The sequence below is a fragment of the Anisomitus miae (SeqCode) genome (genome assembly GCF_054906395.1).
On the sequence record NZ_JBRACL010000007.1, the window covers coordinates 1 to 94,691 of the forward strand.

Genomic DNA, 94,691 nt, shown 5'->3' on the forward strand with positions numbered 1-94,691 from the left:
AGAATTGATAAAGTTAGTGACGTTATAATATCGGATAGCATAGTTGAAGATTGCAGTCAGCTGACAGTTGATTGTTTTCAAATACGTCTGCGAATAGCCTTTTCCATTCTTATCCTTATACATCAACAACTCATTTTGCCATGCACGTACATCTGCCACCGTAATCTCACTAAGAATCTTTTTCTCAAAATATGGTCTGATCTTCAAGTCAATGATGTAACGCTTTGTATACATGGTGTGTTCACGAAGTCTGACATCCATATCCTTATAGTAGATTTCCAGAAAGTTCCCGAATTCGATATCTACACCCTGGCTCTGTTGCTGAAGAAAGTCTCGCTCCCACTCTTTTGCCTCGCCTTTGGTCCGGAATCCACGTTTTTGTTTTCTCTTTTGGTTACCTTGCCAGTCTTTATAATAGACCTGTACTTTCCAGTTCTTTCCTTCTTTGTAAACACCCATTGTTAATCCTCAACCTTCATTCCGTAAATCTTTTCTGCCAAAAATTTGGTAGAGATTTTTCCAGCTACTACAAATAGCCTTTTGCTTTCAACTCCTTGTTGTACTCTCGCATCAAATTGTAGGCATACGCTTTAGAAACACCAAGAATTGCACACACATCATCCACATCCATATACATTTTTTCCTGCACTATACTCATATCGCTTTATCCTCCTTCAAATATTGCTCAACATGTTCCAAACCACAGATCTTGTCCTCTACATAGCGGGTTGGCACCCGTCCGAGAATAACATAATAGTTCTTGCTTTCCAGATCGGCATTCATTCTTTCCACCACCCGGTAAGCAAACGAAACTGATAATCCAAAGAGTTCTGCAATGTCTTCTACTGATAAATACATTTTTCTCTTACGCATGAAACCATTCCTTTCCCTCTTCCTGTGGAATCTCACAAGTATCTTCTACTCCGTAGAAACGCTTCACAAAATACTTTGTCGGAACTTTTCCTCTAAGCGTCAAATATCCCTGTTCTTCCAGCTCCTTATTCAGATTGCCAATGATCTCATAAGCCGATGTCTGTTTTACCTCCAGAAGTTCACATATATCGGCTGCCTTTAAAAATAATTTGTTCTGCATAATCAGTACCTCCTGTATTTTGAATATTTATCTCTTCATATACTCTGTACTGGCAGATGTAAAATCGGACATCATTTTCCGAAATTTAGCAAATTATTTTAATTTTACAGTTTCCATATGTGTTATCGCTGAACCATGGAGTTAATATCATTGAAAAAGGGTATAAAAAAACAGTCTGCCCTGACGGAAAATATTTCCATCAAAACAAACTGTTCTTCATATTCACACTAATTATATTTTCTGAGCATAGTTACTTTTGCGAAAATCTCAGATAACTCCGGAAAGAAAACAAAGAAAAAAAAAGATTTTTTAACTCCATTTGCACTCCACCGGAACATCCAGACAGCCCGCAAAACCTTTATTTATGGGCTTTTTCGCAATTTAGTCCGCTACTCAAACTCAATTGTAGCAGGAGGTTTAGAGGTAATATCATATACAACTCGATTTACATCTTCAACCTCATTTACGATACGCCTAGAAACGATTTCCAAAACTTCATAAGGTATTCTAGCCCAATCAGAAGTCATTCCATCACTTGAGGTCACAGCTCTAAGTGCTACGGTATAATTATAAGTACGTTCATCTCCCATGACGCCAACCGATTTCATATTTGTAATACATGCAAAATATTGCCAGATCTTTTCATTAAGATTAGCTTTCTCTATTTCATCTGTGAAAATTTTATCTGCCTCACGTACAATATTCAATTTCTTATCTGTTATTTCACCAATCACCCTTATGCCTAACCCAGGTCCAGGAAAAGGTTGTCTAAATACAACTTTCTTTGGAAGCCCAAGTTTCAACCCAAGCTCCCTAACTTCATCTTTAAATAAAGTATTTAGAGGTTCTATCAATTCAAAATTCATGTTTTCAGGTAATCCACCAACATTATGATGAGATTTAATTGTTTGTGCTGTTTCTGTCCCAGATTCAATTATATCTGTGTACAAAGTTCCTTGAGCCAAAAACTTTATATGTTTTAACTTTGATGACTCCTCTTGAAAGCAATAAACAAATTCATTTCCTATAATTTTACGTTTTTGTTCGGGATCGCTTACGCCTTTCAATTTCTTCAAAAATCTTTCTTGAGCATCGATCTTTACAAAATTCATATTGAACTCTTTTTCAAACACCTTTACCACATTTTCAGATTCATGTTTTCTAAGTAACCCATTGTCAATAAACATACACCACAATTTATTACCAATTGCACGATGTAAAAGTGCTGCAACTACTGAAGAATCAACTCCACCACTCAAAGCACACAATACACTTTCATTCCCAACCTTATCACGAATTTTATGTATTTGCTCTTCCACAAAGTCTTCCATCGACCAATTATTTTTAGATTTGCATATTTTGAATATAAAATTTTTCAAAATCTCATTTCCATAAATTGAATGTTCAACTTCCGGGTGAAATTGAACTAGATATATCTTTTCCGCTTCGCAAGACGCTGATGCAATTGGACAAGAATCACTACTAGCATCAACCTCAAATCCTTTTGGCAACTTTACGACTTGGTATCCATGACTCATCCAAACAATTTGATTACTTGGCAATTTATCAAACAACATTGAATTGTTTTTACAACTAATCTCCATTTTCCCATATTCACGTTGACTTGCCTTTTCAACGACTCCACCTTTTATATGAGTAATCAATTGCATTCCATAACATATTCCAAGTATAGGAATACCCAAATCCAAAATTTCGGAATCCAAAGTGAAAGCTCCATCTTGTGTAACACTGTTTGGACTTCCGCTAAGTATGATTCCCTTGACATTCTTCATGACTTTTATATCTTTTGCAGTTAATTTATTTGATTTAAGCTCACTATAAACTCCAAACTCCCGTATTCGACGACAAATCAATTGGTTATATTGACTACCAAAATCAATTACGATAATTTGATCACACTTCATTATAATTACACCTCTTTAAAAAATAAAATCGCAATAATCACACTATAGCAAATCTCTAACTTGAATAATTTGGTGTATCCTTAATCAAACTTATATCATGAGGGTGACTCTCTTTGATTCCCAAAGATGTTTGAATTACAAATCTTGAATTATTGTATAAGTCTTTGACATTTTTTACTCCGAGATATCCCATTCCAGATTTAATTCCTCCTATTAATTGATAAATAATTTCAGACAAACTTCCTTTGTAAGGTACCACTCCTTCAATTCCCTCTGGCACAAATTTTTTAGTACCACTTTGAAAATATCTATCACTAGAACCATCATTCATCGCACCAAGAGATCCCATTCCTCTATAAACTTTATATTCTCTTTCACCAAAAGTAATTTTATCTCCCGGTGCCTCATCACAACCAGCAAAAATTGAACCTATCATTATTGATGATGCACCTGCAGCAAGAGCTTTAACTACATCACCAGAATACTTTATACCACCATCTGCAATAACAGGAACGCTATACTTTTGAGCTTCCTCTGCACAATCCATAATCGCTGTAAACTGTGGAACTCCAACTCCTGCGACTATTCTAGTAGTACAAATAGATCCAGGTCCAATTCCAACTTTTACGCAATCCGTTCCAACATTAATAAGGTCTTTAACTGCTTCAGGTGTAGCAACATTACCGGCAATTATCTGTAAATTCTCATATTTATTTTTTATTTTTTGAACACCTTCTAAGACACCTTTTGAATGACCATGAGCAGTATCCAAAACTAAAACGTCTACTCCAACATTTACAAGAGAATCAACTCGTTCCATCATGTCAGATGTAATTCCAACAGAAGCACCACACAAAAGCTTTCCATTTTTACATACCGAATAACCTACAATAGATTTGACATCATATTCCTTTACCCGTTGAACCTCTTTGCTCTGTTCTTCTATACTCATATTTTTATGTACAATTCCTATTCCACCCTCTTTAGCAATGGCAATAGCCATTTTACTTTCTGTAACTGTATCCATACTAGCACTAACCAAAGGTACATTAAGATGAATACCTTTAGTAAGATTTGTTTTAAGACTAACTTGATTAGGTAAAATTTCTGATTTATTAGGAATCAGCAAAACATCATCAAAAGTATAAGCCGTCTTTACAATTTTTGCCATACTAAAATCCTCCAAATAAAAATTAAATAAATTATACTATATCAACAACGTAATTATAAACAATTTACACTTTAAGTGCTCGTTTAGCTAATTTATCTGCGAGTTCATTGTACTTATTTCCAGAATGAGCTTTAACTTTCTTAAAAATCACATTTATATCGTTCTTTATCGAATCATAAAACCTCTTATAATTTTGAGTTCCAATTTTATTAGTCTTCCAATATCCTTTGCACCACTTTTCAATTCCTTCATAATCAAAATAAATTACTATATTTTTAAAACCAGTTTCTAAACAATACTTCATGGCTTTCATTGCTCCCATAATTTCACCAGCAACATTTCTCATCGCACACAAATCATCATCAGAAAATTTCTCATAAAAATATACCTCCTCACCTTCATGCAAAATTACCATACCATATGAAAAATTATTGGTATTCTCATCATAGCTTCCATCAACATAAGCAACTAAATCAGCATCAATATTTTCATTTTCATCTGATAAAAATTCCTTGGCATCCATTATATTTTTAAAACTTTTATATACAGCTCCTGAATACCCTTCTATTTGCTTTTTGCACTCATTCCAGGTTTCATAAATCCCAGAATTATATCCTCTTTTCACTGCATAAAACTTTTTTACCAAAAACATATTCCTCCATTTATATCCACATAATGTTCCCCTAACAAAAAAGCTCAAGAGCAGAACACCCCTAAGCCTAAATCCTATTCTATAACCTTTATACTCAATTCAATCCTTTTATTTTCTTTATTTATCTCAACAATTTTTGCCTTTATTTCTTGACCTATTTCTAAAAATTCTCTAATATCATTAACCCTTTTATGACTTATTTGTGATATATGAACCAACGCATCTATATTTGGTTCTAACTCTACAAAAGCACCAAACTCTGCAAACCTCACAACTCTACCTAAAACAACAGCACCAATAGGATATTTTTCATCAACATTAGACCAAGGATCATCTTTTAGCACCTTCATGCTGAGAGACAATTTTTGATTCTCTATATCAATCCCAATGATCTTAACCTTAATCTTATCTCCTATATTTATAACGTCACTAACTTTATCAATTCTTCCCCAAGATATCTCCGATATGTGAAGAAGACCATCAACACCATTGATATCAATAAACGCCCCAAAAGTGTTTATTCTCTTTACTTCACCCTCAACTACGTCTCCTAAAACCAAACTATTCCAAATTTGAGCTTCTTTAATTTTTTTATCTTCCTCAAGAACAGCCCTTCTTGATCCAATAATCTTAAACTGATTCTTCTCTTCCTTCATTTCCAAAATTTTAATTTCTAATTCTTTCCCAACAAATTCATTTAAATTTTCGATATGTACAAAGTCCAAATGAGATGCCGGTATAAACAATTTAATACCATTGAATTCCGCTATAACTCCACCTTTAACATCCTCTTTCACCAAAACAAGTATCCTATCACCGCTGTTAAATTTCTCTTCAAGCATGTTTAAGAACTTTTCTCTAGATACCTCAAGCCTAGACAAAACAACATTTCCTTCAGAATTACCTAAAGAAATCACTTTTCCTTCAACATCATCCCCAATCTTAAATATCTCATCAAAAAACTTTCTTTCACTTTCACTTACCTCAGTCAAAGGCAAAACAGCTTTCTTACCATCGCTCAAATCCAAAATAACTTCTTTATCACTAGTAGATATAATTTTTCCTAACAATACTCTTCCTATCTTCATATTACTTCCAGTTCTATTCTCTATCATCAAAATTACCTCCCTCATAATCCAATCTGGGGTTGACGCACCGGACGTTATCCCAACACTATAATTATTAATAATTATATCTTCTAAAATATCTTCACCTATGTCTGAAGCTCTCTCAACTATTATGGATTTATCACAGTATTTCTTAGAAACTTCATACAATTTATTGGAATTTGAACTTAACTTATCTCCAACTATAATCATATAATTAACGTTTTTTGCTAAATCTGATGCATCACGCTGTCTAAGATACGTAGCATCACAAATCGTGTTTAAAGAAACAACGTTCTCATATTTTTCACTGACCAATTCCACTGCCTTCTCAAAATTTTCATACTTCTCTGTAGTTTGAGATAAAACACAAGCCTTACTTGATGTAACCTTTCCATCAAACCTGCCACCAAAGAAAAACTTAGCATCATAATTACAATAACTATTAGCCCCTATCACTTCAGGATGATTCCTATTTCCAACTATTACAATATCATACCCGTCATCATAATAATCCTTGACTCTTTTATGTATGAGTTTAACCTTTCCACAAGTCGCATCAACATATTCAATTTTCTTATCAACTATGATATCCTCTACATCTTTTGGTATGCCATGTGCCCTAACTACCAGAATGTCTCTACTAGATTTTAAATTGTCCAAGTCTTCTCCTTGAACTATACCCACACCTCTATTATGAAAATACCTTATAACCTCTTTGTTATGAATTATTTCACCTAATGTGCTTATATTTCTAGAATCCTCTCGCTCAACAACTTTTCCTAGCTCATCGACAGCTCTTAAAACGCCATGACAGAAACCATTATTCTCTGCAATCTTAACTCTCTTAAGCTCCATCTTAGGAATTACATAATCAACTATACCTTTTGAAACCTCATCAACAGATTCATTAAAGCTAATGCTAGAAGTATCAATAGTTCTCGCATCATTTGCTTTCTTTAAAGGACTTTCACTCCTATTATAATCTATATAATCCCTTTTTTCAATTTCATTTAATATTTTATCGTATTCAACTTTAAATCCATTTTTCAATAATTCATCATATCTTCTTTTAGCTCTAATATCTGGATTCGCTGTCACAAAAAATTTCAAATCTGCATCTTTTAATACCTCAGTTCCAATATCTCGTCCATCCATTATAATCCCATTTTCAAACTTAATACCTCTAAGTATTTGATTTATCATCTGACGTATTCTTATCAAACTTGCAACACGAGATACATTGGAATCAACATACTGACTCTTCAATTCAATGCCTAAAGTCTTCCCATTAAATACAACTCGATCGCTAAACACAGATACAGACGACCTTTTTAAAATATCTATGAGTCTATTTTCATCGTTGTAAATATCTATGTTTTCGCACATAGCTACATAAGCAGCTAACCTATACAATAAACCAGTATTTACATATTTAAATCCAAACCTTTCAGCTAAACAATTTGCAATGGAACTCTTACCTGAACTAGCAGGTCCATCAATGGCTATTGATATTTTCATAAACTATATCGTTCCTTCCTAAACATTATTACCAGCTAAAAATCCAGTTGATATTGCTATCTGAACATTATATCCACCAGTAAAAGCATCAATATCCATAACCTCACCAGCAAAAGAGAGATTTTTTATAATTTTTGACCTCATTGTGTTAGGGCACACCTCCTCAACATCAATTCCACCACTAGTAACAATCGCTTCGCTAAGAGGCCTCAAACACTTCACATTGACAAACAAATGCTTAAAACACTCAACGATTCTCTTCCTCTCCTCACGAGTAATGGAATTAACCTTTTTTGTTGGACAAATTTTTGTAAGATCTATCATGACAGATATAAACTTTTGAGGTAATAAATCATCTAATGAGTTTTTAAAATCCCTATTCTTAAACTTTTCAAAATCCCTTCGAATTCTTAGATCTAATTCCTTCTCATTTAGAGCAGGTTTAATATCTATTTCCATAGAATACTTATTCCCCTCAAATATGTATCGGCTTATTTTTAAAACTATAGGACCTGAAAGTCCAAAATGAGTAAATATAAAATCCCCTTGAAATGAAATCTCCTTCTTACCATTTTTATACAAAGTAATCTTGGAATCCTTCATGGATAACCCTTGAAGTTCCATTGGCCAGCTTTCGATAATCTCAACAGGAACCAAAGACGGTTTTAATTTAACAACAGTATGTCCTATCCTCTTGAACTCACTAAAAATCTTTCCATCTGACCCGGTTAAAGGATAAGAAGCTCCTCCAGTTGCAAAAATAAAGCTATCCCCATAAACCTCATCACCATTTGTTAAAGATAGAGATTTTATACAATTATTATTGGTATTTATTTTGAAAACCTTCGAATTCAATTTAATTTTAACTTTATTTCTATACAGGTGATTTTCAAAACTTCTAATTATGTCTATAGATCTATTTGTTAAAGGAAAAACTCTATCACCCTGCTCAACTTTAAGTTCAGTTCCACCATCTTCAATGAATTTTATAGTATCTTCATTCCCAAAAGTATAAAATGCACTGTACAAAAAGTCCTTATTCGTAAGAACATTATCAAAAAAGCTCTCTATAGGCTTTTTATTAGTTACGTTACATCTTCCTTTGCCGGTTATGTACAATTTTTTCCCTAATTTGTCATTCCCCTCGACCAATGTAACTTCATGTCCACACCTTGCTGACGATACAGCAGCCATCATTCCTGCTGGACCAGATCCAATTACTACTACATTCTTCATTTTTAAGTTACCTTACCTTGTTTATAAGAACGAGAGAAGGTGGAGAATTTTTATTTATGAGATTCAAATAAGCTACATTGAAACTTTTATTACACAGCCTACTGCAAAAATTCAAAACTTCTTTACTTTCAATGATACCCTTTTCATGACCAACATACAAAACCACAGAGATAAATCCTCCAACGTTCATAATGTTCACAGCTTTTGACAAACTAATTATTGTAGACCCACTCAAAGTAGTAATCATTTTATTTCCATTTGGCAAATACCCCAAATTGTACATTCCACAATCAAAAGAGTCAATGTGTTTATCAAGATTAGCATGAGTATCCAAAATCAGTTTCACATTTTTCAAATTCATACTGCGAAATTCCTCGATGCATTGTCTCTGTATATCAAAAGCATAAACCATGTCAAAATGACTACTAAGGAAAAGAGCATCATTTCCATGCCCTAAAGTAAAGTCAACAGAAACATTTTTATTCTCCACATTCTCAAGTAAAATTCGTTTAGTTAAATCGGTTATTTTATAAAAGTTCACCATAATTTTTTCCTATTCTTAAATCAGTTTAATTATAGATTAGCCAAACAAATTATTCAAGAAAAATAAATCTTTTATACAGTTTGACTGATTTTATAATTTCCATGTTATAATAATCGATATTTGATATTAAAAGGAGTTAAATTTTTAAATGGATAAATTGATTTTTGGCATTTCTGGACTTCCAATGGGAGATGGTTCAGAAAAGTTTACATATGTATCGGGAATTGAATACTTAAACTCTCTAGGACTCAAAGCGATGGAACTTCCATTTGTAAGATCTGTAAATATAACGGATAAAAATCGCGATGCTGTTAAATCTATACGTGAAAATTTGAATTTTCATTTGACGGCCCATGGATCTTATTTTGTTAACATGAACGCAAAGGAGGAAGATAAAAAGGAGAAATCAATTGAAAGACTTGCAAAAGGAATCAATGCCCTAGCCTCTGTTGGAGGAACAGATATAATTTTTCATCCGGGTTTTTATTTAGATTCTACTAAAGAGGAGACATTCGAATCGATTGATATTGAATTAGGAAAACTTCCAATTCTCGAAAATAATTTCTATAGACTTGAAACTACAGGTAAGGAAACTCAATTTGGAAACCTAGAGGAGCTATGTAGTCTTGTAAAAAAACATAAACATGTTAAATTATGTGTGGATTTTTCACATATACATGCCAGATATGTTGGAATTTTAAAACAATATGATGACTTTGCAAGAATATTTGAGTACATTGGAGAGCATGTAGGAGATGAAGCTTTGAAAGATATCCATGTCCATTTATCTGGAATTGCGTATACCTCTAAGGGAGAAAAGAATCATTTACCATTTGAGGAGAGCGATTTTAATATTAAGGATTGTTTAAGAGCCTTTTTAAATTATGATGTGAAAGGATGTATAATCTGCGAGAGTCCAATTCTCGAAAAGGATGCTTTATTGATGAAAAACATTTATGAAAGTTTATAAAAAAGAGTAAGTTGCCTTACTCTTTTTTCTGTATATAAATTTATTTAGGTTCAACAATAAATTTAATCGCTGTTCTTTCCTCTCCATCAATTGAAATTTCGGAAAATGCTGGTATTACAACAAGGTCAATACCATTTGGTGCTACAAAACCTCTTGTTATAACTATAGCCTTTATAGCTTGGTTGACTGCACCAGCCCCAACTGCCTGCACTTCAGCTACTGCCTTATCTCTTAATACTGCTGCTAAAGCTCCTGCAACTGCTTTAGGTTGAGATTGCGCCGATACTTTTAAAATTTCCATAAGTATACCTCCCAAAATTATCTTAAGTTTTGTTAAATATTTTCCCTAGTATAATTTCTATAATTTCCTTTTTTTTCCTTTATTTTAATTTCTACAAATTACGAGTTTAATTTTAGGAAGAATTCATATCAACGTTATACATTCAATTAGATTTTCAACTATTTAAATATCTAACTCAATGTCGTCATTCCAATATTTTTAAAGTCTTCTCTGCAGCAACTTGCTCAGCCTCTTTTTTTGATTTACCGCTACCAAAACTGTATTCTTTTTCACCAATTACAACTTGCACATAAAAAATCTTTCTGTGTGATGGACCCTCTTCCTTAATGAGATTATATTTAATTTTATCACTTGTTTTAGACTGTACAAACTCCTGAAGTCTAGTTTTATGATCTAGGTAATTTATAACATCACTATCATTTATAATGTCTTTAAAGACTTTCAATATAAATTTACAAACAAAATCATATCCTCTATCTAAATAAATTGCAGCGATAACAGCTTCTACAGTATCAGCTATAGTAGAAACACGAGTCCTACCTCTCCCAACAATTTCACCTTTACTCAGTTTTATAAAATTTCCTAAATTCCACTGTTTACCAACTTTATAGAGCGATGATTCACAGACTATAGCAGCTCTCTTCCTAGTTAAATCACCTTCATTATTATACTTACAATTCTGATATAAATATTCTGTTATGCACAATTGCAAAACCGAATCTCCAAGAAACTCAAGTCTCTCATTATATTCAGATAAATTATGTTCATTGGCATAAGAACTATGTGTTAATGCTAAATCTAAAATCTGCAAATTATTAAACCTAATTCCAATTTCATCCTGAAATTTATCAATAATTACGTCATTTGTATTATCCATATTTCTTTTCTCCTAAAATTTAAAAGTCGCCTTCAAAACACAAACAGTGATTTTAAGACGACCACATACTAACTCCAACTAATTATCTATTTGAGAATTTAGAAAATCTACAACATCTCCAACAGTCTTAAGTTTAACCGCTTCTTCATCTGATATATTTATACCATATTCCTCTTCAAGATTCATAATCAACTCTATCAAATCTATAGAATCTGCACCTAAATCATCGACTATTGATGATTCTAATTTTATCTCATCCTGATCAACATTTAATTTCTCTGCTATAATTGCTCTAACCTTTTCAAACACCAAAATCACCTCCTGTTTATCTCATAAACATAATAAATTATAAAACTTTAGTAGTCAATATTTTATTTTATAAATAATGCTCTAATTTTACTTCACAAAATTAGAGCACAAAGACAAACTACCTAAACTAGAAAACCTAATTTAGGTAGTACCATCAACTTTCAACGTTAATAACCTGTTTCCCATCATAAAAACCACACTTATTACAAACTCTATGTGGTAATTTCACCTCATGGCAATGAGAACATTCAGACACACTCGGCATCGAAAGCTTAAATGTCTGAGCTCTCCTTCTATCCCTTCTGCCTTTTGAAAACTTACGTGCTGGATTACCCATTTACTCCACCTCCTTTAATTCAACAAAAACCTCTCTCAAACGTGAGAAGGGGCTATCGCACTCATAATGTTCACACACACACATACCCTTATTTAAATCCATGCCACAACGCTGGCATAAACCTAAACAACCATCTCTACACAACTTCTTCTGTGGCACATTGGAAATTACACAGCTCCTGATGTAATTTGTAAAATCCAAATTTCCCTCTAAATCTAAAGAGATATCTTCATCCAAATCACTCATCAAGACCTTATCCTCAACTGAAAAACTAAGATCGCAAAAGAAACTATCCAAACACCTAGAACAAACAAACTGAAACCTCACGCTTACACTGATAGTAATCTCTAAAACATCACCAGCGATCACCAAATTCATACGCACAGCCAATGGACCAACTGCTTTAGAATCATCACTCTGATCAATATCAATTTCATCAGCATACAAGACGAAGTCTTTGTCTATTGACCCATCTGTCTTACTTCTAAAGTCTCTCAAATTTATCTTCATAAAGAAAACCTACCAACACTCCAACAACATTGAACAAAATCGACACATAAATTATATAATTTAGCATATACATTGTCAACAATTTACTTTAAAAGTCTACACGTATCTCTTGCAATTACAAGTTCCTCATTAGTTGGTATTAGATACAATTTAACCTTTGAATCATTAGCTGAAATCTCTGTCAACTTTCCTCTAGTATTATTTTTATTTTCATCGATAATTATTCCAAGATTATCCATATTCTTACATATTTCTAATCTGCTTTTTACGGAATTCTCCCCTATGCCAGCAGTAAATACAATAGCATCAACACCATTCATTATAGCCATATAAGAACCTATGTAAGACTTTATTCTATGGTAATACATCTCTAGAATCAAAATCGCCCTATCATTTCCAGCATCACACAAATCTTCTATATCTCTAGAATCACTACTTATTCCTGATATACCAAGGAATCCAGATTTTTTATTCATTATTTCATCAACCTCATTATGGTTAATTCCTAATTCACCAATCAAATAAGTAACAACAGCAGGATCTATATCGCCACATCTAGTACCCATTATAAGCCCTTGAAGTGGCGTAAATCCCATCGATGTATCGATACATTTACCCTTATAAACAGCACTTATACTTGCACCATTTCCTAAATGGCAAGTTATTATTTTTAAATCATGTATATCTTTGCCCATTGCCTTAGCACATTCGTTGGCAACATAAAAATGACTTGTACCATGAAATCCATATTTTCTAACTGCATATTTTTCATATAGCTCATATGGTAAACCATACATGTATGATTTCTTAGGCATAGTTTGGTGAAATGCCGTATCAAAAACAACAACCATAGGAGTATCTTTCATGATCTCTTTACAAGCCTTTATTCCTATCAAATTTGCCGGATTATGTAAAGGAGCTAACTTAGAACATTTCTCTATATTGTCAATAACATCATCATTGACAATAACAGACTCAGAATATTTTTCTCCACCATGTACAACCCTATGACCTATAGCACTAATTTCATTTAAATCTTTTATTATTCCAAAATCCTTGTTACATAAAGTTTCCAAAACCAATGCTATTGCCTCTTTATGGTTTTTTAAATTTCTATCAATCTTGTATTTCTCAGATAAGCCCTCAACTTTTTGTTCTAAATTAGAACCTTCAATACCTATCCTCTCAACTAAACCTTTAGCTATAGCAACCTCTGTATCCATATCAATTAATTGATATTTTAAGGACGAACTCCCACAGTTTATAACTAAAATTTTCATTACAAATTATCTCCTTATAGATTTTATTTTATCCTTAACTTGCTTTGTGATTGAACGCTCGTAATAGCTATCATATTGACTATATCGCTAACACTACAGCCTCTTGACAAATCATTTAAAGGCTCAGCAAACCCTTGGCATATAGGACCAATAGCCTCTGCACTAGCTAATCTTTGTACAAGTTTATATCCTATGTTACCTGATTGCAAATCTGGAAATATCAAAACATTAGCCTTACCTTTCAACCTGCTATTAGGACTTTTTAATTTGCAAACTTCTGGCACTATGGCAGTATCTAATTGAAGTTCCCCCTCTATTAACAAATCAGGTCTTAAGTCATTTGCTATTTTACTAGCCTCAACAACCTTATCAACTAGCTCGTGCTTAGCGCTACCCATAGACGAGAATGAAAGCAATGCAACCCTAGGCTCTATTCCAATTAACGATCTAGCATTATCCGCAGTCGATATTGCAATACATGCAAGCTCTTCTGCAGTTGGATTCGGGTTAACTGCAGAATCTGCAAAAAACATCACACCATCATCACCATATTCTCTATTCGGAACATCCATAATAAAAAAACTTGAAACTACCTTTGTACCTGGAGAAGTTTTGATTATTTGCATACCTGGTCGCAACAAATCTGCAGTAGTATGCACAGCACCAGAAACAAGTCCATCCACCTCACCACACTTAAGCATCATGGTACCGAAATACATTTCATCCTTTACGATTTCTTTAGATTTCTCTAATGTCACACCCTTATTCTTTCTAAGTTCAAAAAATAAATTCACATACTCATCATATTTAGGAGAACTCAGTGGATCAATTATCATTACATCCCCTATATCAACACCTAAACTTTTAGCATGATTCGTTATTTTTTTCTCATCACCTATTAATATAACCTTAGCTATACCTTCCTTGGTTACAATTTCAGTAGCTCTAATTGTTCTCTCTTCATTTCCTTCTGGCAAAACTATTTTTCTCATGCTACGTTTAGACAAATCACGTATCTTATCTAATAATTTCATAAAAACTCCTTTCAAAATCAACAAATAAAACCCAATTTTAATTATAAACAAGTTAATTAATGTGTTCAATAATTTATTAATTAGAATATTTTGAACCCCCAATATTTATTTATTTTTAGTATTGTACTATACTCTTAAATATATGAATTTTTGTAAAAGGAAATTTTAACTTATGAAAACAATTGCTATAATATCTGAATATAATCCTTTCCATTTAGGACATCTTCATCAAATAAATACGATTAAAGAAATATTCAAAGATGAGGAGCTTGCAATAATTTCGATAATGAGCGGAAATTTTGTACAACGTGGCGGACCAAGCATTATAGATAAATTTAAAAGATGCGATGTTGCATTAACATATGGTATAAATCTATGTTTAGAGATACCTGTCCACATAGTTTTATCATCAGCAGAGGGGTTTGCATATGGGACAATAAAAATTATTAACAAATTAGGATTTATAGATTACATATGTTTTGGTTGTGAGAATCCGAATATAGAGTACCTAGATAAGATATCGGAAAGGCTAATTTCATTGGATAAAAGTGATTTTAGAAAATATTCAAGCTCTGGTTTATCATTCCCAAGAATCCAAGAACTCATAATTTCTAACTTTTTTGAAGACCCAAGTTTATCTGTCTTTATGAAATCCCCAAATAATATTCTAGCTATAGAATATTTAAAATCCATAAAAATTCTAAATAGTCATATAAAAATACTTCCAATACAAAGAATTGGAAATAATTATAATGACAAACTTTTGAGTAATACGTTTTCTTCAGCAACATCAATAAGGAACATATTATCAGACTATACGAATGATATTTCAATTCTTAAAAAGCATGTACCAAAACAAATGTATAAATATTTGAAAACAGAATTTTTGAATGAGAACATAGTTGATAAAGAATTAATGTTCAAATACATAAAATATAAAATCATGACGACTAAAAATTTAAGTAAAATACAAGATACAGAAGAAGGTATAGAAAATAGATTTTATTCAAACATACTAAAATCAAATACCTTAGATCAATTTATACTAAATACAAAATCCAAAAGATATACCTACTCAAGGTTAAACAGAATACTCACTAGATATTTTATTGGATTCGAAAACTTTGATAAAGAGTATATGAAAAACGTACCCGAATATGTAAGGATTCTAGGATTTGACAAAATAGGAGGATCTCTTTTAAATAAATTTAAAAAAATATGTACAATACCATTAATACCTAAATTTAACAAGAAATTTTTAAACACAGTTAAGCTTGATACGATTGCATCCAAAGCATATTCCATCATAAATAAAAATTTTTCTCCTATTAGTGACTTTAAATTCCCTCCAATAACAAAATTATAACTTATTACAGAATCATAAAAAAATTTTTTTCTCATAACAATTAAATATATTCTTAAATCATAAAAGATAGGAAGTGTATTTAATTGTTAGTATTTTTTGTGTTTTTCATAACAGTATTAATATTTTTTTATATGTGCGAAAAATCAAAAATAAATGTCTTGATTACATTTACCACAACCATACTAATAACATACTTAATCATATTCCCAGAAACCTCAATAGAGTCGATAATAAACGGCACAAATCTGTTTATTAAATCCGTATTTCCAACATTATTTCCTTTCCTAATATTCACAAATATCCTAACAAATTATGGTGGAATATCCATACTAGGTAGAATATTTGGCAAATTTTTAATGAAGCCATTAAAAATTTCAGAAAATTGCGTATTCCCAATAATAATAAGTTTTATATGTGGATATCCACTTGGTATAAAATATACAAATGATTTATACAATAAGAAATTAATTTCAGATAATGAATTTCAGAGATTAACAAACATAGCTTCAAATGCAAGTCCCTTATTTTTAATTGGAACTGTAGGAACAGTTATGTTAAATAGCAAATCAATGGGATATCTTTTAATAATCGGGAACTATTTGTCAAGTATATTAATTTCATATTTTATTCCATATAAAAACGACCCAATCCCGAATACAAAAATGGAAGGTGTATCATATAAAAATAATTTTGGATATGTAATAAAATTATCATTAGAAAATGCACTAAAAACATGTGCAATAGTTGGAGGCTTTATAATACTATTTTCACTAATAAAAGAAATCCTAATAAATAATATGTTTTCCCATATACTTTTTAAAAATATTCCAATATTAAAATCAATCTTGATTAGTATATTCGAAATAACCAACGGAATAGATATGTTAAGCAAAATCAACATACCTATATATGTAAAACTTTCGATTATAAGTGGTTTCTGTTCATTCAGTGGAATATGTATAATTCTTCAATGCTACTCAATCGTATATAATAACAAATTATTTAAATTAGGCAAATATATAAAATATAAACTTATTCAAGCAATATTTTCATTTCTTATAACTTTTTTACTAAGTTTAATCGTGATATAAAAGCCTCTGTAAAACCTAATCTCACAGAGGCAAAATACAAGTTAGTTTAAACTCAACAATCTAAAATTTCTATATTTTGGAGGTATAAAATTTCATTGTATGACTTTAAAACTAACAACAAAGTATAGATAAATCCAAATAATCCTTAAACTAGTAATGATAGTGATTATCATTACTATGTTTGTATTATAATAAATCTCTTTAAAAAATTCAAGATATACTTGAAACTTTTCAAACAAAAAGGTATTTGTTTTGCAAATACCTTTTTATAAATATATATAATTTTTCTACTCATCACTAGCCTTCAACGCTTTATCTACAGATTCAACTGTTATAGACCCTATAGAATTTCTTAAAAAAGTCATTCTGACTCTATCTGGACCTGTTTCTAAAATTACTTCATTTTTTTCATTATCTATAGATATAACCTTTGCTACTATACCCCCTCGAGTGATAACTCTGTCATTTACCTTCAAACCATCCAACATTGATTGATACTTTTTACGTCTTCGGTTTTCTGGTAATATCATTATTACATACATTACCACTAATAAAACCACAGGTATTAACAAATTAAAAAAAGATGTCATAACCTTACCCTCCTAATGTTTTCCAACTTTCTAATTTTTCTTTCTTGAACTTAGAAAATTGACCTATTTCAATAGCTTGCCTTACATCCTTTAATAGTCTATTATAAAAATTCAAATTGTGCAATACACACAGTCTCAAAGCAAGCATTTCCTTTGCCTTAAATAAATGTCTTATATATGCTTTTGAATACCTAGAGCACGCTTCACAATCGCACTCTAAATCTATTGGCGTATCATCAAGTTCAAATTTTTTATTCATTAGATTTATCTTTCCACGATTTGTAAAAACCTGACCGTGTCTACCATTACGTGCTGGCAAAACACAATCAAAAAAATCAACTCCACGCTCCACAGCTTCCAATATATTTTCAGGAGTACCCACGCCCATCAAATATGTCGGTTTATCTTTTTGTAAATACGGAACTACCTCTTCTAACACACGGTACATATCATAAGTACTTTCACCAACAGCCAGTCCTCCAATAGCATACCCATCTAAATTAAATTCGGATATAACTTTAGCATGTTCAATTCGTATATCCGCATATATTCCACCTTGATTTATCCCAAAAAGCAATTGATTTTCATTTACAAAATCACCTTTTTGCTTCAAAAAATTCATACGCTCGATACATCTTTTCAACCATCTGGTAGTCCTTGGAACAGAATTTAAAACATATTCTCTTTCTGCTAACCCAGGTATACATTCATCAAATGCCATTGCAATCGTGGATCCTAAATTACTCTGAATATCAATGCTTTTTTCAGGATTTATAAATACTCTTCTTCCATCTACATGTGAATTAAAAGTTACTCCTTCCTCTCTTATGTCCCTAAGTTTAGCTAATGAAAATACTTGAAATCCACCAGAATCTGTTAAAATAGGTTTATCCCAATTCATAAATCTATGTATGCCACCAAGTCTTTTGACAACTTCGTCTCCTGGTCTTATGTGTAAGTGGTACGTATTCGATAACTCAACTTGACAACCAATCTTCATCAAATCCATACTGGAGACTGCCCCTTTTATAACTGCCAAAGTACCAACATTCATAAAAACAGGAGTATGTATTATTCCATGTACTGTCTCAAACTTAGCACGCTTTGCCATACCATCAATATTCAATATCTTATAACTCATGTCAAATAACTCCTCACTTAAATTATAAGCATACTATCACCAAAGCTAAAAAATCTATAATCATTCAAAACAGCCTCTTCATACGCACTCAAGATCTTTTTCCTATCGTAAAAAGCACTAACCAATACTATGAGTGTTGACTTTGGTAAATGAAAATTAGTAATTATAGAATCAACAATCTTAAATTTATAGCCTGGTTTTATGAAAATATCCGTATATCCCGATGATGCACGAACCAAAACATTTCCACTCGAATCACTAGTTGCAACAGACTCAAGTGTCCTAACCGTTGTAGTACCCACTGCTATAATTCGACCTCCATTACTTTTAGATAAATTTATTAATTTAGCAGTACGTTCACTTATATCGTAGTACTCCGAGTGCATTACATGATCTTCCAAATTAGATGATTTAATAGGTATAAATGTACCTAATCCTACATGCAAAGTAATATAAACCACACTTACTCCAATATTTTTTATCTTAGATAATAATTCATTAGTAAAATGTAACCCTGCAGTTGGTGTAGCCACAGAACCTATGACATCTGAATAAACTGTTTGATAACTTTCACTATTTCCTAAACCTTCATTTATATACGGAGGAATCGGCATTTCTCCTATAGAATTTAAAATCTCATAAAAATCCCCTTGATAACAAAATTCTACAAACCTTCTACCACCATCTATAATTTCAACTACTTTAGCTATCAATTGACCACATCCAAAGGAAAATTTTTTGCCTATACTAGCCCTTTTCCCAGGCTTACACATAACTTCCCAAACATTATCAACAACACGTCTAATGAGTAAAAACTCCATTTTACCATTGGTTTCAATACTAACACCTCTAATTCTAGCCTTAAAAACTCTAGTATTATTCAAAACCAAAACGTCACCTTTATTTAAATATTCCAGTACGTCGTAAAACTTTTTATGTGAGATTTCATTAATCTCTCTATTAATCACCATCATTTTGGATGTATGCCTATCTTTTAAAGGTTCCTGTGCTATACATCTACGAGGTAATTCAAAATCAAACATACCTACATCCATATAATCTACCTCAAATAAATTTACCTAACTATCCCAAAATAATCATAAGCTTTTTGAGTAACCACACGTCCTTTAGGAGTCCTCATCAAAAATCCCTGTTGAATCAAAAACGGTTCATAAACATCTTCTAACGTATTCAACTCTTCAGATAAAAAATGAGCCATAGTTTCTACTCCAACGGGACCTCCATTAAAATTATGTATAATAGATTGTAATATTTTCTTATCTACTTTATCCAAACCCATTTCATCAACTCCCAAAGAATTCAATGATTCCTTCACCAAGTCAACATTTATAATATTGACTCCCATAACTTGTGCAAAGTCACGTACTCTTTTTAAAAGCCTATTTGCAATTCTAGGTGTGCCTCTTGACCTTTTAGATACCTCTAAAGCTGCATTATTTTCTATACAAACTCCCAAAATTTCAGAAGAACGTATAACTATTTTCATAAGTTCTTCCTCAGTATAATAATCCATAGATAGTATCATCCCAAACCTATCACGCAATGGCGACGTAATAAGTCCTAATCTAGTAGTAGCACCAATTAGAGTAAACTTTGCTAAATCTATTCTTATGGATTTGGATTGTGGACCTTTGCCAACAACTATATCTAAAGAATAATCTTCCATAGCACTATACAAAATCTCTTCAACAGTTCTACTAAGCCTGTGTATCTCATCTATAAAAAGAATTTCATTATCATCAAGTGAAGTCAATATAGATGCAAGATCACCTGGTCTTTCTAACACAGGTCCTGAAGTAATTTTAAATCCTGAATTCATTTCTTTAGAAATAATGCTAGCTAACGTTGTTTTTCCAAGACCTGGAGGACCATAAAACAAAACATGATCCAACGACTCACCTCTAATCTTTGCCGCATCTACAAAAACTTGCAAATTCCTCTTTACATTTTCTTGACCTATGTACTCACTAAGAGTCTTAGGTCTTAAACTATACTCCTTAACATCATCACCGGAAAATGATGAGCTCACCAATCTATCTTTCAATCTAACGCTACCTCATAAGATTTTTTAAAGACTCTTTAATGATGAATTCGACAGACTCATCAGAAAAATTTTTGATAACTTCCTTAACAACTTTACTACTATGTCTTTCTTCAAATCCTAAAGATAAAAGTGCATGTACAGCATCTAAATGTTTCGAATCTTCATCATTCTCGACTGAATCATCGCTCGATTCGATACTTTGAAGTTTAATTTTATCTTTAAGTTCCAATATTATACGCTGGGCACCTTTCTTTCCTATACCATTTGCTTTCATAATCGCAGCTTCATCTGAATCAAATATAGCTTTCTTTAAAGTTTTTACAGTACTTACGGATAATAATGATAAACTCACTCTAGCACCGATCCCATTTATATTTATGAGCTTTAAAAACATATCCAATTCCTCTTTCTGCGTAAACCCATATAACCCTATAAAATCTTGTCTAACTATTTGTTCAACATACAATTTGACATTTTCATTTAGAGGTGGCATAGAGCAAATACTATTGCCAGAGGTAAAAATCTTATACCCTATACCATTATTCTCAATGATCACATAATCATTATTTAAACCTTTGTATTTGCCATAAATATACTCATACACTATACACTCAACCCTTATGTACAACCTTAATAAATATAAATTTATCACTCAAGAAAATTTTTTTCAATACTATTTGTAAAATTAAGTTTCAAGCTCACTTAGTATGTCCTGAATATCTCCTCTCTCATTTGCCTTTAATTCGTAATTAGTGACCAATTCCCTATCAGTTACAGGCAATGAATCAACTTTCTTACCACTTATGTCAGTTTTTTCATCTTCAATAAATAAATTTCCATAATCATCAGATTTAAAGACAGCTACATACCCATTATTTTCTCCTATATAGTACATATTAGGTACAAAAGTACTCTTAATAATTTCTCTTAATACTATGGAATTGTCATCAAAATTAATAATTTCATATCTCCCTATTGGATACATTTCTTTAAAAACTTTATTTATATCGGCGATTTTAGATTTTATTCTGCTCTTTTCATACAATTCACCCTCAGAACTTTCACCAACAACAATAATATCTCTCATATCACCTTTTGAAATAATTTCATAATTATTCCTATTAACAAAATTAACATCAGATTTTATACCGATTAAATTGTAAGTTATAATATATACAGCCACAAAAGTTGCTGCACAAACTGATAAATAGATCATCGCAAGTTTAAATTTTCTATATTTTAAAAATTTAATTTCCATAAATCCTCACTCCTCATTACAAGTATGGATAGTTTATGGAAATTTTATACAAATTTTATAATATCCAAAAAACAAAGCGAGTCATTCTACGAACAACTACGCTTCACATACAAAACTCTATTTAAACTCTAAATCTGCATTATGATAAACTTCCTGTACATCCTCATCTTCTTTCAACGCATCTATAAATTTTTCAAATCTTTCGGCATTCTCACCACTAAGGTTAACATAATTATCAGCCTCAAGTCTTATCTCTGATTCTAAGAAATCAATATCCTCAGATTCAAGCTCCTGCTTTATCTTTTTAAAATTGTCTACACTGCTTTTTATAACATATACTCCCTCTTTCTCATGAGTTTGAAAATCATCAGCACCAAACTCAAAAGCAATTTCCATTATTTCATCCTCACTTATATCTTGGGATATATCAACGACTATTTCCCCAACTTCCTTAAACATATAGCTAACACAACCATTTAATCCCATATTCCCAGAATACTTTGAAAACAAAAATCTCAAATTAGCAGCAGTTCTATTCTTATTATCTGTTAAAGTTTTTACTATAACTGCAACTCCAAACGGACCATATCCTTCATAATTTAGAACTTCATAATCGTTACCATTTAGTTCTCCAGAACCTCTCTTTATCGCACGCTCTATTATTTCTCTAGGAACGTTATTTTGTTGTGCTTTCTCAATAGCATCTCTAAGCCTAGCATTTCCATCAATGTTACTGCCGCCACTCTTTGAGGCAACATATATCTCTTTGATAAGTTTGGTAAAAATCTTTGATCGTTTTGAGTCTACCTTATTTTTTCTTGCCTGTATGTTATGCCACTTACTATGACCTGACATTATCTTGTACTATCCTCCTGTTTAATCTTTGGATGCTTTATAGAATTTTTATACAACTTTTCCTTAATGATTCCAAATAAATCCATATTTAAACTATTGGCCAAAGATATACAGTATATCAAAACATCAGCCAACTCTTCTCTAAAATGTTCAAATTTATTGGTATCTCTTATCAAAAGTGCTTCATCTGTAGTATCCCATTGAAATATTTCCATTAATTCAGCTGCCTCAATAGCAATACTCATACTTAAATCTTTGGGATTCCTAAATTTATCCCACCCACGTTCCACCTCAAAACACTTTATCAGAGATTTCACATGTTCTAGATTAACATTAGAATCGTTCAATTCCATATATAATTCTCCTAAACTTCACTACGTAAATAATATTTATTATTATCCTTAAAATACATCGTATCTTCACTAATTTCAATATCCAAACTATTCGAAGTTATATCTATCAATTTAGATTTGATATTCTGCACATTATTTTTATCACATCTAATTTTAAGAACAACCCTCTCTTCGTAATCAACACTAGGTACGTGTATATTATTCTCGTTCAAAAAATGCTGAATCCTACCAACAATATCATATCTCATTTTTAATTTCAATTCATTTCCTAATATCTTATCTACTATTTTGGAATTCATGATAGCACCATTTGCAGCTTTAACATAAGCTCTTGTAAGTCCACCAGTCCCTAACAAAACTCCACCAAAATATCTTGTTACAACAACTACAACATCACTTAGAAAATTATTTTTTATAACATTTATTATAGGTATACCTGCTGTCCCTTGTGGTTCGCCATCATCGGTATACCTTTGCAACATGAGTTTTTCTCCAATTATGTATCCATAAACATTATGTCGTGCATCGCTATTTTTAGATTTAATTTCATTTATAAAATCCCTAGCACAAATATCACTTTCTACATTAGAAGCATATCCAATAAAGATTGACCTCCTTTCTTCAAACTCATATACACCATTTTTTAAAATAGTTTTGTATCCCAAGATCACTTCCCCAAATCATTCACAATATATTTTTCATATTTTTTAATTTCATCTTCCCGTATATTAAAATTTAGAACTGTACAATCTTCAAGATGTTTCTCTTCAAAGACAACATAATTCTCATATATAGAACTCAAAACTGAATAATCCTCATACGGCACACTAATGGAAATATTTCTATGCTGTTTATTCAATTTATGGCTAATCAACTTTAGTAATAAATCAATATTAATTCTTTGAGTAGCGGAAATGAAAACAACATCATCACCATATCTTTCTCTGAAAGTATTCTGAACAAATTCCTTGTTTTTATTATCAAGTTTATCTATCTTATTAAACACAAAAATCTTATTGAAATTTTTCAATCCAAGCTCTCTGAGTACTATATCCGTAGTCACTATTTCATTTTCTAGGTCTTCAGAAGATACATCAACTACATGAATAATTAAATCACTTAAGACTATCTCTTCTAAAGTTGATTTAAATGCTTCAACCAAATCATGAGGTAATCTCTTTATAAATCCAACTGTATCCGTCAAAGAGATTTCTGTTTTATCAGGAAGAATTATTCTCCTAGTAGTAGTATCAAGAGTTGCAAACAACATATCGTCTTCATAAACAAACTTATTCTCTGAGATATTATTACCATAAATGGAATAAATGTAATTCCTTAAAGTAGATTTCCCTGCATTGGTATATCCAACTATTGAAACTTGCGGAATTTTGTTTTTAACCCTTAATTTCCTCTGTACACTTTGCTCTGATTTAATATCTTCTATACGGTGTTGCAAATAATTCATTCTGTTTTTTATGTGTCTTCTATCCGTTTCGAGTTTTTTCTCTCCTGGTCCTCTAGTCCCAATTCCTCCACCAGTTCTATTTAAAACCAAACCAAGACCTTTAAGTTTTGAATATCTATATTTCAATTGGGCAAGTTCAACTTGATATTTTGAGATTTTAGATTTAGCCCTCCTTGCAAATATTTCTAAAATCAATTCTGTTCTATCCAAAACTTTAATTTTAGAAATCTCTTCAAGATTAGAGACATGAGATGGAGACAACTCTTCATCAAATATCAAAATGTCTACATTGGCATGATAAATAGAACGTAATATTTCATGCAATTTACCCTTACCTATGTAATGTTTATTATCAATCTTATCTCGTTTTTGGAAAAATGTATTGCTGACTTTAATATCACAAGCGTAAACAAGTTCCTTTAACTCTTGCAAGCTTTCTTTAGAATCACATCCAATCAAAACAGCCGTTTCAATAAACTTGTTGCCATGTAACTCTATCTTCATATTCTTCTCAATTTCCTGTACAATTGAGTAAATATCAAAATTAAAATATTTGTCACTATTACTAAACAAAATCTCAGAGTAGCCTTCTTGACTATCGAAATTTAAAAATCCTATAGAGAAACCTTCCAATAATTTTTCATCCGTTACATTCACTGCTGAAATCATATCAAGATTTAAATTTTTCAAAGAAGCTATATCCGCATCGGACAATTTACATGAAGAATTTAGATGCGTATGGATAACTCTATATCCACTTAGCTTCTTTCTTTCTTTAAAATCCATTTGAAATTTAACTTCTAATTCATTACCAACCGAAATATTATGTACAATTCCACTTCTGGATATAACAATACAAATTTCTCTATTAATACTTAAACTTATTTCAGCAATACTTTTAAGAAATGATTCCTCTACGATGACATTACTTCCCATTCTAACATTATGCAATCGTTCAAGCTCATTTATACATGATCTTTTAATGCCATTCACCTCGCCATATATCAAAAAACCACCTCACACATTTTGGATTATACCCCATACAACAATTATTGTCTATTTTCATTGATCTTTATTGAAAATATTTGCAAATTTTTATGAAAATTAAATCATTTGAAAGTATAGTTTCTTCATTTAATGAAAGACTCTAAACAAATACGACTAAATTCAAATAACTTTAACGTTTTGATTGATTGTATTTACATTTTTTTTTGATAGATATATAATTTAATTCCATAGTGGACTAAACAACAAGCAAGAATTTACTAGGAGGAATACATGTCAAACAATAACAACTCTAGTATTGACTCACATTCAGATAAGAATAACGAAATTATCGCAAATGGTTCTAAGAATAATAACAAATTCAAAAAAGTACTTAAAATGTTTTTGATTTTTTTAGTATCCATTTTTTTAGTAGGTATTGTTACAGTTACAGGATTTGTTCTTGCCATAGTTAAGACTTCTCCTCCACTGAGTATAGAGGCAGTTAAGAACTTAGAGCAAGCATCTCAGTTATTTGATTCAAATGGAGATTTCATGGATGAGGTTTTAACAGCTGAAAAAAGATATGTTATATCGCTTGAAGAAATGCCTCTCAACTTACGTAATGCCTTCATAGCGATAGAAGATGAACGATTTTATGAACACTCCGGTATAGATGTGCAACGTATAATATCAGCAATCATAACTGACATTAAGAAGCTACTGAATAAGGAATCCGGTCTTCATGGAGCATCTACAATAACTCAACAGGTTATAAAAAATAACATACTTACCAATGAGATCTCTATAACAAGAAAAATTCGTGAAATATATCTTGCATTAGAGCTCGAAAAACAAATGGAAAAAGATGATATCCTTCAGGTTTATCTTAATACTATATTTGTTGGTGGTAATGCTTATGGAGTTGAAGCTGGAGCACTACAGTACTTCTCTAAAAATACTAGTGACTTAACTTTAACTCAATCTGCCTTTCTAGCTGGTTCTACTCAGCATCCTACAAGATATTATACAAGTGCATCAAATGTGGAAAGTAGCCAGTTTTATAAGAACAGAACTATCACCGTTTTAAGCAAAATGTTAGAGCTCGGTTATATAAATCAAGAAGAGTATGACTCTTCTGTAAACGAAATTAATAATGACCAAATAGGTTTCAACATTAAAAAGATAAATGACAGTTATAATTATGAATGGTTTTCACGACCTGTAGTAGAGGAATTAACTAGAGACTTAAAAGAAGTTTACGGGTATACTGACGAAGAAGTTAAATTACATCTAAGAAACGATGGACTAAAAATATACACCACCATGGATAAAGAGCTTCAAGATTATTCCCAAGATATTTTAAACAATGCAACAAATTATATTAATCTTGCCGAATGGACAGATGAAAATGGAATAAAACAACCTCAAATGTCATCTATCGTAATTGATTTTAAAACTGGTCATATAAAATCAATAATAGGTGGTAGAGGAGAACAAAGTGCTAACTCCTATAATCGTGCAGCATCAGATGATTTTTTACGTTCAATAGGATCTACTGCAAAGCCCCTTACTGCGTACACTCCTCTTATTGATTTAAAATTAGGTCATGCTGGTACAGGAATTGAAGATTCTCCCCTTTCTGAGGAGTTATCAAAGAAATATGGAAATTGGGAACCTAGCAATGAGGTAAAAGGAAATTTCATAGGATACACAAATGTTAGATATTCTTTGGAAAGATCAATAAACTTATCAGCTATAAAAGTTGTAGATACAGTTGGATTAGGAAAAGCACTTGAATACGGAGAAAAATTTGGTCTTCACTATAACAGCGATTCTAAAAATAGTATAGCTACGTTAGCTTTAGGTCAATTCAATAATGATCCTAAAGACTTAGACGGTGGAAATCCATTAATTTTAGCGTCTGCATATAGTACATTTGCTAACGGTGGTGTACTAGTAGAACCCATAACTTATACTCATGTGGTTGATAAAAACGGTAAAGTTATCCTGGAAAATGTTCCTGAAAAAACACAAATCGTTTCTCCAGAGACTGCATATATAATGTATGATTTGTTAAAAGGTCCTGTAGAACGGTATTCTTCCAAACCTGCAAAATTTAGCGATATACCTGTGGCTGGCAAAACAGGAACTACTGAAAATAATAAAGATCTTTGGTTTGCAGGTGTAACCCCTTATATGGCTGGTTCTATCTGGATAGGTGCTGATAAACCTACGGAATTAAAAGATAAATATGGGAATAAACCTTTTAGTGGCTCCACAGCAAGTGCACTTTTTGGTAAAATAATGGGCTATGCACATAAATCTTTACCTCCTGTAGATATTTCTAAACCTGATGATATAGTGTCTGCAAGTATATGTAGTGTTTCTGGGTTATTAGCTACGTCATATTGCCAATCAGATCCTAGGGGAAATAAAGTTTATACTGAGATTTTTGCAAAAGGGACAATTCCAACTCACAAATGCGATATTCATATACCAGTTACTATAAATTCACTAACTGGTGCTATAGCTACCGCAAATACTCCTAGTTATTTAAGAGAAACCAAAATTTATTTGAATCGGAAATATACTCCAAGCGTTTATTTAAGTGATCAAAAATATGTTGCTCCGAAAGTATATGATGATTCAACGTACGAACCAATTGAAGATGATATTGATAAAGATGAAACTGAACCTGATGAAGAATGGTTTGATAACAAAAATGATTCATCAAATAGTAATTCTAGTGGTAACGATGTTGCTGATACAAAACCAGATAATTCTAATATTCCAAATACTCCTAGTACGGTAGACCCTCCTAGTAATGATGAAGAAAATTCTAATGAAAATAAAGATAACATAGATAATAAAGATGATAATAACGATTCAAACAACAATACAAATGATGGAACTAATAATGATTATGACAGCTCTACTAATGAATCTGAATCTAGTGAACCAAAAGATGATAATACTAATATTGACGTACCTGTCTCGCCTCCCGAAAACAAAGATGATAAATCAGATAAGCCACCTACAGAAAATGAAAATGACAAACAAGAAGATTTAGATAGTGCCGATTTCAATTTTGGGTAATTTGAATAAATAGTAAAAAACGAAAAGTACGTTTAACTTGGGTTAAATGTACTTTTCATATCTCATAAAACTTTACAGAAATATTCTTCTTTAAATCGATTGTCGCTAAACTTATAGGTAATGAAAATCGTTTTGGACCAAAACTTCCTGGATTCAAAACTAATGTATTGGATACATACCTTCTCATTGGTTTGTGTGTATGTCCATGAATAACAATATCGTAATTAGTAATCTTATCTTCAATATCATTTATATCATGAACAACACAAATCTTTATGTGCCCATTCACAATTACCTCTTCAAAGTCAGCATAATTCGAAAATTTATCACTATAATCGTTATTTCCTCTTACAGCAATAACCTTAGACATACTCCTAAGATGTAAAATTATGTCCTCATTAACCATGTCTCCAGCATGTATAATTAAGTCACATCCCTTTAAAAATAAATTTATTTCATCACGTATAAGACCATGTGTATCGGAAATAACTCCAATTTTATTTATTTCTAATACTATTATAATTACCTCCAATTTAGTTAATCTATGCTTTCTTCCACCACTTTTTCATACCTTTCTTATTATCAAGCTTATTTCGCAAATAAGGTATATTTTCATCAAACTTAACCGCTCTCTCCTCGAGCATCTCAAGAGTTTTATAGTATCTAGTATCTTCCAAAAGTTGTTCCCTATCCTTCTCAAGTATAACCTGATTACTCTCAATAAGTGAAACTAATCTCTTTATTAAATTATCTTTTTCCTTAATCTGTTCAAGAAGTATACTTATTGCCTCTTCAGCTGTTGACTTATCAACCACACTATCTTTTATGTTCTGAATCTTATATATTATATCTTCACCTTTCATTTGATCCAAATCATCAGATACGTCTCGTTGATCATCATTTTCAATATCTTTAAATAAAATTTCACTTAAAATCTGAGAACCAACTTCGTTCAAATAAGTTTTCTTACCTTTATAAATTATATTTTCCTTCAATTTTTCGCTCGTTTTAATACTTGAATAAATTGCTTTTTCAGGTACATTATATTTTTGTGATAATTCTTTTATGGTATATAAAGTTTCCACCCGGTTCATTCCCCTTTTTCCCAATTTTTTCCATAGTCTATATGTGGTTCATTATATATCAACTCATAATAAATTTAAATATCAAAGTAAAATATTTACATTATTTTCACTAAATTTTAGGAATATTTTTACTCAAATTTAAAAGTTGATGCCTTCAATACATTACTAAGAAGATTCGTCACAGTCAACAAACCAATTCCTCCTGGAACAGTAGTAATCATGGAACATTTTTCTATACAATCTGAAAAATTAATATCCCCACACAATTTTCCATCTAAGTGATTAATTCCAACATCCAAAACTATCGCTCCATGTTTTATATACGAATTATTTAAAAACCTTGGTATACCCACACCAACAATTAAAATATCCGCACTAGATGATATCTTCGATAAATTATTTGTATAAGAATGACATACAGTAACTGTTGCATTATTGTTAATAAGTAAATGCATTAATGGCTTTCCAACCAAGTAACTTCTGTTTATTATCACTATATTTTTACCTGAAATCTCTATATCATTATATTTCAAAATCTCTATAATTCCTTGGGCTGTACATGGTATCAAACAATCTTCACCTGAATAAAGTTTAGCTTTGTTTATCATAGAGAATCCATCTACATCTTTTGTATACAAAATCGAATTACTTACTACTTTCGAATTAATGTGCCTAGGTAAAGGGAATTGAACCAATATGCCTGTCACACTATCATTTTTGTTTAATTTATCTATGAGAGATAATAATTCATCTTGTGTTGTTGCAATATCCAATTTAAAAAGTTCTGATTTAATATCACATCTTTCACAAGCCTTTACTTTGTTATTGATATAAGAGTTGCTTGTAATATCATTACCAAGTTGTATTATAGCCAACTTTAAATTCAGTGAATTTTCAATAACCATTTTCTTAATCTCAAGTTCTTTTTCATCTCTATACTTCTTGCAATTTATGATTTTATGATCATAATTCACCATCGCTGTTCACCCCTTAGATAATGATATATAAAATTTTTTTAAATTACAAGTTTAAAATGCTACGAAATCTTTTAAGTTTTTCTTACCATTTAAAATTAATTTACTTTCAATATCGCTAGAGTTTATTTTATCCAAAATTATTATATACTCTTTCTCATCAGTTCCAAAATTCATATTCTCATCTATCTTCTTTGCCTTTAACTTGAAATTTCTGTCCAGTATATTAACCAAATCACTACTACATTTACCAGAACCAAATATGTAAATATCTCTTTTACATATCTCATCATACAAAAATTTTATCTTTGAAATTAAAATTTCTTTATTATACTTTTCATCAAGTAGCTTTTGTTCGTGTACAAATCTAGAATTAACTCTGTTTAGATATAGCTTCTTGTCAATCATGCCAATGTTATTTTTTTGCTTTATAGCATTAAAAATAAAATCAATGTCTTCCGTTCTTTTAAAATCTCTGTTATATTCAATCGATTTGAACAAATTTGCTTTTCCAAAAAAGGTACCATGACAAATTTTATTTCCATTTAAAATTTTAATAGCTTGATTTTCTTTATCTACTTTAAAATTAAATATCTTTTCGCATAAAATTTGATCATCAACATTCTTATAATCAGTAATTTCAATATCTATGTAACTCCCAATCAAAGATATATCACTATTTTCCTTCATGTATTTCAATTGTGTTTCAATACGATTTTTGTAGGATACATCATCTCCATCCATCCTTGAGATATAATGCCCGCTAGAATATTTAATAAGGTCATGTACAGAACATGAAACTCCCTTATTGCATCTAGAGATAATTCTTACTCTTTTATCATTTAAGGCATAATTTTCCATAATGGAAAGCGACTTATCCTCGGAACCATCATCTAATAAAAGTAATTCTATATTCTCATAACTCTGATTCAATATGCTTTCTATAGATTCATTCAAATACTTTTCATTATTGTACACTGGCATTATTACCGAAACTAATTCTTTCATAGGAAAAAATACCACTCCTTTTATAAAATCATTCTCATTCGTTTAACATTATTATTATTTATCAATAAACTATTAATATACTTATAGTAAATATTTTTAAAAAGAGGTAACAATATGAAGATTGCAATGGATATACGAGGTGCATATTTGTATCATGGTACGGGAATAGGAACTTATACAAAAAATTTGATAAGCAATTTACTAAAAATAGATCATGAAAACTATTATGATTTATTTTATTGTGGAAAATATCCACGACAGTTTAATCAAAATAATACAAGATTACATCTAATATCTAGAAAACATAGTTCGTTCTTTGAACAAAAATATATACCGCACATACTAAACGAAAACAATATTGCAATTTTTCACGTGCCTCAAAATGGAATTGGGTATTCAAATTTAATTCCTTCAAATAAATTCAAATTTATTGTGACCTTACACGATTTAATTCCCTATGTACATCCTAACACCACTGGTAAATCTTATTTAAAAAAATTTTTAAAACAACTACCTTATATAATTGAAAACTGTTCATCAATAATAACTGTTTCTAATTATTCAAGAAATGAAATTATTAAATTCTTTTCAGTTGATCCCCAAAAAATATGCGTAACGCATCTTGCAGCAGACGAAAAATTTAAACCTATGAACAAATTTTTCTGTAAATCCTTCATAAAGCAAAAATATAACATAGATTCAAATTTTATTTTGTACGTAGGAGGATTCAGTAAACGCAAAAATATCTATAACTTAATTTTATCCTTTGAACATGCGTATAAAAATTTTAATAAAAATACAAAATTGGTATTGCTTGGTAATATTAAAAGTGGATTTAATGAACTTATAGACCTTGTATACAAAAAAAATCTTCAAAGTAATATTCTCTTTACCGGATTTATTCCCGAAGAAGAATTACCTATTTTTTATAACGCATCGTTATTTTTTGTATATATCTCCATTTATGAAGGTTTTGGTCTTCCTGTACTTGAAGCTATGAATTGTAAAAAAGCCGTACTAAGTTCTAATCAAACCTCCTTACCAGAAATTGTAGAAAATCATTCATACAGTGTTAATCCTTACGACATTTATGAAATTTCAAATGCTTTGTGTAGGCTTTGCAATGATAAAATTCTAAGAAATGAATTAGAGGAAAAAGGATACGAACAATCAAAGAAATTCTCATGGGAAAAATGTTCTCAATCAACTATCGATCTATACAGAAATCTTTTAAACTCATATTCTTAAAAAGCAAGATGCTCTATTAGACATCTTGCTTTTATCGTATTAAATATTTTTAATTGGTTATACTACGATTAAAAATTTGGATAAAGGAGTTCACTACACTATGAAATTCGTTAAAATTTTTTTCATTTTAACTCTCGTTCTAATTTCATTAAACTTTATTAAGACTCCCTCTTTAAATCACAATCAGGATAAAAAATACGTGTATTTAACATTCGACGATGGTCCAACTGCCAAAAATACACCAATGCTATTAGATGAATTGAAAAATCTAAATCTACCTGCTACGTTTTTCATTGTAGGCAAACTTGTAAATGAAAATCCCAAAGTCCTAGAAAGAATAATACAAGAAAATCATGCAATAGGGTTGCACACTATGTCGCATAATAAAAATGAGTGTTACTCGTCATATGATAATTTCATAAAAGAAAACCTCGAACTCAAAAATCTACTTAAAACTAAATTTAACATAGAAACAAATATCTTAAGATTCCCATTTGGATCACGTAATTCATATTTACGAATAACCAAATCATTTTTAGATAAACTCCATGAAAACAATTTCAAAATATACGACTGGCACATAGATACTCTAGATGCCCTTCATCCTGAAAACGATCCTTCCACAATCCTACAAATATGTAAAAATCAATTTCAAAAACGTTTCTCAGGTAATGACGATATTATTATCTTAATGCACACAAACACAAATAACATACACACTGTAAGATCTCTAAAATTAATAAAAGACTATTTTTTAAGCCTAGGTTATGAATTTTCTCTATTGACTGAATCTACAAAGGAAATTTATTATTCAAAGTAAAGATTTACAATAAAAAAGAAAGCTACGACAATAAAATCGAAGCTTTCTAAAAACATAGAGAAAATATAAAAATATGTATGGAGGCACCAGCGGGATTCGAACTCGCGAATAAAGGTTTTGCAGACCTCTGCCTTACCACTTGGCTATGGTGCCAAACGACCACAAAAGATAAAGATTATCCAAAGATAAATGGTGGCTAGAGCAGGAATCGAACCAGCGACACGAGGATTTTCAGTCCTCTGCTCTACCAACTGAGCTATCCAGCCACGATAAAGAAAATTGGCGACCCAGAAGGGGCTCGAACCCTCGACCTCTGGCGTGACAGGCCAGCACTCTAACCAACTGAGCTACTGGGCCAACTAACTAAATCGTAGTAACAACTACAACATAGATTATATTTATAAATAGATTAATTGTCAAGCATTTTTAAAAATTATTATATAAATTTCTTATATCTTCGTTATTAAAAACGTATTCTAGCTTACAATAATCACAAACTATAGTTTCTTGACGCTTATCATCTACAATTTTCTTAAGCTCATCTTTCCCTATACTGATCATAGCCCTTTCGACCTTTTCCCTAGAACAATCACATTTGTATCTTAAATCTTTTTCCTCAATTATCTTTAATCCCATATCATCAAACATGAAATTCAAAATATCATAAATGGTCTTTCCATTTTCTAAATTTGAAACTATACTTCCAAGATCTTCGAATCTATACGAAATAATATCTGATAATATTTCATCATGACCTGGCAACATTTGTACCATTATTCCCACAACATTTTTGATATTGAACCTATCATCTATATCAATACTCACATTAATTGATGTTGGAGTTTGTTCAGACATAGTATAATAATAGGACAAGTCATTACATATATCTCCACTATATATTGGAACATTCCCTGTATATGGATTTTTCAATCCCAAATCTTTTATAATAGTTAGAAATCCATCTCCAATTAAATCCTTTATTTTAAAAGTATCAACAAAAGCATTTGGATTTGATATGTATCCTTTTAGCGTTCCATCACCTCGAGTTACAGCACTCATATTATTAAGAGGACCATTACCTTTAAATTTTATAATTATAGAATCGGATTCTGTTTTATTTGTTGAAGAAATCATAGCCGAAGCTGTTATTAATCTTCCAAAAGCAATGGAAGTAATTTCATTTAAAGCATGTAATTTTTTAACTTGTTTACACAAATCTGTGGCGACGCATGAAATTATCCTTATAGTTTCGTTTTTAGCCATAGCTCTTATGATTTTATCTTTCATAAAAAATTCTCCTAATAAAAATATACTTTATTAATTCTACATGCTTTTTAAATTTTTTCAACATCATAAAAACAAAAAACATCTGCAATAAAACAGATGTTTAATATATTAATGAAAATCCATTAGGATCTGCATTCATTTGTCTTTCAACTAATGCCCTCTGATTTCCATCTAAACTATTGAGCTCCTCTTCCGTAACCTTTTTAAAAATTATGATTTTACCAGATCCACGCTCTACAATTTCATGATTACCATTTTCATCATATTTAAGTTTGCTTCCATCCGCCAAAGTTACAACTTCTCCTTGAGTATATATTTTTTCGGCTGATGAACTTCCAGATGAAACTTGTGGTCTTCTGCTTATTCTATCTGATTCACTTTTCTGAGTTTGATTTGTATTATTTTGGTTTGTACAAGACGTCATACTTAATCCCATAGCAGATACTAAAACGAGTGAAGACAAAATCTTAAAAATCTTATTTTTCATGTCCATATTCTCCTTAGTTTATATGTAAAAAATATAAAACTATCAAAACGTTAAGTTAAGATAGTTTTATTCTTTGAAATTTTAAAAATTTTATTCATTAAATTTTAGATTTAAAATTTATAAGTTTATTGTTTCTGATAACATCAACAGATACTTCATCATCAATATTTCTCTTTAATTCATTAATTTGATCAACTGAATCGATCTCAATTCCATTAAAACTAACTATTATATCCCCTGGAGATATGCCGATATTATATGCAATCGAATCTCTTTCTACCTCAACTATAAAAACACCTTTTGAAATACCAAATTTAACAGAAGCCTGCTCGTTAATATCAACACCCGAGATTCCAAGCATTATAACATATTCACTCAGTTCCTCAAGTTTAAGCTTAGCTAACTCTATCGGTATAGAAAATCCTATAGACTCAACTCCCTCAACACTAATTTTGGCTGTATTTATTCCTATAACTTCACCATTCATATTGAGCAATGGACCACCACTATTGCCTGGATTTATTGCAGCATCAGTTTGAATAAATGTAGATACGCCATTTCCAGTATCAATAGTTCTGGAAAGCCCACTTATTATTCCAATAGTAGCACTTCCACTAAAAGATAAATCAAGAGGACTGCCAATAGCAATCACCCAATCACCTACACGCATATCCTCAGAGTTACCCATATTCAAAACTGTACTACTTTCAAAACCAGGAGTTGTTATTTCAAGCAATGCAATATCATTGACCTGATCAGTATTAACCACTCTAGCATTAAGTTGTGTTCCATTATTTAAAATAACATTTACATTTGATGAATTCAAAACAACATGCTGATTTGTTAATATCTTAGTCGGACTAATAAAAAACCCTGTTCCTATTCCAGTAACCTGATTAACACCTCTGTATGAATTCACTATCGAATTAATACTAACAGTTACTACTCCAGAATTTACCATATCAATAACATCAGCAAATCCATTGTTACTAAATCTTACACTCTTGTCATAATTACTAGTTGGATTAATATTCTCAATCTTTAAACCACTACTCCCGGCCACATTAATGTTGTCATCAAATATTGTACATAAACCAAGTATGATCACAAATATCAAAATCATCACTAAACGAAAGCTTCCATGTTTAAATTTCATTTTCATCCCCTCAATTAATTTTTTATAATTTATAAGTTTAATTATTGACTAAACAAACTTTTATTATTTAATAGTTAATAAAAAAGGATAGATAAATTTGAAATTTATCTATCCTACATACTCATTTTTAAAATTTCTCTTACATCTTCTCTAAAAAGTTTTACATATTCTCCAACCGTGTCATATAAGACAAATGTATTTTCAACTAATTCATCCAGACTCTCTAATGATATATTTCTATCGCCAAGAGATGAAGGGGCACCTATCTCATCGAAGAATTGCCTAAATCTTTTGCTAACCTCATCACAAAACTGTAAAGTATCATCAAAGTCATCTCTCTTTAATTTAAATACTCTTTCGCCAAGTTTCACAATTTTACTAGGATTCTCTCTCGAAACATATTTGATCCAATTAGGAGTTAATATAGCCAATCCTTCACCATGTGGAATATCAAATATACCACTCACTGAATGTTCAATTTCATGAGTAGCCCAATCTCCTCCACCAATTGACAAATTCCCATTGAGAGCTATAAAAGAAGTGTACATCATAGCTTCTCTCAAATCAACATTTTCGAGATCATCTAAAAGTTTCGGAGTAATCTCCATCATATATTCAATTGACGACTCACAAAACCTATCTAGCAATTCTGAATTATCAGATAGGTTAAAGTATTGTTCCAAGAGGTGTGATATCGTATCTGCTATTCCATTAACTGTTTGATTTTTAGGAACAGTAACCGTATAAGTAGGATCCAATATTGAAAATACCGGAGATGTATATGGTCTATGAGCAAAACCCACCTTTTGTTTAGTAACATCATTAGTTATAACACTATTAGGATTCATTTCGGTTCCAGTAGCAGATAAAGTTAGAATTACACCCAATGGAACATTATCGGTAGGTTCAACTTTTTTCGTTATTATATCCCAAACGTCATTATCGCTTCTTGAACCAACGGATATGGCCTTTGATGCATCTATAACACTTCCTCCACCAATGGCAAGTATAAAATCTATGTTGTGTTTTTTACAAATTTGGATTCCTTCATTAACGCTAGATAGCTTAGGATTTGGTTCTATACCTGATAGTTCATAAATCTTACAGTTCAGATTTCTAAGTATTTCAATAACCTGATCATATAATCCAATTTTTTTGATACTCCCTCCACCATAAGTAACCAATACCTTAGAACTATCCTTAATCTCATATTTTAAATTTTCCAACTTATCAATACCAAAATACAATTTAGTTGGATTGTGTAAAACAAAATTCATTTTGCACCTCACAAAATATATATTTTAGACATTGAACCTAAAATTTATTACATCTCCATCTCTTACTACATAATCTTTACCTTCTAATCGATAGTATCCTCTCTCTTTAGCAATAGATTCACTACCACACTCAACGAACTTTTCAAAAGAAATTGTTTCAGCCCTTATAAATCCTCTTTCAATGTCAGAATGTATCTTACCAGCTGCCTGTGGTGCTTTAGTTCCATCAACTATTGTCCAAGCCCTTACTTCTTGTACACCAGCTGTCAAATAACTTATGAGTCCAAGCAGATTATAGCTTGATGTGATTAACTTGTCAAGACCTGACCCATTTAGGCTGTACTCCTTTAACAACTCTTGTTTTTCATTTTCCTCAAGATAGGACAATTCTTCCTCGAACTTTGCACACAACACAACGACCTCTGAGTTTTCTTCTAAGGCAAATTTTTTAACTGATTCAATAAAATTATTTGTTTTATTTGAAATAAAGTCATCTTCTAAAACATTACAAACATACAAAGTTTTTTTACTAGTGATCAAAAAATACTTTTTGATCACTGCAAATTCCTCCTTGCTTAACTCCATATTTCTAACCATTTTACCTTCTTCTAATTGTTTCTTCACTTTTTCGAGGACTTCAAATTCTAATTTAGCATGTTTATCTCCGGAACGATAAAGCTTCCCCACCTTATCAATCCTTCTACTGACAATTTCCAAATCTGAAAATACTAATTCTAAATTTATAGTTTCAATATCACTTAAAGGGTCAACGACTCCATCAACATGGACCACATTTTCATCTTCAAAACATCTAACAATATGCACTATGGCATCTACCTCTCTTATGTTAGATAAAAATTTATTACCCAGCCCTTCTCCATTGCTTGCCCCTCTCACTAGACCAGCGATATCGTAAAATTCAATGGATGCATAAACTTTCTTCTTTGAGTTATATATTCTTTCTAAATCATCTAGTCTTTTATCTGGAACTGATACTACACCAATATTTGGTTCTATAGTACAAAAAGGATAATTTGCTGACTCTACACCAGCTTTTGTTATAGCGTTAAATAATGTACTTTTACCAACATTAGGTAGACCAACTATCCCTAATTTCATATTAGAAACCACCTTTCCCAAAAAATACTGAGCAAAACATATATTTACACTCATTTATAACGTTAAATAGATACATAATAAAATTAAAATATTCTAAAATTATATATAAAGGGGAAATATTATTGAACAAGAAATTTTTTTTGTATTCTCTTTTGTTTACTAATCTAATATCATCAACTTTTATATCAAATGAATCTGCTACTAAAACTTGTGTATCAGCATGTTCAATTCGAGAAACAAGTACTCAAGAAATTGATTGGTATATAGTACCAAATAGAAACAATCTAGCACCCGAACCAAATAACATTGCAATATCCATGTTCAAAAACTATAACGCCTACTACATAGGGGATACTGAAAAAAAAGCATTATATTTAACATTTGATGAAGGGTATGAAAATGGGTATTCTTCACAAATATTAGACACCTTAAAGAAGCACAATGTACCCGCTGCATTCTTTGTAGTAAAACCTTATATAAAAACAAACAAAAACTTAATACTAAGAATGGTAAATGAAGGACATTTAGTATGCAACCATTCCTCATCTCATCCATCAATGGCTAAAGCCGCTAGTAGTGGTAAATTTGATAAAGAATTTAAAGAAGTTGAGGAAGAGTTTAAAAAAGTAACAAATCAAGATATGCCAAAATATTTTAGGCCACCAATGGGAAAATTTAGCGAACAATCCTTAAAACTTACTAATGATTTAGGATATAAAAGTATATTTTGGAGTTTTGCTTATAAAGACTTTGATATAAAAAATCAACCATCTAGAGAAAAAGCAATAGATACAATTTTAAGCAGAATTCATAATGGATCGATAATCCTTCTACACGCAGTTTCAAAAACTAATGCAGAAATACTTGATTATATTTTATCAACTTTAAAGTCTCAAGGATATGAGTTTAGATCCTTAACAGATTTTTAAAACATTGTCATTTTTAACGTATCCCATTATCATCCAAAATATAATACTAATCAAACTTGGAGCATAAATCAAAACAGATTCGAACATTCCAATAAACAAAAAACTCAAAACTGCTGAATATAAAATTATGTAATTATAATCGTTTATTTTTTTACGCAAAATATTGTACGTTTTAAAAACATACACTATCATAAATACAGAAACTATGCTAAAACCAACCAACCCATACGACAAAAATATATCGAGAAACGTATTATGGGTTCCTCCTTCCTTAGCTCCTGATAAAAATCTTATAGTACTATTGATTAACACATTTATCGAATTTGTTTTAGAATACCCAAACAAATATCTATTCTTAATAACATGAAAAACCTGATCCCATATTTCATACCTACCATTTAACAAAAATATTAAAAGATTCCTATTAAAAATAGCCAAATAGAGCGAAAGTATCATAAATATAATCACGAATCCAATAATTATCGATTTTTTTCTAAAAATAATAGAGGTAAGTAGAAAACAAAAAAACAAAAAGGCAATAACAGCACTACGAGCATTTACTAAAAATAGCATTATCACAGATAATATAATATTAATTACAGCTATTTGTTTAAATATCATAGCATTATAATAGCTCAAAAAAATAAAAGAAAACACTATTCCAATAAAACATATTATGCCAAGTATATTTTCGTTATCATATATTCCTGTAAACGATCCATTGTAATGTATTCCATATACTTTATTCAATACAAGCCTAATCCTAAATATGTAAATAATTACATTAAATATATGTGATACAAAGCATATAAATAATATCATAAACGAAAGTATCTTAAGTTTTGTACATGAGTCTCTATTAAACACATTGAAAAAAATAAAAAATTGGAATAATCCAAGCAATATAAATTTCATTTCATTTACATATTCTACTAAAGTATAAGAATTCAGATACATTGTAATAACTGTTGACATGATAAATATAATAAATAATATAGTATATAAATCTACTTTGTATTGATTCTTAGTTACATCATAAATAAATATTCCTATAAAGACAAGATAAAACAAGTAATTAAGTATACTTACTAATAACACTAGTTCTCCAAATACACTAACATAAGAAAAATTGAAAGCTAAATACATTAATACTACATAAAATTTAAACATATCAAGACTTAATTTTTTACCAAACATATTTATACCATTTTTAAATCCTAGTTTTATATTGCCAAACAATCTCTATACACGTCCTTTAATCTAGCTATAATAACCTGTTTTTCAAATTTCTCTAAAAAATAATCTCTAATACACCTACTATCATATTTTTCAATGTTATTAATCATAAATTCCATGGAGTTTGATACTTCAATACAATTATATTTATCGACTAAAACACCAACTTTTTCATCTATAATATCTTCTACTCCACCATTTTTAACACTGATAATAGGTTTACCACAAGCAAGTGCCTCTATATACACTACTCCGAAAGTTTCATAGCAAGAGGCTAATATAAAGGAATCACATTTATTCATTCTTAAAACAACTTCTTGTCTACTTAATAAACCTAAAAACTTAACATTATTATCTAATTTTTTATAACTCACCATTTTTCTTAATTTTTCATTAAGATACCCGTCTCCACCGATTTCTAATATAAAGTCATATCCTTTACTTACTAAGATTTCACATGCACCTATTAATAATTCAAATCCCTTTCCATCCACCAAAAATCCCAATGAAAAAAATGTAAATTTAATTTTATCATTTTGATTTAACTTCACATTAAATACAGTACCATCTATGAAATTGTGCAAGACTATTACATCTCTACTAGTCATCTTACAAATCTCATTTTTTAAAGAAGAACTTACACTTATCAAAACATCTGCATCTTCATATGCACGATTTATGTACTTGATATAGCTCTTTTTCATTTTTTTGGAATTATTCATACTTGTGTGTTCAGTAATGATACACGGAACATTAAACACATTTTTTATGTACGGTACAGCTACACCAGCCCAAAAACATGAATGAAAATGTATTATATCTATTCTTCCTTTTTCAATAATTACTTTGTTAAGCAGTTTCTCTATTCTTTTTTGAAATAATAAAAATCTTTTATGATAATGCAACAAATAATTAAAATCTGTATATCTATAAGTATCTAAGCCATCATCCAAGCTATATTCAATCCTACTATTAAAAATATTTATGAATTTTTTATATCGATAAATAGGTAAAATCTCATTATAACACACTGTAATGTCAATTCCAGATTCTTTTAAAGCCAATGCTTGCTCTTTAAAAAAGCTTCCTAAAACAATATTTTCATCACTTGAATACCAAGACGGAACTACAACAACATGCACACCAACACCTCATAGAATTTAATTACAAAAAACCTTCTTTATTTTATTCAGTATATCATTATTATCAAAACTATTCCTTTCAAAATTTTTCTTAGGATCATGAACATTATTTACAAATTCTACCAACGTTTTACTGATACTAATCCAATTATTTAAAGTACATATTATACCATCAACATTTTTTATCAATTTATAAAAAGGATCATCATAACTTTCTAGGATGACCAATATGTACGCATTCGTAGCCATATAATCATAAATTTTAGCAGGTATTTGACTAAACTCTTTATTCCCAAAAATCAAAAGTACATCAGCATGAATCATAAAATTAATGATCTTAAGATAAGAAATTCTATTTTTAAAATTTATATAAGGGCTCTTTTCAACTAATTCGAGTTGAAAATCATCTTTTATATTTCCATAAAAATTTATATTAAGTCTCGAAAACATATCAATATTATTTTTAGCAACATAATTCAACGCTTCAACAAACTTAGTTATATCTCTTACACCTTTCACAATATCTCCAGCATACAAAAAATTTATCTTATCTTTCATAAATTCAATTGGATAATCTCTTTTAAATTTATTTATAAATGTCTTACTTAAATTTCTATGTACCAAGCTAACATTATTGAATTTAATATTATATTTATTTACAAAATAATTAAGATTGCTCTCTGTAACAAATAAAAATCCATTACTTACATTTACTACTGATCTTTCGATAACACTATTTATCTTTCTCACTATAAAATTTTTAGATCTTCGATTTAGTTCATTACAATATGGATCACTAAAATACGAAACTAACCTAATATCCTCCGATCTGCTATCAACAAATTTCTTAATTCTATGACCACAAATCAAACTAGATGGAGGTTCATGCATACTCAATATGACATCAAATTTTAAATCATATAAACTCTTTTTGAAATATTTGTACGCTTTATGACTCCATCCTAAGTATGGATCAATTATGTTGAATATATTCTTCAATTTTATTAATGAAGAGTTTAATTTTTTAATATTTTTATTACTCTTACTATTTATAGAATTCTTAGGAATCATTTTATTTAAGATAAATCCACCTTTAACTCTGTGTACCACAACACCTTTATGTAAAAGCCCAGAAACATTTGTATCATAGTAAATGCTGTGTTTAGGAAAATCCATAGTCAAAAGATGAACTTTAAATTCTCCACTTTCGGCCAATAAATTTAAATAATAAATCAACTCTATACTAGCAGAATTATTTATATCAACCGAATAACATGAAACAACCAAAATGCTAAACATTCAAATCTTTTCCTTAAAGTGATAATTCATACTTTTTAACATAAACTTAGGTATGCTTGATAATCTCTTTATTCTAAATGGTTCATTCCAAACCCTATAAAGCCATTCTAACCCAAAATTGATCATAACTTTAGGTGCTCTTTTAAGTTTTCCAGAATATAAATCAAAACTACCTCCAACTCCCATAAATATTTTACAATCCAAATCTTTCATACACCTACTTATAAAAATATCTTGTTTTGGACTACCCATAGCTACGAACAAAACACTCGATTTGCTATTTTTAATATCTTCCACTACTTCATTGATCTCTCCATTGCTGAAGTATCCATCTCTAAACCCTTTAATTTGTAAATTACCATACATTATTTTAATATTTTTAATTGCAAGTTCTAAATTTTCACTTGTTGCACCAAGAAAATAGACTCCTAATCCTAACTTGCTTAGAATCCTAAGTATCTCTTCCATTACCTCAACACCTGATATTTTCTCTATAGCACATCTTTTAAACAATTTCATCATCATCACAACGCCTATTCCATCAGGTATTATCAAATTATCCTCTCTTTTGAAAAACTTATCTAATTCATCATTATTAATTCCATTCAGTAAAACCTCTGGATTACCAGAAATTATGTTCAATTTATCTAATCCCGACTCTCCAAGTAAATGATTCTCTATCTTAAAAGTTAAGTCTTCCTTATTTCCAGAATATATTTTATATCCCATTAAATTTGAATACATACATCACCTTACTTTCGAGATTAAGTGCTCCAATTCTTCCAAAATACCATCACTAGGATTTATTTTTTTAGCCTTTTCAAAATATTCGTTCATTTTCTCTATTTTTCCGAGTTTTAAATAACACATCACAATATTTGTGCATACCTCTATCGCATTAGTCACTTTAAAAACGGTTTCAAAGTAACTAACAGCCTTCTCAAACATGTTCAACCCAGCATAACTTAATCCAATTTCATTAACTACCTCAACAATATCTGTATCTATCTCTCTAGAACATTCCAGATAATAAATAGCTTGCTCATACATCTCTAATTTTCTATGAGCCACAGCAATATAATAATAAATTAACGGATCATTTTTGAACACATCTACCAACGGTATTAATTTTCTTAAAGCTTCAGTAGGACTAAAGTATATCTTCTCTTTACCATCTTCATAATCTATATATCCTAACAACTGTCTTTTATAATTCTCAATTTCACTATCTTGTGAACCCTTATGCTTCTTTATATACATCTCTAAGCTACTAAGAGCAGCAACATAATTACCATCATCTCTATACATCATCGATTTATAAAGATAACCTTTATGAAAATCAATGTACTCTTTAATAGAATTTTCAATCTCTATTTCTAACTCTGTCTTCAAAAAATCACTCTTATCTTTCAAATTAAATAAAACAACTATTAATTTCTCCTTGTACTCTTTGTTAAAATATATTTTTGAAAGACCTTTAAGCATTATGTATGCATCGAATAAATCATCTTTTTGTATAAGAGAATATATATATCCTTTATAAAATTCCTGACTACTATCAAAACTCAAAATTATATTTTCATAGTAATCATTGTATACGAATTCATTATTACCACCAATACATAGGAGCATCCCTATAAAAAATTTATCCATAGTAAGATCCAAAGCATTTACATTATTTTTATCTGATACAGAACTTAGATCTACAGGAAAAAGAATATCTTTTCCCTTAAGATCACTGTATAAACCTTCATTTATTTTGTTTAATGCCGTTAAATCCTTTAATTCTATAAATATTAATTTCGATAACCTATCACTTAAACTATAACTCATAAGTTCTCCTAGTCAATCATGCATTTTTCAATTAGTTTTAAAACATTACTCTTAAGATTACTTATATTAGTTCTCATACCATCCTTAGTATACGATTTAGCAAACATATATATTTTCATCTTAGGTTCAGTTCCAGATGGTCTTACAACAAACCAACTTCCATCATCGAATAAAACTTTTAAAACATTTGACGTTGGCAAATTTATTTCAAATGTTTGGTTATTTAAAAAATCATATTCAACACCTATCTTATAATCTTGAAACTTCCAAGTTACTTTTCCATCAATCAAATTTCTCATTTCTATTTTCCTAAGTGATTCTAAACACTTAGCTATTTTCTCTTGCCCTAATTTACCTTCAAGGTCTATGGATATAAGCTCATCAGAAAAAAATCCATATTTTTTATACAAATCATCTAATGCACAATTTAAAGTTTTATCATGTTTTTTGTAATATAATGCCATCTCACATATAACACTGATAGCCATAACGGCATCTTTATCTCTTACAAATGTCCCTATTAAATATCCATAACTTTCTTCAAAACCAAAAACATATTCGTAGTTATTACTTTCTTCAAATTCCTTTATCTTTTCAGCTATATACTTAAAGCCAGTTAGAACATCTAAAACTTCAACATTATAATTATCACAAATATCCTTTACAATATCAGTACTTACAATAGTTTTTAATATCGCAGAATTACTTTTTATTTTACCAAATTCACTAAGTGACATAAGCATATACTCACACAAAAGACTTCCAACTTGATTTCCAGTTAAAAATTTATACTCTCCAATTTTATCCCTAACCACAACTCCAACTCTATCACAATCCGGATCAGTTGCAAAAACTATATCAGCATCTAATTGCTTAGCATATTTAAGCGAAATATCAAACACATCCACCAACTCAGGATTTGGATAATTAACAGTAGGAAAGTCTCCATCTGGAATCATTTGTTCTTCAACAACCTTTAAGTCCTTATACCCACATTCATTTAATATCCTTGTAACAGGAATATATCCACTCCCATGTAACGGAGTATATACTATTTTTAACTCTCCTGAACATTCATCTATTAATTCTTTTCTTATAGCATGATTTTTTATTTTCTCAATATAACTAGTTTCTAATGAATCCGACACGTATACAACCTTTCCTACGCTAAAGGCATGTTCTTCATTCAACATTTCAATATCGCTAAACACATCAATACCATATATGTAAGAATAAACTTCCTTGGCCAAAACGTCCGTCAATTGTCCTCCATCTTCACCATATATTTTGTAACCATTGTACTCCTTCGGATTATGAGAAGCAGTAATTACAATCCCTCCATTGCATTTTAGTTCCCTAACTGCAAAGGAAAGCATAGGTGTAGGTGTTAACTTTCTGTATAAATAGACTTTTATGTTATTTGCTGCCAATATAAGTGCAGCCCTTTTTGCAAATTCATTAGAGTTATTCCTAGAGTCAAATGCAATAACAACACTGATTTCTTCTCCTTTAAATTTGTGATTTAAAAAATCCGCATACCCTTTAGTTACTTTGCCGATAGTATAAATATTTATCCTGTTTGTCCCAGATCCCATTTTCCCTCTAAGTCCACCAGTACCAAATTCTAATTCTTTATAAAATCTATCCTCAAGCTCAGTTTCATCTAAGTTATAAATTTCACTCTTATACACCTCAGCTATATTTTTAGAAGACAACCATTTACGTACCAAATCCTTGTACATGACACACTCCATAAATAAAATAATTCTACAAGAATTATACTATAAAATATAAATAAAACAGTACAAATATTTTTTAATTTGTACTGTTAACAAACTAGCTAATATTAGGATCATCCTTTTGAGTATCTTCAATAGACTGTTCAGTAACATTCTTAGTAAAATTTATCGAGGCTACTACTGACTCTAAGCTATCAAGTATAGTCAGCTCATCTCCTATTTCCATATCAGATATTCTAACAGCATGCCCTAACATCTGTTCATTAATGACCAAATCTATATGGTCTGGAATCTTACTCGATTTGCATCTAACCTTTATACTACTTTTCTCTTTCTGTATAACCGCTCCGTTCTTTGAAGCAATAAACTCATTTACATAATTGACTGGCACATCAGCATTTATAATTTTGTCACCATCAAAACACTCTAAATCTATGTGCAAAATTCTATTATTAACATAATTCTTTTGTATATCTTTCACTATAGCGTTATACATTTTGCCTTCAACGTTTATCTCAATTATGTTATGGTTGCCACCATTTGACATCAAAGTCTTAACCTCTTTTTCATCTAAAACTATCCTTGTTGGTGAAACATCCACTCCATAAATGTTCCCTATCACTTTTCCTTCTCTTCTTAGTCTTTTAATTGATCCCTTAGTCACTTCCCTATTTATAGTAGCATTTATCATCAATTATCAACTCCTTGTTTGTATTATCACACTTTTGAATATTTCCTATACACTTTTTTACACCTAAGGATTTAAAACATTGTGCAAATCGAATTTTATAGTTATCATATAAAATTGAATGGTAGAAATATTTTGGAAAGGATGTTGTACTCTTGTATAAATTAGATCAAACCAAAGTACCCATATTTGAATCCCTACTGAATTACGTAGATAATTCAACAGTTCCTTTTCACGTGCCTGGACACAAAAAAGGGATAGGCATTCCCGAAGAATTTAAAAACTTCATCGGTAAAAACGCTTTTATGATAGACGTAACTGTATTTAAATCAGTTGACAGTTTACACAATCCCGTTTCATCAATAAGAGATGCTGAAAGATTGGCTGCAGATGCTTACAATGCTGATCATACCCTTTTTTGCATAAATGGTACGACAGTTGCAATTCAAGCGATGATAATGTCGGTTGTATCGGAAGGAGATAAAATTTTAATACCGAGGAACGTACACAAATCTATAACTGCTGGAATAATTCTAAGCGGAGCAACACCAATTTATATGGAACCCGAAATAGACGAATTTTTATCTATATCTCATGGAGTTTCTTTAGAGACAGTTAGAAAATCTTTAAAGTATAATCCAGATGTAAAAGCTGTGCTTATAATAAATCCGACATATTACGGAGTGACCACAGATATTAAAAATATTTCAACTTTGGTCCACTCATATGACATACCTCTACTTGTAGACGAGGCTCATGGACCTCATCTTATTTTCAATGAAAAATTACCAATATGTGCGATGGATGCCGATGCTGATATCTGTGCACAGAGCACTCACAAAATAACAAGTTCTCTCACACAAGGATCATTGCTTCACGTAAAATCAAAATATATAAATCCTAACAAAGTAAGACAAGTTTTAAATTTACTTCAAACAACTTCTCCATCTTATATAATTTTGGCATCTCTTGATTGTACAAGAAGACAACTTGCATTAAATGGAAAAGAATTAATAGAAAAATCAATTGAATTATCAAATTATGCAAGAAATGAAATAAACAAAATAGATTCTTTATATTGTTTCGGAGAAGAATTAGAAAATGGAAATGGTTTCTTTGACTTTGACCCTACAAAGCTTACTATCAATTGCAGAAAACTAGGACTTACAGGATATGAATTGGATAACATTTTATCAACAAGATATCACATACAATTGGAAATGTCAGATACCTATAATGGACTCGCTGTGGGATCATTTGGAGATACAAAGGAGAGTATAGACGCTTTAGTAAGAGCATTGAAAGATATACATAAAAATACTCTTCCTAAAGATATAAATAACTTTTCAATGAATCTTCCAAAAATCCCAAAACAGATTTTGAATCCACGTCAAGCATTTCAGGCAAACAAACGCTTGGTTCCGGTGGATCAAAGCATAAACAAAATAAGTGGAGAGTTTTTACTAACTTACCCTCCAGGTATTCCTATTTTATGTCCTGGAGAAATAATAACTTCAGAGATAATAGAGTATGTAAAATATATAAAGTCATTAGGTTTATTCATACAAGGTACAGAAGATCCATCAATTAAAAATATTAAAATTCTTGAATAAAAAAATCAAAGAGTCACAGATAATAAAACTGTGACTCACTTCTTTCACAATATATAACACTTAATCACTCACCCAATAAAATCATTAAACAATAACTCAAAATCTAACTTAACAATTCAATTCGTAGCTGTCGAGGAAGGTGTCAATTTCACCATACACTATAACAGTTATATTATCCTCTGCTATTCCTCTATATCATCTATATGCTATTTAAATTTTCTCTTTCTTGCAGCTTCAGACTTCTTCTTTCTCTTTACACTTGGCTTAACGTAATGCTCTCTCTTCTTCACCTCAGATAAGACTCCAGCCCGTGCACACTTCCTTTTAAACCTTTTAAGAGCACTTTCCAAGGACTCATTCTCTCCAACTTTTATTTCAGACATATATTTTCCCTCCCTCCACTAGTACAAAATAAAAACTTTATACTCTAATGGGTCAGCGATTTCATCTAGAATTATACAATAAATATTTTTTTATGTCAATAAAGAAAACTTCTACACTCTAAAGCCATTTACCAATAATTTTTTTAAAATACCTCACAATTAATTATGTACTTTTTTAAAACTAATTATTACTTTTTTAATAATTAATTTTGAGATTTTAAAATTTCCATTGGATCAAAATTGTACGAAGCTAAAGGATTCGAAAATATAAAATAAATCTCCTTAGATTTATCTACAATATATTTTGCAATGTTTATCTCAGAAATACTTGAAACATCTTTAGTCCTACCTAATTTGACTACTATATCAAAGAATGTCATTCCTTTTTTAATTTCTGATAATTGACTTGAGGTTATAGTCCTTACATTATTTTTAGATGATAACGTTTCTGAATAAAACAAACTCAAATCTATCTTTTTGAGTATAACATTCATGTTTTTTATTCTCGTTAAAAACTCTATATCATCGGCTATATTAAGGACTAAGTTCTTCATTCTATTCGAAGAAGTGTCCTTTTGATAAACAGAACTCCAATAATTTAGCCCCTCTAAATCAGCTTCTCTGTTAAACAATACTTCATACACTATTTGGATAAATTGCTTGTCCGAAACATTTCTAGCCTTAAATTCATTTGTGGATATAAAACTCTCTATTAAATCTATAGCACCCTTTTCTTGGGAAGTTAAAGCCGTCCTCCAGTAATTAAGTCCATCATTATCATAACTCCTTCCCAAAATATACTGATAAGCGTCTCTTATGAATACATCTATATCCTTTAGCTCATCAATTGTTTGTTCGAGGAGCTCTTCTTCAAACTTCTTAAACAATATACCATGTTCATTTACTTTACTCATGAACTCGTCAGCATGAGCCATATCATTTATCAAATTGAGTTTTTGTTCATTACCGCTATTATTTCCTAGTTTATCCATCCAATAATTGAAGCCCTCTTCCTCAGAATCTCTATTCATCAAAAGACTATAAGCCTTATTTATAAAATCCTCTGATGAAATATTAAGTTCTTCAAATTCCTTTTGGTCTAACATTTGATTTAAAAAATTGAGAATTCCTGTTTTGCCATCTAATATTTGCTGTTTCCAGTACAGTTTCCCTTCTTCATCTGCTTCCCTATTTAACATTATAGAATAGACATTGTCCAAAAACCCATTTAAAAAATCTTCTTTAGTCTGTGCCCTTGGCATAATACTCACAGTACTCAAGCATAAAGACATTAACCCAATAAGAACAAATCTTTTTATACTTTTCCTCACCTTATAAATTCCTTCCGTAAAAATCTATCAGCAAAATGTCGGAGACAACTCTTGTCCACCAACTATATGAAAATGTAGATGCTTAACCGACTGAAAAGCATGTTCACCACAATTATTAACTATTCTATATCCACTTTCAGCAATATTAAGAGCCTTAACAATTTTTGTTATAGCAAAGAAAATGTATTTTATATAATAGATATTTTCATCAGATATACCGTTAATATCTTCGATATGAACCTTAGGTATAATAATCACATGGTTAGTCGCAGAAGGATAAATATCCTCAAAGGCAACCACATATTCATCTTCGTAAACTATCGTACAAGGAACTTCTCCCTGAATTATTTTACAGAAAATACATTCCATTTATACACAACCCCCTATTTAACAATTTGTCCAAGCAAAAACTCTCCATTATGACATCCTATAAAAGTTTTAACTATTTTCCCTAGACAATTTCTATCGTACGGATCTGAATAAACCTTTATGTAGTTATTTGTATAACCGCAAATTGTATCGTTGTTTGATGAAACAGTGCAATAAAGGACGTCCATAACTCGCCCAACATACTTTTCAAGAAAGTCTACTCTATTACGTTTAACGATGGACGAAACTATTTTACTTCTTTCACTTTTAACACTACTGCTAATTTGTAAATCCATTACGGCAGCTCTAGTACCAGACCTCTTACTATATTTAAAAATATGTGCATCTTGCAATCTTATTTTATTTAAAAAATCCACCGTTTCCTGAAACTCTTCTTCAGTTTCTCCAGGAAACCCTACAATCAAATCAGTCGTTATACTAACATCGTTTATTAATTCTCTAAATTGACTAACAACTTCTTCATATTTAACAGTATCATATTTTCTCTTCATTCTTTTTAAAACACTATCAGAACCACTTTGCAATGACAAATGAAAATGTGGCATCAGCTTCTCAACTCTACTCAATCTCTCTATAATTTTAAAATCAAAGTACTCTGGATCTACCGAACCTATTCTTATTCGTTCAAGTCCCTTTATATGATCTATAGATTCAATTAAGTCAACCAAACTAATATTATCATTCAAATCAATACCATAGGAAGTAGTGTTGATTCCAGTTAATACAATTTCTTTATATCCATTATCAACAACAGCTTTCACTTCATCATAAACCTTCTTTGGATCTTTACTACAAACACCCCCACGTGCAAAAGGTATTATACAATAACTACAAAATTTATTACAACCATCTTGAATTTTTATAAATGCTCTATGCTTATCTTCAAAATTATCCAATATACCATCTTCAAAGTTAAAATTTCCTAACAAATCATCATCAATCTTAATAACCTTGTCATTAGTTTCAAGAAACAAATTTATGTAATGAGGCAATTTACTTTTAAATCTATTGCCCAAAATTATATCAACATTTCTTATGCTGGAAACCTCACTTTTAGAAACTTGAGGATAGCATCCGACCATGGCAATTATGGAATCAGGATTAATCCCTTTAAACTTGGAAATAAATTGTCGAGATTTTTTATCGCTGTTATTTGTGACAGTGCAAGTATTTATACAATACACATCTGCAAATTCGTTATGAGAAACTATCTCAAACTCATTTCTTCTAAGCATCGATATCATAATCTCTGTATCATAAATATTGACTCTGCATCCCAAAGTAACTATTGCAACTTTCATATTTTCTTCCTTTTCAAATCAAATTACCCATATTCCCAAACTCATAACGAAGTATCGATGAAATAACTATAGCCGATGTTTCTGTTCTCAATATTCTGTTACCTAAACTTACAGATTTACCTCCCAAACCTTTTATAAAGTTAACTTCTTCCTCTTCAAATCCACCCTCAGGTCCAATAAAAACACAAACCCTTTTTACATTCTCAATGATGTCAGCCTCTCTTAGAACACTCTTCAAACTAATTTCTTCCCTTTCATAAAGAACAATTATCAAATCATACACACACATATCACGAACTGATAAATCGATCAATTTTACAGGAAAACCTATATCAGGAATACTGGAACTTCCACATTGCTTACAAGCTTCTCTAGCTATTCTGTTTAACCTATCAAATTTAAATTTATCCAAATTGGTTTTAAAGTTAACCCTATTTGTCAAAATCGGTGTTATATTTTCAACCCCTATCTCAGTCAACTTTTGAACTATGAGTTCGAGTTTATTCTGCTTTGGGTATCCTTGAAAAACCGAAATGCTAATGCCATTCTTATTAGATATATCAACTCTATTTAGAAGCTTGATCGTACAAGATTTAGAATCTGATTCTAAAATCTCACTTTCAAAGCTACAATCTTTGTAATTACTCATAATTAATTTATCGCCAACTTTAAAACGCAAAACTCTTAAAATATGTTTAGCTTCATCACCACTTATCGTTAGAGTATCAATTCCCTCTTTGTATTCAAAATCTGTAAAAAATCTACGCATCTAAAATACTCCTCGGATAATTATATCACATTCTATATATTTTTTATAGCAAAAGCAACCCATCCATTTTCCCTCATTTCATCAACTATCACAAGATTATACTCTTTAATCCTATCCTTAATTAAATTAACTTTGCTTTCTATTATTCCTGAAATTACAAAAACCCCATCCCTATTCATAATTTTAGGAACATCAGGTATCAGTTCAAAGATTACTTCTGCAATTATATTTGAAACAATGAAATCCCCTCTATCAGATGAACTATCCAACAAGTTGCCCTCAAGGACTTCTACATTTGAAATATGGTTCAAAGAGATATTATATTTTGCAGAACTCACAGACACTTTATCTAAATCCACAGCTACTACCTTAAGTGCTCCAAGTTTAGACATAAGTATTGACAAAATACCAGATCCTGTCCCAATGTCATATGCAAAAACACCTGTCTTCATGTGCTTATCAATCATCAACATGCAAAGCTTAGTAGTCTCATGAGTTCCTGTACCAAACGCCATGCCCGGATCAATGTTAATTAAAATTTCTCCATCTTTCAAATCGTAATTTTCCCATTCAGGTTTAACGACAATTTTATTATTCAATTTAAAAGTATGATAATGTTTTTTCCAATTATTTGCCCAATCTTCATCGAACACTTTGCTAATTTGAATTTCATAATCTATACCTTGAAATTTAATTGTGCTCTCTAAAACATTTAAAAATTCAATTAAATTTTCTTTGTCACTTAGGTAATACCTAACGTTACAAAAATCTTTTCCTTCTGGAAAAACTTCATTTTCCCCAAAATATGTATCAAAATTTAAATGATTTTCTTCGAATAAATGCCTAGGATCTTCCACAAAAAGTTCAAATATTCCCAAACGATAAAATATATTTTCGATTTTCTCTAAATCATTTGGACTAATCTTTATTTTGATTTCCGTATAAGAAACTTCCATTAATTCCTCCATTGATTAATCAAAATTCGCTTTATGAAATTATATCATTTAAATTACATAAATTTCTATATTGAACATCTTTATTCAGAATTTATGTTATAATATATAAATGGAATAATTTATGGAGACAGAAAATGTATGATATTTATACAGCAGTGATTCAAACTGGATTCAATAAGTCTAAAAAGATATTAAATTTAGGCGAAGAAGTAATTTTATTAAAAGAGCCTGATAATAATCACGATCCAGAAGCTATAAGTTGTGTTGTTCCGTCAATTGGGAAAATTGGATATGTTATAAATGATTTTAGGACATTACCTAATGGATGCTTTAGTGCTGGAAGAATTTACGACATGTTCAAGGTTGGTATATTTGCTGAAGCTAAATTTATATTGAATAACATTTCTATTTTAAAATTGAATTTGGAAAGTAGAAATATTTTGAATGATATTTATAAGTCATCGTTTTCCAATCTTTTTTAAAAACTCTAAAGCCACTGATTTAAGTTTTAAAAAGTGGCTTTAAACTTACACAACTAAGATATTGTTGTTTTTTAATTCCTCAGCTGCTTTATTATCAAATTCTATGTTTGTGTCACCTATACGAATGGTTTTAAACTTTAAATCATTAAGCATCTCTTTAAAATGTAAAAATTCTTTTCTTGATAACTCTATAGACCTAATTTCCTTACGCCTTTTATCCTTATCGATTTTTACATTTCTCATCAATCTTCCAATTTTATTATCAAGCTTTTTTACATATCTGGATAGCTGCTTGTCCACACTATGAACGCTCTTTTCAATCAAAGAGTCAACATTATTAAAAATTTCAACTTTCGAGCTTTCAAAAACATCATGTATTGTTTGCAAAAAAGTATTCTTAAAATCCTTAAAATCAATGGAATAGATTGTCTTTTCTTTTATCTTTATACTCTTTATTTTCTTCACATATAGATACGCAAGACCTATTCCAGCTCCAAAAGCAGCCCCAATTGCAGTTTCCAATACAGGCACAGTGCTACCCATAATTCCACCAAGAGCACTTCCGGCTACACTAGTTGCAGCCATACTTATACTTAATGTCGAAGTATTGAGATCTCCTGATTCTTTTACAACACTTTGAGTTTCAATAATATCAAGTTCGCTAAAATTAATATTGCTTATACAGATATCATCAAAATTATATATTTGAAATTTAAATTTTATTTGCTCATTTATGTATTTTGTGAACTCACTTCCGACCTTTCTAAAAGATTCATTTAAATTTTTGCTTATTTCCATTTGAGTGTTAAATGACTCACTGTAAATATGATCGTTAATTTTATTAATCGTAACGTTTAAACTCTCTCTAATATTATTTTCGATAACATTAACCCTATAAAGAAGCTCCTCCTTAGTATCAGATTCCAAAATATTCTTTACGGGCAACATATTGTTAACCATCTTATTAAGATAATCAGACATCTCATCAAGCTTAACAGAAATACTATTTTTCAATGTATTCAAAGAGTTTTTAGGAATATCAATAACTTCAATAAAATTATCTTTAAGTTTCAATAAATCATTTTTTATTTTATCTAATTTCCCAATTGATAAATTGTACTTGTTGTTTATACTTATTATATCGTTCTCCATACTGCTTATTATATCATCGTTTATTCTAATAAGATGTTCTATTGAAACTTCTAAATTCTCTTCAGCGAAATTTGAAAACACACAATTTAAAATTTCCTTTTCGATAATTTCAATTTTACTTTCTTTAAGTAAATCATCTGAATATTCAATAGGCTCTAACTTAAAACTCCTAGTGACGCCGTTAATTTTTATTTTCTCTGTATATCGTGATCCATAAAGCCTGTCTATCTCATTCAACATTTCCTGAGATGCAATATTCTTTCTAACAATTCTAGAAAAAAGTGCCTGCTTGGCTGAGAAAGCATAAACATTTGGATTTTTTATAATTGGAATGTATTCTTTTATCATTTCTTTAGTCTTCTTTACGCATTCATCGATACTATCATCTTTGTCACACATTAAATCAATTTTATTAATAACAAAAAATATTTTATCCTTAGATCTCTCAACTATATTCTCATTACTTGCAATGTATCTTAAAATTTTTCCATTTATGTCAGACATAAAATTCTGATAATCAAAGATCAATATGAGTGCATCAGAATCTCTGAGCTCCTTTAAAGAAATTTTCTGTATGTGCTCAACATTAAAATTAGACGTTGAAATCTCATCAGGACCTGGAGTATCTAAAAGTACAAAATTCTTTATGACATCACCATATATGGAGGTTTGTAATCCATTAATAGGAGAATGTAACTGATACTTATGTATTCTTGAATGATCGTTATTTTTTCTACTCTCTTTCACATCATTATGAAACATCTGTTCTAAAGTCAAGTTCCTATTCGATTTAATATTTTCAGAATCACCATTTACGAAATATTTCTTAACAAATGTACATTCATCACTTGAATGAAAAATTTCAGTTGTTGCCAATGTACAAGGAGCATTTTGATTTGGTAGCAAATCTCTTCCAATAAATGCATTTAACATAGTAGATTTACCTGATTTAATTGCACCAACAACAGCAACCTTAAAAGTTTTTTGTGTTAAAATGTATTTGATATTATTTAGAAATATCTTAAATTCACTATTATCAAATATCTCCTTACTATCTTCTAATTTTAAAAACATATCTTCAATCAATGAAATAACTTTTTTATATTTATCTATGTACAAAATAAAAATTCACCTCAAATTTAATTATCTAAATGGAATAATTTTACAATTATTATAATATAACTTTTACCTTTTTTAAACTTTTTTTATTTTAGAAATGGGGGGGAAATATGCAACCATTAGCAGATAAACTGAGGCCTAAATCTTTAGAAGATTTTATAGGTCAAGAACATTTAATAGGTCAAGACAAGCTTTTAACTAAAATAATTAAATCTGGTAAGATCCCAAATATGATAATATACGGACCACCTGGAACTGGAAAAACATCAATTGCAAATATAATTTCACATGAATGCAATAGAAAATTTTACAAACTAAACGGAACCATAACGAACACTGAAGAGATAAAAAATATAATTAAAAATATTTACAATTTTGATGGATACAGTGGGATAATTCTATATATAGACGAGATACATTTCCTATCCAAGAAACAGCAACAACTAATATTGGAATTTATAGAAAATGGATCCATCACACTTATAGGTAGTACCACAGAAAATATAAATTTCTCTATTTTCAATTCTATCTTGAGCAGATGTATAACTTTAAATTTTAAACCTCTGAATCAAACACAAATTTCAAAACAATTAAGAATTATTATAAATAGAGATTTTTCAAATTACAATTTTACAGAAAAAAGCATTGATCTAATTTCATCAATTTCATTTGGAGATTTTAGGAAATCTTTAAACATACTTGAGTTAATAATAAACACGTGCAACCATTCAGAAAAAATAACAATAGAACACGTAAAAAACCTTCAACAGTCTACAAACAAATATCAAAATAATAAAGATGATCTTTATAATTCAATAAGTTATCTACAAAAAAGTATACGTGGTTCTGATCCTAATGCAGCCTTAATAGCACTAGCAATGTTATTAAATATTGGGGCATTAGAACAAACTTGTAGAAGACTTTTAGTTATTGCTTGTGAGGATATAGGACTTGCGTATCCCCAAGCTATTTCTATAACTAAATCTTGTACTGACTCTGCGTTATATCTTGGTTTACCAGAAGCTAGAATCGTTCTTTCACAAGCCGTAATACTTCTCAGTACATTACCGAAATCAAATAGTTCATACGCAGCCATAAATAAAGCTTTAGAAGATGTAAAATCCTTAAATATGGAAATACCAATTTACCTATGTGATAACTTTTCAAATGAATTTACAAAAAATAAAAAGAGTTACTTGTATCCTCATGACTTCCCTAAAAATTATGTAAATCAAAGTTATATGCCTCCAGGATTTGAAGACAAAGTCTATTATACTTATGGAAATAACAAATTTGAAAATTCTATAAAAGAGTATTGGAAAAAAATAAAATAGCTACTAATTTAAGAATTAGTAGCTAAAGCTTAATCAAAAAACCCCCAACCCTTTTTCTTGCGATGAGGTTTTTTATCAGAATATTCTTGGTTTCCATCAAAAGACCTTTGTGCAATCTCAATAGCTTCTCTTTGCTGTTCATTTAAAATCTTAGGTATATCTACAACAATCTTAACGTGGTGTTCTCCTCTAAAATTAGAATTAACCTTATGAATTCCTTTTCCTTTAAGAACATGTACTGTATCTGATTGTGTTCCCGGTTTTATATCTATATTATGACTTCCATCTAAGGTTTCTATTGTAGTTTCACCACCTAATATAGCTCTCCAAATAGAAACATGGTGCTCTGAGAACACATCATTCCCTTTGCGTTTAAATTTATTGCTACTCATAACATTAACATTTATATATAAATCTCCTGAAGGTGCTCCAACATCCCCTGCTTCACCTTCACCACGCATAGATATCACTTGTCCAGTATCTATTCCCTTAGGTATTGATATTGTCACCTTTTTCTCTACGTTTACTTTACCAGTTCCTCTACATGAGCTGCACGGATTTAAGTTAATTTTACCATCGCCTGAACACTTGGAACAAGTAGACATAGACACCATACTACCAAACGGTGTATTTCTTTGAACTTTCACCTGACCAGATCCTTGACATTTATCACACGTAACTTTACTGCTACCTGGCCTACTTCCACTTCCATTACAAACTCCACATTTATCTTTCCTTCTTATTAAGATATCCTTAGTACATCCAAAAACAGCTTCTTCAAATTTTAATGTCAAGCTATACTCCAAATCATTTCCAGGTTTAGGTCCACCCTTTTTAGCTCTTCCTCCAAATCCTCCTCCAAAAAAACTAGAAAATATATCTCCTATATCAAAATCCATATCAAATCCATCAAAACCTGAGGATCCCGAACCACCATAACTTGCACCACGTGTGTAAGCATCATGACCTACTCTATCATAACTAGCTCTTTTATCAGGATCACTTAAAACCTGATAAGCTTCATTTATCTCTTTAAACTTCTTCTCTGCATCTAAATTTCCCTTATTTCTATCAGGGTGATATTTTATAGCTTGCCTCTTAAATGCACTCTTTATCTCTGTATCAGAAGCATTACTACTAACACCCAAAACTTCATAGTAACTCTTATTAGACATAATCACCTCAAATTCGACCGCTAGGATGGCAAAAACATTACCACCTAGCAACCATCAAAAATTATTCACTATCCTCAACCTTGTAATCCTTAGCCTCGTATGTTTGTTGATCAGATCCACTATCACCAGAACCATTTGAAGAATCTGAATTTTGCTGATACATCTTAGTTGATAATGCATAAAATAATTGCATCAATTCCTCTTGAATTCTCTTGATATCATCAACATTATCGCCACTTAAAGCCTCCCTCAATGATTTAACTTTATCCTCTATATTAGACCTTTCAGACGAATCTACTTTATCACCAAATTCTTTAAGAGAGTTTTCTACTTGATAAATTGACGTTTCAGCTGTATTTCTTACCTCTATACTTTCCTTCCTCTTCTTGTCTTCATCTGCATATTTCTCAGCATCCTTAACTGCCTTGTCTATCTCTTCATCACTCAAATTAGTTGTAGCAGTTATAGTAATATCGGCCTTTTTACCAGTAGACTTATCCATAGCACTTACCTTAACTATACCATTAGCATCTATATCATAAGTAACCTCTATTTGAGGAATTCCTCTAGGTGCTGGAGGTATTCCAGATAGAGTAAATCTACCCAAAGTCTTATTATCTACAGCCATCTGTCTCTCACCTTGAACAATATGTATTTCAACAGAGGTTTGATTGTCAGCAGCAGTTGAAAAAACTTGGCTTTTTGTTACAGGTATTGTCGTATTTCTTTCTATTATAACTGTAGAAACTCCACCTAAAGTTTCTATACCCAAGCTAAGTGGAGTAACATCTAACAGCAACAAATTCTTATTATCATAATCTCCACTGAGTATTCCACCTTGAATAGCAGCACCTACAGCCACACATTCATCTGGATTAACTCCTTTAGAAGGTTCCTTTCCTGTAAAATTTCTAACTGCATCCTGTATTGCTGGAATTCTTGTAGAACCTCCAACCAACACAACCTTATTTATATCATCAATTTTAAGATTAGCATCTTGTAGAGCTTTTTTCATAGGTTCAAGAGTCCTACTAACCAAATCAGATGTTATTTCATTAAACTTAGCCCTAGTAAGAGTCATTTCAATGTGTTTTGGACCACTGGCATCAGCAGTAATAAAAGGTAAATTTATGTTGGTTTGTTGAGAAGACGATAACTCTATTTTCGACTTTTCAGCTGCCTCTTTTAACCTCTGAAGCGACATCTTATCGTTTTTTAAATCTATCCCAGTATTTGATTTAAAGTCATTAGCTATATAGTCGATAATTTTTTGATCAAAATCATCTCCTCCTAAAAAGGTATCGCCATTAGTTGCAAGCACCTCAAAAACACCATCTCCAAGTTCTAAAATAGACACATCAAAAGTGCCTCCACCTAAATCATAAACCAATATTTTTTCTTGAGCAGAAGTCTTATCTATTCCGTAAGCTAGTGAGGCAGCAGTAGGCTCGTTTATTATTCTTAAAACTTCCAAACCTGCTATTTTACCAGCATCCTTGGTAGCCTGCCTTTGACCATCATTGAAATAAGCAGGAACTGTTATTACCGCTTGAGTTACAGATTCACCAAGATAAGCTTCGGCATCTGCCTTAATCTTTTGTAGCACCATGGCTGATATCTCTTGTGGCGTATATTTTTTTCCCTCAATATCCACTTTGTAATCAGTTCCCATGTGCCTCTTTATAGATATAATTGTCTTATCAGGATTTGTAATAGATTGTCTTTTTGCAACTTGACCAACCAGTCTCTCTCCATTCGCTTGAAAAGAAACGACTGATGGAGTTGTTCTACCTCCTTCTGAATTTGGAATTACAACCGGTTCTCCACCTTCCATAACAGCAACACATGAATTAGTAGTACCTAAATCAATGCCTATAACTTTTCCCATAAATACATTCCTCCCAAATAAATATTTAAAAACACATTATTAATTAGCTACCTTTACCATACTATATCTAATAACTTTATCACCAATTCTATATCCCTTTTGCAAAACTTCAACTATTACATTTTTATCTAAGTTTTCATCAGATACATGCGAAACCGCCTCATGTAAATTAGGATCAAAGTTACTACTAGTATCTATTTCATCAACATTAAACTTATTCAAAACATCACGAAATAGCGAAATGACCATACTAACACCCTTCTTTAAAGACTCTATATCACCTTCAACGGATTCTGCCCTTTCCAAATTATCCAAAACTGGCAAAACACTAAAAATAACATCAATCATACCGCTACTATACGACTCATTCTTTTCTTTCAATGTACGTTTTCTATAATTATCATACTCTGCACTAAATCTTAAAATCTTATCTTTCAACTCATTTACTTCATTTCTCAACTCTAAATTTTCTTTTTCTAACCCCAAATCAAATTTTTGACATGTGGTATCATCTGAATCTCCATTACTATCTTCATTAAATCTTTCCTCACAAACATCACCATCACTATCTTCACAAGGTAACGTGGAATTCATATCTTCTATCATCGAAACAAAGCACCTCCTAAAAACAATATTTTCAAACTATACTCAAATTCACAAAATCTATCAAAAGCTTAAGTATAGAAACTATCTTAGGATAATCCATTCTCGTAGGTCCTATAATACCTATAGTCCCCAAAACCTTTCCACTCTTTTTATAATTCCCCAAAATCACACTGTAACAACTAGCTTCTTCAACATAATTTTCCTCACCAATTCTGATTTCAATATCATCCATAACACAGTCCAATAATGATTCAAAAACAACTCTATTATCAATAAAATACAAGAAATTCCTCATTTTATCAATATCACTGAATTCTGGATAGCTCAAAATGTTGTTTATACCCTCTACGTAACAGCTACTATTAAAAGTAACTAAATTACGCAAATTCGAAACTATACTTTCTGAAAAACACTGATCTATATCCACTGAATCCCTAATCTTATCCACAAGTTGAGAATCTATCTCCTCAACAGTACGATACACTAAATTGTCATTAATAACCCTATTAATTTTCTCTATATCATCATTGGAAACATCTCTGCTAACTCTTACCACATTATTCCTTATAACACCTTCATTAGTAACAAAAACCATTAATATATTATCACTATCTATTCTAACAAACTTTATAGATTTTACGGAATTCTTCATAACCGGTCGAGTCTTTAATATACAAGCCAAATTTGTCAACTTAGAAATGAGAGTCAGCTTAGACTTAAGTGCATTTTCAATACCAAATATATCCAAATTCACTAAATCAGATTTTATGAAACTTTCTTCTTCCTTACTTATTTTCGAAAGAGTCATCAACTTATCTACATAAAGCCTATACCCTTTATTTGATGGTCTTCTACCAGAAGAAGTATGAACCTGTTCAAGAAAACCTAATTCCTCCAGATCAGACATTTCGTTACGTATAGTAGCAGAACTTACACCAAAGTTATACCTTCTAGATAACGTTCTTGAACCAATCGGCTCACCCGTGCATATAAAATCTTGAATTATAGAGCACAATATTCTAGTTTTCCTCTCATCCATAATAATTAACCTCTCTCTGTTAGCACTCTATATTTTCGAGTGCTAATGGCTTGATAATACGATATCATTTTAAATACATTTTGTCAAATTTTTATTTTAGAAAATAAATTCGCTTATAATGTAGTTCATTAGAATAAGTCCTTTAGATGTCAAAAAAATACTATCTTGTTTAAACTCCATTAGATTATTTCTTACATACTTTTCTATATTTTTGTTATATACATCAAAAAAATCTACGTTAAATCTTTCTTTAAAATCTTTCATATTTATTCCTTCATTTTTCCTAAAACCAAGCATAATATACTCTTGTATATTATCAACTTCCTTATTTGTATAAATATTTATGTATCTATGCCTGTCAGTTTTTATCATCTCTATATATTTCTTTACATCCTTTGTATTTTCAAATCTTTTACCATAATAAAATGAATGTGCTGACACTCCAATTCCTATGTAAGAATTGAAATTCCAATATATCAAATTATGCAAACATTTCTTATTTTTTTTAGCATAATTAGATATTTCATATTGTTTAAATCCTAACTCTTCAAGTTTCTGTTTTGTATATTCGTACATAGCTAATTGTAACTCTTCATCCATTTCTTCAAACATTCCTATTTCATGCATTTTATAAAATTTTGTACCTTTTTCTAAAATTAAATTATACGCAGAAATATGAGTCAAATCATAATTTTTAATCACATCAATAGTATTCACATAATCCTCATTTTTTTCGCAAGGTATACCAAATATTAAATCAGCACTTATATTATTAAAACCAACATTAACAGCAAGATTAAAACTTTTATCAAAATCTATAAATCTATGATTCCTACCAATAAATTTTAAAGTTTTTTCATTAGCACTCTGTACACCAATACTAAGTCTATTTACCCCATATGAGTACATTATTTCTAATTTTTCTCGACTAAGAGTTCCGGGATTACACTCAATCGTAAACTCTAAAATCACTGAATTTTTAACTACTTTATTTATTCCAATTAATAGTTTCTTCATACAATCATTACTAAGATAACTTGGAGTCCCACCTCCTATAAATATGGTATCGAATTTTTCACATCTATACATTTCAAGTTCTTTAATGACAGCACATACATAATCATACATTAAATTCTCAGAAGATATATAAGATGTAAAATCGCAATAGTAACATTTCTTATCACAAAATGGAATATGAATATACAAGCCTAACATGACTTAATCAACCTTTAAAACAGACATAAATGCCTCTTGAGGTATATCTACCGAACCAATCTGTTTCATTCTTTTCTTTCCTTCCTTTTGCTTCTCCAACAACTTTTTCTTCCTGGTAATATCTCCACCATAACATTTGGCTAAGACATCCTTTCTAACAGCTCGTACCGTTTCACGTGCAATTATCTTAGCACCTACAGCTGCCTGAATCGGAATTTCAAACAATTGTCTCGGAATAGCCTCCTTGAGTTTTTCAACTATAACCTTTCCTCTCTGGTAGGCTTTTTCGTGTGGCACTATCATAGAAAGAGCATCTACTGGATCCCCATTCAATAATATATCTAATTTAACTAATTTCGTATTCTGATACCCACTTAACTCATAATCAAATGAAGCATATCCCTTAGTTCTAGATTTCAAACTATCAAAAAAATCATATATTATTTCATTCAGTGGAATTATGTACTTTAACATAACCCTTGTTGTATCTAAATATTGCATATCTAAAAAAACAGACCTCTTGCCCTGACACAACTCCATCACTCCACCTATAAAATCCGACGGAGTTATTATTGTTGCTTTAACAATAGGCTCCTCGGTAAAATTTATATCAGTAGTTTTGGGCATATTATAAGGATTAGTAACCTCCATAACATCCCCATCGGTCTTATGAACTTTATATATAACTGATGGAGCAGTTATTATTATATCTAAATTAAATTCTCTTTCTAAACGTTCTTGTATTATCTCCATATGTAGTAAACCTAAAAATCCACATCTAAATCCAAACCCAAGTGCTATAGATGTTTCAGGTTCAAATATCAAAGAAGCATCATTTAACTGTAGCTTATCGAGTGCTTCCTTAAGTTCCTCATACTTATCCCCAATAACAGGATAAACTCCACTAAAAACAGTAGGTATAACTGATTTATATCCTTCAAGTGCCTTTTCAGATGGATTTTGGACAGAAGTTATAGTATCTCCAACTCTGGCATCTTTAACATTTTTAATAGCAGCGGTAACATATCCCACATCTCCAGCCTGAAGTACACCAATCGATTTATAATTTGGTGTAAAAATACCAACTTCCGTGACTTCGTATTCCTTTCCTGAAGTCATAAACCTTATCTTCATATTAGGCTTTACGTATCCATCCTTAACTCGAATATAACAGATAACCCCTTTATAAGAGTCATACATAGAATCAAAAACAAGTGCCTTCAAAGGATCGTTCAATCCTCCATTAGGCGATGGTATCTTTTTTACTATAGTTTCTAATACATCTTCTATATTTAATCCCGTTTTAGCTGATATCGCCGGAGCATCACTGGCTTCAATTCCTATAATCTCTTCAATTTCAGACCTAACATCCTCTGTCCTCTGATTTGGTAAATCAACCTTATTAAGTATAGGTACAACTTCAAGACCAGCATCAGATGCAAGATAACAGTTTGCTAAAGTCTGTGCTTGAACTCCCTGGGTTGCATCTACAACCAATAAAGCTCCCTCACAAGCTGCTAAACTTCTAGAAACTTCATAATTAAAATCAACATGTCCAGGGGTATCTATCAAATTCAGTATGTACTCTTTGCCATCGGTAGGACTATTATACACGAGTCTTACTGCTTGAGATTTTATAGTTATTCCTCTCTCTTTTTCCAATTCCATATTGTCAAGTACTTGTTCTTCCATTTCTCTTTTTGTTAAAGTACCCGTAATTTCAATCAATCTATCCGCTAAAGTAGACTTTCCATGATCTATATGAGCTATTATACAAAAATTCCTTATGTATTTCTGTTTTTCATTTTCCATAAAATCACCTACAAATTTAATAAATATCTCTAATTATAGCACTGCAAAGTATAAATTTTGGGAATAATTTAAATTTCTAGTCCTTTCTCCATGGTAATCTCAAGCAGAAAACTCTCTCTCGATCAAAAATGTTAAAAACAATATCATACCCATAATTTTCCTCGTAAATTTTTATAAATGCTTTATCGGTTATAGTGGACAAAGTATCTATATAATCGCCATTGCTGTATGCCTTAATTTCTTGTGCTGAAGGTCTGCCTATTCCAGTGGAAGAATAGACAATATTCATTTTAACAAAACCCGTAACAAACACAAAAACAAATAGTATCACACCAAACATATCTTTAAATTTATAGTTTTTTAAAAACACAAATCGCACCACCCAAATACAAATATATTTAGATAGTGCCATTTCAAATTTGTTTTTATACCATATTTTACAATGTTTATTGATCTTGTACAAAGTATTCTCCTATAACTGTGGATAGTAACTTTGCAGAATTTATAGCTTCTTCAACTGTATTAAGTTGAGCACCTATCTCTATTAATGCAAGTTTTGAAGATTTAGTTTGATTAAAAGCATTGCTTCCTCGTTCATAATAAAAAACGCTCCTAGCGAATCCTGGATATAAATCATTGGCTAAATTAGTCAAATCTTCAGCAAGCTCATCATTTTCCAGATAATTTGGATTATTCTTGGCAACAACGAACATTACTTTCGCAGTATCTTTTCCATCTATTTTCTCTGTAACCAAACTCTTACTATCTAAAGAATCTCTATGTAAATCCAGTATTAAATCAAAATCATCTATTTCTGTTAAATATCTATCCAAAGTTTCACCAGATCGTTTATAACTCTCAACGTACGTCGTATTATGTATAGTTTTATCATGTACAACCTCTATGTTATAATTCCTCTCAAGTTCTTTCTTCAAAACATCACCAATACCGACTATGTTATATTGCTCATAAAATGAATCATTATTGGCAGGTTTAAATGCTTCAGTGGTATGGGTATGGTATATTAAAATTTTAATTTTTCTGTCCCTGCATATGGAAGTAGTCATGCCTTCTTTAAAATCGTCATAATTTGCATACATATTTGAAGACAGCTCATTTTCATCAATATTTGTTGACTGCATAATTTTAACTTCTTTTTGTATTATTGATATCGGGTTAGAAATATTTATACCAAGGATATCCTTCAAATCTTTCCAAAAAATATTTTTTGAATTTTCAAAGTAATCATCATCAAAATCAAGTACATAATTCTGTCTTAGTATAGATATATAAGCATAATTCGAGTTTCCAGAAATGTTAAAGTAAATTATGTAAATTTTCAAAATCGTGTATAAAAAAATGAAAGCAACTATAGAAACAATACTAACGAATTTAAAATCACCAAAACTTATTTTATTTTTTTTCATAAGTTGCATTAAAATTAACCCCCTCATAAAGATTATATGAAGAGGTTTTTTTTTTATTATTATTTTCAATTTACAAACTTATTTAAATTTTCTAGATCCATGTTAGGGTGAAGAGCAATATTAATTCCCATAGCAATCATCTTTGACATAGATTCTATAATGGTATCAACATCTTTTGGTGTAACCACCATTTCACCTATGGAAAGTGATAAATTTCTTTTGACTATTTCTGTCTTTTCTCCCTCAGTGAAAAAAATTTTTTCTTTACTCATTTCATTTTCAATTTTTTCAAACATAGTTTTAAGTATTGAATCTATATTTTCGTTAACGATTGTGAGAGCATCTACTACAGTTGGAACACCTATACCTATAACAGGTACTCCTAAAGTTTCTTCGTTCAAAGGTATTCTATGATTGTTAACACCAGCTCCTGGATTTATTCCTGTACTACCGACTTGTATCGTTGTGTTAAGTCTTGATATCTTTCCCGCAGCTAGTGAATCTATACAAATTACATAACTAGGTTTTATTTTGTCAATCAACGACTTTACAATTTCACTAGTTTCGATACCTGTTGTTCCCAAAACACCTGGAGATAAAGCACAAACTGAAGATATGTTTTTAAGTAAATGTTTAGAAACGCAATTTCTAAGATGCCTTGTCACAAATAATTTTGATACAACCTTAGGTCCTAGAGAATCAGCTATTATGTTCCAATTCCCAAGTCCTACAACAAATGCAGATTTCGTGGAATCCATATTTACAAATTCCTTTAAAACATTTCCAAACATTAAACTTACCTTGTCCATCATATCGATATCATAATGCAACATTTTAGGCAATTCAAGTGTAGAGTAATATCCGATTTTCTTACCTAATAGTTTCTCTCCACGCTTATTTTTAATTTTTATCTTAGATATTTTTATATTAGATTCCTCAATTTGCTTGAAATCTATATCAGGATTATTTTCAAAAATTTTATTCAAATCATTTTTATCATCCCTATCCAAATCAAATTTATAATCCATAATTTATCTCCTTAATTTTTAGTCACTCCCAAAATTGACCGTATTATTTTATGTAATTTTTTTAAAATTATTTAATAATAACTTGAATTTATTATCAGTTAATGATACAATAGAAGCATTGTTTTCGTTTGAGTTTAAAGGATGGTGAGAGACATGGCAAATACAAAATCAGCTAAGAAAAGAATAAAGGTTACTAAGGCTAAGACTTTGAGAAATCAAATGATAAAATCTTCTTTAAAGACTGTGATAAAGAAATTTGAGGGTTTTGTGGAAAATAAAGATTTTGATTCTGCAAGAAGTGAATTATCTAAAGTAACTAAGGCATTAGATATGGCTACCTCTAAAGGTGTTTTGCATAGAAATAAAGCTGCGAGAAAGAAATCAAGATTGACGTTAAGATTAAATAAGGCTCAAGCTTAAAAGGTCTAATACCATCTAAAATGGTATTAGACCTTGAAGTTTTCAGAACATATCATTAGAATAAAATTTTCAATTTCATTAACCACATCGACATTGTTTAGAGTTCTAGTTCTATACTCTATGTCCAAGAATTTTCCTATTATATTATTTAACTCAAAGACAGAATACCTGTTAGATAGCTTCATAAAATTATCGAGTACATATCTATTCATTCCAGTTTTGCTTAATATACCATCACGTTTTAATCCAGATAACACGAGAACTTTTACATCTAAAAATTTAAGAAATTGGTTCGACAGCATTGAAAATATGTAGCTTGTTTCCTTACCACTATTTACTAATTCTTTAAATAGTCTTAGAGATGACTTTAAATTTTTATTTAATACACTATTTATAAACGTAAAAATATTATATTCAAAACTCCTTGATACAACTCCCTCAATATCTTCCTTGGTTGTTTCTCTCCCGTTCAAAAAAGCTTTTAACTTTAAAATCTCACTTTCTATGTGAAAAAAATCATTTAGTACTCTACTACAAAAAAATCTAATTAAACTAGGTTTAATTAAAATATCATTTGATTTGAAAATCAACTCCACTTCCTTGTAAAATTCGGTATCTTTAAGTTCTGAAATTTTACAAGTCTGTCCAAGATTAGAAAAACTACCAAGTGAATCTTTATTCTTCTCATGATCTTGAAAGTTGTAATACGCAATCAATATGCAATAATCAGGAATACTCTTAATATATTTTTTCAATTTATTAACTAAATCTTTTTTATCATATTCACGCTTTAAAAACAAAGCATTTTCTAAGACTATTATCTTTTTATCTTGCATCATCGGCATTGTATCACAAATCTCAAAAAATTTATCCATATCAAAGTTATTATCAAATCTTAAACTTACAAAGTTAAATTGTTTCAACTCTTGCAAGATAATTTTAGATTCTAACTTTCTTATAAAATTTAAAACTAGTTTTGTATCATAACTGTATATAAAATAACAATTTTTTATATTATCTACTTCCTTCATAAGTAAACTGTAGTTTAACATAATCCCCCTAAAAAATTACATAAAATTTTGTTGGATACACAGTACTGTAATATCTTTCTTTATCCTTTCTAATATCTGTATTTATACTTATATTATCAATATTTAAAAACACTTTCTCATTATCAAATTTTATATGTACATTGTGTTTAAAAAACAAAAAATCCTGCCCATTACTTCCTTGAAAAACTTTATCTATACCAAGTTTATCTTCAAGCACACTTACGTTACTCATTCTGCTATCGATATACATATAGCTTTTAAATCTATTTCTGATTATCACATAATTCTTATCGAAATATTTATCGAACTCAATCTTGAAATTAACAGAATTTATATACAAAAACAATATACAATAAAATACCAAAGATATATTTCGAATTCTGCTTGAATGTGTATATCTACTCAAAAAATAAAGAACATACAAACAAAGTATAAAAATTACTACACTTTCATCAATATAAACTCCTTGTGGAACTATATTCTCAATCAATATAATTCCCCCATCAATTATATCAAATATTACATTTATAAAACATCCAATCAAATCTCTAATGCCTGGTATTATATTTAAAAAACACAAACATAATTCCAAAAATTATTAGAAAACTGTAAAACGGAATCAATAACATATTTGAGAACAAAAATCTGATTCCAAATTTCCTTTCACTCAAAAGCATTATAGGTAAAACAAATATTTGAGCACTAATTATCAAAGATAGAGAATCAGAAAATATTTTTGGAAATTTATATAAATAATCATTTATCCTACTGTTAAACATCAATATGCCTAGTGTGGAAGCAAATGAATATATAAAGCCCATATTAAAAATTCCATAAGGCCTCAATAATAATATTAAAACTCCTGAAAAGAATAGAGCATTTATACCATCATAAGTTCTATAAAGTCTTGGAGCAATCTGTTTTAGTACCATCATAGTAAACGCTCTGATTCCCGAAACCTTCGCACCCGTAAAAATCAGATATATGAAACCTATAAAAATTGATGGTAAAAGATTCAAAGCTTTTGAAATCATTCCAAATATGATATTCATGTGAAATCCAGAAACACTTTATATATGAGATAACCCCATAGATTTTATACTATTCTTGTACTGCTTGTCTATTTCGCTAGTATCACCAAACGTCAACCCTAACAAAATATTTCCCCTATCTTCACCAAAATAATCAACAAAAAAACTTCTAATGATGGAACGCATATTGTAAAACTTATATAAAAAATCAGATCGAAAGTTATTCAAAGTATAATCTTTAATTTCGCCGACAACTCCTATATCATAATAACTCTGCTTTACAATTCTACCGCTAATGTTTAAAAGCATACCCTCATTTATGTTTTCTAAATCTTCGTAATCTTTGATAATATATTTTTTGAAATCGTAGGATGTAGATTTCAATATTAAATCATTTGAAATTTTTGAAACTACTCTGAAGTCCTGTAATTTTATACTTTTGTCTTTTACACTATAATAATTCGTTATACTAAGAAATCCAATCAAACTGAATATGACCAAAATCATTTTTTGCATGCCGAAGATTCCATCTCTTAAAATTAAAATAAGTAAGAAAATTAACGCAATAATGAATATAACTATTTTATTTTGCAAAAAAGAAATTCCCAATAATATTGAAAGTAGGATTGATAAAAAATAATAAATACAAATTCTCATAATAAGCTTTACCTTTAACTAAAAATTATTAAAGTGATTTCAGTTTTCATCAATTTTATTCATTTATCTAAACAAAAAAATAAAACCTCTAAAACATTTAATAGAGGTCTTTTATTTCACAAATCTTATTTGAGCGACTTGGTCTTTGAAGTAAATATAAATGACAATATGAATGATATAAAAATAGAAAATGCTATACCTGCAGATACTCCCATAAGTCCTCCGGATATAATACCCAAAAATCCCATCTCATCCACTTTCTCTATAACTGATTTTCCTAAACTATATCCAAAACCTAAGATAGGTATACACGCTCCTCCACTCGCATGTTTGACCAGGAAATCATATCCAGGAAACAAGGCTAATATATTACCAATAGAAACTAACGAAACCAATATATATGCTGGTAATATTTTGAATTTATCCATAAAAATTTGACCAATTACACATATAGTTCCACCCAATAGAAAACTCCAAACATAATTCATAACAATTGCCTCCTAGAATTAAATTCAATCGATACAGCATGTGCTATTCCCGGTATACTCTCGCCTTGAAAACTAGTTGTAGGGCTCATTAATGCCCCAGTTGAAACTATCAAGATTCTACTTATTTTCCCTTCCATCAATCTTTTGTAAAAGTATCCTGTAAAAACAGCTGCAGAACATCCGCATCCACTTCCTCCAGAAAGAGTGTCCTGTCTCGCATTGTCATATATACTTTCTCCACAGTCTACATATATTTTTGAAATATCGTATCCTAAACTTTTAAGCATAGTTTCAGTTACTTGTCTACCAAATTTACCAAGGTCACCAGTCGCTATACAATCATAATAATTTGGATTTCTGCCAGTGTCCTTGAAATGATTGTATATAGTATCGACTGCTGATGGTGCCATTGCAGCTCCCATATTATTCACATCTTTTATTCCATAATCTTTAACCTTTCCAGTAGTTATGTATGTTACCTCTGGATAATCTCCCTCTCTACCTAATAAAACAGATCCTGCTCCCGTTACAGTCCACTGGCATGTTGGAGCTCTTTGGCTTCCATATTCCAAAGGAAATCTAAATTGTCTTTCTGCAGAGCTAAAATGTGATGATGCCCCAGTTACAACATAATTTGCAAATCCACCATCAACAAACATTGATCCAAGACTAAGAGAAAGAGAGAATGTAGAACATGCACCATACAATCCAATGAAAGGAATCTTTATATCTCTTGCTGCAAAATTTGATGATGTTATTTGATTTTGTAAATCTCCACACAATAGATAATCGATTTGTGCCTCCGTTAAATTTCCCTTTTTTATGCTCTCTGTTATAGATGTATAAAGTATGCTGGACTCCGCTTTTTCAAAAGTGTCCTTTCCATTTTTATCATCCTTTAACTTTATGTCAAAATATTGACCAAGTGGTCCTTCGGCTTCCTTAGGACCAACAACACTTGTTGCGGAAATTAATTTCGGAGTATTTTCAAGCTTTACTGTTTGCCTTCCTATTCTTTTACCCCAATTCATAAACCATAACCACCTAACCTATAATTTTACCGTATAAAAAGTGTATAATCCCAACTAAAATTGATGAAGTTATGCCAAATACTATCACTGGACCAGCTATAGTAAACATTTTTACGCAAGTCCCAAAAACTACACCTTCTTTTTTGAATTCTATAGCAGGAGAACTTACCGCATTAGAAAATCCAGTTATAGGAATAATGCTACCAGCTCCACCAACATTTCCAATTTTATCGTAAACTCCTATTCCAGTTAAAATTGCTCCAATAAATATCATTGTTATAGATCCCAAAGTTCTAACTTGGATTTCATCAAATCCAAATTTCTCATAAAATCTAAACAAAAACTCTCCTAATAAACAAAAGAATCCTCCTACAATGAATGCCATCATAATCCTTCTGGTATAATTCGTTTTAGGTTCTAGCTCCTTCGTATAAAGGTCAAAAAATCTTTTCAACTTATCTTCATTAAAACTCAAAATATACCTCCTACAAATTTAATAAAATCGTATTTTAAGTTATTATGAAGTATATTTAAGTAATTTATACTTTTCTTTATTAAAAACAGAGGTACTCGATTTATATTTTAATAATTTTTTATAAATTTTAATTTTTATTGAATTATATTGAAAATTATAGTATCATGTATACAATTAGTTAATTTTCTAATTGTGAGGTGTTTCATGTCAACAGACTTATATTTAACAAATGATGAAAAAGAAAATCACATAAATAAAGATTGTTCTCACGACGAAATTGAATACTTGAATAGAAGACTTGTCTATTTGGAAAAAGTTATAAAATCTAAATACTCAGATATTTTGTACTTGACTTCTGAAATTTCTAATCTCAAAAATATAAATTTGAAGTATGACTTGATTGATATTTTGATAAAACACGGTTCCAATCTTTCTAGATATAAATCAGAATTAGTTGATGTTAAAGACATGATGGATTTTCATGGTAGAAACGCTAATAAGCCTCGTGATACTGTACAGGATGATAGTGTAATTGTTGATAATGACATTAAAAATAAAAAGCCTCATAATTTTGACCTCAATAAAGAAAATGAAAATGATGCAGATTCATCTGCTGCACACAGTGCAACCACAGATACGGATAATGATGCTGATGATACAAATAACGTTTCTGTCGATAATACAAAAGACGATGCGAAGTCACAATTGGACTCTGATGTTAAATTAAAAAATGTTAGAATTGTAACTGAACTAAATTCGGAACCTAAAAATAAGGCTGAGCTAGCTAGAGAAAGAATTATCACAAATTTGGATAGGTTGATATCATACAAGGAAAATACTTTTAACGATTTGATAGAAATGGTAGATTTCCATATCAATTTTAGCTCTCAGAAAATAGACCTTAGTAGATTTATTGAAAGCCTGGAAAATCAAATCGTTGAACTTAACGAATACAAAAATAATATTTTGAAAAATCATTCTCTAAGTAAATCCATAGAAATTGGATCAGGTGGTAAAATAACATTTTCTAGAATGTTTATTGAAAAGGAGCGTCTGATCGATAAAAATAAAGAGGAATATATTAAGGTTTTATCAGAAATGCACGATCTATATTCTTCGTTTGTGGACAACTATTTGAAAAATATCAATTTTATGAAGCCTCATTTAGCACCTGAGAAAATAAATTCCATGCAGAGCAACTGTGGTAAGGTTATTTACGATCTTAAATTAATCAGAAATTTGTATTCTTCATTAGATAAATTAAAAGGTGTATAGATAGTTATTCAGTCTATACACCTTTAGATTTTCGATTGTGTTCACTACTTATTATGATTAAATTAATCCTTGTACTTAATCCTCTTGTTTTTTCGATATCGCTCTTGATATGTTTGCTTGCTTGGTTTTGTTATATTGATAGTTTTAGTGTTTTGATGTGTTTTAGATGCTTGTTCAATTTTATTTTTTATGCGTGCTCGCGATTGTTACATGTATTTTTGTATTTTATATTCGCTTGTCCATAAAACCGCCTCCATCTATCCTCTCTATCGCTTCCTCCGCATTCCCTACTCCTATCACATCTATCCCTCCTAGCCCTAACTCCCTGCTCCTCATGTTCCCCACACTCAATCCTATCATTTGCTCCCTATTCGCTCCTACTTGTAATCTTATTCCTTCTTCTTCCTTAACTACTTCATTGCTGAGGGTAAATGTCACTCCCTTGCTTGCTTCCAAATTATCTTTATTTATATTTAACTCTAATTCAATCCCTGCTATTTTAAATGTCTCCTGAGTATCATTAGTAGCAGTCTCAAAAGTAAAACTATCCATCAAATACTTCTTTCCACCGTTAAATTCTGAATTGTCAAATAACTCTACTGTTACATTTGGTTTGGCCGTTGTATTATCAGTTGTTACTTTGATCTCAAATGTTCCTTCCCCTAACTTCCTTATCTCATCTGGGTCTACATCCTTGAATATCTTTCCCAACTTAGTAGCATCTATTCCCCCATTAACATTAGCTGTGATAGTCCCTTTCTTAGCCTCCAACTCCTTCCCTGATATATTCCCATTTAACACCTTGTTAATTGGAAGTTTGATGCTTGTCCTTCCACGTATCTCACACAAATCTTCCATGAGCTTAATGCTTATCCATCCGTGTATCATCTATACCGTATATCACCCATTACACCTCCTACCATCCCATCACACCTTCTGCAAAAAACAAAAACAAAAAGCTGCTAAGTCTTTCCTCAGCAACTTTTACTAATTCAGATACTTTGATGATTTAGAGAAATTTTGGTATTAAAATATCAAACAATTTTAATTTGGTTGCTTAGCGAGGACGAGTTCCTTTACTAATTCGACGTAGCTTTTGAGTCTATCTTTTATTCTTTCGTTAAAGATGCTTTCTATAAATATCATATTATCCATTTTAGAATGTATAATTCTTCCCAACGAAACTGTTTGTGAGCGTCCGTCGTTATCGCCTGCTTCCCAATTCGTTGACTCGAAATACAAAAATGGTATTTTGATTTCAGAAAAAGGATAATAATCGCTTTTTGTATTTGTAAAACTTCTATCCTGTTGTTCATTATAGTTGAGATTTATATCTATATTTAAATTTTGTGCCAACTCGACCAAAGAGTTTAACAACTCTTGACTATAATCACTAAGTTCCTCATCTTTGTAAGCATTATAAACATACATTTTATCACCAGAAATCAGAGTGTCTAGATTTATCATGTATTTAATTTTGGATTTTTCTTTTCTGCTAAGCGATTCTACATAATTATATGAACCGTGAAGTCCTCTTCCGAGCAAATTTATTTCTTCTGCTCCAAAAAACACAAATTTTATATTATAAGGGGTTTCTACATCCTTGAGCAAATGGCACAATTCGAGGAGAACTGATATGCCCGAACCATTATCATCAAATGAGTTTCCTTCTATCCTTCCATCATAATGAGCACCTATTATGATTGTCTTAGAAGAATCTTCTCCTTTCTTAAGGACCTCGATGTTAGACGTGCTATATTCTCTAACATCAAATTTTAGATTTTTGACCTTGTAACCCATATCCTCAAGAGTAGAAATTATATAATCTCTCGAATTTTTTTCGCTTTGAGTAACCAGAACTCTATTTCCTATTAAGGAAAATTTAACTAAATGCTTATATGCTATATCTCCATATGCATTTTCCATTTCCATGGCACTAACATGTGTACCTACTAAAAACATCAATAGAATTAATGTTAAAGCAATTTTCTTGAACATATAAATTTATCACTTCCAAATCTATTATTCTTTCTTAACGTTTCTCATATTTCCTATTTATCTTTTTATTTTCTCAAAATTATTTCATCATAATAAAAGGTTTTAAATATATTTGCTGTATTTATTCCGGCTATTCTACCGTTGTAAGCATCAAATTGATTATTTTGAAAAAGAGCTATGACAGGTAAATCTTCCTTTATTATCTCGTAAGCTTTATCGTATAGAGATTTCGACCGTTCCGCATTTCGCTCAACGAAAATATCCTGAAGGATTTCATCCAAATTTGGATTTGAATAAAAGTAATAATTGTCAACTCCATTAGTCAAAAAACTCTTGAACCAATTGCTTTGGAAATTAAAATCTGGACTCACCAAAAAAAGATCAAATATATTATCTGGAGAATCAGATTGCTTAAATGACTCTTTCAGCGTAATAAAATCTGTATTTTCAGAAACAACAGATATTCCTATACTTTCGAGCTCATCTTTTACTTTGGAGAATATTTTTGAGACAACTGGATCGTTACTATCGACTAGAAATTTAAATTCTAATTTTTGTCCATTCTTCTCCCGTATGCCCGAAGCTCCTTTTTTCCATCCAGCATATTCAAGCAATTTAATAGAATTATTTTTATCTGACTTTTGCGTTTTCTTATCTATGTTGTAGGATAAATTATAAAAGTCTTTATCCAATGGGGAATCTAATATATTCAAATCATTTCCTGAAACATTTTTGAATAATTGAGTTTTATCTATGCAAGAATCGATTGCTTTACGCACGTTTAAATCTTTTAATATTGGGTTATTATGATTTATTCCTATTGAGAAATACTCATAATTGGGAAACATATATCCGCTTAAGAAATTTATCTTCGAAATATCAGAGATGCTTTTTGTATCCCAAAATATATTTTTCACTATGTCGACATAACCAGAAGCAAGTTCAGTAAAGAATTCATTTGTATCAACGACTTTAAAATTCAATACATTAATGGAGGATTTTCCCTTAAAATAGAAAGGATTATTTTCAAGTATTACATATTCATCTTTTTCATATCCAAGAAATTTAAAAACGCCATTACCGAAAGGCTTTATATCTCCACCTTCTAATTTATCTGCTCCACCTTGATAATAGAATTGACCATAATACGAAAAAGATAGAGGATAGATGTTTAATAAATCTAAAGTATACCTGCTTGGTGTTTCCACGGTTATTCTAAAATTGTAGTCATCTATTATTTCAATGCCTTCCACAGAATTTGAAATCCCGTCCCTATAGTTTGACCAATTTTTTATATTTAAAAACTCTCTATTGAAATATCCTGTATAAAATTTATCCATTAGGAATTTATATGTAAATTCAATATCCTTCGTGGTCAACTTCGTTCCGTCTTGCCAAAAAAGATCTTCTCTCAAAGAAAACAAATACGTTGTTCCATCTTCCGAGACTGCGGGCAACTGTTTTAAGATATTGGGGTAAAACTGACCGTCATATCCCAATTTCATAAGAGGCTCCCACATACCATTGATTATGTAAAAGTCGTATTTTGATTTTGCAAAATACGGATTAAACGCTCCATTACTAAAAGATCTGATGCCAACATTCAAAGTATCGTATTTGATTAACGCATTATTGGAAGAAGAGTTAACATTACTTGCCCCTATATACAATGTGTCTCCGTCAAATTTCCCCATACCTTTATAGAGGTTTACATCCTTTCTATTATTAGTATTTTGCTCAGGCTGACCGCAAGACGCAAAAACAAAAAAGCAAAAAATGAAACAACCAATTAGCGAAATAGATTTTTTCAAATTGAACATTATGTATCCTCCATAATTTATAGTAATTATAGTATTTACTGTAAAAATGGATTTTATTAAAAAAATAAAATGAAGAAACGAAAAACGTTTCTTCATTTTCAGAAATTAATATCTTAATCCGAGCTGACTAACATAATTTTTAAATTCAGGCTCGTTCACCATCTCACTAGCAATTTGTATCCTTACATCAGCTAAAGATTCAAACTGCAATCTGTATTCATCATATTTTATTCCCCAGTATTTTTTACCGTCTTCATCAGCATCTCTTCCAACGATTATTTGATACATCATATCTATAAATTCCTCTTTGCTTAGGAATCTATTAACGAATTCATCTTGTTTCATTACGTCGAATATGAATTGAGTTACACTTATTTCTTTATTTTCTAATTTTTGAACCCAGAATTTCCATCCTTCAACTTCAGGATCTCTTCCAAGGGAAGCAGTGTATATTCTAGAAACAAATTCTGCAACATTTCCTGTTGGAGGAGCTACTTGTTCTCTAGTTTTGAAAGCATCGATTTTATATTTTGTTATCAATCCATTTTGATTCCTAAAGCTAATCTCTAAATCTTTGTACTCTGTACTGGATTTAAGATCTTGTAATTTCAAAGTTAACTTCGGAGTATCCCAAGTGAACTTAAGTGTAGTATCGCTTAGAGTAACTGAAGTGATTGGAGAACTAGGATCAGAGTATAACTCAAATACAATTTCCGCAGAATTAGAAGTTGTAGTAATCGTAGTCCCTTTAACGTCAACAGCTGAAACTTGAGGCGTAATTATTTTTGCGTATTTAGAAATAGTTTGTTCTTTGTTATCTCTATCTTTCCATATGAAATCAACTCTATACACAACTTCCGTATTTGGTGTAAGGTTTGTGAATTTAAGCAAGCTGTTCTCTAATTTTAATTCAACACTTGAATTGCCATCAGGTTTTTTGAATTCGGTCCTCAAGAAGAATCCATTTATATCATCAACGAATACTGGAATTTCTGCTTTCCTTGGCTCGAGAGTAGTTGCTTCAAATAATGTTACATTGAATATACTATTTCCAGTTAGCTCAGGACCTGTTGTATTATCTAAACTTGAGTCAGGGAACTGAGTTATCGTTGTGCTGCTTCCTGAGCCGATAGCCAAATTGGTTATTACGTTTATTCCATTTAGACTTTGTCTTGTAACCAAAACTCTTCCATCTATATCTGTATAACTGAGCTCAAGAGTTACAAATCCATAATCTCTCTTTTCTGATAAATCGTACAAAGTAACTACGAAGTAATCCTTAGTCTTTCCTTCAACTTTTTCAATTTTATGTTTTTCATTTCCGTTAAGACCATTAACCGTTAAGTTACCTATGGTCACATCTAACTTTTCAACTTCAACAACATATCTAAGAGAAGTTTTGTCATTCTTAACCGCCGGCATCTTTATAGTATTAGGGAGTTCAACATCAAGTTTTGGTATAGATACAGAAACTTCAGAGCTACTTGAGCTACTTCCCAATTGTCCATTAGTTGTACTAACAAATGTCTTGTTCGGATCTAGTTCTATGAACAATTTCGGTTCTGAGAAAGCAAGAGTCCTAAGTGAAATAGAATGACTTGGTATACAGGTTATAGTATTGCCACTACTATTAAATGAAGCTAAATTAAGAGTCTTTGTTATACCCGAACTATCTGGCATAGCTGTAATATGAAGTTTTCTAAATGTGTATGGTGTGCTTCTTTGAAGTCCTGTTACTTGAATATTCGCTCCTTGCCTTGAGTCCTTTTCATTTATCGGCATTAAGGATACTGGATATTTATCAGCTCGTTCATCTTCCATTTCTATTTTGGTTATTGTAGAATCTAGATCATAAATTTTAATCGTGTTGAATTTGATTGTAGTTCCACCAATTCTCAGAGCAACATTGGAAGCTGACATAGAAACCATTTCATTATAATCCAAACATACTCCAGTATTAATAGCGTTGAAATCCAAACTCGAAGTTGTGCTTGCACATGATGTGATAATAGCAGTAGCTATTATACTCGCTACAGATAAACTTAAATCTGAAGTAACCGACAATGTCTCAAAGTAAGGCACCTTCTTACCAGTCTTAAAAGAAGTCATATTAAATCCATCAAGATAATGAGCCGTAGTAACTACTGAAGCCTCTGGAAAGAATAAAACTTCTTTGTTCAATCCTATAAATTCATAATTAGTATTAGTTTTAAGACCTTTATCATATGAATTTGCCCTTATATTAAAAGTAACTGCGACAGCTTCAGCATTTAGATTTGCACCTCTAGCAGTTGCGCTTAAATTATTAATTAAAGAATCTTCATTTATTATGTCCCTAATATAATCTACGCTAGTGTCAAATATAACAGTAGAAACAAAGTTAATAGAAATTTGTTTTGGTGATACTACGTCAGTTTCTCTAAAACCAAATTGAAGTGCAGGTGCTGTGGCTGTCGTAGATGCTGCATTAGCATCGAATACACTTCTAAGTCCCAAAGCTAACTGTGCCCTCTCTGTAATTTTAGGAACTCCTGATGCGGTCTTAACTCCATTTATATCATCGATCTTCTCATTAGCAGCTTTTATAAGTAACTCTCTAATTGTATTTCCAGCTGTTGTAGTGTTGTAACTTACAGTTTGTAAGTCAGAATCATATCCTCCAAATCCACTGGCAACAGTATAAGTAGCTTTAGCATCTAAAATTCCACCTGTTAATATGAAAGATGCCCTAGCTGTACCTTGGAACAGATGCCTTTGATGTGCACCAGTTTGTTTAGGTCGGAGTTTAGTACTCACTCCTCCAACTGTTTTTCCAAACTGTGAAATAGTTCCAGAAGCTTTAGTCACAGTTGTTGGGATTCTAGTATCAGTATTTCTAGAAAAAGCAACAGATCTTGCATGTGCAAATACTTCAATTGTATTGCCATAATCATCTATTTCAGTATCAACTTGATAACCATCATCAATGTCTACATTGAATGATCCGTCATCTCTTAACTCAGGCATCGAAGCCGGATACTGATCATTAACTATTACCTCATCTTCAGCTTTCCCTGGTTGTGTTACTGGTATTGATACTTGTCCATCTCCTGCTGACGGATCATCTCCTTGAATTCCTTCCATGTCATCTTCTAATTCTTCCCAATCTTCAGTTGTTTTTTCATCATCATCTCCACTCTCAGAACCTTGTTCGTCACCTTCACCTTCTTCTGTTCCCAAGTCTTCTTTCTTATCTACAGATGATTCTTCTTGTTCGGTTTTATCTTCGTCCTCTTCTCCTGGTAAATCTTCTTCTCTTGGAGGGTCTTCTTCACTATCTCCAGTTACTCCTTCCCCCAATTCAGGTATGACAGCTACCTCATATGAGACATCACCTTCGGGAGTACCTTCTGAATCATGTTCATCTTTCACTGTTTCTTCATCTTTATCCTCTTCTGATTCGTCTTTCTTATTTGTACCTTCCTCATGACTTGAATCACCATGTTCTTCTTCACTTGAAGGATTCCCCTCTACTCCACTTACACTATTATCGACTTCACTTCCACTAGATACACCATCTTGTGCATTTTGGATACCATCTTCTCGTCCTTCATCACTAGGTGAATTCTCCTCTGCTTTATTTTCGCCTGACCCACTTCCTGAATCAGATGCATCATTTTGTTTATTCGAATCTTCTTTTTCATGTCCATCTTGTGGATTATCTTCAGTTCCTGCCATATCACTATCCGATGATTGTTGATCATCAGTATCTTGTGCACTTCCCTCTTCCAACTCTTCACCTTCTTCTACCCTCGAAGGTTCACTAGTATCTCCAGTTTCCTTTTCCTCACCAGTTGAACCATCTTCTTCTCCTGGTAGATCTTCCTCTCTTGGAGGATCTTCTTCTGATGCTAAACTAATTTCATCGTTTTGTTGTAAATCTTCATCGATTTCTTCTGATGTAACAACTTCATCTTCAATACCTTTCGAAACTTTTACATTTTCTTCATTGTAATTGTTGTTGTCTAGCATAAATCTTTCTATTTCCTTAAAATATTACTTTCATAATTATCTTTATATATTTGATTTTCAATTATTCCCTTTTTTGTGAATCTTATTTCAAAAAAAAAACGATTTTACGAAAAAGCTAAAAGTAATAAATTAAAATCCCTCTAAGCTTAACAAGATATTCCATATGGTCATTTATTAAAAATGTAAATTCATTATATAATTAATTGGGAGGAGGATTTTGTCTATGAAGAAATTTCTATCTACTACATTTGCGTTTTCACTTTTTCTCTTAACCGCATGTAGTACACAACAAAATACAATTGAAACTTCAAAAAATAATGATACAACACAATCTACAAATCAAACAACTGAACCAATCACTCAGGAGCAAGAAGTCAAAGAGGTTAAATTCGAATGGCAACGTTCCTCTTTACAGGATGAGGACATAAGTGAAAGTGCAATAAGAAATTTGTTCAATGAGATTGATGGAACAGACATTTATTCAGCCGTAATAATCAGAAATGATAAAATCGTAGATGAATATTTCAAAAATGGATATTCTAATGAATCAATCTTCAACCTTCACTCCGTATCAAAGAGTATAACGGGTACTATCGTCGGTATAGCAATCGATAAAGGTTATATTGAAAGTGTAGACACACCGATTTCAGAATATTTCGATACGATAAAATCAAATGGCAGTGACTATCAAAAAGAAATTACGATTCGTCATTTACTAACAAATACTTCAGGCATCGATTATGATGACGATACAATGTGGTACACTTGGAGAGTTTCAGACAATTGGACTAATTATATATTAAATCGACCTGTAACCTCAAAACCTGGTACTACCTTTAGATATTCAACAGGTAACACACATTTGTTGTCTTACATCGTACAAAAAGCAACAGGAAAAACACTTTATGAATTTGGTAAAGAACATTTGTTTGATCCGCTAGGTATAGAAAGTGTAAAATGCGATGAGGATGGACAAGGTATTACAGATGGTGGTAACGGTTTCCAAATGAACGTTTATGATATGGCAAAAATCGGAAGATTATATCTAAACAACGGTAAATGGGGCGATGAACAAATCGTTTCCAGCAAATGGATTGAAGATTCAACAAGTGTTCAATATACTCGTTCAAACGGAAGTGCTAATTACGGATATCAATGGTGGGTAAGAACGTTCTGGAATAACAATTACAATGCATATTTCGCACAAGGACATTATGGTCAATATATTTTTGTCGTACCTGATTTGTCATTGATAGTTGCCATCACGAGCTATCATGATGGGTCAAGCAGTAAGTATTGGCAATACATGAATACAATAGTTAATGCTTGCAATTAAAATAAATATAACAAAAGAAACGGTGCAACTCTCTCTAGAGTTACACCGTAATTTATATAAATGCTTGTCTATTATATCGCATACCCATATTATTCTCAATTCTAAATTTATCTTAATATTGCAATCCTAAGCTTGATACTAACTCTCTAAACTCAGATTGTCCCATCATCTCTCTAGCAATTTTTATTCTCAATGCCTCGATTGACGTAACACCAGTTCTGTATTCTTCATATTTTCCTTCCCAATATTTTTGTCCATCCTCATCAGGCTCTCTGTTTACTATAAGAGAATACATTGTTGTTACGAAAGATTTCTTGCTCAATTCTCTATCAACAAATTCGCTTTGAGTCATTAAGTTCTCAGCTATAAATTCTGTTGCTGTAATTTCCTTACTTTGTAATTTCTGAATCCAATAGTTCCATCCTTCAACTTCAGGATTTCTTCCTAGAGCTATTTTATAAACTCTTTCTACGAAATCAGCAACTTTTCCAGTAGGTTTGATTTCAGCTTCCTCAGTAGTAAATGTTGTTATGCTGTGCTTAACTGTCTTTCCATTATCCAAAGTAAACGTAGCAGTTAAATCGCTATACTCTGTCTTCTCTGATAAGCCTTCTAGGGTTAATGTTTTTGATGATTCTGTCCAAGTAGATTTTATTTCTTTTTCTTGACTATCTTTTACTACAACTGTTCTTACTTTTACTTTAGGATCTGTATAGAACTCAAAGACAATATCAGCTGTTGTTTCTGATGCAGTTATTCTTGATGATTTTATATCTAGATCTCCTACTCTAGGTGTACTTATTTTTACATATTTTGAAATTGTCTCTTCTCTATCATCTGAGTTTTTGTAAATGAAGTCTACCTTACATACTGTATTTGACTCAGGGTTCAAATCAGTAAACTTAAGTGTATTATCTTCATATACAACTTTAGCACTAGTATTATCTTTTGGTGCTGTAAAGTCTATTCTAACAAATCTACCTTGAATATCATCAATGAATATAGGCACGTCTATGCTTCTTGGATTTTCAGAAGTAACGCTCTCATTTAACACAACGTTAAATAGGTTTGTTCCTGTTAACGCAGTACTCTCTGTTTTATTATCAGTTACTCCTGTACCATCTTTGTTTATATCTCCTAGAGCTTGTCGTCCAACTTGTTGATTTCCTTCAGGATCTCTATAATCTACTTCAAGTATTAAAAATCCATAATCAGTGTTTTTTGTTAATTTAGAAAGAGTTACTACATAATAATTTATTTTTGCTTTTTCGTCTACGATTTTTTCTACTTTACTTTCTTCTCCTGCTCTTAATCCATTAATTTTAACATCTCCGATGAATCCTTCTGGATTGTCCACCTTCAATATATACCTTAAAGCAGTGCTATCATTTTTTACAGCTTCAATTTCTAATCCACTAGGAAGTTTTACTTTTTGGTCATGAACAGCTCCTAATGTTAATTGAGGATTAGAAAATGCTGTAGTCTTAATTGATAAATTGTTTATAGCCAAAGTTCCATTATCAAAATTTGCAAAGTATAAAGTCTTAGTTTCTGTTTCTGTAGAAACCCTTGATGTTATATCAATTCTCGTAAATATATATGGTGTATCTCTTTTTAAGTTATTTACTTCTAAATAAGAACCTTTAGTTGAATCGCTAGAATCAACAGCAGTTAAAGTTGCCGGATATCTTATTCCTCTATCGTCTTCAAGCTCTACTTTAGTTATAGTTTTATCAGTATCATTGAAAACTATAGATTTAAATCTTAGGCTCGTACCAGTTGAAGTAACTTGAGTTCCATCTATTAATTTTTTCATGTCTATATAAGTGTTGCCAGTGATTTGGTTTGTATATAAATCTGTTTTCTGAGTACCTTGAGTCGATGATGACTCTCCTTCATAGATAACTGATCCAGATGAATCACTTGCTCCAATCTTTGATGGGATTTTGCCTGTTGTGAAGTTTGGTACTGTAAATCCTGTTACTTGGTCTTTTGTTGAATCTACTGGAGTTACTTCAAAGTTCGCATCCCCCTCTGTTCCTACAAAGATATATTCTGTGTTAGTTTTTAATTCCTTAATTCCATCCGGAGTTTCAACTTTAACTAACATTTTAATTACAATGTCAGCTGCGTTTGCACTTCTTGCTGTTCTCGCATTTCTTGTTGATTGTGCACTTGTTGAATCTATATCGATTATGTGTCTAACATAATCTGCTGATGTTGATTTAGCTGGGAACATATTTTGAGCTTTAAAGTCTATAATCTTCACTTCATTATTTCCGGATTTAAAAATCATCTTTAACTTACTATCACTTGGAGCAAATATGGTCGCTAATGCTGCTTGTAATTTTTCTCTTTCGGTTGTTGTTGGTGTTCCTGCGTAACTTGCGTTAGCATCCTTTCTTGTTTCTTCATAAGCGTTTTGAAGAAGTGTACTTAATGCATCAGAACCGCTAGTTGCTTTTAATACATCTCCTGATAATTTAAAGCTTATCTCAGCTGTACCTTGAGGTTTTCCTCCTGTTATTTCCGAACCACCTTTTACATTTACAACGGTAATTTGACCCGCTAGCTTCGTTTTATCAACTTGTGCTTTTCCAATTGCTTGACCATCAATATCCTGTGTATCTGTTGATTCTCCAGAATCTGCTGTTCTGCTATTTCTAGAACCATAACTTGATGAATCATCAGTATTACTAGAATTATTGTAATTGCTCATGCCATTTGAGGTATTATTATCATTTGCTCCACCATTATTTTCAAATAATTGTGGTGTTGAAGTTGTGCTGTTTCCTGAAGATGCATTTGATGAGTTTTGTGTCGAAGATGAGTTTGAAGAACCATAGGAGTTGTCTGAAGGGGAATTGGATAAAGAATCATTTGAATTACCTACAGAAGTCCCAGAATTATCTGAAGACATTCCTGTTGTATCATTAGTTGATGAACCGCTTCTTTCTTGCATTGAATTTGTGTTTTCACCATATGATGAAGAACCATAATTCGTGGAAGCATTACTTCCATTGTAATTTTGTGAATCTGAATTTTCGTTTGTATAATAATCATCAATCACATTAGAAAATCCACTAATCTGATCAGATGAATTATCAAAATTTTGAGTTCCATTGTATGAATTTTTAGAATCTCGTGTTAAGTTGTATGAATTATCACTTTCTGATGTTTGGTCATATGAGTTTCCATATGAATTGCTATTCTCTGATGCATTACTAGGCACTTGTCCATTTGATAAATCTGACTGATAATTTTGAATATCAGTTCCATTTCCATTATAGGAACTTCCATTAAATGAATTAGCGTCAGCAACATTACCACTATTTAAACCACTGTCTGTTAAATTTGTATTGTTGTCATAATTTTGTGTATTATTAAACTGATTTTCTAAATCAGGTGTAGTCAATCCATTTCTCAAACTATTTTGATCATAACTATCAATCGCATTATTTGGATACTCTACAGGCATGTCGCCATTATATTGAGTAACTTGTCTCTCTGACGCTTGCCTGAAAATAGGATCTTCTTGAGCAGTCCTTAATCCATTATCTGAAGAAGTATTTCCTTTATTCGAAGATGCACATCCCATAAAAATACTTGAGGTAATCACTAATCCAGTTAATAGAAGAGATATCTTTTTTCTATTCATAACCTTCTTAAACCTCCAAAATAATAATTAAAATAGCAATTGTAAAAATATAATCCTAAAAAATCAAACTTTTTATGCAGTATTTTATTAAATACTGATAAGTTTATTATTAACTTTTTAAATTTTTATATTCATTTTTTTTAATAAAAAAATAGCCACTCGAAAGTGACTATACAAGTTTACTAAACATATTCATTTAGCTTTTCTATAAACTGCTCAAGATCACATCCACCTGGAACACTAACACGTTCCATTGTAAGGTAATGATCATAAAATCTTCCAGATTCTGTAGACAACGCCCATTCATATCCCACATCTTGAGCAACCCTTATTACCTCAGAGTTAAAAGATGAATTTGGATAAACCAAAAACAAAACCTTCTTGTTCAAAGTTTCTTCCAATATCTTTTTACTCAAATACATAGACTTATGAACTTGGGCAATTGATGAATCTATAAAATCTTCATTGTTATGACCTTGACTTTGAATATCTTGACCTGCGTTATGCATTTCTATAAGATTCTCTCTCGTTACAAATCCAATATCATTTAATTGTCTTGTAGTAACGAAAAAACTCGCCTTCAATCCTCTTTCCTCGAGCTCAGGAAAAACTATATCATAGGAACTTTTATCTCCATCATCAAAGGTTAAAACAATTGTGTTTTGAGGAATTTTCTCGCCACTTTGTCTTAAATCATAAAGTTCCTGAAGAGTAACTACGTTATAATCATTATCCACCAAATAATCTAACTGCTTCCTAAAATCATCGATGTGCACATATAAATCATCTTTGGCACTTATGGATTTTTTACTCGTTACATTATGATACAAAAGTATCAAAGCATCATTTTCCTCTTTTCGTCTTAACCTATCCTCATCAACTATCGCCGGCTTAATTTCATCATATATCTTCTTCGCATCATAATAAGGTCTTGTACTGTAACCAAATATAAATATTGAAAAAAGAGACAAAAACAAAATCAGACCAAATCTTTTTCCTTTATTCAATTAATCACGCCCTCTTATAATGATAATATCAAATATACCAAATAGGTTATTATAGTTAAAAACCCTAAAACTAAATAAATAAATTTATTTTTGAAATTTAACTTTTTTAAAATTAATACAGTTAAAATAAATATTGTGGATATCACTCCGAAGCTTAACAACAACCTTGTTTGCATTTGATCAGTTCGATACATAGACTTTCCTACATATAAAACATCCACTATCGACACTATCAAAAGATTAAACATATTGCTCCCTATTATGTTCCCAACTGCCAAGTCGAATTTCATCTTTCTAGCCAATGCAATAATAGAGGTAACTTCAGGAAGGGATGTTGCTATTCCTAAAAATAAAGCTCCACTCAAACTCGAAGCCAAATCCAATTTAATAGAAATCATATCAGTAACATAAGTTATAAAGATACTCGATACAACAAGCCCTATACTCACCAAAACGAACCTAATACTTATCTGTCTTAAAGACAGTTTACAATTATCTTTTTCATCTGGGCTACTATCTTCATTTCCATCCCCAGCCATAAACTTTAAAGAAATTATGTAAAATACGATTATTATCAAGGAAACTACACTGAAGTTTAGTATGCTTATATCGTTTTTGAAATAAACAGGAAAAAATAAAATTAAGCTTGATATTAAAACAAATATTAGAGTCAAATTGTGATTTAAACTAATCTTTGATTTAACAAAACCGTCAATAAATGCAACAATTACAATCGCCATGACTGCTAAATTAAATATATTACTTCCCAATATATTCCCTAACACAAGTTCTGAATTTCCCAAAATAAGTGCAGCAGAAACGCTAGTAAAAAATTCTGGAAGAGATGTAATTGCTGCGAGGATTACTCCCCCAATGAATGCTCCTGAAATATTTGTCTTCTTATCTATTAACTCCACATAGTTTGCTGCTTTCACAGAAAATCCTATAACCAATAAGGCTAATACCAAATAAACTAAGTATATCAAGATTATTCCCTCCGAGAATATTTTTTGCACTGAGTTCAATCTTCCTAATTATAACTGTTTACATCTTTTTGTTCAATAGGTATGTAAATATACAGTAATTCCGTACGATTAATATAATAATGGTGACTACAGGGATGTAAAATTTGTATCAAGGAGGATGTTACCAATGTTCATCAATAAGAACTCAGGCATTGATAGAGCTATGAGTATTTTCAAATCTAGAAAAATATTAAAACAAGATAAAAATAAAAAAAATCCTCATTATAAAAATTACAAATTAGATATTACAATTGATGATGTTACCGAATCTCAATATATAGCTAAAAATTTCCAGATTGGAGTAACATATGTACAAATAGCAAAGTCTACTCTAAGCGAAGTTAAAGAAGTACTCTCTGAACTCATGGAAATTTTTAAAAAATCCAAAAATGAATCAAATACTTCATTCGGTCGAGAATCACTAAACTTCAAATTTGAAGAACTATGTAAAAAATTTAATTCAAAAGCTAATAAACTTAACGTAGACATACGACAAAATTTGTTTTATAATGGTAACAACGAATTGGTTTTTAAAATTTTCGATTCGTGTTCGTTGGATGACTGTATATTAATTCCAAGACTTAGTACAAATAAACTTAATCTTAGTAATATAAATATCAGAAATAGTATTAATTCTGAGTTTGCTTTTGAGAAGATGAATGAAGTCTTAGACTATATCAATTCTTCTGAAAAGGCAATAAAGTTTTCTGAAGATAAGCTATTGAAGGTTAATCTCACTGACATAATGTCAGAAAATTTGTTAGCGTTGAGTACTAATCAAGACAACGATTCTATCAGCAAATTACTTAAGTTAACTAAAAACGGCATAATTAAAGACAATCATGAAAATTACATCAAACACATTAAAAAGAACAATATCGATGATCTTCTAAAGTAGCAGGAAGGTATCTTAAACTTATATTTAAGATACCTTCTTTGTTTTTTGATATTTTCAGTTTAAAATGGACAGAACCTGATTAGGAGCTTGGTTTGCCTGAACAATCATTGACTGAGATGCCTGCTGCAAAATATTTAATTTTGTTAAGTTCATCATTTCTTTCGCCATGTCCACATCTCGTATCCTCGATTCAGATGCTTGTAAATTCTCTGCTGTATTATCTGTTGATGATATTGCATGCTCAAGTCTGTTCTGTACTGATCCAAGCTCACCCCTCTGTGTAGATATCTTCGAAATAGCAATATCTATACGCTCAAGTGCTTCCTGCGAATCCTCAAATGTTGAAACCTCCATGCCCCCAAGTCCAAGATTCCTAACCCTCATATTATTTATACTAAAACCTATAGTTTGATCTTTATTTGCACCAACATGAAGATGTATTCCATCCTTCTTATTATTTAAAACATTTGAAAAAGACACTTTACCTTTAGTTCCATCGGCATCATCTTTAAATGATCTTAAGCTAATATTTATATTCACATCTCCCAAGATTATGGGTTCTTTATTTTTTGTAAAGTCTACATCTTTTATAGTTACACTATCTAAGACATAAGGTTTATATCCATTAAAATAAGACTTGTCTATTAAATCTATCGTCACATTTTTAGAATTTGAATTCTTATTTTCACTTACCTTATAATGAATTTCAAAATCTCCTTCTCCCATTTTGGGAAATTTCACTAAGTCAGTTATAGGAATTGCAAGCGATAATTTTTTATCAGGATCTTTATTATTATTAATGCCTGACAGTGAATCAACTGAAGTAGGGGCTATGAAATCTTCTCCTGATAAACTTCCATTTAAAACCTTGTTGCCATTAAATTCGGTATTAACTGCAATTTTATCTATTTCCGACTTTAATTGTTCGAACTCCTGATTTATCAATTCCCTATCTTCATCTGCATATGTTCCGTTTGAGCATTGAATCGCAATTTCTCTCATTCTCTGAGTTATTGCATGAGTTTCGGATAATGCACCTTCTGCCGTTTGAATCATAGAAATCCCATCTTGTGAATTTCTCGAAGCTTGTGTGAGTCCTAATATCTGAGATCTCATCTTCTCAGAGATTGCAAGTCTAGCCGCATCATCCGATGCTCTAACTATTCTAAGTCCTGAACTTAATTTTTCCATCAATTTATTCTGAGCTATTGTTTTAGAACTCATATTTCTATGTGCATTCATCGCATTTAAATTGTGATTAATTATCATATCCTCATAAACCCCCTGGATATAAAAAAACAAACTAATTAGAATTTTATAAATTAGTTTGCTTAATTGGATTCTAGCTTAAAATAGCCAACACTTGTTGAGGTGCTTGGTTTGCTTGAGCAAGCATTGATTGCGATGCTTGTTGCATAATATTCAATTTTGTGAGTTCCATCATTTCCTTCGCCATATCAACATCCCTTATTCTGGATTCTGATGCCTGTAAATTCTCTACTGTATTGTCTATAGAAGATATTGCATGTTCCAATCTATTTTGCACTGAACCTAGGGTTCCCCGTTGAGTAGAAACTCTCGACATAGCCACATCAACACGCTCAATTGCATTTTGTGCATCTTCAACAGTCTTAATTTCAATACCACCAAATCCTAATTCTCTGCTTCTCATATTCTCCAAGCTCAATCCTATTGTTTGATTTCTGTTTGCCCCAACTTGCAATTTTAATCCATCACCAATCTTATGTGCTAAATTCGTAAACTCAAAACTCCCATCATCACCTTGACTCAAATTGTCCAAATCATCAAGCTCTAAATACACACCTGCAATTATAAATGTTTCATTATCTTGTGGGGCATCCACAGTAAAACTATCCATTAAATATTCTTTTCCACCATTAAAATCAGACTTATCTATTAAATCTACCGTTACTGCATCCCCTACACCATCATGAGATATTTTAATTTCAAAAGTTCCTTCTCCCAATTTACGCAATTCGTCCGGATCCACACTTGCAAATATATCCGTTAAATTAGCGTTATTTGTATTACCAATATTAGTTTTTTGATGCCCAGTTATCTCAAACTCTTTACCTGAGAAATTTCCATTTATTTATCACTTTGCTACCATTGAACTCCGTATCAATTGCAATTCTATCTATTTCAGATTTCAATTCGTTAAATTCTTGATTTATTATTTCCCTATCTTCATCCATATATGTTCCATTTGCAGCCTGAATTGCAAGCTCTCTCATTCTTTGCCCTATTGCATGAGTCCTTGACAATGCCCCTTCTGCTGTTTGTATCATAGAAATCCCATATTGTGCGTTCCTTGAAGCCTGCGTAAGTCCCCTTATCTGTGATCTCATCTTCTCAGAAATTGAAAGACCTGCTGCATCATCTGATGCTCTGACTATCCTAAGCCCAGAACTCAACTTCTCCATCGATTTCCCCTGAGCCGTAGTAGCAGAATTCATATTTCTATGTGCATTCATCGCATTTAAATTATGGTTAATTATCATATCTAACAATTCCTCCCACAAAAAAACAAAAACAAACTAACTAAAATACTCACAATTAGTTTGTTTAAATAATTAATATTTATTCAATTTTATTTAATAAATTATTCAATAGTCCCCATTCAACGCAAATACCCCTCTGCTTCCTAATTATACATGTAGTCGTGGATTTAAAATTGTATTTTATATTTTTGATTTTGCTTTTCTCGCTCTTGATATGTTTGCTTGCTTGGTTTTATTATATCGATAGTGTTAGTGTTTTGATGCGTTTTGGATGCTTGTCCAATTTTATTTTTTTGTGCGTGCTTGCGTTTGTATTTTATATTCGCTTGTCCATCGCTTGTCCATAAAACCACCTTCATCTATCCTCTCTATCGCTTCCTCCGCATTCCCTACTCCTATCACATCTATCCCTCCTAGCCCTAACTCCCTGCTCCTCATGTTCCCCACACTCAATCCTATCATTTGCTCCCTATTCGCTCCTACTTGTAATCTTATACCTTCTTCTTC

88 protein-coding genes, 3 tRNA genes and 3 pseudogenes are annotated in these 94,691 nt (G+C 30.9%); 14 read left to right on the forward strand and 80 right to left on the reverse strand.

Annotated features, from left to right (window positions below; translation table 11 throughout):
* The 10 genes from AALI31_RS04660 to mnmM form a co-directional block, all read right to left on the reverse strand.
* The coding region (locus tag AALI31_RS04660) for a tyrosine-type recombinase/integrase (RefSeq protein ID WP_489885379.1) at window positions 1-459 on the reverse strand (459 nt) is incomplete at its 3' end.
* A 67-nt stretch (window positions 460-526) separates the two neighbouring features.
* A complete protein-coding gene (locus AALI31_RS04665; protein ID WP_489885380.1) occupies window positions 527-658 on the reverse strand; it encodes a hypothetical protein in 132 nt (43 codons plus the stop codon).
* A complete protein-coding gene (locus AALI31_RS04670) occupies window positions 655-873 on the reverse strand; it encodes a DNA-binding protein (protein ID WP_489885381.1) in 219 nt (72 codons plus the stop codon). Before AALI31_RS04670 ends, AALI31_RS04665 begins: the two co-directional genes overlap by 4 nt.
* A complete protein-coding gene (locus tag AALI31_RS04675; RefSeq protein ID WP_008705329.1) occupies window positions 866-1,093 on the reverse strand; it encodes a hypothetical protein in 228 nt (75 codons plus the stop codon). Before AALI31_RS04675 ends, AALI31_RS04670 begins: the two co-directional genes overlap by 8 nt.
* A gap of 389 nt (window positions 1,094-1,482) precedes the next feature.
* Window positions 1,483-3,018, reverse strand: coding sequence for a glutamine-hydrolyzing GMP synthase (gene guaA, locus AALI31_RS04680; RefSeq protein WP_489885382.1), 1,536 nt, complete (start codon window positions 3,016-3,018; stop codon window positions 1,483-1,485).
* A gap of 55 nt (window positions 3,019-3,073) precedes the next feature.
* Entirely contained in the window at window positions 3,074-4,189 is a 1,116-nt protein-coding gene (gene guaB / locus AALI31_RS04685) for an IMP dehydrogenase (RefSeq protein WP_489885383.1), read from the reverse strand.
* A 64-nt stretch (window positions 4,190-4,253) separates the two neighbouring features.
* Window positions 4,254-4,841 carry a ribonuclease H1 domain-containing protein gene (locus AALI31_RS04690; RefSeq protein ID WP_489885384.1) on the reverse strand — a complete coding sequence of 196 codons (588 nt, stop codon included), beginning with the start codon at window positions 4,839-4,841 and terminating at the stop codon, window positions 4,254-4,256.
* Window positions 4,842-4,915: 74 nt separating this feature from the next.
* Window positions 4,916-7,468, reverse strand: coding sequence for a bifunctional 4-hydroxy-3-methylbut-2-enyl diphosphate reductase/30S ribosomal protein S1 (locus tag AALI31_RS04695; RefSeq protein ID WP_489885385.1), 2,553 nt, complete (start codon window positions 7,466-7,468; stop codon window positions 4,916-4,918).
* Window positions 7,469-7,486: 18 nt separating this feature from the next.
* Complete coding sequence (locus AALI31_RS04700) at window positions 7,487-8,704, reverse strand: BaiN/RdsA family NAD(P)/FAD-dependent oxidoreductase (RefSeq protein ID WP_489885386.1); 1,218 nt, start codon at window positions 8,702-8,704, stop codon at window positions 7,487-7,489.
* A 7-nt stretch (window positions 8,705-8,711) separates the two neighbouring features.
* Complete coding sequence (gene mnmM / locus AALI31_RS04705) at window positions 8,712-9,248, reverse strand: tRNA 5-(aminomethyl)-2-thiouridylate-methyltransferase MnmM (RefSeq protein WP_489885387.1); 537 nt, start codon at window positions 9,246-9,248, stop codon at window positions 8,712-8,714.
* A gap of 148 nt (window positions 9,249-9,396) precedes the next feature.
* Between mnmM and AALI31_RS04710 the strand changes: the two genes are divergently transcribed.
* A complete protein-coding gene (locus tag AALI31_RS04710; RefSeq protein ID WP_489885388.1) occupies window positions 9,397-10,218 on the forward strand; it encodes a TIM barrel protein in 822 nt (273 codons plus the stop codon).
* Between the two features lie 40 nt (window positions 10,219-10,258).
* Here AALI31_RS04710 and AALI31_RS04715 read toward each other — a convergent pair whose 3' ends face one another.
* The 7 genes from AALI31_RS04715 to pta form a co-directional block, all read right to left on the reverse strand.
* Window positions 10,259-10,519 (reverse strand): stage V sporulation protein S, encoded by a 261-nt coding sequence (locus AALI31_RS04715; RefSeq protein ID WP_005806504.1) that lies wholly within the window; start codon window positions 10,517-10,519, stop codon window positions 10,259-10,261.
* A 184-nt stretch (window positions 10,520-10,703) separates the two neighbouring features.
* The gene (gene rnc / locus AALI31_RS04720) at window positions 10,704-11,396 is read right to left on the reverse strand and encodes a ribonuclease III (RefSeq protein WP_489885389.1); all 693 of its coding nucleotides are present in this window, start codon (window positions 11,394-11,396) and stop codon (window positions 10,704-10,706) included.
* 78 nt (window positions 11,397-11,474) lie between these two features.
* Entirely contained in the window at window positions 11,475-11,708 is a 234-nt protein-coding gene (acpP, locus tag AALI31_RS04725; protein ID WP_489885390.1) for an acyl carrier protein, read from the reverse strand.
* A 151-nt stretch (window positions 11,709-11,859) separates the two neighbouring features.
* Window positions 11,860-12,042: a 50S ribosomal protein L32 gene (rpmF, locus tag AALI31_RS04730; protein ID WP_489885391.1), complete on the reverse strand. Its 183-nt coding sequence runs from the start codon at window positions 12,040-12,042 to the stop codon at window positions 11,860-11,862.
* A complete protein-coding gene (locus AALI31_RS04735) occupies window positions 12,043-12,552 on the reverse strand; it encodes a YceD family protein (RefSeq protein WP_489885392.1) in 510 nt (169 codons plus the stop codon). It lies immediately after the preceding gene.
* Between the two features lie 83 nt (window positions 12,553-12,635).
* On the reverse strand, window positions 12,636-13,832 hold the full coding sequence (locus AALI31_RS04740; protein ID WP_489885393.1) for an acetate/propionate family kinase: 1,197 nt from the start codon (window positions 13,830-13,832) through the stop codon (window positions 12,636-12,638).
* 23 nt (window positions 13,833-13,855) lie between these two features.
* Window positions 13,856-14,866 (reverse strand): phosphate acetyltransferase, encoded by a 1,011-nt coding sequence (gene pta / locus AALI31_RS04745; RefSeq protein WP_489885394.1) that lies wholly within the window; start codon window positions 14,864-14,866, stop codon window positions 13,856-13,858.
* A gap of 172 nt (window positions 14,867-15,038) precedes the next feature.
* Here pta and AALI31_RS04750 point away from each other — a divergent pair, with 172 nt between their 5' ends.
* Window positions 15,039-16,232 (forward strand): nucleotidyltransferase, encoded by a 1,194-nt coding sequence (locus AALI31_RS04750; RefSeq protein ID WP_489885395.1) that lies wholly within the window; start codon window positions 15,039-15,041, stop codon window positions 16,230-16,232.
* 127 nt (window positions 16,233-16,359) lie between these two features.
* On the opposite strand, the gene AALI31_RS04755 is transcribed toward AALI31_RS04750, so the two are convergent.
* Window positions 16,360-16,527 carry a hypothetical protein gene (locus AALI31_RS04755; RefSeq protein WP_489885556.1) on the reverse strand — a complete coding sequence of 56 codons (168 nt, stop codon included), beginning with the start codon at window positions 16,525-16,527 and terminating at the stop codon, window positions 16,360-16,362.
* 4 nt (window positions 16,528-16,531) lie between these two features.
* Here AALI31_RS04755 and AALI31_RS04760 point away from each other — a divergent pair, with 4 nt between their 5' ends.
* Window positions 16,532-17,323, forward strand: coding sequence for a nucleoside recognition protein (locus tag AALI31_RS04760; protein ID WP_489885549.1), 792 nt, complete (start codon window positions 16,532-16,534; stop codon window positions 17,321-17,323).
* Between the two features lie 287 nt (window positions 17,324-17,610).
* On the opposite strand, the gene yajC is transcribed toward AALI31_RS04760, so the two are convergent.
* The 10 genes from yajC to hflX all read right to left on the reverse strand — a co-directional run bounded on the left by yajC (window position 17,611) and on the right by hflX (window position 26,058).
* Entirely contained in the window at window positions 17,611-17,913 is a 303-nt protein-coding gene (gene yajC / locus AALI31_RS04765) for a preprotein translocase subunit YajC (RefSeq protein WP_489885396.1), read from the reverse strand.
* A 4-nt stretch (window positions 17,914-17,917) separates the two neighbouring features.
* Window positions 17,918-19,054 (reverse strand): tRNA guanosine(34) transglycosylase Tgt, encoded by a 1,137-nt coding sequence (tgt, locus tag AALI31_RS04770; protein ID WP_489885397.1) that lies wholly within the window; start codon window positions 19,052-19,054, stop codon window positions 17,918-17,920.
* Window positions 19,055-19,071: 17 nt separating this feature from the next.
* On the reverse strand, window positions 19,072-20,109 hold the full coding sequence (gene queA / locus AALI31_RS04775) for a tRNA preQ1(34) S-adenosylmethionine ribosyltransferase-isomerase QueA (protein WP_489885398.1): 1,038 nt from the start codon (window positions 20,107-20,109) through the stop codon (window positions 19,072-19,074).
* 20 nt (window positions 20,110-20,129) lie between these two features.
* Window positions 20,130-21,119, reverse strand: coding sequence for a Holliday junction branch migration DNA helicase RuvB (gene ruvB / locus AALI31_RS04780; protein ID WP_489885399.1), 990 nt, complete (start codon window positions 21,117-21,119; stop codon window positions 20,130-20,132).
* Window positions 21,120-21,126: 7 nt separating this feature from the next.
* Window positions 21,127-21,723, reverse strand: coding sequence for a Holliday junction branch migration protein RuvA (gene ruvA, locus AALI31_RS04785; protein ID WP_489885550.1), 597 nt, complete (start codon window positions 21,721-21,723; stop codon window positions 21,127-21,129).
* 81 nt (window positions 21,724-21,804) lie between these two features.
* Complete coding sequence (locus AALI31_RS04790) at window positions 21,805-22,377, reverse strand: hypothetical protein (RefSeq protein WP_489885400.1); 573 nt, start codon at window positions 22,375-22,377, stop codon at window positions 21,805-21,807.
* 117 nt (window positions 22,378-22,494) lie between these two features.
* Window positions 22,495-23,232, reverse strand: a complete 738-nt coding sequence (locus AALI31_RS04795) for a YebC/PmpR family DNA-binding transcriptional regulator (protein ID WP_489885401.1) — start codon at window positions 23,230-23,232, stop codon at window positions 22,495-22,497.
* On the reverse strand, window positions 23,232-23,585 hold the full coding sequence (locus AALI31_RS04800; RefSeq protein WP_489885402.1) for a nucleotide pyrophosphohydrolase: 354 nt from the start codon (window positions 23,583-23,585) through the stop codon (window positions 23,232-23,234). Before AALI31_RS04800 ends, AALI31_RS04795 begins: the two co-directional genes overlap by 1 nt.
* Before the next feature lie 11 nt (window positions 23,586-23,596).
* Window positions 23,597-24,256 (reverse strand): YigZ family protein, encoded by a 660-nt coding sequence (locus AALI31_RS04805; RefSeq protein ID WP_489885403.1) that lies wholly within the window; start codon window positions 24,254-24,256, stop codon window positions 23,597-23,599.
* Entirely contained in the window at window positions 24,253-26,058 is a 1,806-nt protein-coding gene (gene hflX, locus AALI31_RS04810; RefSeq protein ID WP_489885405.1) for a GTPase HflX, read from the reverse strand. The genes AALI31_RS04805 and hflX overlap by 4 nt, the downstream gene beginning before the upstream one ends.
* A 270-nt stretch (window positions 26,059-26,328) precedes the next feature.
* On the opposite strand from hflX, the gene AALI31_RS04815 reads away from it, so the two are divergent.
* Window positions 26,329-29,133 carry a transglycosylase domain-containing protein gene (locus tag AALI31_RS04815; RefSeq protein WP_489885406.1) on the forward strand — a complete coding sequence of 935 codons (2,805 nt, stop codon included), beginning with the start codon at window positions 26,329-26,331 and terminating at the stop codon, window positions 29,131-29,133.
* A gap of 55 nt (window positions 29,134-29,188) precedes the next feature.
* Here the strand turns inward: AALI31_RS04815 and AALI31_RS04820 are convergent, their stop codons facing one another.
* The 4 genes from AALI31_RS04820 to AALI31_RS04835 form a co-directional block, all read right to left on the reverse strand.
* Entirely contained in the window at window positions 29,189-29,665 is a 477-nt protein-coding gene (locus AALI31_RS04820) for a YfcE family phosphodiesterase (protein ID WP_489885407.1), read from the reverse strand.
* A gap of 10 nt (window positions 29,666-29,675) precedes the next feature.
* Complete coding sequence (locus AALI31_RS04825) at window positions 29,676-30,227, reverse strand: hypothetical protein (RefSeq protein WP_489885408.1); 552 nt, start codon at window positions 30,225-30,227, stop codon at window positions 29,676-29,678.
* 119 nt (window positions 30,228-30,346) lie between these two features.
* Window positions 30,347-31,195 carry a bifunctional 5,10-methylenetetrahydrofolate dehydrogenase/5,10-methenyltetrahydrofolate cyclohydrolase gene (locus AALI31_RS04830; RefSeq protein WP_489885409.1) on the reverse strand — a complete coding sequence of 283 codons (849 nt, stop codon included), beginning with the start codon at window positions 31,193-31,195 and terminating at the stop codon, window positions 30,347-30,349.
* Window positions 31,196-31,246: 51 nt separating this feature from the next.
* Window positions 31,247-32,200 carry a glycosyltransferase family 2 protein gene (locus tag AALI31_RS04835; RefSeq protein ID WP_489885410.1) on the reverse strand — a complete coding sequence of 318 codons (954 nt, stop codon included), beginning with the start codon at window positions 32,198-32,200 and terminating at the stop codon, window positions 31,247-31,249.
* A 114-nt stretch (window positions 32,201-32,314) separates the two neighbouring features.
* Here AALI31_RS04835 and AALI31_RS04840 point away from each other — a divergent pair, with 114 nt between their 5' ends.
* Together AALI31_RS04840 and AALI31_RS04845 are read left to right on the forward strand one after the other, a co-directional pair.
* A complete protein-coding gene (locus AALI31_RS04840) occupies window positions 32,315-33,448 on the forward strand; it encodes a glycosyltransferase family 4 protein (RefSeq protein WP_489885411.1) in 1,134 nt (377 codons plus the stop codon).
* Between the two features lie 100 nt (window positions 33,449-33,548).
* The gene (locus AALI31_RS04845; RefSeq protein WP_489885412.1) at window positions 33,549-34,268 is read left to right on the forward strand and encodes a polysaccharide deacetylase family protein; all 720 of its coding nucleotides are present in this window, start codon (window positions 33,549-33,551) and stop codon (window positions 34,266-34,268) included.
* A gap of 78 nt (window positions 34,269-34,346) precedes the next feature.
* Here the strand turns inward: AALI31_RS04845 and AALI31_RS04850 are convergent.
* The 8 genes from AALI31_RS04850 to ychF all read right to left on the reverse strand — a co-directional run bounded on the left by AALI31_RS04850 (window position 34,347) and on the right by ychF (window position 39,594).
* Window positions 34,347-34,421: transfer RNA gene (locus tag AALI31_RS04850), tRNA-Cys, on the reverse strand.
* A 37-nt stretch (window positions 34,422-34,458) separates the two neighbouring features.
* Window positions 34,459-34,534: transfer RNA gene (locus AALI31_RS04855), tRNA-Phe, on the reverse strand.
* Between the two features lie 14 nt (window positions 34,535-34,548).
* Window positions 34,549-34,625: transfer RNA gene (locus AALI31_RS04860), tRNA-Asp, on the reverse strand.
* A 69-nt stretch (window positions 34,626-34,694) separates the two neighbouring features.
* Window positions 34,695-35,555, reverse strand: a complete 861-nt coding sequence (gene hslO / locus AALI31_RS04865) for an Hsp33 family molecular chaperone HslO (RefSeq protein WP_489885413.1) — start codon at window positions 35,553-35,555, stop codon at window positions 34,695-34,697.
* 100 nt (window positions 35,556-35,655) lie between these two features.
* The gene (locus AALI31_RS04870; protein ID WP_489885414.1) at window positions 35,656-36,042 is read right to left on the reverse strand and encodes a hypothetical protein; all 387 of its coding nucleotides are present in this window, start codon (window positions 36,040-36,042) and stop codon (window positions 35,656-35,658) included.
* Window positions 36,043-36,139: 97 nt separating this feature from the next.
* Complete coding sequence (locus AALI31_RS04875; RefSeq protein WP_489885415.1) at window positions 36,140-37,198, reverse strand: S1C family serine protease; 1,059 nt, start codon at window positions 37,196-37,198, stop codon at window positions 36,140-36,142.
* A gap of 113 nt (window positions 37,199-37,311) precedes the next feature.
* On the reverse strand, window positions 37,312-38,475 hold the full coding sequence (locus AALI31_RS04880; protein ID WP_489885416.1) for an iron-containing alcohol dehydrogenase: 1,164 nt from the start codon (window positions 38,473-38,475) through the stop codon (window positions 37,312-37,314).
* 24 nt (window positions 38,476-38,499) lie between these two features.
* Window positions 38,500-39,594, reverse strand: coding sequence for a redox-regulated ATPase YchF (gene ychF / locus AALI31_RS04885; RefSeq protein ID WP_489885417.1), 1,095 nt, complete (start codon window positions 39,592-39,594; stop codon window positions 38,500-38,502).
* Window positions 39,595-39,716: 122 nt separating this feature from the next.
* Here ychF and pdaA point away from each other — a divergent pair, with 122 nt between their 5' ends.
* Window positions 39,717-40,523 (forward strand): delta-lactam-biosynthetic de-N-acetylase, encoded by an 807-nt coding sequence (gene pdaA, locus AALI31_RS04890; protein ID WP_489885418.1) that lies wholly within the window; start codon window positions 39,717-39,719, stop codon window positions 40,521-40,523.
* Here the strand turns inward: pdaA and AALI31_RS04895 are convergent.
* The 7 genes from AALI31_RS04895 to AALI31_RS04925 form a co-directional block, all read right to left on the reverse strand.
* Window positions 40,509-41,762: an O-antigen ligase family protein gene (locus AALI31_RS04895; protein WP_489885419.1), complete on the reverse strand. Its 1,254-nt coding sequence runs from the start codon at window positions 41,760-41,762 to the stop codon at window positions 40,509-40,511. The two genes, pdaA and AALI31_RS04895, sit on opposite strands and share 15 nt — an antisense overlap.
* Window positions 41,747-42,901 (reverse strand): glycosyltransferase, encoded by a 1,155-nt coding sequence (locus AALI31_RS04900; RefSeq protein ID WP_489885420.1) that lies wholly within the window; start codon window positions 42,899-42,901, stop codon window positions 41,747-41,749. The genes AALI31_RS04895 and AALI31_RS04900 overlap by 16 nt, the downstream gene beginning before the upstream one ends.
* An 18-nt stretch (window positions 42,902-42,919) precedes the next feature.
* Entirely contained in the window at window positions 42,920-44,200 is a 1,281-nt protein-coding gene (locus AALI31_RS04905; RefSeq protein ID WP_489885421.1) for a glycosyltransferase family protein, read from the reverse strand.
* Window positions 44,201-44,944, reverse strand: a complete 744-nt coding sequence (locus AALI31_RS04910; RefSeq protein ID WP_489885422.1) for a WecB/TagA/CpsF family glycosyltransferase — start codon at window positions 44,942-44,944, stop codon at window positions 44,201-44,203.
* A gap of 3 nt (window positions 44,945-44,947) precedes the next feature.
* Entirely contained in the window at window positions 44,948-46,033 is a 1,086-nt protein-coding gene (locus AALI31_RS04915) for a tetratricopeptide repeat protein (protein WP_489885423.1), read from the reverse strand.
* A gap of 8 nt (window positions 46,034-46,041) precedes the next feature.
* Window positions 46,042-47,775, reverse strand: coding sequence for a phospho-sugar mutase (locus AALI31_RS04920; protein ID WP_489885424.1), 1,734 nt, complete (start codon window positions 47,773-47,775; stop codon window positions 46,042-46,044).
* Between the two features lie 94 nt (window positions 47,776-47,869).
* Window positions 47,870-48,463, reverse strand: coding sequence for a 50S ribosomal protein L25 (locus tag AALI31_RS04925; protein ID WP_489885551.1), 594 nt, complete (start codon window positions 48,461-48,463; stop codon window positions 47,870-47,872).
* A 152-nt stretch (window positions 48,464-48,615) separates the two neighbouring features.
* Here AALI31_RS04925 and AALI31_RS04930 point away from each other — a divergent pair, with 152 nt between their 5' ends.
* Complete coding sequence (locus AALI31_RS04930; RefSeq protein ID WP_489885425.1) at window positions 48,616-50,073, forward strand: aminotransferase class I/II-fold pyridoxal phosphate-dependent enzyme; 1,458 nt, start codon at window positions 48,616-48,618, stop codon at window positions 50,071-50,073.
* Between the two features lie 206 nt (window positions 50,074-50,279).
* Here AALI31_RS04930 and rpsU read toward each other — a convergent pair whose 3' ends face one another.
* The 6 genes from rpsU to prmA all read right to left on the reverse strand — a co-directional run bounded on the left by rpsU (window position 50,280) and on the right by prmA (window position 55,203).
* On the reverse strand, window positions 50,280-50,456 hold the full coding sequence (gene rpsU, locus AALI31_RS04935; protein WP_005805980.1) for a 30S ribosomal protein S21: 177 nt from the start codon (window positions 50,454-50,456) through the stop codon (window positions 50,280-50,282).
* Between the two features lie 203 nt (window positions 50,457-50,659).
* Window positions 50,660-51,787, reverse strand: a complete 1,128-nt coding sequence (locus AALI31_RS04940; protein ID WP_489885426.1) for a DUF4214 domain-containing protein — start codon at window positions 51,785-51,787, stop codon at window positions 50,660-50,662.
* A 27-nt stretch (window positions 51,788-51,814) separates the two neighbouring features.
* Complete coding sequence (locus AALI31_RS04945) at window positions 51,815-52,156, reverse strand: histidine triad nucleotide-binding protein (RefSeq protein ID WP_489885427.1); 342 nt, start codon at window positions 52,154-52,156, stop codon at window positions 51,815-51,817.
* A 14-nt stretch (window positions 52,157-52,170) separates the two neighbouring features.
* Window positions 52,171-53,478, reverse strand: a complete 1,308-nt coding sequence (gene mtaB, locus AALI31_RS04950) for a tRNA (N(6)-L-threonylcarbamoyladenosine(37)-C(2))-methylthiotransferase MtaB (protein WP_489885428.1) — start codon at window positions 53,476-53,478, stop codon at window positions 52,171-52,173.
* 13 nt (window positions 53,479-53,491) lie between these two features.
* Window positions 53,492-54,247, reverse strand: a complete 756-nt coding sequence (locus AALI31_RS04955; RefSeq protein ID WP_489885429.1) for an RsmE family RNA methyltransferase — start codon at window positions 54,245-54,247, stop codon at window positions 53,492-53,494.
* A gap of 32 nt (window positions 54,248-54,279) precedes the next feature.
* A complete protein-coding gene (gene prmA, locus AALI31_RS04960) occupies window positions 54,280-55,203 on the reverse strand; it encodes a 50S ribosomal protein L11 methyltransferase (RefSeq protein WP_489885430.1) in 924 nt (307 codons plus the stop codon).
* Window positions 55,204-55,337: 134 nt separating this feature from the next.
* Between prmA and AALI31_RS04965 the strand changes: the two genes are divergently transcribed.
* Complete coding sequence (locus AALI31_RS04965) at window positions 55,338-55,685, forward strand: HIRAN domain-containing protein (protein WP_489885431.1); 348 nt, start codon at window positions 55,338-55,340, stop codon at window positions 55,683-55,685.
* Between the two features lie 45 nt (window positions 55,686-55,730).
* On the opposite strand, the gene AALI31_RS04970 is transcribed toward AALI31_RS04965, so the two are convergent.
* Complete coding sequence (locus AALI31_RS04970) at window positions 55,731-57,956, reverse strand: dynamin family protein (protein WP_489885432.1); 2,226 nt, start codon at window positions 57,954-57,956, stop codon at window positions 55,731-55,733.
* Between the two features lie 110 nt (window positions 57,957-58,066).
* Here AALI31_RS04970 and AALI31_RS04975 point away from each other — a divergent pair, with 110 nt between their 5' ends.
* The gene (locus AALI31_RS04975; protein ID WP_489885433.1) at window positions 58,067-59,290 is read left to right on the forward strand and encodes a replication-associated recombination protein A; all 1,224 of its coding nucleotides are present in this window, start codon (window positions 58,067-58,069) and stop codon (window positions 59,288-59,290) included.
* 29 nt (window positions 59,291-59,319) lie between these two features.
* Here AALI31_RS04975 and dnaJ read toward each other — a convergent pair whose 3' ends face one another.
* The 9 genes from dnaJ to gpr form a co-directional block, all read right to left on the reverse strand.
* Entirely contained in the window at window positions 59,320-60,465 is a 1,146-nt protein-coding gene (gene dnaJ, locus AALI31_RS04980) for a molecular chaperone DnaJ (protein ID WP_489885434.1), read from the reverse strand.
* 61 nt (window positions 60,466-60,526) lie between these two features.
* On the reverse strand, window positions 60,527-62,353 hold the full coding sequence (dnaK, locus tag AALI31_RS04985) for a molecular chaperone DnaK (RefSeq protein WP_489885435.1): 1,827 nt from the start codon (window positions 62,351-62,353) through the stop codon (window positions 60,527-60,529).
* A gap of 39 nt (window positions 62,354-62,392) precedes the next feature.
* A complete protein-coding gene (gene grpE, locus AALI31_RS04990; RefSeq protein WP_489885436.1) occupies window positions 62,393-62,959 on the reverse strand; it encodes a nucleotide exchange factor GrpE in 567 nt (188 codons plus the stop codon).
* A gap of 31 nt (window positions 62,960-62,990) precedes the next feature.
* On the reverse strand, window positions 62,991-63,998 hold the full coding sequence (gene hrcA, locus AALI31_RS04995) for a heat-inducible transcriptional repressor HrcA (protein WP_489885437.1): 1,008 nt from the start codon (window positions 63,996-63,998) through the stop codon (window positions 62,991-62,993).
* A gap of 96 nt (window positions 63,999-64,094) precedes the next feature.
* Window positions 64,095-65,213 carry a radical SAM family heme chaperone HemW gene (hemW, locus tag AALI31_RS05000; protein ID WP_489885438.1) on the reverse strand — a complete coding sequence of 373 codons (1,119 nt, stop codon included), beginning with the start codon at window positions 65,211-65,213 and terminating at the stop codon, window positions 64,095-64,097.
* A gap of 3 nt (window positions 65,214-65,216) precedes the next feature.
* Window positions 65,217-67,025 (reverse strand): translation elongation factor 4, encoded by a 1,809-nt coding sequence (gene lepA, locus AALI31_RS05005; RefSeq protein ID WP_489885439.1) that lies wholly within the window; start codon window positions 67,023-67,025, stop codon window positions 65,217-65,219.
* A gap of 76 nt (window positions 67,026-67,101) precedes the next feature.
* Window positions 67,102-67,395, reverse strand: a complete 294-nt coding sequence (locus tag AALI31_RS05010) for a hypothetical protein (protein ID WP_489885440.1) — start codon at window positions 67,393-67,395, stop codon at window positions 67,102-67,104.
* A 76-nt stretch (window positions 67,396-67,471) separates the two neighbouring features.
* Window positions 67,472-68,452: a stage II sporulation protein P gene (locus AALI31_RS05015; protein WP_489885441.1), complete on the reverse strand. Its 981-nt coding sequence runs from the start codon at window positions 68,450-68,452 to the stop codon at window positions 67,472-67,474.
* A gap of 65 nt (window positions 68,453-68,517) precedes the next feature.
* The gene (gpr, locus tag AALI31_RS05020) at window positions 68,518-69,480 is read right to left on the reverse strand and encodes a GPR endopeptidase (RefSeq protein WP_489885442.1); all 963 of its coding nucleotides are present in this window, start codon (window positions 69,478-69,480) and stop codon (window positions 68,518-68,520) included.
* 153 nt (window positions 69,481-69,633) lie between these two features.
* Between gpr and rpsT the strand changes: the two genes are divergently transcribed.
* Window positions 69,634-69,900, forward strand: coding sequence for a 30S ribosomal protein S20 (gene rpsT, locus AALI31_RS05025; RefSeq protein ID WP_489885443.1), 267 nt, complete (start codon window positions 69,634-69,636; stop codon window positions 69,898-69,900).
* 26 nt (window positions 69,901-69,926) lie between these two features.
* Here the strand turns inward: rpsT and holA are convergent, their stop codons facing one another.
* From holA to spoVAC, 7 genes and pseudogenes are all read right to left on the reverse strand, one after another.
* Window positions 69,927-70,931, reverse strand: a complete 1,005-nt coding sequence (gene holA / locus AALI31_RS05030; protein WP_489885444.1) for a DNA polymerase III subunit delta — start codon at window positions 70,929-70,931, stop codon at window positions 69,927-69,929.
* A 28-nt stretch (window positions 70,932-70,959) separates the two neighbouring features.
* Window positions 70,960-71,532, reverse strand: a complete 573-nt coding sequence (locus tag AALI31_RS05035; RefSeq protein ID WP_489885445.1) for a hypothetical protein — start codon at window positions 71,530-71,532, stop codon at window positions 70,960-70,962.
* A pseudogene (locus AALI31_RS05040) lies at window positions 71,501-72,007 on the reverse strand (ComEC/Rec2 family competence protein); the annotation flags it as partial. The gene AALI31_RS05035 and the pseudogene AALI31_RS05040, both read right to left, overlap by 32 nt.
* Before the next feature lie 15 nt (window positions 72,008-72,022).
* On the reverse strand, window positions 72,023-72,577 hold the full coding sequence (locus AALI31_RS05045) for a hypothetical protein (RefSeq protein WP_489885446.1): 555 nt from the start codon (window positions 72,575-72,577) through the stop codon (window positions 72,023-72,025).
* A gap of 188 nt (window positions 72,578-72,765) precedes the next feature.
* Window positions 72,766-73,128, reverse strand: coding sequence for a SpoVA/SpoVAEb family sporulation membrane protein (locus AALI31_RS05050; protein WP_489885447.1), 363 nt, complete (start codon window positions 73,126-73,128; stop codon window positions 72,766-72,768).
* On the reverse strand, window positions 73,125-74,159 hold the full coding sequence (spoVAD, locus tag AALI31_RS05055; protein WP_489885448.1) for a stage V sporulation protein AD: 1,035 nt from the start codon (window positions 74,157-74,159) through the stop codon (window positions 73,125-73,127). The genes AALI31_RS05050 and spoVAD overlap by 4 nt, the downstream gene beginning before the upstream one ends.
* Window positions 74,160-74,172: 13 nt before the next feature.
* Entirely contained in the window at window positions 74,173-74,634 is a 462-nt protein-coding gene (gene spoVAC / locus AALI31_RS05060; RefSeq protein ID WP_489885449.1) for a stage V sporulation protein AC, read from the reverse strand.
* A gap of 204 nt (window positions 74,635-74,838) precedes the next feature.
* Here spoVAC and AALI31_RS05065 point away from each other — a divergent pair, with 204 nt between their 5' ends.
* On the forward strand, window positions 74,839-75,909 hold the full coding sequence (locus tag AALI31_RS05065) for a hypothetical protein (protein ID WP_489885450.1): 1,071 nt from the start codon (window positions 74,839-74,841) through the stop codon (window positions 75,907-75,909).
* A 225-nt stretch (window positions 75,910-76,134) separates the two neighbouring features.
* Here the strand turns inward: AALI31_RS05065 and AALI31_RS05070 are convergent, their stop codons facing one another.
* The 4 genes from AALI31_RS05070 to AALI31_RS05085 all read right to left on the reverse strand — a co-directional run bounded on the left by AALI31_RS05070 (window position 76,135) and on the right by AALI31_RS05085 (window position 83,738).
* Window positions 76,135-76,797, reverse strand: coding sequence for a hypothetical protein (locus AALI31_RS05070; protein WP_489885451.1), 663 nt, complete (start codon window positions 76,795-76,797; stop codon window positions 76,135-76,137).
* Between the two features lie 156 nt (window positions 76,798-76,953).
* Window positions 76,954-77,907 carry a M28 family metallopeptidase gene (locus AALI31_RS05075; RefSeq protein WP_489885452.1) on the reverse strand — a complete coding sequence of 318 codons (954 nt, stop codon included), beginning with the start codon at window positions 77,905-77,907 and terminating at the stop codon, window positions 76,954-76,956.
* Window positions 77,908-77,972: 65 nt separating this feature from the next.
* Window positions 77,973-79,727: an ABC transporter substrate-binding protein gene (locus tag AALI31_RS05080; RefSeq protein ID WP_489885453.1), complete on the reverse strand. Its 1,755-nt coding sequence runs from the start codon at window positions 79,725-79,727 to the stop codon at window positions 77,973-77,975.
* A gap of 105 nt (window positions 79,728-79,832) precedes the next feature.
* The gene (locus AALI31_RS05085) at window positions 79,833-83,738 is read right to left on the reverse strand and encodes a DUF4214 domain-containing protein (RefSeq protein WP_489885454.1); all 3,906 of its coding nucleotides are present in this window, start codon (window positions 83,736-83,738) and stop codon (window positions 79,833-79,835) included.
* 223 nt (window positions 83,739-83,961) lie between these two features.
* Here AALI31_RS05085 and AALI31_RS05090 point away from each other — a divergent pair, with 223 nt between their 5' ends.
* On the forward strand, window positions 83,962-85,074 hold the full coding sequence (locus AALI31_RS05090) for a serine hydrolase domain-containing protein (protein ID WP_489885455.1): 1,113 nt from the start codon (window positions 83,962-83,964) through the stop codon (window positions 85,072-85,074).
* Window positions 85,075-85,186: 112 nt separating this feature from the next.
* Here AALI31_RS05090 and AALI31_RS05095 read toward each other — a convergent pair whose 3' ends face one another.
* From AALI31_RS05095 to AALI31_RS05105, 3 genes are all read right to left on the reverse strand, one after another.
* Window positions 85,187-88,732, reverse strand: a complete 3,546-nt coding sequence (locus tag AALI31_RS05095; protein ID WP_489885456.1) for a DUF4214 domain-containing protein — start codon at window positions 88,730-88,732, stop codon at window positions 85,187-85,189.
* A gap of 182 nt (window positions 88,733-88,914) precedes the next feature.
* Window positions 88,915-89,739: a polysaccharide deacetylase family protein gene (locus AALI31_RS05100; RefSeq protein WP_489885457.1), complete on the reverse strand. Its 825-nt coding sequence runs from the start codon at window positions 89,737-89,739 to the stop codon at window positions 88,915-88,917.
* 14 nt (window positions 89,740-89,753) lie between these two features.
* On the reverse strand, window positions 89,754-90,725 hold the full coding sequence (locus AALI31_RS05105; RefSeq protein WP_489885458.1) for a sodium:calcium antiporter: 972 nt from the start codon (window positions 90,723-90,725) through the stop codon (window positions 89,754-89,756).
* Between the two features lie 166 nt (window positions 90,726-90,891).
* Between AALI31_RS05105 and AALI31_RS05110 the strand changes: the two genes are divergently transcribed.
* On the forward strand, window positions 90,892-91,662 hold the full coding sequence (locus AALI31_RS05110) for a flagellin (RefSeq protein ID WP_489885459.1): 771 nt from the start codon (window positions 90,892-90,894) through the stop codon (window positions 91,660-91,662).
* 54 nt (window positions 91,663-91,716) lie between these two features.
* Here AALI31_RS05110 and AALI31_RS05115 read toward each other — a convergent pair whose 3' ends face one another.
* The 3 genes and pseudogenes from AALI31_RS05115 to AALI31_RS05125 all read right to left on the reverse strand — a co-directional run.
* Window positions 91,717-92,931, reverse strand: coding sequence for a flagellin N-terminal helical domain-containing protein (locus AALI31_RS05115; RefSeq protein ID WP_489885460.1), 1,215 nt, complete (start codon window positions 92,929-92,931; stop codon window positions 91,717-91,719).
* A 73-nt stretch (window positions 92,932-93,004) separates the two neighbouring features.
* Window positions 93,005-94,184 (reverse strand): annotated as a pseudogene (locus AALI31_RS05120) (flagellin N-terminal helical domain-containing protein).
* 285 nt (window positions 94,185-94,469) lie between these two features.
* Window positions 94,470-94,691 (reverse strand): annotated as a pseudogene (locus AALI31_RS05125) (hypothetical protein); the annotation flags it as partial.

Excerpts from the sequence above, each read along its gene's own strand:
- AALI31_RS04665 (WP_489885380.1), bottom strand. The coding sequence starts at position 658 with ATGAGTATAGTGCAGGAAAAAATGTATATGGATGTGGATGATGTGTGT.
- AALI31_RS04670 (WP_489885381.1), bottom strand. The coding sequence starts at position 873 with ATGCGTAAGAGAAAAATGTATTTATCAGTAGAAGACATTGCAGAACTC.
- AALI31_RS04675 (WP_008705329.1), bottom strand. The coding sequence starts at position 1,093 with ATGCAGAACAAATTATTTTTAAAGGCAGCCGATATATGTGAACTTCTG.
- guaA (WP_489885382.1), bottom strand. The coding sequence starts at position 3,018 with ATGAAGTGTGATCAAATTATCGTAATTGATTTTGGTAGTCAATATAAC.
- guaB (WP_489885383.1), bottom strand. The coding sequence starts at position 4,189 with ATGGCAAAAATTGTAAAGACGGCTTATACTTTTGATGATGTTTTGCTG.
- AALI31_RS04690 (WP_489885384.1), bottom strand. The coding sequence starts at position 4,841 with ATGTTTTTGGTAAAAAAGTTTTATGCAGTGAAAAGAGGATATAATTCT.
- AALI31_RS04695 (WP_489885385.1), bottom strand. The coding sequence starts at position 7,468 with ATGAAAATATCAATAGCCATTGATGGACCTGCTAGTTCAGGTAAGAGT.
- AALI31_RS04700 (WP_489885386.1), bottom strand. The coding sequence starts at position 8,704 with ATGAAGAATGTAGTAGTAATTGGATCTGGTCCAGCAGGAATGATGGCT.
- mnmM (WP_489885387.1), bottom strand. The coding sequence starts at position 9,248 with ATGGTGAACTTTTATAAAATAACCGATTTAACTAAACGAATTTTACTT.
- AALI31_RS04710 (WP_489885388.1), top strand. The coding sequence starts at position 9,397 with ATGGATAAATTGATTTTTGGCATTTCTGGACTTCCAATGGGAGATGGT.
- AALI31_RS04715 (WP_005806504.1), bottom strand. The coding sequence starts at position 10,519 with ATGGAAATTTTAAAAGTATCGGCGCAATCTCAACCTAAAGCAGTTGCA.
- rnc (WP_489885389.1), bottom strand. The coding sequence starts at position 11,396 with ATGGATAATACAAATGACGTAATTATTGATAAATTTCAGGATGAAATT.
- rpmF (WP_489885391.1), bottom strand. The coding sequence starts at position 12,042 with ATGGGTAATCCAGCACGTAAGTTTTCAAAAGGCAGAAGGGATAGAAGG.
- AALI31_RS04735 (WP_489885392.1), bottom strand. The coding sequence starts at position 12,552 with ATGAAGATAAATTTGAGAGACTTTAGAAGTAAGACAGATGGGTCAATA.
- AALI31_RS04740 (WP_489885393.1), bottom strand. The coding sequence starts at position 13,832 with ATGAAAATTTTAGTTATAAACTGTGGGAGTTCGTCCTTAAAATATCAA.
- pta (WP_489885394.1), bottom strand. The coding sequence starts at position 14,866 with ATGAAATTATTAGATAAGATACGTGATTTGTCTAAACGTAGCATGAGA.
- AALI31_RS04750 (WP_489885395.1), top strand. The coding sequence starts at position 15,039 with ATGAAAACAATTGCTATAATATCTGAATATAATCCTTTCCATTTAGGA.
- yajC (WP_489885396.1), bottom strand. The coding sequence starts at position 17,913 with ATGACATCTTTTTTTAATTTGTTAATACCTGTGGTTTTATTAGTGGTA.
- tgt (WP_489885397.1), bottom strand. The coding sequence starts at position 19,054 with ATGAGTTATAAGATATTGAATATTGATGGTATGGCAAAGCGTGCTAAG.
- queA (WP_489885398.1), bottom strand. The coding sequence starts at position 20,109 with ATGGATGTAGGTATGTTTGATTTTGAATTACCTCGTAGATGTATAGCA.
- AALI31_RS04790 (WP_489885400.1), bottom strand. The coding sequence starts at position 22,377 with ATGGAAATTAAATTTTTAAAATATAGAAAATTTAAACTTGCGATGATC.
- AALI31_RS04795 (WP_489885401.1), bottom strand. The coding sequence starts at position 23,232 with ATGTCAGGTCATAGTAAGTGGCATAACATACAGGCAAGAAAAAATAAG.
- AALI31_RS04800 (WP_489885402.1), bottom strand. The coding sequence starts at position 23,585 with ATGGAATTGAACGATTCTAATGTTAATCTAGAACATGTGAAATCTCTG.
- AALI31_RS04815 (WP_489885406.1), top strand. The coding sequence starts at position 26,329 with ATGTCAAACAATAACAACTCTAGTATTGACTCACATTCAGATAAGAAT.
- AALI31_RS04825 (WP_489885408.1), bottom strand. The coding sequence starts at position 30,227 with ATGAACCGGGTGGAAACTTTATATACCATAAAAGAATTATCACAAAAA.
- AALI31_RS04830 (WP_489885409.1), bottom strand. The coding sequence starts at position 31,195 with ATGGTGAATTATGATCATAAAATCATAAATTGCAAGAAGTATAGAGAT.
- AALI31_RS04835 (WP_489885410.1), bottom strand. The coding sequence starts at position 32,200 with ATGAAAGAATTAGTTTCGGTAATAATGCCAGTGTACAATAATGAAAAG.
- AALI31_RS04840 (WP_489885411.1), top strand. The coding sequence starts at position 32,315 with ATGAAGATTGCAATGGATATACGAGGTGCATATTTGTATCATGGTACG.
- AALI31_RS04845 (WP_489885412.1), top strand. The coding sequence starts at position 33,549 with ATGAAATTCGTTAAAATTTTTTTCATTTTAACTCTCGTTCTAATTTCA.
- hslO (WP_489885413.1), bottom strand. The coding sequence starts at position 35,555 with ATGAAAGATAAAATCATAAGAGCTATGGCTAAAAACGAAACTATAAGG.
- AALI31_RS04870 (WP_489885414.1), bottom strand. The coding sequence starts at position 36,042 with ATGAAAAATAAGATTTTTAAGATTTTGTCTTCACTCGTTTTAGTATCT.
- AALI31_RS04875 (WP_489885415.1), bottom strand. The coding sequence starts at position 37,198 with ATGAAATTTAAACATGGAAGCTTTCGTTTAGTGATGATTTTGATATTT.
- AALI31_RS04880 (WP_489885416.1), bottom strand. The coding sequence starts at position 38,475 with ATGAATTTTGTTTTACACAATCCAACTAAATTGTATTTTGGTATTGAT.
- ychF (WP_489885417.1), bottom strand. The coding sequence starts at position 39,594 with ATGAAATTAGGGATAGTTGGTCTACCTAATGTTGGTAAAAGTACATTA.
- AALI31_RS04905 (WP_489885421.1), bottom strand. The coding sequence starts at position 44,200 with ATGTTTAGCATTTTGGTTGTTTCATGTTATTCGGTTGATATAAATAAT.
- AALI31_RS04910 (WP_489885422.1), bottom strand. The coding sequence starts at position 44,944 with ATGTATTCAAATTTAATGGGATATAAAATATATTCTGGAAATAAGGAA.
- AALI31_RS04915 (WP_489885423.1), bottom strand. The coding sequence starts at position 46,033 with ATGAGTTATAGTTTAAGTGATAGGTTATCGAAATTAATATTTATAGAA.
- AALI31_RS04920 (WP_489885424.1), bottom strand. The coding sequence starts at position 47,775 with ATGTACAAGGATTTGGTACGTAAATGGTTGTCTTCTAAAAATATAGCT.
- AALI31_RS04925 (WP_489885551.1), bottom strand. The coding sequence starts at position 48,463 with ATGATAAATGCTACTATAAATAGGGAAGTGACTAAGGGATCAATTAAA.
- rpsU (WP_005805980.1), bottom strand. The coding sequence starts at position 50,456 with ATGTCTGAAATAAAAGTTGGAGAGAATGAGTCCTTGGAAAGTGCTCTT.
- AALI31_RS04945 (WP_489885427.1), bottom strand. The coding sequence starts at position 52,156 with ATGGAATGTATTTTCTGTAAAATAATTCAGGGAGAAGTTCCTTGTACG.
- mtaB (WP_489885428.1), bottom strand. The coding sequence starts at position 53,478 with ATGAAAGTTGCAATAGTTACTTTGGGATGCAGAGTCAATATTTATGAT.
- AALI31_RS04955 (WP_489885429.1), bottom strand. The coding sequence starts at position 54,247 with ATGCGTAGATTTTTTACAGATTTTGAATACAAAGAGGGAATTGATACT.
- prmA (WP_489885430.1), bottom strand. The coding sequence starts at position 55,203 with ATGGAAGTTTCTTATACGGAAATCAAAATAAAGATTAGTCCAAATGAT.
- AALI31_RS04965 (WP_489885431.1), top strand. The coding sequence starts at position 55,338 with ATGTATGATATTTATACAGCAGTGATTCAAACTGGATTCAATAAGTCT.
- AALI31_RS04975 (WP_489885433.1), top strand. The coding sequence starts at position 58,067 with ATGCAACCATTAGCAGATAAACTGAGGCCTAAATCTTTAGAAGATTTT.
- dnaJ (WP_489885434.1), bottom strand. The coding sequence starts at position 60,465 with ATGTCTAATAAGAGTTACTATGAAGTTTTGGGTGTTAGTAGTAATGCT.
- dnaK (WP_489885435.1), bottom strand. The coding sequence starts at position 62,353 with ATGGGAAAAGTTATAGGCATTGATTTAGGTACTACTAATTCATGTGTT.
- grpE (WP_489885436.1), bottom strand. The coding sequence starts at position 62,959 with ATGATAGAAGATATGAATTCCACGTTACCTTGTGAAGATAGTGATGGT.
- hrcA (WP_489885437.1), bottom strand. The coding sequence starts at position 63,998 with ATGGATGAGAGGAAAACTAGAATATTGTGCTCTATAATTCAAGATTTT.
- hemW (WP_489885438.1), bottom strand. The coding sequence starts at position 65,213 with ATGTTAGGCTTGTATATTCATATTCCATTTTGTGATAAGAAATGTTAC.
- lepA (WP_489885439.1), bottom strand. The coding sequence starts at position 67,025 with ATGGAAAATGAAAAACAGAAATACATAAGGAATTTTTGTATAATAGCT.
- AALI31_RS05015 (WP_489885441.1), bottom strand. The coding sequence starts at position 68,452 with ATGAAAAAAAATAAAATAAGTTTTGGTGATTTTAAATTCGTTAGTATT.
- gpr (WP_489885442.1), bottom strand. The coding sequence starts at position 69,480 with ATGGATTATAAATTTGATTTGGATAGGGATGATAAAAATGATTTGAAT.
- rpsT (WP_489885443.1), top strand. The coding sequence starts at position 69,634 with ATGGCAAATACAAAATCAGCTAAGAAAAGAATAAAGGTTACTAAGGCT.
- holA (WP_489885444.1), bottom strand. The coding sequence starts at position 70,931 with ATGAAGGAAGTAGATAATATAAAAAATTGTTATTTTATATACAGTTAT.
- AALI31_RS05050 (WP_489885447.1), bottom strand. The coding sequence starts at position 73,128 with ATGAATTATGTTTGGAGTTTTCTATTGGGTGGAACTATATGTGTAATT.
- spoVAD (WP_489885448.1), bottom strand. The coding sequence starts at position 74,159 with ATGAATTGGGGTAAAAGAATAGGAAGGCAAACAGTAAAGCTTGAAAAT.
- AALI31_RS05065 (WP_489885450.1), top strand. The coding sequence starts at position 74,839 with ATGTCAACAGACTTATATTTAACAAATGATGAAAAAGAAAATCACATA.
- AALI31_RS05070 (WP_489885451.1), bottom strand. The coding sequence starts at position 76,797 with ATGATACACGGATGGATAAGCATTAAGCTCATGGAAGATTTGTGTGAG.
- AALI31_RS05075 (WP_489885452.1), bottom strand. The coding sequence starts at position 77,907 with ATGTTCAAGAAAATTGCTTTAACATTAATTCTATTGATGTTTTTAGTA.
- AALI31_RS05080 (WP_489885453.1), bottom strand. The coding sequence starts at position 79,727 with ATGTTCAATTTGAAAAAATCTATTTCGCTAATTGGTTGTTTCATTTTT.
- AALI31_RS05085 (WP_489885454.1), bottom strand. The coding sequence starts at position 83,738 with ATGCTAGACAACAACAATTACAATGAAGAAAATGTAAAAGTTTCGAAA.
- AALI31_RS05090 (WP_489885455.1), top strand. The coding sequence starts at position 83,962 with ATGAAGAAATTTCTATCTACTACATTTGCGTTTTCACTTTTTCTCTTA.
- AALI31_RS05095 (WP_489885456.1), bottom strand. The coding sequence starts at position 88,732 with ATGAATAGAAAAAAGATATCTCTTCTATTAACTGGATTAGTGATTACC.
- AALI31_RS05110 (WP_489885459.1), top strand. The coding sequence starts at position 90,892 with ATGTTCATCAATAAGAACTCAGGCATTGATAGAGCTATGAGTATTTTC.
- AALI31_RS05115 (WP_489885460.1), bottom strand. The coding sequence starts at position 92,931 with ATGATAATTAATCACAATTTAAATGCGATGAATGCACATAGAAATATG.